This window comes from Vibrio sp. SCSIO 43086 (genome assembly GCF_051132235.1).
Classification (GTDB): Bacteria; Pseudomonadota; Gammaproteobacteria; order Enterobacterales; family Vibrionaceae; genus Vibrio; species Vibrio diabolicus.
Window position 1 is genome coordinate 3,336,287 of sequence record NZ_CP072677.1, and the last position, 94,367, is coordinate 3,430,653.

Genomic DNA, 94,367 nt, shown 5'->3' on the forward strand with positions numbered 1-94,367 from the left:
CTTGAGCTTGTTGAGATTGCCCTGTAAGCCATTGCTTTAAGTCGAGCTCTTTCCGCTCAGCTTGTAGTACAAAGTCCAAGGTACTTTGGTCTTGCTTCCAACGCTTAATCAAGCGGCTCGCAATGGCAGGAAAGTTAAAGGCAGGCACACTAAACTCATACCCGTCCCCTCGCTCTAGAACCTGATAAGTAGGAGTCATACGGATCTGAGACTCAACAAACAGAGCCATTCTAGGCGTGAGAATCACATCTTGCTTCTCAAGCTTTTCCAATAACCGAAAACGCACGACCTCTTGTTGAGGTAAAGCTAGTCGATCAAGGGCAAATTTAAGCGAGTCGACCTCATCCCTGACAACGTAATCAAGCAGTTCAGAGACTTTAGCCTGTATTTGAGTATCCTGAAGCCACTGTTCTACTACAGACTCCTGCATTTCCTTGGCAGATAACGTCGCGGGTAGTGTGATAAGTGACAAGCTCAGGAGTAATGACGACAACATTCCTTGTTGCATGTTAACCTCCCGATAACATTTCTCCTCATTCTGATGCTTCCATCGGGAGAAAGCAACAAAAAAGCCACCGTTAACGGTGGCTTTTTTAGAATAAGGACTCAGCTATTACTGACGACGCATCGCATCGAAGAACTCATCGTTGGTCTTCGTCATCGCTAGCTTATCAATGAGGAATTCCATCGCGTCGATTTCGCCCATTGGGTGAACGATCTTACGTAGAATCCACATTTTCTGTAGTTCATCAGTCTTCGTCAGTAGCTCTTCACGACGTGTACCTGAACGGTTGAAGTCAATCGCAGGGAATACACGCTTCTCAGCAATCTTACGGTTCAAGTGCAGTTCCATGTTACCTGTACCCTTGAACTCTTCGTAGATAACTTCATCCATCTTAGAACCAGTATCTACTAGTGCCGTTGCGATGATCGTTAGGCTACCGCCCTCTTCAACATTACGTGCTGCACCAAAGAAACGCTTAGGACGGTGTAGTGCGTTTGCATCCACACCACCTGTCAGTACTTTACCTGATGAAGGTACTACGGTGTTGTAAGCACGAGCGAGACGAGTGATAGAGTCAAGCAGGATAACCACGTCTTTCTTGTGTTCAACAAGACGTTTCGCTTTCTCGATTACCATTTCCGCTACTTGTACGTGACGAGATGCTGGCTCATCGAAAGTCGACGCGACTACTTCACCTTTAACTAGACGCTGCATCTCTGTTACTTCTTCTGGACGTTCGTCGATAAGAAGTACCATCAACTCACACTCTGGGTGGTTGTATGCGATGCTTTGAGCAATATTTTGCAGAAGCATTGTCTTACCCGCTTTTGGCGGAGCAACAATCAGACCACGTTGACCTTTACCGATAGGCGATGCCAAATCTAAAACACGTGCTGTGATGTCTTCTGTAGAACCGTTACCACGCTCCATTACCATGCGTTCATTTGCATGTAGAGGGGTAAGGTTTTCAAATAGGATCTTGTTACGAGCGTTGTCTGGTTTGTCGTCGTTAACGGTATTGACTTTTAGAAGGGCAAAGTAGCGTTCACCGTCTTTTGGTGGACGAATTTTACCAGCGATAGAGTCACCAGTACGTAGGTTAAAGCGACGAATCTGACTTGGTGATACGTAGATATCGTCCGGACCCGCAAGGTATGAACTATCTGCACTGCGTAGGAAACCAAAGCCGTCTTGCAGAATTTCCAGAACCCCATCGCCAAAGATGTCTTCGCCGCCTTTAGCGTGCGCTTTTAAAATCGCGAAGATGATGTCTTGTTTTCTTAAGCGAGCTAGGTTCTCTAATCCTAAGCTTTCGCCCAGTTTTACAAGGTCAGACACAGGTCTGTTCTTCAGTTCGGTAAGGTTCATGGTGGTGGATTCTTGTTTAGTCAAAATAAGATCTGTTTTCTAGTTAAGATGGATTTGGTCTCAGGATCGACCAAGAAGAGAAATTTGTTCAATTAACGCGCGATAAGTTAGCACTAATTAGTATTCTAGTCCAGAGTTAGAAAAACAAAACCGTGCGTTGTTACTTTGCACGGTTTTATCTGTAATCACTTGGTGATTATAAGTTTGCGTCCAAAAACTCTTTTAGTTGAGTTTTAGACAGAGCACCAACTTTCGTTGCCGCTACGTTGCCGTCTTTGAATAGCAGTAGCGTTGGAATGCCGCGAATACCAAACTTAGGTGGTGTACCTGCGTTATGGTCGATGTTTAGTTTACCGATAGTGAGTTTGCCTTCGTACTCGTCTGCGATTTCGTCCAGAATAGGAGCGATCATTTTACAAGGACCACACCATTCTGCCCAGAAATCCACTAGAACCGGGCCTGCAGCGTTGATTACATCGTTTTCAAAACCGTCATCAGTTAGCTGCAAAATCTTATCACTCATCTTCCACTCCAATGTGTTTTTCGAAACTGGTTGGATGATAACCAGTAATTAGATGCCCTATTGGAATGTATTTACTTTCGTATTGCAAGCTTTAGCTGATATTCTATAGCCATGAAAAAGACGCATATCACAGAGCAAAAGTTCGCCGATTTGGGCTTAAAGCCCCAAGTTATTGAAGGATTGGACAAAAAAGGGTTCGAATTTTGTACCCCTATCCAAGCCTTGGCGTTGCCGGTCCTGCTCACCGGCCAAGACATCGCAGGCCAGGCCCAAACGGGTACTGGTAAAACGCTCGCGTTTCTTACTGCTACATTCAACCACCTTCTGACGACACCAGAGCATGAAGGTCGTAAACCTACGCAGCCACGCGCAATCATTATGGCGCCAACACGTGAGCTTGCTATTCAGATTTACAATGATGCAGAAGCATTAACTGAGAGCACTGGTCTAAAAACCGCTTTGGCTTACGGTGGTGAAAGCTACGATAAGCAATTGAATAAGCTGCAAGATGGTGTCGATATTCTGATTGGTACGACAGGTCGTATCATCGATTTCTACAAACAGCGCGTATTCAACCTTAACAACATTCAAGCCGTTGTTCTGGATGAAGCCGACCGCATGTTCGATCTTGGCTTTATTAAAGACATTCGCTTCTTGTTCCGTCGTATGCCTGAGCCAAAAGAGCGTTTGAACATGCTGTTCTCAGCGACGCTTTCTTACCGCGTTCAAGAACTGGCATTTGAGCACATGAACACCCCTGAGCATGTTGTGGTAGAGCCGGAACAGAAAACTGGTCACCGCATTCAGGAAGAACTTTTCTACCCTTCTAACGAAGATAAAATGGCCCTCCTTCAAACTTTGATTGAAGAAGAATGGCCAGATCGCGCCATCATTTTTGCGAACACGAAACACAAGTGTGAATCGGTTTGGGGTCACTTGGCCGCCGATGGACACCGTGTCGGTCTTCTTACTGGTGATGTACCGCAGAAGAAACGTGAAAAGATTCTTGAGCAATTCACCAAAGGCGATGTCGACATTCTTGTTGCAACTGACGTTGCTGCCCGTGGTCTGCATATTCCTCAAGTGACGCACGTTTTCAACTACGACCTTCCTGACGACTGTGAAGATTACGTTCACCGTATTGGCCGTACCGGTCGTGCTGGTGCAAGCGGCCACTCGATCAGTTTTGCTTGTGAAGAGTACGCAATTAACCTGCCTGCAATCGAAGAATACATTGAGCACACTATCCCAGTTTCAGAATACGATTCGTCAGCGCTGATCCAAGATCTGCCAGCGCCAATTCGTATGCGTGCGCCACGCAACCAACAGCGTCGTACGAATACTGGCGGAACTCGTTCAGGTTCAGGTAACCGCAAGCCGCAAGGACGTCGTCCACGCCAACCACGTCAGTCGGCACCAAAACAATCGTAAAAGGAAACTGAGTTCGTTTATGAGTCAAGCAGGATCATCGCCGCTATACGCCGCCATCGACCTCGGGTCGAACAGTTTTCACATGCTCGTTGTGCGTCATATCGATGGCAGCGTTCAAACAATGGCTAAAATTAAGCGCAAGGTTCGTCTAGCCGCGGGCCTAGATGAACATAATTCTCTTAGTATGGAAGCTATGCAGCGAGGATGGGACTGCTTAAGTCTATTTGCGGAACGCTTGCAGGACATTCCTAAACAAAACATTCGTATTGTAGGCACAGCCACTTTACGTACCGCCACGAATGTAGATGTGTTTCTGGAGAAAGCGAACCAGATTCTTGGTCAACCAATCGACGTTATCTCCGGTGAAGAAGAAGCGGCCACTATCTATAAAGGTGTCGCACACACTTCTGGAGGCAGCGGTCGCCGCCTTGTTGTCGATATCGGTGGCGCAAGTACAGAACTCATCATCGGTGAAGGTTTCGAAGCCAAAGCACTGACTAGTTTAAAAATGGGTTGTGTGACTTGGCTGGAAAACTTCTTTAAAGATCGCCAGTTGAATGCGCGTAACTTTGACGCAGCAATTGAAGGCGCGAAGCAGACAATCCAGCCAATTCTAGAGCGCTATACAGAAATCGGTTGGGATGTGTGCGTTGGCGCATCAGGCACCGTTCAGGCATTGCAAGAGATAATGCTAGCGCAAGGTATGGACGAAGTAATCACTCACTCCAAATTGAAACGCCTGCAGAAGCAAGCCATGTTAGCCGATCATTTAGAAGAGCTCGACATTGAAGGCTTAACGCTTGAACGTGCGTTAGTGTTCCCTAGCGGCCTATCTATTTTGATTGCCGTTTTTGAATTACTGGAAATCGACGCGATGACACTCGCTGGCGGCGCACTACGTGAAGGCTTAGTCTACGAGATGGTTGAAGAGCTACGTCAAGAAGACATCCGTGCTCGCACAATTGCCAGCGTACAAAATCGTTATCAGCTCGATCACCAATACGGTGAACAAGTTGCGACACTGGCAAGCAAACTGTTGGAGCAAGCCGGCGGCGATGAGTGGATTACGGAACCTCAAGGCAAGATATTGCTTGAAACCGCCGCAAAGCTGCATGAAATCGGCTTAACGATCGATTTCAAAAAAGGCGGTGAGCACAGTGCTTACTTACTCCAGAATCTGGATTTACCTGGCTACACTCGCGCGCAGAAGTTCTTTCTTGGTGAGATTGCCCGTCGTTATCGAGAACAACTCACCTCACTGCCTGAGCAACATGCGTTATCAGGCTCAAGTGCCAAGCGCGTACTGCGGTTGTTGCGCTTAGCGGTGTTGTTGACTCACCGTCGCAACCAAAACTTAGAGCCAAACGTCGTATTAACGGCTGAAGGTGACAACCTAACATTAAACATTGATGCACAGTGGCTAGCGGCCAACCCGTTGACCGCCGCTGAGCTAGAAATCGAATCCAACCGTCAAACTGATATCGGTTGGCCATTAACGATTACCTCTGATTAATGGTTGTTATCCCATGACAAAGGCTCCTTCTGGAGCCTTTTTAATACCCGTTATTATCCTATGTACAACTCATAGAGTTTTGAGACACCGATGATCTAAATACTCATTTCGCTGTACATTTGCTTTAGAAACAACAAAGCCGCTATCAAAAGCGGCTTTGTTGCTATTAACTGATGAAAACTATGCCGTCGTCGTAACTTTAAAGTTAGGGTTCACTGCCGTTAGCTTCTTAATTAAGTAATTCAGTAGTACGCCGTACATAGGCACAAACAGGCCAAGACTAATCACTAACTTAAAGCCGTAGTCCACCAGCGCGATTTCCGTCCAATGCTCCGCCATAAATGGATCTGGACTTTGGTAGAACGCAATCGCGAAGAAGGCGATGGTATCCAGTGCATTACCAAAAAGCGTTGAACACGTTGGGGCCACCCACCACTGTTTCATTTGGCGTAGGCGGTTGAACACGTGCACATCCATAATCTGACCAAGTAGATACGCCATGAAGCTAGCAATCGCGATACGAGCAACGAATAAGTTAAATTCCCCTAAGTGACCAAAACCTTGGAACTGCCCCTCGAAGAACACCACCGATAAGAAGTAAGAGACAGCCAAAGCAGGCAACATTACTAAGAAAATGATCTTACGCGCCAACTGAGCACCGAAAATACGTACGGTTAAATCCGTCGCAAGGAAAATAAATGGGAAGGTGAATGCACCCCAGGTGGTATGTAAGCCAAAGATAGTAAACGGTAGCTGAACTAGGTAATTGCTGGATGCAATAATGACTAGGTGGAATAAAACCAGATAGATAAGGGCGTTGCGCTGCTGCGCAGGGGTAAAGTTACTCATGCGATACCTTTTTAGTTTGGTTTGGGGGCGAGGGAACCCAAATCGAGCGTTTTCTACAGAGAAAAGCACTCTTACCAACAATGTAAAAAATGACGATTAAACTAACTTAACTCATTCAGAGTAAAGCGGTGGGCGATTATACATTAACCAATTTTACTCACAAGCGGTGTTTTATACGCAAACGTTTCATCGCGAACATCACGTCAAAACCAAGGGCTTTGATGCAAAAATAAGAAAGGGTGTTTCATGTGAAACACCCTTTAAAGAATAGATAACTTGAATTTAGAAGCCGCGTTGGAACAATCCGGCTAAATAGTCGAGCTCTTCCCTACTCTCTTCTATTGTTAGCGCTTCAAACCAAATCGCTTCGCTGTAGTGCTCCGCTTTCATAAATAAGCGGCAGCCTTCAAAATCGATCAACCAAGAGTGAATATCCGCATCCCACTGTTTTTCTACCACAGACGCAGATAATAATCCCACCAAACGCTCACCCAGTGCCGGAAAAGTATCGAGGTCGAAGCTTGGAGCGATAATAATAAGACGCCCTTCTTCAACAATGTAATCAGCGAGACCAAATTCCTTGTGCATATGGATTCCTTATCCGTGGTGAGTAATGTGTTCTTGGATCAGATCCAAGAATGGATCGGCGTATTTTTCTAGTTTACGTTGACCAACGCCACTAACCGCTAACATTTCGCCGTATGACGTTGGCAGCATTTCTGCCATATCAATCAAGGTCGCATCACTGAATACCACGTATGGTGGCAAACCGTCTTCATCGGCGATCGACTTACGTAGCTTACGTAGTTTGGCAAACAACTTCTTATCGTAGTTTTTGCTGGTCAGTTTATCCGACTTCGCGGCACGTGCAGCGGTATCTAAACGTGGAACTGCAAGTTCTAAAGACACATCACCACGTAGTAATGGACGTGCTTCTTCGGTTAATTGCAACGTCGAGTTACGAGTGATGTTTTGAAATAGCAGCCCTTTATGAATTAACTGGCGGAAGATACTCACCCAGTAATCATGGCTGTGATCACGACCAATGCCGTAAGTCGAAATTTTATCGTGGCCATGTTCGCGCACACGAATGTTTTGCATCCCACGCAGCACCTCAACCACATACGTCATACCAAAACTTTGGTTAACGCGGTAAACACACGACAACGCTTTGCGCGCTTCTTCGGTCGCATCAAAGTGTTTTGGTGGGTCCAGGCAGATATCGCAGTTACCACACGGCTTTTCGCGATACTCTCCAAAATAGTTGAGCAGTACCTGACGACGACAGGTTTGCGCTTCCGCAAAAGCACTCATCGCATTGAGTTTGTGGCTTTCTACCTGCTTCTGCGGTCCATCATCTTTTTCATCCAACATACGACGCAACCAACTGATGTCGGCTGGGTCATACAACATCATCGCCTCGGCAGGCAGGCCATCTCGCCCTGCTCGACCAGTTTCCTGATAATAGGACTCGATGTTACGTGGAATATCAAAATGCACAACAAAGCGCACGTTTGGCTTATTGATACCCATGCCGAATGCAACCGTCGCAACGACGATTTGAATGTCATCACGTTGAAAAGCTTCCTGAACGTAAGCTCGCTCTTCCGTATCCATCCCTGCATGATAACCAGCAGCGCGGATATGGTTGTTGCATAGCTTCTCGGTCACCATTTCAACTTTCTTACGACTGCCACAATAAATAATGCCGCAGCTTCCCTTCTGGGTGGCAAGATAGCGAATGATTTGAGAAACCGGTTTGTGCTTTTCCACCAAGGTGTAACGAATGTTGGGACGATCAAAGCTTCCTAGATACACCTGAGGCTCATATAAGCGTAAGCGTTCTAGAATATCACGACGCGTCGCATCATCGGCGGTGGCAGTGAGTGCCATAAAAGGTACATGTGAAAAGTGTTGCTTTAACTGACCTAAAGCCGCGTATTCTGGGCGAAAATCATGTCCCCACTGAGAGATACAATGTGCTTCATCCACGGCGATCATAGATAAGGGTAAGTTTTCTAAACGCTCAATAAAGTCACGCATTAACACGCGCTCTGGCGAAACATACACTAGCTTAAGCTGACCAGAGTGCATGCGATTATACACACTCAGTAGCTCTTCTCGATTCATGGTCGAGTTCACACACTCCGCTGCTACACCATTGGCTTTCAGTTGATCAACTTGGTCTTTCATCAATGAAATCAGCGGTGAAATCACCAAGGTAATCCCTGAGCGCACTAACGCCGGAATTTGGTAACAGAGAGATTTACCGCCACCAGTCGGCATGATGACCAAGCTGTCTTTGCCTTCGATAGCGGCTTCAATAACTTCTTGCTGACCATCACGAAACGTCTGGTAACCGAAGACTTCCTCCAACACACGTTGAGGCGTTACAGGCGTATCTGATTGTTCGGCTAGCAAGGTTGAGGTCATGAATAATCTCAGATTGAGTGATCGTAGAAATGCTTTTGCATGCCCAGGCACACAAAGTGAGGGCACATTGTAATGGGGTTTCGTGGTGAATAAAACCGCAAATTGCTAGGTGTTTCGCATCACGACTCGTATACTGATTTTCTGCTCTATAAACACACAATTAGGTGACACCTCATGACACCAGAAGACGAACAACAACGCGCTCGGCAAGGTATCTTGCTGGCGATTGGTGCCTATACCATGTGGGGCATTGCGCCGATGTATTTTAAATCCATCGCACAAGTATCCCCTTTGGAGATTCTGAGCCACCGGGTGATTTGGTCTTTCTTTTTGCTTGCCGCACTCCTTCACTTTGGCCGTCACTGGCGCTCGGTTTACTACATCGCGAAAGACAAAACGAAGATCGCTTACCTGATCGCAAGTTCTGTATTAATTGGCGGAAACTGGCTGATTTTCATCTGGGCGGTCAATTCCAATCATATGCTTGACGCGAGCTTAGGCTATTACATTAACCCATTAATCAATGTCTTGCTCGGCATGGTCTTTTTGGGAGAGCGACTTCGTAAGTTGCAATGGTTTGCTGTCGTATTAGCGGGCTGTGGTGTACTGGTCCAATTGATTGTATTCGGCTCCGTGCCCGTTGTTGCGATGGCGTTAGCAATGAGTTTCGGCTTCTATGGCCTCTTAAGGAAGAAAGTCAGTGTCGATGCAAAAACAGGATTGTTTATCGAAACATTACTCCTTCTGCCTGTCGCCGCCGTGTATCTGCTGTTTATTGCGGAAACCCCAACGTCGAATATGCTCACTAACCCGTTAGCATTAAATAGCTTGTTGATTGCAGCAGGTGTGATTACCACACTGCCCCTGCTTTGTTTTACGGGTGCGGCAACAAGACTCAAATTATCAACGTTAGGCTTTTTCCAGTACATCGGCCCAAGCTTGATGTTCTTACTGGCAGTACTGATGTATGGCGAACCCTTTACCATGGATAAAGCGATTACCTTTGCCTTTATTTGGGGAGCGCTAGTCGTATTTAGCTTTGATGGACTGCGCAACAACCGTCGCTCACGCCGAATCGTTCAGCCACAGTGATCGTTTTTTACAAGACAAGTTAGAAATTGCCAGATAAGCTTGGTCATAATGTGACCAAGCTTTTTTGTATGTAATGGAACAGATTCAATACTACGCAACCGACCATGATCAGCTGAGCCTGATCGAGGCGAAATACCAGAAGTTTGCCTTCCAAAGGCACTATCATCTGGACTTTCACCTCGGTCTGATCACGCATGGCACGCAAAAGTTCCAATATCAAGGCTGTAGCCATCAAGTGGGTCATGGGCAAATCGTAATTATGCCGCCAGATGAACTGCACGACGGGCACTCTAAGCTCGAAAGTGGCTATGAAGTGAATGTATTTGCGATCGAGCCGCACCTACTCAGCGATCTTGCCGATCTTAGTCAAAATGGTCAAATAATCCGCTTTAATGAATTGATCATCTCCGATCCACAGATATTTTCACAACTTAGTAACTTGCATGCTCTTCTTCGCCGCGAGAACCTCAGCCAACTCACCAAAGATTGCCTTCCTTTTGAAGGATTTAATCAACTTTTTGATCGCTACGGATCACTCGCGAGGCAAAAAGTGGTTCCGCTTGGAAAACAGTCTTTGCATACCTTAAAAGATTACTTAATGGCGAATCTCGACCAAACAGTTCGTTTAGATGCACTATCAGAGCTCTGCCAACTGAGCCCCACGCAGTTTCAACGCCATTTCAAAGCGCAAACGGGGATGACTCCCTACGCTTGGTTTGCTCGCTTGCGATTAGAGCAAGGAATGAAACTACTCCAAGCAGGATGGTGTGGTACGGACGTCGCCTATCAAGTGGGCTTTTATGATCAGGCCCACTTTAGTAAAGCGTTTAAACAAACCTATGGCGTCTCGCCTTCACAAGTGGCACGCTAATACCTCATACGCTGTGGTATTCAGTACTGCTAGTTTTTTACAAGCACTACCGAATAAGAATCACGACAATAGCTCATATCCACTATGTTTTGAGATGTGTTATGAATGAATCGACTATCCTTTTAACGCTTGCCAGTATCCACTTCATTGCCTTAATGAGCCCAGGTCCGGATTTTGCGCTTGTGGTACAAAATGCCACCCGTCATGGCCGTCAAACCGGCTTATACATTGCGCTTGGCTTATCAGTCGGTATTTTGCTGCATTCTTTATTCAGCCTAACGGGGGTGAGCTATTTAGTTCACCAGCATCCTCTGCTCTACTCCGTCTTACAATTGCTTGGGGGCAGCTATCTGTTGTATTTGGGTATCGGTGCACTGCGCGGCGTGATCGCGACGATCAAAAACCCACTTTCTGATCAGCCAAGCAAAAACAGTAACCTTGTGATCGGTAATAAACGTCAGGCGTTTACCAAGGGGTTCGCAACCAATATTCTCAACCCCAAAGCCTTAGTATTTTTTGTGAGTTTAATGTCGAGCCTTGTCCCAGTGGGCATGTCGGTGACAGGAAAAGGAATTGCTCTGGTGATTTTGTTTGGTTTGTCGCTACTCTGGTTTTCTAGCCTTGCATGGATGCTGTCAACGCAGCGCTTGCAAACAAGATTGCAGCAAGCCGGCATTTATATAGATGGTTTATGTGGTGTGGTATTTACCCTAGTTGGCAGCAGTATTTTAGTGCAAACCTTCCGCTCCTTTCTCGATAACTCTCTGATTTAAAAGCGTCGCACACTCGACATTTCTTTAATAGGAAACTCGACGACTATCTCCGTGGCTGCCAAGCTGAATAACCTTAGTTGGCAACATGGAGAGTCATCATGCAATGGACATTTAACCGACTCGTACTCTCGGGTCTTTTTCTTACTTCCCCTTTCACCTTCACTGGACAAGCCTTCGCTAACCAAGCTGCAGATTCGGTCGCACCAGAGCACAGCACTGGCATTGAGCAAAAGCAGCTGGTCAAAGCTAAAGATTATATGGTTACCGCTGCTAACCCACTGGCGACCCAAGCGGGTGCAGACGTACTTGAGCAAGGCGGGAATGCGATAGATGCCATGGTCGCGGTGCAATTGATGCTTGGCTTAGTTGAACCCCAGTCATCAGGTATTGGTGGCGGTGCGTTCTTAGTGTATTGGGATACCGAAAAGCAAAAACTGACCACTTACGACGGGCGTGAAACCGCCCCCCTCGCCGTAACGCCAAAGCTATTTTTAGATGAGAACGGTCAGCCATTGCAATTCTACGATGCCGTGGTTGGTGGACGCTCTGTCGCAACACCAGGCACCGTGAAACTATTGTGGGATACTCACCAGAAATACGGCAAGCTGGAATGGAAAAAGATCATTCAGCCTGTTATCTCGCTTGCGGAGCAAGGATTCAAAGTCAGTCCTCGCCTAGCAAGCTTGATAGAAAAAGACGCCGAGCGTTTATCACGCTTTCCAGTCACAAAAGCCTATTTCTTTAACTCGGATGGCTCGCCAAAAACCGAAGGTACGCTATTAAAAAACCCTGAATACGCACAAACGCTGAGTGCTATTGCTAAGCAAGGCGCCCAAGCCTTCTACCATGGGGATATCGCCAGAGACATTATCGAGACGGTACAAAACGCGCCGGGTAACCCCGGTGTATTAGCCCAACCCGACTTTGATACCTACCAAATCAGACAACGTGAGCCGGTTTGTGCAGCATACCAAAGCTATGACATTTGCGGCATGGGACCACCAAGCTCTGGCGCGCTCACCATTGGTCAGATTTTGGCGATCACTGAACAGTACGATCTCAAAGGCTGGGGGGCTAACAGCATTAAATCTTGGCAAGTACTCGCCGATGCATCGCGTCTAGCGTTTGCTGACCGTGGTAAATACATGGCAGACCAAGATTACGTGCCGATGCCAACTCAAGGCTTGCTTGATAAAAGCTACCTCCAGCAGCGAGCAGAGCTGATCCAAGTCGGCAAAGCACTAAGCAAAGTTGAAGCGGGCAATCCTCCGTGGTCGCACGCAATGAACTTAAGCATGGACGAGTCCATTGAACTCCCTTCCACCAGCCATTTCAATATCGTCGATAAGCAAGGCAATGTGGTTTCCATGACGACCACCATTGAGAATGCGTTTGGCTCGCGCTTAATGGTGCGTGGCTTCTTGCTCAATAATGAACTGACCGATTTTTCTTTCCGTACTCATAACGACGGAATCCCAATCGCCAACCGCATAGAACCAGGCAAGCGTCCACGATCTTCAATGGCCCCGACCATTATGATGAAAGATAACAAACCTTACATGGCAATAGGCTCTCCGGGTGGCAGTCGAATCATCGGTTACGTGGCGCAAACCATCATTGCCCACACGCAATGGGATATGGATATCCAACAAGCAATCAATCAACCACGATTACTCGACCGTTTTGGCACCTTAGATATTGAGCAAGGTACCACTGCAGAAGGCTTACAGCCAGAGCTGGAGAAGATGGGCTTTAAAACCAATGTTCGTGATTTGAATTCTGGACTGCATGCGATACGCATCACAAAAGATGGACTAGAAGGTGCCGCAGATCCTCGTCGAGAAGGAGCAGCAATCGGCAAATAGGCCTGTTTTGCTCGACTCCTTGTGCGAGATCTCTCACAAGGAGTGGAGCAAACCTCTCTTTTTTAATGGTAAAACAGCCCACAAACAAACGTAAACTATTGAATAATATAAATATGTTTATTTTTCAAACGCTTTTGATTGAGAAAAATGTGGGCTTCGACCATTGTTGAGAATCGTGAAGAGCGTAATATGAATCTTGTCGGAAGGATGCTGACACGGAACAGGAAACACCACGGATTTGGTGAACTTCAGGAAGAAGAAACGGGTATTCAGGATGAATAGTCGGGCATGGATTGCAAAACTGGACATTGAACGGAATCAATAGCAACTAGGACGGTTGCTACTAAGGACGGGAAATGGACACCTCTGGACGAGGAAAGGACTGAACATCAGGATGATGTCATGGACACCGCTCAGGGAACAAGTGATGAGAGCTAACGAGGATGGTTAGCAGACCAGGATAAGGTCAAGGACACCGCTAGGAAGGCGACGAAAGGATTAAGCTGAAGGAATGCAGCACGCTATCAAGGATTTGATGCATGGAGCACTTTTAGTAGCTGGATTGCTGCGAGTAAGACTATAACCCCGACGGGCGTAAGCCCTCGGGGTTTTTCTTTGTCTAAAGATAAGCGATTTAGACCAAGAGCCTTTTCGAATAGCGTCATTTAGCTCCCTATCTTTCAGCATTTTGTTGATTCCAAACAGCCAAAACAGAAAGAGCCACCGAAGCAGCTCTTATGTTCATTTTTTCACAAAGCCCTACAGCTTCTCCAGTCTCGCGTAAGCGGTGACTAACCATTTAATGCCTTCACCGTTGAAAGCAATCTGCACTCGGCTTTGTGGGCCACTGCCCTCAAAGTTGATGATCGTTCCTTCACCAAATTTCGGATGCATCACACGAGAACCTAGTGAAAAACCAGTCTCATTGAAGTTTTCTTTTACTGCGGTTTGGCTAAAACGTCCACTACTTGAAGGGCGACTCACTTGCGCCTTCATGCGCACTTCATCCAAACACGTTTCTGGTAATTCACGAATAAAGCGCGATGGTTTGTGGTATTTGTCCTGGCCATATAGGCGACGCATTTCCGCGTAAGTAATGTAGAGCTTTTGCATCGCGCGCGTCATGCCCACATAACACAGACGGCGCTCTTCTTCCAAACGCCCTGCCTCTTCAGCGGACATCTGGCTTGGGAACATACCTTCTTCCACACCGACCATGAATACCAATGGGAATTCCAAACCTTTCGCACTATGCAGCGTCATCAGTTGGACTGCATCTTCAAATTCGTCCGCCTGACCTTCGCCCGCTTCCAGAGCCGCATGCGTTAAAAATGCCGTCAGCAGAGACATTTCTTCCGCTTCTTCTGGTTTTTCGAATTGGCGAGTGGCGGTAACCAGCTCCTCCAAGTTTTCTATGCGAGCTTTAGACTTTTCGCCCTTCTCTTGCTCATACATCGCAAACAAACCCGAGTACTTGATCACGTGGTCCGTTTGCTCATGCAATGGCATTTCTAGTGTATCGTCTTCCAACGCGGTGATTAATTCGACAAAACGACTTAACGCACCAGCTGCTCGACCCGTTAATACTTGCTCATCGAGCATTGCCAGACTGGCTTCCCACATAGTGCACCCTCTATCACGAGCTGCACGACGGATAGTCTCTAGCGTCTTATCGCCCAGACCACGTGTTGGGGTATTCACGACACGTTCAAACGCGGCATCATCGTTGCGATTCGCCATCAAACGCAAGTAGCTCAACGCATCTCTGATTTCTTGACGCTCGAAGAATCGCATGCCTCCGTAAATACGGTACGGTAAGCCTGCCTGAATTAATGCTTCTTCCAAAACACGAGATTGCGCGTTGTTACGATACAGCATCGCAGCATCATTCAATGCGCCGCCATTCTCTTGCCACTCTTTGATTTTATTGACCGCAAAGCGCGCTTCGTCAAGCTCGTTATAAGCGCTGTAAACCGAGATCGGCTCTCCCACATTGCCATCCGTCCACAGCTCTTTACCCATGCGTTCAGTGTTGTTCGCAATCAAGGTATTGGACGCTTCAAGAATCGTCTTGGTCGAACGATAGTTTTGTTCGAGACGAATGGTGTTCACGCTCGGAAACTCCAGCGTGAACTTCTCAATGTTCTCGACTTTTGCACCGCGCCAACCATAAATTGACTGGTCGTCGTCACCAACAATCATCACGTGACAATCTGGGCCAGCCATCATGCGTAGCCAAGCGTATTGAATGTTGTTGGTGTCTTGGAATTCGTCAACCAAGATATGCTTAAAGCGTGCTTGGTAGTGTTCACGCACAAACTTGTTGTCACGCAGTAGCTCATGCGCGCGCAGCAAAATTTCCGCAAAGTCCACTAAGCCAGCACGATCACACGCTTCTTGGTAAGCGGTATACAGCTGCAAATAAGTTTTGGTCACTGGATCGTGATAAGCGTCGATATGCGATGGGCGTAATCCTTCGTCCTTCTTACCATTAATCCACCATGAAACTTGGCGTGCAGGCCACTGCTTTTCATCCAAGTTTTGCGCTTTGATCAAACGCTTTAACAAGCGCTGCTGATCATCGCTGTCTATGATTTGGAAATCTTCCGGTAGCTTGGCATCAAGATAGTGTGCACGCAAAATGCGGTGACAAATACCGTGGAAAGTCCCATTCCACATGCCAGATGCACTGCCCATCATCAACTCTTCAATACGACCACGCATTTCTGCTGCCGCTTTATTGGTGAAGGTGACCGACATGATCGAGAAAGGAGAAGCTTGCTCGACTGACATAAGCCAAGCGATACGGTGAACAAGAACGCGAGTCTTACCACTCCCTGCACCAGCAAGGACAAGTAAGTTTTCTAGAGGAGCTGCAACGGCTTCACGCTGTTTATCGTTTAGACCGTCGAGTAATAGAGATGGATCCATCATGATGAGCTACTGGTTATTTATACATAAAAACCGATTATAACCTAAACAGCTGGGTGCTGTTTAGACAAAACTTGATAAAAAATTCGCTGTTTTTTTAATCTTTCATTCAAAGAGTTAACGAAGGTAATCACTCCAAAACCATTCGCGAGAGTTATTTTTATGAAAGTTTTTCTGCCTCATCTCTATCTTTTAATTTAAGCAAGTGGATAAAGGTTGTACGCCAAACGGCGAATCGACTTGCCGAATGAAAGTAAAAGGAAATCACTCAGAGGAAATTATGATGAAAAAATCGAATCTTGCTGTTACTGCTGCTGTTACTGGCCTTCTTGCTCTTGGTGGCACCATGCTCACTGCATCCCCTGCTGTCGCAGCAGAAAAAGAAAAGTGTTATGGCGTGGCGAAAGCCGGTAAAAATGACTGCGCAACGAAAAACAGCTCTTGCGCGGGCACCTCTAAAGAAGACAACCAAAAAGATGCTTTTGTTGTCGTTCCTAAAGGATTGTGTGACAAATTGGCTGGCGGTAGCACCAGCGGCTCATAACTCAACATCACAAGTTTCTGTGGGGCGCGTTGCACTTTAACCAACGCCCCCAGTTACTCGCCAATCAGAAAAGGAGTTTCACGTGAAACATCACTCTTTCCATCCTCTTGCTGGCGTCGGATTACGTTCCCCTCATCTCGATTATTTTAGCCAACACAAACCTGAGCTGTCGTGGCTAGAAATCCACAGCGAGAACTACTTTCAGCCCAACTCAGTAGAGCGCCATCAACTACAAGCATTACGCGAGCACTACCACATCAGTTGCCACGGTATTGGTTTATCGCTGGGCTCGGTGGAACGTGTGAATACGAAACATTTAGCGCAACTAAAAGCATTGATAAATACAATTGACCCGCTCTTCGTTTCTGACCATTTAAGTTGGAGTGAAAATGTTGGTCACTACTTCAATGACCTACTTCCCTTGCCTTACACGGAAGAAGCGCTGCAAGTCTTCACTCGTAACGTGCTTGAAGTGCAAGAACATCTACAACGTGAAATCTTAATTGAGAACCCATCTAGTTATGTGAAGTTTCACCATTCAACCATCAGTGAATGGGACTTTCTTACCGAAGTGCAAAAGCGCACCGACTGTCGTTTATTACTCGACTTAAATAACGTATATGTTTCCGCCTTCAATCACGGTTTTGATTGCGACACATACCTAGATGCGATTCCAGCCGACAAAGTCGACGAGATTCATTTGGCAGGTTTTACTATTAAGGCATTGGATAAAGGTGAGATTTGGATTGATACTCATAGCCGTCCCGTCAGTGATGAAGTATGGCAGCTGTTCGTTAGTTGGACACAAAAACACGGCCCTCGCCATACGCTGATTGAATGGGATTTGGATATTCCTGCACCAGAAATCCTCCTTGGCGAAACAGAAAAAGCATCCTCACTATTGCAGCAAAACCATTTGATTGACCAAAAGAGCAAAAGGAAAGCGTCATGAATCTTGCGACCTTGCAGAGTCAATTTGCTAAAGCCCTACATTATCAAGCGCTCGGTGAAGAATGCGACATTGTGAGTGACAAGTTTACAGCAGATGAACGCATACAGATTTACCGCAATAACTTTATCATCAGCTTGAGTGAGGTATTGGCAGCGACCTACCCAATGGTTGAAGCCTTAGTTGGAAAAGAATGCTTCGATCAAATTGCTCGCCAACACGTACTTTCTCACCCCTTAGCAGAAGGTAATGTCGTACATTATGGTGTGGGCTTTCAAGATACGATTATGCAGTTTAGTCAGGTCATGACCCAAGCCCAGTACACTCCTGAAGTCGCAAGGTTTGAATGGCATATGGACTTAGCTCGACAAATACAGAATGAGAAAGTCGAAAAACCAAATCGAATCCCTTTATCTGCACTTGCCCAAGTGACGGAAGAACAACAACCTCAATTGGTGTTTCATTTGCGCACTGGCAGTCGCAGCTTTGACTCAAACTACGCCGTATTTGATCTCTTTCATGCGATTCAACACCAAGAGTTTGAACAGCTCAATATCAATCAATTACAGCGAGGTGTCATCTCTATTCAAGCCAATGGAGAAGCTCAATGTCACGCACTCGATACCGATGTTTTTCAACTGCTGCAATGTTTAGAGCAGAAGCAGAGTTTGAGCGAAATACCCGAAGCTTTGCTCGTTCACCTTAATAGCATCATGGCACTCGATCTCGTTGACGGCTTTACATTGAAATCAATCTAAGGAGCACTCTATGACGAATACGGTTAAAAACTTAGTCAATCGGTACGACGACTTGATCAATACCTTACAAGCTGGCTTTGTCCCTTTACTACTTCTATTTTGTCGTTTGTGGGTTGCATGGGTGTTCTTCAATTCAGGGTTAATCAAAGTTTCTTCTTGGGATAGCACGCTGTATCTATACGAATTGGAATACCAAGTGCCACTTTTGCCTTGGGAGTTAGCGGCCTACATGGGAACGGCTGCCGAGTTAATTCTGCCAGTGTTTTTAGCGTTGGGATTAATTACCCGCCCGATGGCTGCGATTCTGTTTGTGTTCAATATCATCGCGGTCATCTCTTACCCGGTATTGTGGGAAAAAGGGTTCTATGATCATCAATTGTGGGGATTCATGATTTTAGTGGTCATCGTATGGGGACCGGGAGTTATCTCTATTGACCATGTTATAAAGAATAAGTTGACGCGATAAAAAAATCCCCGCAGTGGCGGGGACTTTTTATTGTTTATTTAAGTAAGCAAGAAGCTCATCAGCTGAGATGCCCTGTTGAGCAAGATCTTTTGCCAACAGCTCAACTTGTTCACCTTTGCGCGACTCAATCACTTGCTGGAATTGGTACACGATATCACGCAAAATTGGCAGAGGTACTTGTTTAGCCGCACTACGAATACGCTCGGAGCTTTGATTACCCAGCTCATTAAGCAACTTGCCAAACATCACCTTTTCTGGTGAATCTTCCATTTGCTCTAGAATACGAGCCATTTCATACGTGGTTAACGACATTACTTTTTGAGTTCCGTTATGGTGTCAGGAAAAGTCTGAACGACAAATATACACGCCTTACTTACATTGGAAAATACTAAATTACACTGATTTACGCTTTCGCAAAGCTTGAATGCCAGTTCTTACCTGCTTTTGTAAACAGAACCACCAACGCAGGCAACAGAACCCACATATGTATTGCGATCAGTGTCTGAGGTTCCAAAGATAAACGCTGCAACGTACCAACCAACAAACCAGAGCCACTCATTTGGAACAACCCAAGCAGTGCCGCAGCCGTACCCGCTTTGTCACCAAACGGTTCCAATGCTTTCCCTGCCGCTGCACCCAGAATGAATGCAAAACCCACTGACGACATGAAAATAGGTAGCATAAAAGAAAGCGCGGTATTCTGACCATTCATCACTAGCATGATCACACCTGCGAGGCCCAGAGTCGAGATCCCCGTAACCAAGGTGTTGTGCGTGCCAACGCGCTCCATAAACTTAGGCGCCAACATACATGCCGCAATGTTTATCACCGCATTCACACCAAACCAGAAGGTGAACTCATTCATCGACAACCCCATCCCCGTCATCAATACCGACGGTGCTGAGGTAACGTAAGCAAGAATAACCGCCATCGCCATCAAGCATAATGACGCATGGAAAACAAAAGATGGCGTACTAAGCACTGCCCAATAACGGCTGAGCTTAAACACTGCTTGCTTTTCCGTTGATGGGTTGGTCTCTTTCATCATGAAAAACATCAATGAACCGGACACAACGGCAAAGCCAGCCATAAAGCTAAAGTTAGCACGCCAGTCAAATTGCTGAGTTAACCAGCTACCTAGAATTGGAGCTAATGCCGGAATAAAACAAATCGCACCGTTAAGGTAGCTGATCATTTTGCCGCTTTTTTCCGGGCCAAAGATATCGCGAACTGTTGCAAAGGCTGCTACCGATGTCGCACAAGCACCTAAGCCTTGTAGCAGTCGGGAAACCAACATCCATTCAATATTTTGAGCACTCCACGCCAATAAAGCGCTCATCGCATAGATAGTGATACCACCCAATGCAACAGTTCGACGTCCGAGTTTATCTGCCAAAGGGCCAGCAAACAGTTGCCCGACACCCATCGCAAATAAGAACCAAGTGATCGTGTCTTGTGCTAGCGCATTATCGACCTGAAAAGTGGAAGCAATAAGAGGTAAAGCAGGTAGATAAATATCAATCGCAAGAGGACTGAAAAGAACCAAAAGGGTCAATAACGCCATCTGTTTTTTACTATTAGAAAACTGGCTAGGCACACAACACTCCGAATTGGATAAAGAACTTTGGATAGAGCTTAATCATCTGATGATATGAATGGAAATGATGTATAATCATGAGCATTATTCCTTAGAGGAAATTCACCGTGAACGTCGAAAAACTGGCTCGTATCGATTTAAATCTATTGGTCTGTTTTAAAGTTTTGATAGAAGAGTTAAACGTCACTCGCGCGGCTCATCGATTGTGCTTAAGTCAATCCGCCGTGAGCAAATCACTGGCTAAACTGCGCATCCAATTTGATGACCCGCTTTTCACCCGAAACTCGCATGGATTAACACCAACACCGCGCGCTTTGTTTCTTAAACCGAAACTGGATCTGTTGATAAACCAGTTAGAAGTACTGACTCAACCAGAAGAGTTCTCTCCACAAAGTAGCGAATACCGTTTTCAAATAGCAGCGGTTGAAAGTGTTTACCCTCTGATTCTACCCCATTTCTTACCGGCGATTTTTCAGCAAGCCCCTGGGGTGACGATCAGCACTCACCCTTGGTCCGATAATACTTTTAAAATGCTGCAACGTGGCGAGCTAGACTTAGGCTTAACTGGAAAAGACATCGATATTAATGATGCCAAGCTGACTCTGCTGCCACCCGATGACATATGCGAACTAGAAATTTATCGTGATCACCAGATGTGCATTATTCGCAAAAATCACCCAGCATTAAAACAGCCTTGGAACCTCGAAGCGTATCTCGCCCTGCGTCACGTACAAGTGCGTTGTGACGGCAACGACCGTTGGCTGTTAGATTATCGCCTTGCCGATATTGGAGCCGACCGCGATATTGCCGTCACCGTTCCGGACTTTAATAGTGCCGCAAGTTTATGTTCCTACACTGACTTTATTTTTACCGCCCCAAGCCATTTTGTGCAGCTCGCTGCTAAACAGCTTGATTTGGTCGTACTACCACTCCCGCTAGAATTTCCACCTATGGCTTACACTTTATTCTGGCACCGAGACAGAGAAAACGACCCTGCATTGGGTTGGCTACGTACGATGATCACACAAAAAACCGATCACCTTAGATAAAAATACCGCTCTCAATTTGCGCTTAGCGGGTAAAATGAGTAGCTTAACTGTCGTAGTCCTTTTTGGCTCATCTATGGCCTAGTTGTACTCCGACTCAACCTAAGTCATTGCAAACTTGCGTTGATCATAAACTGCATGAAGCAGAAGGAAACAGCTCCCACACCTGAGCATGAAGGAGCGGTAATTTGAAGGAATAAAACAGATGCACAACGAAACTCTCAGCCGCGTGAATGCGATTCGCGAATGGCTTGTACAACATAATATTGATGCCCTACTGGTTCCGCACGAGGACGAGTATTTGGGTGAATACGTCCCAGCGCACAACGAGCGCTTACATTGGTTAACAGGCTTTACAGGCTCTGCTGGTGCCGCCGTCATCACCAAAGAGAAGGCTGCTATGTTTGTTGATGGCCGCTATACCGTTCAAGTCACCAAACAAGTCCCTGGTGACCTATTTGAATATCGTCACCTTATTGAAGAACCAGCTTTAGATTGGGTTCTAGACAACCTGCCAACGAACGCATCAGTCGCAATTGATCCTCGTATGCACAGCTCAGCTTGGCTAGACATGGCACAAGCTAAACTGGCTGGAAAGCTTGAGCTAAATATTCTGACCAATAACCCAATTGATGAGTTGTGGCATGACCGCCCAGCGCCTGTTGTCTCTGATGTTCGCCTGATGCCAACAGAAGCCGTCGGTCAATCAAGTGAGAGTAAGCGTCAAGAGATCGCCCAACTGGTAAAAAAAACGGGTGCAGATAGCGCTGTGATCACAGCATTAGATTCTATTTGTTGGCTGCTGAATGTACGTGGTTTAGATGTATCACGCCTACCAGTTCTGCTTTCTCACGCGATTCTGCACTCAGATTCAAGCGTGGAATACTTCCTCGATCCTGCTCGTCTACCTGCTGATTTTGACGCTCACGTAGGCACCGGTGTGACCGTTCACCACCCAGAAGCACTTCAATCTCGCCTTGAAGCCATGACAGGTAAAAAGGTATTGGTTGACCCTGCAATCAGTAACGCTTGGTTTAAGCTAGTACTACAAAACTCTGGTGCGTCCGTGATTGCAGCAGCAGACCCATGTCTGATGCCAAAAGCGGCGAAGAACGCGGTTGAAATTGCCGGTATGAAGGCGTGTCATATCCGCGATGGCGTGGCAATGAGCAAGTTCCTATGTTGGTTAGATGCGGAAGTTGCTGCTGGTAACCTGCATGACGAAGCGACATTAGCAGACAAACTGGAAGCATTTCGTAGCGAAGACCCTACGCTAATGGATCTCAGCTTCGATACCATTTCAGCCGCGGGCGGCAACGCGGCCATGTGTCACTACAATCACGAGAACCAACCTGAACCTGGTAAGTTAGAACTGAACACGCTTTACCTTGTGGACTCAGGCGGTCAGTACCTCGATGGCACTACCGACATCACGCGTACTATCGCGATTGGTCAACCTTCTTCAGAAATGAAGAAGCAATTTACGTTGGCGCTGAAAGGTCATATTGGCGTTGCTCGAGCTCGTTTCCCGAAAGGCACACGTGGTTACCAAATCGATACACTAGCTCGTCAGCACCTATGGGCGGAAGGCTACGATTACGATCACGGCACTGGCCACGGTGTTGGTCACTTCCTAAGTGTTCATGAAGGTCCAGCGAGCATTTCGAAGAAGCAAATCGACGTGCCTCTAACTGAAGGTATGGTGCTATCCAACGAGCCAGGTTACTACCGTGCAGATGCGTTTGGTATCCGTATTGAGAACCTAGAGCTTGTTGTTGAAACACCGACTAACGGTGACTTCCCTGTCCTGTCATTTGAGTCGCTAACACGCTGCCCAATAGACAAACGCAACATCAACGTTGATATGCTAACTCGTCCAGAACTTGCTTGGCTGAATGATTACCACCAGAAAGTATGGGATGAGATCAGCCCGCTAGTCGAAGGTGATGTTAAAGAGTGGCTTCGTCAGGCAACGCTACCTGTAGCACACAGTTAGAAGTTAGAAGTTAGAAGTTAGAAGTTAGAAAAAGTAGAGGGTTGATGTTTTGCATCAACCCTCTTTTCTTTGCCTATGTTTCACGTGAAACATAACGATGACCAGTGGCTTTATTTGTTGCTTAACCAGAATACGCTGAGTGCCAATCTCGCCATACAGGGTCAAAGCCCTTGGCTCGAATCATATCTTCCACAGAGCCAGCACTTCGCTCATCACTGATCTCAAACTGCTCGAGCTCAACATCATCCATCGCATAACCACCCGGCTGAGTTTTCGATGCTGCAGATATACTGGTAATACCTAAAGCCAATGCGTTGTCTCTAAACTTCGGTGACTCACGAGTCGATAATGACAACTCCACTTCTGGATTCAACAAACGATAAGCGCAAATCAACTGAACAAGCTGCTTATCCGTCATGACTGATTTGGGTTGGAGCGCGCCCTCACAAGGACGCAAACGTGGGAAAGAAATTGAGTAACGAGTCTGCCAATACGTGCGCTCAAGATAGTCCAAGTGCGCTGCCACATAAAAACAATCTGTACGCCACTCTTCCAATCCTATCAAAGCGCCAATACCGATCTTATCAATGCCCGCTTTTGCGAGGCGGTCGGGTGTATCCAATCGGTATTCGAAATCCATCTTATTGCCACGTAAATGGTGCTCAGCATAAGTCGAAGGATGATACGTTTCTTGATAAACCATCACCGCATCCAAACCCAATGTCTTGAGCTCTGCGTATTCGTCTTGATCTAGCGGCTGCACTTCCATCGCCAAATAATTAAAGCGTTGCTTAATCATCGGCACCATTTCGCGAAAGTATTTCATGCCCACTTTGGTTTCGTGTTCACCAGTCACCAGCAATACGCTATCGAACTTCATGCGTTTAATGGCTTCGACTTCTGCAGCCACTTCGTCCCTATTCAAGGTACGACGCTTGATTCTATTCTCCATTGAGAAGCCACAATAAGTACAAGCATTGGCGCACAAATTAGAAAGGTACAATGGAATATAAAGCGACATGGTATTACCAAAACGCTTGCGAGTTGCCGAGTATGACAACTGTGCCATTTGCTCTAAGTACGCTTCTGCCGCCGGTGAAATTAGCGCCTTAAAATCTTCCAAATCACGCTTGGATTTACTCAATGCTCGCTCAACATCTTGTGCTGTTTTCGCATAGATCGACATCGAAATGTCATCCCAATTAAGCTGCTTAAATTGCTCAACGAAGCTCATGTTTTCCTCGCTTAATAGCTAAACCAATCTAGGACTAAAGCTCATCTAGGAATGACGTCAGTGGACTCGACGCAACCGCATGAGAAACCTTACCTGCAAGTCCGGCTTCATAAGCCATACGCCCCGACTCTACCGCCAACTTAAATGCCTTCGCCATCGCAACAGGATCGCTCGAAGCTGCAATCGCAGTATTGACGAGCACGGCATCCGCGCCCATTTCCATCGCACGCGCGGCATGTGAAGGAGCACCAATACCCGCATCAACAACGACAGGAACATTAGCTTGGTCGATGATGATCTCTAGGAAATCGTGAGAAACTATCCCTTTGTTAGAACCGATCGGCGCACCTAATGGCATGACCGCAGCACAGCCCACTTCTTCCAATCGTTTACACAGAACTGGGTCAGCATGACAATAAGGAAGCACAATAAAACCCTCACGAACCAATTGTTCAGCGGCTGCCAGTGTCTCAATGGGATCGGGCATCAAGTACTTCGGGTCTGGATGAATTTCCAGTTTTAGCCAGTTAGTGCCTAACGCTTCTCGCGCCAGTTGTGCAGCAAATACGGCATCTTTAGCATTCTTTGCACCTGAGGTGTTCGGCAATAAGTTCACTCCCTCTTGTACTAACGGCAGCAAAATATCGTCTTGTTGGTCGTTCACATCCACACGCTTCAACGCCATAGTCGCAAGTTGAGAACCCGATACTTGAATCGCTTCTGCCATTAATCGGCTGTTGGCAAACTTCCCTGTTCCTGTGAACAGTCTAGATTCGAATTGTTTATCACCAATTTTAAGCATCGACTTTAACCCCCTGCGATCGCTTGAAACAAAGAGATGCTATCTCCCTGTGAAAGAGCTGTGCTAGCCCACTCACTGCGCGGCACAACATTGTTATTAATTGCAAAAACACAGCCCATTTCAGGCAGCGCAAATTGACTAATGATTTGCTGTAGACTCGACTCACTGGCAACTTGATGTGACTGGTTATTGATGACAATAGTGATCACATCTAAATCAACAGCGGTCATTTGTGTTGTTTGTTGTTCTGATAACGTCATTGCTTCCAACTCTCTTAATTCTGCCCATTACTCGTAAGCTAAATCTGAGCACACACTTGGCACTGTTTGTCTTTACTTATCGCCATGGTTTGCCATTGCATTTTCAATCCATCAAACAGATGTAACTTGGCAGTCTCAACATAAAACTTTCCCGTCGCCAGTTTTTGAATTGCCGCTATCGCTTGGTAGTTGCCAAGTGTGCCCACCACCGGACCGACGACACCGCTGTCACTGCACTTTTGAGTTTGTGGTAATTCGTCGAACGGATACAAACAGCGGTAACAGGCTTTGCTTTCTGCTAGTTGTCCACTCGGTTTTTGGTAATCAAAAACAGCAAATTGCCCTTGCCAACCAATTGCCGCCGCCGAAATGAGCGGCGTATTTTGCTCGAAACAAACTTGGTTAATTAGCTGGCGCGTTGGCATGTTATCGGTACAGTCCAACACCACATCCGCTAGCATCACCTCAAGCTGCAGCTGTGCTTTGTCTAATCGTTTATTGAGAGCACGAACTTGAACCATAGAATTAAGTTCATTGAGTTGCTTTACAGTCGCTTTTGTTTTCGCAAATTGGAGGTCTTGCTCACGATAAATGATCTGACGTTGTAGGTTACTGCTATCAACTTCATCATCATCAACCACAACCAATTTACCAACACCCGCTGATGCCAAGTACAAACTCGCTGCGCTTCCTAACCCACCACAGCCGATGATCAGCACGTGCGATTTACTCAAACGCTCTTGCCCACCTTCAGCAATTTCAGGCAAAGCGACTTGGCGTTGATAGCGAAGGAACTGCTTATCCGTGAGCATGCTCGCCTCTCTTGGTGTCCGCTAATTCACTATTCTGATCAGTAAACGTTAGCTGTCTTTCCTTCATCAGTTGTGCAAAAAACTCGATAACGGACTGAGGTGATTCTGCCAAGGTAATAGCACGCACGACTGCCAAGCTAGAAACGCCCGTTTGCCAAACTTGGTCAGCATTAGATTGGTCGATGCCACCGATCGCGATCGTCGGAAAACCAAGCACGTCGCCACTAACGGCTTTGTCTTTTGAAGGACGGCAAGCCGACTCTTTGTTTCCGTAAGGAATGCTATCAATCAGCTTTTGATACAGTGCCAAGCGCACCAAACCTTGTGGTTTCGATGGCATCTTTTTTGTGGTGGTTGGGAAAATATGCCCTAGAGCGATGTAGCTAGGATGAATTTGTACGATACGCAGTAACTCATAATAACCATGAGTAGAAAGACCAAGACGAATACCCGCTTTAGCTAGCTGAGCCAAATTCGATTCTTCTATGTCTTCTTGTCCTAGGTGAACGCCATAAGCACCATGCTTGATTGCCAACTGCCAATAGTCATTGATGAACACTTGAGCTTGATACTGACGACCTAACTCAATTGCTCTAATGATCTGTTGTTCCAAATCGGCTTGTTGTGGGTTCTTGATTCGTAGTTGAATAGTGTTGATGCCTAGTGGCAGTAAACGCTCAATCCAAGCAACGTCATCAACGACTGGGTAGAGCCCTAGACTTTGCTTAGTTAGAGTTGGAAAGCTAACGCTCTCACCTTGCGCAGACCAACCAACTTGAATACCTAGTCGGTTATCCTCCAGTACAGGCGTGGGGAAATCATCAAATTGGTCAGCCCACTGAGTAGATCTTCCCTCGTCAAGGTTGTCATTCAACAGTGTTTCACGTGAAACATTCGCTTGTTGAGTTAGCATTCCTCGAGCAAGTGTTAACGCATCTTCGATAGGAAAATCGAGTACTGTCAGCGTTACTATCCAAGCAAGGTGATGTTCGGGATCAAGCATTGCGTTGAATTTGGACTTAACGGAAAGCGCTCTCACTTCGTTGTTAATTGGGTGATGCCAGATATCAAGCTGAAGCACTTTCTCCTTTTCATCGGATATCTGCGTATCAGCAATGCCAATATAAATCGCTTTCGACGGTTGCTTAGCACACGCTTCTACCGATAAAGCAGAGCGGTAATAGAGCACAAGTGAACTCTCATGCTCAGAGTCATAACCATCAATAAGATCTGTCGTTATGCGTGTGGTCTGTTGGTCGCGAACAAGCTGAATAGATTGAGTTGGGCTCACACCCAACTCAATGTCTTCGATGCTAAAACCCTGTTCTCTCGCCAACAACAAACATTGCTGAACTAAACCTGTCAGTTCGATCAATGATGACGGAATAAGGATTTTGCTCATTAGTCACTTACCTCGGCATGTGCTACTGGATGGTATAGCTCAGAACCTGTATCTCTAAATTCTTGCGATTTCTGACGCATCCCCTCAAGAGGATCATCCAGCATTTTGATCGATGTTGCTTGGTCCGCAGCAACTTGCTCAGTATCTTTCGCGTACTCTCGTACCTCTTGCGAAATCTTCATCGAGCAGAACTTTGGTCCACACATCGAACAGAAGTGAGCAACTTTTCCCGACTCTTGAGGCAAGGTTTCATCGTGGTAAGCTCGTGCAGTGTCAGGGTCTAGCGATAGGTTAAATTGGTCTTCCCAACGGAACTCAAAACGCGCTTTAGAAAGTGCGTTATCACGAACTTGTGCACCAGGGTGTCCCTTCGCCAAATCAGCGGCGTGCGCAGCAAGCTTGTAAGTGATCATGCCTACCTTCACGTCTTCTTTGTTTGGTAAGCCAAGATGCTCTTTAGGTGTTACGTAACAAAGCATCGCACAGCCATACCAGCCAATCATGGCAGCGCCAATACCTGACGTAATATGGTCGTAACCAGGAGCGACGTCTGTCGTCAGTGGACCAAGGGTGTAGAACGGAGCTTCATGGCAGTGCTCTAGCTGCTCTTCCATGTTCTCTTTGATCATGTGCATTGGAACATGGCCAGGACCTTCGATAATCACCTGTACGTCGTATTCCCACGCAACCTTAGTCAACTCACCAAGAGTACGAAGCTCCGCAAATTGCGCTTCGTCATTAGCATCGGCAACCGAACCAGGGCGCAGACCATCACCGAGAGAAAGTGCCACATCATACTTGGCACAGATTTCACAGATCTCTCGGAAGTGGGTGTATAAGAAGCTTTCTTGGTGATGCGCTAAACACCATTTCGCGATGATAGAACCACCACGAGAGACTATGCCAGTAACACGCTTTGCAGTCATTGGCACATAGCGAAGTAGTAAACCGGCATGGATAGTGAAGTAATCAACGCCCTGTTCTGCTTGCTCAATCAGAGTATCGCGCATCACTTCCCAGTTAAGGTTTTCGGCAACTCCATTCACTTTTTCCAGCGCTTGATACATAGGTACGGTACCGATCGGAACCGGGCTGTTACGCAGAATCCACTCGCGAGTTTCGTGGATGTTACGTCCAGTAGAGAGATCCATAACGGTATCCCCACCCCAGCGTGTCGCCCAAACGAGCTTCTCAACTTCTTCCTCAATCGAAGACGTCACCGATGAGTTACCGATATTGGCGTTCACTTTGACCAAAAAGTTACGTCCAATGATCATTGGTTCGGATTCTGGGTGGTTGATATTAGAAGGGATAATCGCGCGACCTTCGGCAACTTCTTTGCGAACAAACTCGGCGGTAATGTCTTTTGGAAGATTCGCTCCAAAGCTTTGACCAGGATGCTGTTGATTCAGCACATCATCACGGTACTTGGCACGACCCATGTTTTCACGCAGCGCGATGAATTCCATTTCTGGGGTAATAATGCCTTTGCGAGCATAGTGCAGCTGGGTGACGCACTGCCCATCTTTAGCGCGTCGAATACGTGGCAGGTTACCGTAACGCAGGTCGTCTAACGTCTCATCCTCTAAACGTTCTTTAGTGTATACCGAGCTTACTTCATCAAGTAACTCTGTGTCACCGCGCTCTTCAATCCAGCTTTCTCTTAGCTTTGGTAGGCCACTATAAAGGTCAATATCGTAGTTCGGATCAGTATAAACACCTGACGTATCGTAGACTCGGACGGCTTCATTTGGCTCGAAAATAGGAGCTTCTTTTGTGCCACCAATCAGACTATCTGCTAGCGCTATTTCACGCATAGGTACACGAACATCTGGACGTGAACCTTCTACATATACTTTTGTGGAATTTGGGTACGGCTGTACCGAGAGTGTTTCAATGAACTGTTTTGCTTCCAGTCTCGCTTGTTTGCGACTCGACATAGCATTTTTCCTTGCTTTGTTATACTAGATAAAAAGTAATTGGATAAAAATGCTTGGCGGATAGATGCGACAAGAGGAGTCAAATTAAGGCTAAATAAAGCTTAAGTAATTTGCCTATAACAACATTCGACTATTTGATAGGTCAACCAGAAAGAACTCCGGTATAAATATCTTCTCTTGTTCCCTTCGCAGATTCTAATCTGATCAGGTTCAACGGATCCCGAATTAACGGTCTCAGCCTTATGGCACTCCGACAAGTGATATCAGTATATAAAAACGGCCTGGTTAAACCAAGCCGACCTGTTTAATTTTTAACTACTTTGCTAGCTGCGCATCAATAATTGGAAACCGATCCACGCAGCAGAGATGCTCAGCACCACATTTAATAAAATATTTAACCCCATCTTAAAAAATGCACCTTGCTGCATAAGTAAAACATTATCCATAGAAAAGGTGGAAAACGTCGTCAGTGCCCCTAAAAATCCCAAACCAATCACTTGTCGCCAAGGTTCTGTTGCCAACAGTTCATTGTCGAACGCAGCAATCAACAAGCCCATGATAAATGAACCAACCACATTAACAGTTAGCGTACCGTATGGAAAACCACGCCCCAATAAAATGACACACAGTTCAGATATCAAGTAACGAGAACACGCACCGAAAGCACCACCTAGTGCAATAAAACCAAGAATGGAAAACTGCCCCATAATTCCCCCAACACTATTGATGACGATATTGTAACCAAAACTAAAGCAATATTGATGGTGAAATTTTAGAATTCGACAACGTATTGCATTTAAAACACGCTGAGATTAAAAAAGTTACAGGAGTCACTTTACTTCAATATACCCCATCAAACCGGTTTTCATGTGCTCAATAACATGGCAGTGATACATCCAACGTCCAGGGTTGTTAGCAACAAAGGCAGCTTTGGCACTGCCATTTTTTCCAAGTAAAACCGTATCGGTATGGAACGGTTCGTCGAGTTTCTTGCCATCTAACTCAAGAACAGTAAATGTATGCCCATGAAGATGAATAGGATGATGATATTGAGTAACGTTCTTCAAATTGAAGATATAGGTTTTTCCAAGCTCCAATGTTGAAAGTGGCGCAGGGATATTATCTTTACTCATTCCCTCCCAAGCTCGTTTGTTCATCAGCCAGAATTTAGGTATCGCTTTGCCCGATTTATCGGCAGGAGTGATCGCCCCCTCCCATTCAAACACATAATCGATTTGCTCCGCATTTTCCAAATCAAGATCAGGCACAGGGTTGAGAGGCAATAAAGGCAGTTTCTTGTTGCTTGGCAGGTCAGACTCAACAACTTCAAACTCACACAAAGAGAATGGGAAGCGCCCTTTCATTTGACGCACATAAACACGCTCTCCAGCCTTCGGAGCAATCAATCCGATATCCAATCTCATTCCCGGACCAATTTTGTGTTGAGTGAGCCTATAAGGCGTTTTAACTGGATTGCCATCGATGGCAATAACCCAAGCCTCTGTGCCTTCAATCGCGATCGGATAGGTAATGGTGTTATCGACATTAGCAATTCTTAATCGCGTAGTCGCGTTCTGCTTCAGCGTATAAACAGGCTCATGAATACCATTGACGCTACTCCACTCTCCTGGCGTTCCCATACGTGCACTCAAGCGCGGCACCATTAGATTCTTCCACTGTCCTTGCTTGTCTAAATGCCAATGCTTGAGGACGACTTCATGCTCTTCATCAAACTGAACAGGCTCAGCCTCTTCAACAATTATTAGCCCAACCAACCCCATACCAAGCTGCTTAACGCTGTTCATGTGTGGGTGATACCAAAACGTACCTGCATCTGGCGGTGTAAATTCATAAACGAATGTTTCACCCGGCATGATAGGCGGCTGACTTAAGAAAGGTACACCATCCATTTCAATGGGGATTCGCAGGCCATGCCAGTGAATTGTAGTTGGCTCTGAAAGCTTGTTGGTAAATCGGATAATAACTTTCTCACCTTGGCGACAGCGAATCGTAGGCGCTGGAATCGAACCATTAAACGCGAGTACGTCTGTGTTAAACCCTGGGACCAATTCTGCAGTAGAAGGCTCTGCAGTGATATCGTATATATGTTGCCCCTTATTAGTACTCCGAGATAGAGAACATGCAGGAAGAACGGTAAGCGCGGAGATTGCTAAGGATGATTGAAGGAAGCGTCGACGAGATATATCCATACATAGTTACCCATTAATCCAGATCGGTTGAGTGTAACTAAATATAAATAATGATTCTCAATTATTACTAACATTTCGGAGCACTTGGTTATAACGACTAGTCTAATAGGTTGGTGAGTTCGAGTAGCTAATAAATACTTACAAAGAGCAGCAGGCAGCAAAAAGTCATATAGGTGGGATGAGAGGACACATGCATAGTGGCAAGCAGATACAAAAAAGGCTCTGACCTAAGTCAGAGCCTTGATATATGGCAGGGGTGGAGAGATTCGAACTCCCAACACGCGGATTTGGAATCCGCTGCTCTGCCAATTGGAGCTACACCCCTGTAGAATTCTTATATTCTAGATTTGACAAAACCTCGCATGGGCGAGGTTGTCGATATTAAGTGGCGGAGTGGACGGGACTCGAACCCGCGACCCCCGGCGTGACAGGCCGGTATTCTAACCAACTGAACTACCACTCCGCAGTGGTATCACTCGCTTGTAATCAGCAAGTGTCCAAAATTTAAAGCCTGGCGATGTCCTACTCTCACATGGGGAAGCCCCACACTACCATCGGCGCTATTTCGTTTCACTTCTGAGTTCGGCATGGAAGTCAGGTGGGTCCAAAACGCTATGGTCGCCAAGCAAATTCTTTAATCTGGAAAGCTGTTTTTGTGTTCTCTACACAATCAAGTTTTGTTCTTTCTTTGAGTCCATCAAAACCCCTTGGGTGTTGTATGGTTAAGCCTCACGGGCAATTAGTACAGGTTAGCTCAACGCCTCACAACGCTTACACACCCTGCCTATCAACGTCGTAGTCTACGACAACCCTTTAGGATACTTAAAGTATCAGGGAGAACTCATCTCAAGGCTCGCTTCCCGCTTAGATGCTTTCAGCGGTTATCGATCCCGAACTTAGCTACCGGGCAATGCGTCTGGCGACACAACCCGAACACCAGAGGTTCGTCCACTCCGGTCCTCTCGTACTAGGAGCAGCCCCTTTCAATTCTCCAACGCCCACGGCAGATAGGGACCGAACTGTCTCACGACGTTCTAAACCCAGCTCGCGTACCACTTTAAATGGCGAACAGCCATACCCTTGGGACCGACTTCAGCCCCAGGATGTGATGAGCCGACATCGAGGTGCCAAACACCGCCGTCGATATGAACTCTTGGGCGGTATCAGCCTGTTATCCCCGGAGTACCTTTTATCCGTTGAGCGATGGCCCTTCCATTCAGAACCACCGGATCACTATGACCTGCTTTCGCACCTGCTCGAATTGTCATTCTCGCAGTCAAGCGGGCTTATGCCATTGCACTAACCTCACGATGTCCAACCGTGATTAGCCCACCTTCGTGCTCCTCCGTTACGCTTTGGGAGGAGACCGCCCCAGTCAAACTACCCACCAGGCACTGTCCGCAACCCCGATAAGGGGTCGACGTTAGAACATCAACACTACAAGGGTGGTATTTCAAGGACGGCTCCACGCAATCTAGCGACTGCGCTTCAAAGCCTCCCACCTATCCTACACATGTAGGGTCAATGTTCAGTGCCAAGCTGTAGTAAAGGTTCACGGGGTCTTTCCGTCTAGCCGCGGGTACACTGCATCTTCACAGCGATTTCAATTTCACTGAGTCTCGGGTGGAGACAGCGTGGCCATCATTACGCCATTCGTGCAGGTCGGAACTTACCCGACAAGGAATTTCGCTACCTTAGGACCGTTATAGTTACGGCCGCCGTTTACCGGGGCTTCGATCAAGAGCTTCGACCGAAGTCTAACCCCATCAATTAACCTTCCGGCACCGGGCAGGCGTCACACCGTATACGTCATCTTGCGATTTTGCACAGTGCTGTGTTTTTAATAAACAGTTGCAGCCACCTGGTATCTGCGACTCTCAATAGCTCCATCCGCGAGGGACTTCACCGTCGAGAGCGTACCTTCTCCCGAAGTTACGGTACCATTTTGCCTAGTTCCTTCACCCGAGTTCTCTCAAGCGCCTTGGTATTCTCTACCCGACCACCTGTGTCGGTTTGGGGTACGATTCCTTACAATCTGAAGCTTAGAGGCTTTTCCTGGAAGCATGGCATCAATGACTTCACATCCGTAGATGCTCGACGTCGTGTCTCAGCCTTAAGAAGAGCCGGATTTACCTAACTCTTCAGCCTACGCACTTGAACCTGGACAACCGTCGCCAGGCCCACCTAGCCTTCTCCGTCCCCCCATCGCAATTGTAAGAAGTACGGGAATATTAACCCGTTTCCCATCGACTACGCCTTTCGGCCTCGCCTTAGGGGTCGACTTACCCTGCCCCGATTAACGTTGGACAGGAACCCTTGGTCTTCCGGCGAGGAGGTTTTTCACCCCCTTTATCGTTACTCATGTCAGCATTCGCACTTCTGATACGTCCAGCATGCGTTACCACACACCTTCAACCGCTTACAGAACGCTCCCCTACCCAATGTGCAAAAGCACATTGCCGCAGCTTCGGTTTACTACTTAGCCCCGTTACATCTTCCGCGCAGGCCGACTCGACCAGTGAGCTATTACGCTTTCTTTAAATGATGGCTGCTTCTAAGCCAACATCCTGGCTGTCTGAGCCTTCCCACATCGTTTCCCACTTAGTAGTAATTTGGGACCTTAGCTGGCGGTCTGGGTTGTTTCCCTCTCCACGACGGACGTTAGCACCCGCCGTGTGTCTCCCGGATAGTACTTACTGGTATTCGGAGTTTGCAAAGGGTTGGTAAGTCGGGATGACCCCCTAGCCTTAACAGTGCTCTACCCCCAGTAGTATTCGTCCGAGGCGCTACCTAAATAGCTTTCGGGGAGAACCAGCTATCTCCAGGTTTGATTGGCCTTTCACCCCTAGCCACAAGTCATCCGCTAATTTTTCAACATTAGTCGGTTCGGTCCTCCAGTTGATGTTACTCAACCTTCAACCTGCCCATGGCTAGATCACCTGGTTTCGGGTCTATATCCAGAGACTGAACGCCCAGTTAAGACTCGGTTTCCCTACGGCTCCCCTAGATGGTTAACCTTGCCACTGAATATAAGTCGCTGACCCATTATACAAAAGGTACGCAGTCACAGGACAAGCCTGCTCCTACTGCTTGTACGTACACGGTTTCAGGTTCTATTTCACTCCCCTCACAGGGGTTCTTTTCGCCTTTCCCTCACGGTACTGGTTCACTATCGGTCAGTCAGTAGTATTTAGCCTTGGAGGATGGTCCCCCCATATTCAGACAGGATATCACGTGTCCCGCCCTACTCGATTTCACTGAATATGCGTCGTCAGTTACGGGGCTATCACCCTGTATCGCCAAGCTTTCCAGCTTGTTCACCTAACGCCTATAAAGCTTAAGGGCTAGTCCAATTTCGCTCGCCGCTACTTTCGGAATCTCGGTTGATTTCTTTTCCTCGGGGTACTTAGATGTTTCAGTTCCCCCGGTTCGCCTCGTTATGCTATGTATTCACATAACGATACTTACTTATGTAAGTGGGTTTCCCCATTCGGAAATCCCAGACTCAAGTGGTTTTTACTACCTAATCTGGGCTTATCGCAAGTTAATACGTCCTTCATCGCCTCTGACTGCCAAGGCATCCACCGTGTACGCTTAGTCACTTAACCATACAACCCGAAGGAGTTTCGAATTGATGTTAAACAACCAAAGTTGTCTCTCATTATTTGAATGAGCGAGAGACATTCGATTTTGCCGGACTCAAATTCCAAGAACACTTGAATGTGTTTTTAGTTGTATTCCATAAGGAATACTTTGAGAACTTTACAAACAACAATAAATTGTTGTTTTGTCAGCTTTCCAAATTGTTAAAGAGCGAGATTTTCTGATGAAAACCATTTTTAAAAGCACTCATTGAATGCGCTTAAAGATGGTGGGCGATACCGGGCTCGAACCAGTGACCCCCTGCTTGTAAGGCAGGTGCTCTCCCAACTGAGCTAATCGCCCATTGTTTCAAAATATGGTGGAGCTATGCGGGATCGAACCGCAGACCTCCTGCGTGCAAGGCAGGCGCTCTCCCAGCTGAGCTATAGCCCCATATTTTGAGTTTTAATTCCTAATGGAAGGAATGGTGGGTCGTGCAGGATTCGAACCTGCGACCAATTGATTAAAAGTCAACTGCTCTACCAACTGAGCTAACGACCCAATGGTATCCCGTAGGGGAGTCGAACCCCTGTTACCGCCGTGAAAGGGCGGTGTCCTAGGCCTCTAGACGAACGGGACACTAAGTTGAACATCTTGGGGGATGTTCTATCTCTTAAACTTCATAAACCATATCAATCTGTGTGAACACTCATCGCAATAATCATCGTATAAGGAGGTGATCCAGCGCCAGGTTCCCCTAGCGCTACCTTGTTACGACTTCACCCCAGTCATGAACCACAAAGTGGTAAGCGTCCCCCGAAGGTTAAACTACCTACTTCTTTTGCAGCCCACTCCCATGGTGTGACGGGCGGTGTGTACAAGGCCCGGGAACGTATTCACCGTGGCATTCTGATCCACGATTACTAGCGATTCCGACTTCATGGAGTCGAGTTGCAGACTCCAATCCGGACTACGACGCACTTTTTGGGATTCGCTCACTCTCGCAAGTTGGCCGCCCTCTGTATGCGCCATTGTAGCACGTGTGTAGCCCTACTCGTAAGGGCCATGATGACTTGACGTCGTCCCCACCTTCCTCCGGTTTATCACCGGCAGTCTCCCTGGAGTTCCCGACATTACTCGCTGGCAAACAAGGATAAGGGTTGCGCTCGTTGCGGGACTTAACCCAACATTTCACAACACGAGCTGACGACAGCCATGCAGCACCTGTCTCAGAGTTCCCGAAGGCACCAATCCATCTCTGGAAAGTTCTCTGGATGTCAAGAGTAGGTAAGGTTCTTCGCGTTGCATCGAATTAAACCACATGCTCCACCGCTTGTGCGGGCCCCCGTCAATTCATTTGAGTTTTAATCTTGCGACCGTACTCCCCAGGCGGTCTACTTAACGCGTTAGCTCCGAAAGCCACGGCTCAAGGCCACAACCTCCAAGTAGACATCGTTTACGGCGTGGACTACCAGGGTATCTAATCCTGTTTGCTCCCCACGCTTTCGCATCTGAGTGTCAGTATCTGTCCAGGGGGCCGCCTTCGCCACCGGTATTCCTTCAGATCTCTACGCATTTCACCGCTACACCTGAAATTCTACCCCCCTCTACAGTACTCTAGTCTGCCAGTTTCAAATGCTATTCCGAGGTTGAGCCCCGGGCTTTCACATCTGACTTAACAAACCACCTGCATGCGCTTTACGCCCAGTAATTCCGATTAACGCTCGCACCCTCCGTATTACCGCGGCTGCTGGCACGGAGTTAGCCGGTGCTTCTTCTGTCGCTAACGTCAAACGATGCAGCTATTAACTACAACGCCTTCCTCACGACTGAAAGTACTTTACAACCCGAAGGCCTTCTTCATACACGCGGCATGGCTGCATCAGGCTTGCGCCCATTGTGCAATATTCCCCACTGCTGCCTCCCGTAGGAGTCTGGACCGTGTCTCAGTTCCAGTGTGGCTGATCATCCTCTCAGACCAGCTAGGGATCGTTGCCTTGGTGAGCCCTTACCTCACCAACTAGCTAATCCCACCTAGGCATATCCTGACGCGAGAGGCCCGAAGGTCCCCCTCTTTGGCCCGTAGGCATCATGCGGTATTAGCCATCGTTTCCAATGGTTATCCCCCACATCAGGGCAATTTCCTAGGCATTACTCACCCGTCCGCCGCTCGACGCCGTTATCGTTCCCCGAAGGTTCAGATAACTCGTTTCCGCTCGACTTGCATGTGTTAGGCCTGCCGCCAGCGTTCAATCTGAGCCATGATCAAACTCTTCAATTTAAGATTTTGTTCGGCTCAATGAATACTGAACATTACATAAGTAATGTTTGAATTGACTGTGCTGAATCCGAAGATTCAATGGTCACTTCGTTTCATTGAAACCTAATTTGAAACCCCTCTTTATTAAGAGAAATTTCTAATTGGATTATCATCAACGAGTGCCCACACAGATTGATAGGTCTATATTGTTAAAGAGCTTTTCCTGTTGAGCTTTGCTCAAAACAGGACGGCCATTTTAGCGAGTTAAAGTTTAGTGTCAATCACTTTTTTTTCAAACTTTCTTCAAGCGTTTCCGCTTGGCTAATTTGGCTTGCTAACCCCAACTTCGTTTCTTTCGAAGCGTTGCCGTGTCAGCGAGGTGGCATTATAGAGATTGCGATCACATTGGCAAGCCCTTTTTCACGTTTTTTTTGATTTTTTTATCGTTTGGGTGTTTTTTATTCTAAAAGGCGAGTTTTCACTACTATCCTACCTCCATGTCCCCTGTACTCGCCCCTAATAAGGAGAAAAGATGAGCTCAATTAGAAGCTACAAAGGTATAAAGCCTCAACTTGGTGAGCGTGTTTACGTTGACTCAACCTCAGTGTTAGTCGGAGATATCCGTATTGGGGACGATTCTAGCATTTGGCCATTAGTAGCGGCACGAGGCGATGTGAACCACATTCACATTGGTGATCGAACGAATATTCAAGATGGCAGTGTTTTGCATGTCACCCATAAGAACGCCGAAAACCCAAACGGCTACCCACTTATAATTGGCAATGACGTTACGATTGGCCACAAAGTGATGCTGCACGGTTGTGAGATCCACGATCGTGTATTGGTTGGTATGGGGGCGATTGTTTTAGATGCTGTCGTTATTGAATCAGAGGTGATGATTGGAGCGGGCAGTTTAGTACCGCCAGGAAAGAGATTAGAAAGCGGTTATCTTTATGTCGGTAGTCCAGTAAAACAAGCTCGCCCTCTATCAGAGACAGAACGAGCTTTTTTGCAAAAGTCTGCCAATAACTATGTTCAAAACAAAAACGACTACTTACATGAAGTAGAAGACTTGAACTAAAGGTCTGTTAGCCGATGATAATATGGCCTTCTTCGTTGAAGGCTTCATCTTCTATTAACTCTTCTGCTATTTCTTCCAGATCAAATCGGTAATCAATAAAAGCGGCGATCACGGCCTGCTCCGTATCTAACTCTGAGCCAGATAACTTTTCTAACTTTTGTTTCGTCACAAAGCATTCTATTAGCGCACCAGATTGTTGCGCCGCAAAGTTTACTGATTGTGATACTTCATCCCATGATTGCATGTCTGGGAATAAGATGGATTGATTCATCGCTTATTGACCTTCAAGGTTCTTTCTTAATTCACGCAAAATCTGTTTGGCCCCAGGACGAAGACCGCGCCATAACATAAAACTCTCAGCAGCTTGGCCAACTAACATACCTAAACCATCATATGCATGTGCCGCACCGTGTTGCTTAGCCCATTGGTTAAATGTGGTATCACCTTTGCCATACATCATATCGTAGCTTGTACTGTTGGCGGCGAACACCGAGGAAGAGATCGCAGGTAACTCACCATCCAATGATGCAGACGTAGAGTTGATTATGACATCGAACTCTTCAGCAATGGTATTCATCTCTTTTGCTGTAACAGGGCCATACGCAGAAAACAATTCTGCCAATTCTTCGGCTTTGGAAAATGTACGATTAGTTATCGTTAGAGATGTTGGTTTTTGGTCGAGCAATGGTTTAATCACTCCTCGAGCGGCACCACCAGCTCCTATGATCAGGATACGTGCGCCTTCTAAAACGACTTGATGTTGCAACAAGTCCTGCACTAAGCCTGCACCATCAGTGTTATCACCAATGATTTCACCATCATCAAGCTTCTTAAGTGTATTCACTGCTCCAGCAAGCTGAGCACGCTCGGTCAAACGGCTAGCAAATTGATAGGCATCTTCTTTAAAAGGCAAGGTCACGTTACAGCCTTTGCCGCCGTCAGCAAAAAATGCTTTCGCCGCCTCGATAAATCCACCCACAGGCGCACACTCTGCGGTGTATGTTAGGGACTGATTAGTTTGACGAGCAAAGAGTGTATGGATAAATGGCGACTTGCTGTGCCCGATAGGGTTACCAAACACGGCGTAACGATCGATTTGCGGGGTCATGTCCTTACCTTTATTCCTTAATTAGATATAGAGAAAACAGGGCCATCTGATTACAGATGACCCTATCACTATCTATCTATAGAGAAAAGGAGATTCCGTGCTTACCATTCGCGTGGTTTCAGGTATCGCTCGTAAAGTTCGGCTTCAGGCGTTCCTGCTTCTGGTTCGTAGCGGTACTCCCATCGCGCTAACGGCGGCATCGACATCAGAATCGACTCGGTACGCCCACCACTTTGTAAACCAAATAAGGTGCCACGGTCGTAGACTAAGTTGAACTCAACATAACGACCACGACGGTAAAGTTGGAATTCACGTTCGCGCTCGCCATATTCGATGTCTTTACGACGAGACACAATCGGCAAGTAAGCTTGGCAATAGCCTTCACCCACCGCTTTGATGTAATCGAAACACTTATCAAACTCCCAGTGATTCAAATCATCAAAGAACAAACCACCAACACCACGAGTTTCGTTTCGATGTGGCAAGAAGAAGTACTTATCACACCACGCTTTGTGTTCTGCATATACTTCTTCACCAAATGGGGCACAGATTGCCTTAGCTGTATCGTGCCATGACTGACAATCTTCTTCGAAAGGATAAAAAGGAGTCAGGTCGAAACCACCACCAAACCACCAAATTGGCTCTTCGCCCTCTTTCTCAGCGATAAAGAAACGCACATTAGCATGAGAAGTTGGGACGTAAGGGTTATTGGGATGGATAACCAAAGAGACCCCCATCGCTTCAAAACGGCGACCCGCTAGCTCCGGACGATGTGCCGTCGCAGATGCTGGCATTTCTTTCCCTTCTACATGCGAGAAGTTCACCCCACCTTGCTCGAAAACAAGGCCATCACGCATAACACGTGAGCGCCCACCGCCACCAAGACGTTCGCCCGGTTCACGATGCCATGCATCCTCGACAAAGACGGCCTCTCCATCTTCTTGTTCTAACTGCTGACAAATGGAGTCCTGAAGTGACATCAGGAACTGCTTTACGGCGTGCTTATCGATTGCTGACATACGTTATTACCTATTACGTGATACCGGTTGATGACTGGCAAGCAGGGTTATCCCTGTCTTAATATTTGTGAAGTCTTGGCGTCACGAATCTCGCTGGGTTTATCACGACCGCTGGTTTCACCACGAAGAATGGCCACCAGCTTGTCACCCAATTGCTCTTCGACTTCTTCCGTGGTCATACACGGTGGCAAGCCGGAAAGATTCGCGCTGGTAGAGGTTAACGGCTTTCCGAATGCATTACACATCTTTTGAACCAAAGGATGATCAGTCACACGAACTGCAATTGAATCAAACTGCCCTGAAACCCAGTTGGAGACTTTATCGCTCGCAGGCATGATCCAAGTGTATGGACCTGGCCAAGTTGCATGAACGGTCGCTAATTGTTCTCGAGTCAGTTGAGATTCATCAATATACGGCAAGAGCTGCTCATAACTTGCAGCGATCAGAATCAGCCCTTTTTCCACCGGGCGCTGCTTGAGCTCCAGCAGTTTTTGAATTGCTTCTGGGTTATCTGGATCGCATCCGACACCAAAAACCCCTTCTGTTGGGTAGGCAATCACTTCGCCTTGTTGTAGTGCGTTGAGCACTTGTTCAAAGTTATCCACCGAATACTTCCTGATTGTCTGACTGTATTATTTTCACTAAGTGTACAAATATTCATTCTCAGACACTAAAGCAATTTTTTTATAAAATGTATCAATAGCGTCAACAACAGGACGCAAACGTTTGCTTGAGATGAAAATCCCCGTATAATGCGCACAAATTTATCAGCTCACCTAATTTTGCAGCTTGAAGGAGTTTGAGATGAAAGTCGGTATCATCATGGGTTCTAAATCCGATTGGCCAACCATGAAACTAGCAGCAGACATGCTAGACCAATTTGGCGTACCTTACGAAACAAAAGTCGTATCAGCACACCGAACTCCTCAATTACTGGCAGACTACGCCAGCAGCGCGAAAGAACGTGGTATCAAAGTGATCATCGCCGGTGCAGGCGGTGCGGCTCACCTACCTGGTATGGCAGCTGCATTTACTAGCGTACCTGTACTCGGTGTTCCAGTTCAGTCTCGCGCACTAAAAGGCATGGACTCTCTGCTATCTATTGTACAAATGCCAAAAGGCATTGCCGTCGGTACGTTAGCGATTGGCGAAGCGGGCGCAGCAAACGCCGGTATCCTAGCGGCGCAAATACTAGGCACTCATGACGAAAGCATCATGGCGAAGGTAGAAGCGTTCCGCAATGAACAGACGGAAACCGTACTGGCTAACCCAAATCCAGCTGAGGATTAATCAGATGCATGTACTGGTTCTTGGTGCGGGTCAGTTGGCTCGCATGATGTCTCTGGCTGGTGCGCCATTGAATATTCAAATTTCAGCTTACGATGTCAGCAGCGGTGATGTCGTTCATCCTTTAACTCAACAGGTACTTGGCCATGGCTTGGAAAATGCGATTACGCAAGTTGATGTGATTACTGCCGAGTTCGAGCATATTCCACATGACGTGCTCAAGGTTTGCGAAGCGAGCGGCAAGTTCCTACCAAGTACGCAAGCCATCAAAGCAGGTGGTGATCGCCGTATTGAAAAAGCACTGCTTGATGATGCTGGCGTGCGCAACGCGAAATACTACGTGATTGAAACTCGTGAAGACTTTGAGCGCGCAATTGAACACGTTGGTATGCCAATGGTTCTGAAAAGTGCATTGGGAGGTTACGATGGTAAAGGTCAATGGCGCTTAAAAGAAGCTTCTCAAGTCTACGACATTTGGACTGAGATGGCAGAGTGCATCGCGGCAACACCAACTCAAGCGATTGTTGCTGAAGAGTTTGTTCCTTTTAACCGCGAAGTATCACTAGTTGGTGCTCGAAGCAAAGATGGCTGCGTTGAAGTTTACCCTCTAGCAGAAAACGTTCACATCAATGGCGTACTGAGCTTATCCACCGCAATTGATGCGCCAGAACTGCAAGCCCAAGCCAAGCAGATGCTCACGGCCGTCGCAGATAGCCTAGATTACGTTGGTGTATTGGCGCTCGAATTCTTTGATGTCGATGGCACGCTGTTAGTGAATGAGATTGCCCCACGAGTGCACAACTCTGGTCACTGGACACAGCAAGGTGCAGAAACCTGTCAGTTCGAGAACCACCTGCGCGCCGTATGCGGCTTGCCGTTAGGCAGCACCAAACTGATTCGCGAAACCTCGATGGTGAATATTCTTGGTGAAGATACGTTGCCAGAAGCGCTTCTCGCCATGGATGGTTGTCACATCCATTGGTACGGCAAAGAGAAGCGTGAAGGGCGAAAAATGGGTCACATCAACGTATGCGGTGACTACCCAGGAGAATTACACCGTAGGTTGTGCGCTCTCGCGAATGTCTTAGATCCAATGGCATTCCCAGCCGTGCACGAGTTTGCGAAACAAGCATAACGCTAAAATCTAGCCCCAAAAACCACAAAGGGTCGCACGATGCGACCCTTTTTAATTCCTTTGATGTATTTACCCTTGTTGGGTGTGCTGGCACTTACGGTTGGCACATTGCAATTTCACACCACTGGCGAGTTTCTTCTCCACCAACAAAGTAAAACCACATTCTTCGCATCTCCCTTTAACCGGAGGGAGATTCACTGCAAATTTGCATTTAGGGTAGTTATCACATGCGTAGAAAGTTTTACCAAAGCGCGTCTTACGTTCAACTAAATGACCTTTACCACATTCAGGACACGCGTGTTTCTCTTGCGGCTGCTTTTCTGGCTCAGGTTGATTAATCGACTCAATATGATGGCAAGCCGGATAGTTACTGCAACCAACAAACATGCCATAACGCCCTTGGCGTAATACCAACTCGTTACCACAATCTGGACAAGGAACGCCAAGCTCTTTGACGATGTGTCCATCATTGTTGTGCAGGGCTTTGATGTAATCACAGCTTGGGTAGTGGCTACAGCCAAGAAAGGGACCGTGTTTGCCATGTTTGAGGATCAATTCACTGCCACATTTAGGACACGGCTCGTGTTCCAAAGCGTGTTCATGGGCAGAGAAAAGGGTGTTGTCGATTTTACTACTCATACTTACCGTTTCGTGAAAAACACACAAAAAGACAAGCTCGCGTTTATTCTAGCTAAACTCGAACTTGCCCAGATGGTTAGTGAAGAATCCCTTGTTCCTTGGTGTACAACAGCTCTTCCATTAGCGTGTAAGCGTTTTCGTTGCCAGGCACATTAAACAGCACCATCAGAATGATCCATTTGAGGTCTTCAAGCTCAAACTCACTCGTTTCTAATCCCATCACTCGGTCAATCACCATTTCGCGAGTTTCTGTGGTTAACACATTGATCTGCTCGAGAAACAATAAAAACCCTCGGCATTCCAAATCTAAACGCTGCATCTCTTTCGCTGTGTAGATACGAGTTGATGACGAAGCCATGCAAGTCGAGATTGCAGAAGAGGTGTCACTTTGCTGCAATGCGGCAAGCTCTTCTAACCAGACAAGGGCTTTGTAGATATCTTTTTGTTGGAAGCCTGCACGGAGCAGCTCTTCTTCCAACTCGTCTTGTTCGACCTGTAACTCTGCATCGCTATGGATGTAGGTTTCGAATAGATACATCAGTATATCCATCATCATAGCTAGCCCCTCCCCTTTCGAATATAGCCACCTGAAACCGCAACGACATGCCCAGAGAGTTCTAACTCTAAGAGCTGCATCATGACTTCCTGGACAGGTATATTGGTCCTGTTTGCAAGAATATCAACCGGTGTAGCTTCACTTCCTACGTTAGCTAACAGCTGAGGAAATGGCAATTCTTCTTCATCATTTAACGTAGAAAATAAATCGGTACTCTGATTAATAGACCAATCAAGCAAAGACTGTATTTCATCTAAGACATCTTTCGTCTTTTCTACGAGGCAAGCACCATGACGTATCAACTGGTTGCCACCGCTGGCATTGGGGGCATTGATTGACGCTGGCAGCGCAAATACTTCTCGACCTTGCTCAAGCGCGTAACGAGCAGTAATTAACGAGCCACTCCTTTCCGCCGCTTCCACAACTAACACACCTAGCGATAATCCGCTAATAATGCGGTTTCGACGCGGGAAGTTTTCCGGGCGCGGCTTGGCGTTTGGGCGAAACTCGGACACCAAAGCTCCATGTTCAATGACACGTTGCGCTAAACCACGATGACGTGCCGGATAAATATTTGCTAAGCCAGATCCCAGCACCGCAATCGTCTTACCTTTGGCTTGCAACGCACCATCATGCGCATGACCATCAATGCCTAAAGCGAGACCACTGGTGACAATAAAATCGTGCTGAACAAACTCTGCAGCAAACTGACGTGCATGCTGTAAGCCATCAATACTCGCATTTCGGCTGCCAACCATTGCTATTTGTGGCTGCGAAAGACAAGTAGAATTTCCTTGAACAAAAAGCAGAGGTGGCGGCGCAACGGTTTGTTTGAGTTGAGGTGGATAAAGCGGGTCAGTCAGTGTCAGGATATGATGATTTGTAGAAGCCTCAAACCAACTTAAACAGGCATCAACTTCTTTATCTGTTGAAGCCCAAGCTTGAATTTGCTTAGTTGTTAACCCAAGTTGTTGTAGCTGTTCGGGAGAGAAGTTTACGATGTTACGCGGCGTGTCTCTTGCCAGTAGCTTATTCATTTTGACCCCGCCAATGCCTGGTAAACAACTCAGTTTTAACCAGGCAGCGAGATCATCGTTATTTCGTCGATTCATCGATGGTTAATTCGTTCGCCAACGGTGACACCACCGAAACATCTTGGTTAATGGGTTTCGTACTGTTAGTGATAAGTGCCAAGCTAAAGTACTGATACGGACGAATCACAAGCAATTCGCCAACTTTACTCTGTGGCAGAGTGATTTTCTTATCAAGCACGCCAAACTCTTTCTTGAACTCATCGCCGTCTTTGTAAACTGGGTGCGCGTCTTCTTTTAAATCAAACACACTGCCTTGCTTCAGATTGTCTGACGTGCCTTTATCAATCACCACGACTTGGTTAGTTGAACTAAAGCGAATACCTTCGATATTACCTAGCAACTTTGCCGAACTGCCTTGTGGCGACGGCAGCGGGTAGAACGTAGTCGTGAAGTCAGTATTCTCAACCGATTGATTTGGCAACGCGATATCGTTACGTAGAATTTCTTGCATCTGCGATGTAAGCTTCAAACCTGAATAATCACTCGAAGCTTCAACGAGCTCGCCTTTGGCAATCAAACGCAGCGCGGTAATCTCTTCGGACACATCGTCACGCGAAAAGGTAGCTACTGGTCGGTAAATAGCCCAACCTGTCGCGGTCTGATTACCATTGATATACAGCACATCTTCTGCAGTCAGATACTTACTGCCTTTGCTGCTACCCATCACTTTTGCTGCACTGTTCAACGCATCTTGATCCAGCAACCGATCCGATTTGAGGTAAGGCATCACCAAACCTTCCGCGACCGTTGGTACCGCTTTCTTTTCCGTGATACGTGCTTTCGGGCTCAGCTTCTTAACCGGTTTTAGGCTCAATACGGGCTGACCGTTAATCCACACCAAAGACAGCTTGTCACCGGGATAAATTAAATGAGGGTTGTCGATTTCCGGGTTTACTTGCCATAAACGAGGCCACAACCACGGGCTATCCAAGTACATGGCCGAAATATCCCATAGCGTATCGCCCTTCACGACTACATATGTTTGTGGCGCATCATCTTTAACAGTCAGTGGGTTTGCATCCACATTTGCTACAGCGTTGAAAGAGAAAAGTAACGGCAACGTAACACTGGCAACGTTGCGGAAAATTCGATTCATGACCCTCGTCCTTGGTCTATTAAGCAGGAACCAGAATGGAAATTGGTGCAAGGATGCTGTCATTTAGGCTATAAAATGTCTAGAATTGAGCCAACAAGGTTTGTGCTGTTTCGGCACAGTTCAATATTTCGAGTGAATATGTCTGTATTACAAGTATTAACATTCCCGGATGATCGCCTGCGCACAGTCGCAAAGCCTGTTGAAGCGGTGACGCCTGAGATTCAAAAAATCGTCGATGACATGATTGAAACCATGTACGACGAAGAAGGTATTGGCCTTGCTGCAACGCAGGTTGATATCCACAAACGTATCGTAGTGATTGATATTTCAGAAACTCGCGATGAGCCGATGGTGCTAATCAACCCTGAGATTCTGGAAAAGCGTGGCGAAGATGGCATCGAAGAAGGCTGTCTGTCGGTACCAGGTGCACGCGCACTTGTGCCTCGCGCTGCAGAAGTTACCGTTAAAGCACTGGATCGTGATGGCAAAGAGTTCACCTTTGAAGCCGACGACCTGCTAGCGATTTGTGTTCAACACGAGCTTGATCACTTACAAGGTAAGCTGTTCGTGGATTACCTATCGCCACTGAAACGCAAACGCATTCAGGACAAGCTAGCGAAAATCAAACGCTTTAACGAGAAGCAGCAAAACGCTTAATCTCGAACCATACCAATTAGAAGGAAGTCTACCTTGAGTCAGTCTTTACGAATTGTCTTTGCAGGTACTCCGGATTTCGCCGCCCGTCACTTGGCGGCGTTGTTGTCTTCGGAGCATGAAGTCATCGCGGTTTACACAAACCCAGATCGTCCAGCGGGTCGTGGCAAGAAATTGGCTGCGCCACCGGTAAAACAACTGGCGCTGGAACACAACATCCCGGTTTACCAACCTGAAAGCTTTAAGTCCGACGAAGCGAAACAAGAACTTGCCGATCTGAACGCCGATCTCATGGTTGTCGTGGCATACGGTATGCTACTGCCACAAGCGGTTCTTGATACCCCTAAACTGGGTTGTATCAACGTACATGGTTCTATCCTACCTCGTTGGCGTGGTGCGGCTCCAATCCAACGCTCTATTTGGGCAGGCGATGCAGAAACTGGCGTGACCATCATGCAGATGGACATCGGTCTCGACACTGGTGATATGCTGAAGATTGCAACTCTGCCAATCGAAGCGACAGATACCAGCGCTTCAATGTACGAGAAATTGGCTGAGCTTGGTCCAGAAGCCCTGATTGACTGCCTAGCAGACATTGCTGCGGGTAAAGCAGTGCCAGTGAAGCAAGACGATGAGCTCGCGAACTATGCGAAAAAGCTCAGCAAAGAAGAAGCACGCATCAACTGGAACGACGATGCGGCGCACATTGAGCGCTGCGTTCGTGCATTTAACCCATGGCCAATGAGCCACTTTGAGGCGGCAGAAAACAGCATCAAAGTATGGCAAAGCCGTGTGGCAGAGCAAACCAGTGACAAACCAGCCGGCACCATCGTGCAAGCAGATAAAACCGGTATTTATGTTGCGACAGGCAACGGCGTACTGGTGCTAGAGCAACTGCAAGTTCCTGGCAAAAAAGCTATGTCAGTTCAGGATATTCTGAACTCACGTGCAGCTTGGTTTGAAGTCGGCACTCTGCTGGTTTAAGCCATACTAGGGGTTATCATCCCCAATAATACGAACTTTTAGAGGGCAGAGATGCCCTCCTTTACTTTAAGGTACTCATCATGAATGTTCGCGCTGCGGCTGCTAACGTCCTGTATCTTGTCGTCGACAAGGGCCACTCACTTTCAAGCGCTCTTCCAGCGGCTCAACAAACGGTACGACCTCGTGACCACGCTCTGCTACAAGAGATCTGTTACGGTGCGCTACGTTACCTACCTCGCCTAGAAATGATCGCAAACCAATTGATGGATAAGCCGCTCAAAGGCAAACAACGTGTATTCCATCACCTAATTCTGGTTGGTATTTACCAACTGAGCTTCATGCGCATTCCTGCGCACGCAGCTGTCGGTGAAACGGTTGAAGGCACTAAAGAGCTGAAAGGTCCTCGTCTGCGTGGTTTGATTAACGCAGTATTGCGTAACTACCAACGCAACCAAGAAGAACTCGACCAAATGGCCGTCAGCAACAACGCTGGCAAGTACGGTCACCCAAGTTGGTTACTAAAACTGCTGCAAGAGGCCTACCCACAGCAATGGGAAAGCATTGTTGAAGCGAACAACCAAAAAGCACCAATGTGGCTGCGTGTGAACCACCAACATCACACTCGTGATGAATACCTTGCGCTACTCAAAAATGAAAACATTGATAGCACGCCACACACAGAAGCAATGGACGCCATAAAATTGGCCGCACCATGTGACGTGATGAAGCTACCTGGTTTTGATAAAGGTTGGGTTTCGGTCCAAGATGCGGCAGCGCAGCTCTCGATCAACTACCTAAAACCACAAGACGGCGAACTGATTTTAGATTGCTGTGCTGCGCCAGGTGGCAAGACGGCGCACATTCTAGAGCGCACGTCGGGCAGTGAAGTGGTCGCAATTGACTGCGACGACACACGCCTGAAACGTGTGCATGAAAACCTGAAGCGTCTCAACCTTCAGGCAAAAGTGGTTTGCGGTGATGCGCGTAATCCACAAGAATGGTGGCAAGGCGAGCAATTTGATCGCATTTTGCTGGATGCCCCATGTTCTGCGACTGGCGTGATTCGTCGTCACCCAGACATCAAATGGCTACGTCGTGCAGACGACATCGCCGCATTAGCAGAGCTACAAAGTGAAATTTTTGATGCCATGTGGACGCAACTGAAACCCGGCGGCACAATGGTTTACGCGACTTGTTCAATCACACCGCAAGAAAACGTGGAGCAAGTAAAAGCGTTTTTAGCACGTACCGCGGATGCGCAACTGCTGGATTCTGATCCCGACCAGCCTGGTCGTCAAATTCTACCAGGCGAAGAAGACATGGATGGTTTCTACTACGCAGTGCTAACCAAAACACACGCGTAACAGCATGCTAAATAGGGCGATTGGAGTGATTTCAATCGCCTTTTTCAGATAACGAGAAAAGAGTATGAAGATCATTATTCTTGGTGCAGGTCAGGTTGGCGGCACACTGGCAGAAAACCTAGTGGGTGAAAACAACGACATCACCATCGTCGACAACAATGCCGACCGACTGCGCGAATTACAGGACAAATACGACCTGCGTGTGGTCAATGGCCATGCGAGCCACCCAGACGTGCTGCACGAAGCGGGTGCACAAGACGCCGATATGCTCGTCGCGGTGACCAACACTGATGAAACCAACATGGCCGCCTGCCAAGTCGCGTTCACTCTATTCAACACCCCAAACCGCGTTGCACGTATTCGCTCTCCAGAATATCTGGCTGAAAAAGAAGCCCTGTTTAAATCTGGCGCCATTCCTGTCGATCACCTTATCGCACCAGAAGAACTCGTTACGAGCTACATCGAACGTCTGATCCAATACCCAGGCGCGCTGCAAGTGGTGAGCTTTGCTGAACAGAAAGTCAGCCTAGTGGCAGTAAAAGCCTACTACGGTGGCCCGCTGGTGGGTAATGCGCTGTCTGCTTTGCGTGAGCACATGCCGCACATCGATACCCGTGTGGCGGCGATTTTCCGTCAAGGTCGCCCGATTCGTCCTCAAGGCACCACCATCATTGAAGCAGACGATGAAGTGTTCTTCGTTGCAGCAAGTAATCATATTCGCTCAGTGATGAGTGAGCTTCAGCGCCTAGAAAAACCGTACCGCCGCATCATGATTGTTGGCGGGGGTAACATCGGTGCCAGTCTCGCAAAGCGCTTAGAACAAAACTACAGCGTGAAGCTGATTGAACGTAACTACCAACGTGCAGAGAAACTGTCAGAAGAGCTAGAAAACACCATTGTGTTCTGCGGCGACGCGGCAGACCAAGAGCTTCTCTCGGAAGAGAACATCGACCAAGTCGACGTCTTCATCGCACTGACCAACGAAGATGAAACCAACATCATGTCTGCGATGTTGGCAAAACGCATGGGTGCGAAAAAAGTAATGGTGCTGATCCAACGTGGCGCTTATGTAGATCTGGTACAAGGCGGCGTAATTGATGTGGCAATCTCACCTCAGCAAGCGACCATTTCCGCCTTGCTGACGCACGTTCGTCGCGCTGATATCGTGAACGTATCCTCACTTCGCCGCGGCGCTGCGGAAGCAATTGAAGCCGTCGCTCACGGTGATGAAAGTACATCCAAAGTTGTTGGACGTGCGATTGGAGATATTAAGCTCCCACCTGGGACCACCATTGGTGCTATCGTTCGTGGCGAAGAAGTCCTTATTGCCCACGACCGTACGGTCATAGAGCAGGATGACCATGTGGTGATGTTCCTGGTCAACAAAAAATACGTATCAGACGTCGAAGCGCTATTCCAGCCGAGTCCATTCTTCCTCTAGGATTTTCCTATGGTCAACTTACGTCCCGTACTATTTGTTATCGGGCTGGTTTTATCCAAACTGGCCCTGTTTATGTACGTGCCGACTTTGGTCGCTTTCTTCACTGGTACGGGGGGATTTCTCGATTTCGCCCAAGCCGTTGTGATCACGCACCTTGCCGCCTTCATCTGCCTCACGATCGGTCGAACCGCCAAGTTCAAACTCAGCGTACGCGATATGTTCCTCATCACCAGTCTGGTTTGGACCATCGCCAGTGCATTCGCCGCCTTGCCGTTTGTATTCATCAACCACATCAGCTTCACTGACGCCTACTTCGAAACGATGTCGGGTATCACCACGACGGGCTCAACGGTGCTCAGTGGCCTAGACAACATGGCGCCGAGCATCTTGCTGTGGCGCTCTATTTTGCAGTGGCTTGGTGGCATTGGCTTTATCGTGATGGCGGTGGCGGTGCTACCTATGCTCAATGTCGGTGGTATGAAGCTATTCCAAACCGAATCATCCGATTGGTCGGATAAAAGTAGCCCGAGAGCAAAAACGGTCGCCAAAAACATCGTAGCAGTTTATTTGATGCTTACTGGCTTATGCATTGTGGGCTACTTGGTCACCGGCATGAACCTGTTTGAAGCGATCAATCACGCCTTTACCACGCTATCAACGGGCGGATACTCTACATCCGACGGGTCGATGAACCACTTCTCTAATGGCGCACACTGGGTGGCTACTACCTTTATGTTCTTAGGTGGCTTGCCATTTTTGCTCTTCATCGCCGCGTTACGTAAACGCCGTATTGATGTGTTAGTTAACGACGCTCAAGTTCGAGGATTCGCGTACCTGTTCGTGTTCTCAAGCTTAGTGATTTCAGCCTGGTTAGTGATTCGAGACGGATACACCATTTTGGATGCGCTACGAGTGTCGATGTTTAATATCGTCTCTGTCGTCACCACAACCGGCTTTGGCTTAGAGGACTTCACCGCGTGGGGCGCATTACCCACAACTCTTTTTGCCTTCTTAATGATGGCGGGCGCATGTTCGGGGTCAACGTCTGGTGGGATCAAAATCTTCCGTTTCCAAATCGCAATGACACTGCTGAACAAACAGATGATGAAATTGATTCACCCTTCAGGTGTGTTTGTACAGCGCTACAACCAACGCCCAGTGAATGATGACATTGTTCGCTCGGTGGTCGCGTTTGGCTTGATGTTCTTTATCACCATCATCTTTATCGCGGGTTGCTTGAGTGCACTGGGTTTAGACCCCATCACTAGCATCTCTGGTGCCATCACTGCGGTAGCCAACGTCGGCCCAGGTATGGGAAGCGTGATTGGACCAACGGGTAACTTCGCGCCTCTGCCAGATACCGCCAAGTGGCTCCTGAGCTTTGGCATGTTAATGGGCCGCTTGGAAATTCTGACTATTCTTGTACTGTTCTTCCCTGCGTTTTGGCGCCGTTAAGCAGACACAAATAAAAGGTATAACAATGAAAACATGGATTACTCTGGCGACCCTACTTGCCGCCTCATCCACATACGCCGCTGAAGTCATCACTTTAGCCGATGGTCGAGAAGTGAAGTTAAACGATGACTTTACTTGGGAATACGTCATGAAAAAACCTGCGCAGCAAGCTACAGAGACGCGAGCGACAACAGATGCGGTTGAAACGATCGCAGCTCCCGCAATTGCGACAATTCCAGTGGTGACGAAAACTGTTGGCACTACCGTGGTGGTAAACGCCAAAAAGCCAACCATGCAGCTGTCTGACTCTGGTGTCGACGTACTGATTGGCTCCGCGAGCTATCAAGATGGTGAGCTCGTACTGCCAACGTCCATTACCAATCAAAGCTCACAATCGGTGATTCAAGTTGAAGTGGAAGTTCAGGTATTTGATATGTCTGGCCAGCAACTGGCGAAAGAAAAAGTCACAGTTTGGCAATCCATCAAGCGAATGGCGGATACTTACCTGCGACCACAACAAGCAGAACAGGGTAAAAGCATCAAACTGGCAGTGCCGCAGTCTCAGCAATACCAGTTTTCAGCCAAAGTGTTAGAAGTGAAAACTCGTTAATGTGATAACACATGTTTTGTCGAGTTTATCTCTATCCGTTAGATAGGCTCGACAAAATAATAAATCGCGAAGAAATGGCACACACAACCCGCCAAAACGAAGCCATGCCAAATCGCATGATTGAATGGAATACGCTTCGTAACGTAGAAAATCACCCCCAGTGAATACACTATCCCACCAGCTGCGAGTAATGTCAGTCCGCCAATATCCAAGTTGATCGCCAACTGATAAATCACAATCAACGACAGCCAGCCCATGACCAAATACGTCATCAAGGAAAGCTTTTTAAATCGGTAAACAAACGCGACTTTCATGATGATGCCGAGTAGAGCGATGGTCCAGATAACAATCATCAAACCAAACGCGAGCGGCGTACGTAAACTCACCAACAAAAAAGGCGTATAACTGCCAGCAATGAGTAGATAAATGGCGCAGTGATCGAAAGTTTTTAGCCAACGTTTGGCGTTGGGGTGCGGAATTGCATGATACAGCGTCGAAGCCAAAAATAGCACGATAATACTCGCACCGTAGACAGCCATACTGGCCAGCGTCAGCGTATCAGCTTGCTGGTCTATGGCTTTGATTAGCAGCAGTATCAGGCCAACAATACCAAAAATCATCCCAATGCCATGAGTGATGGTATTGGCCAGTTCTTCGCGTTGACTGTATTGAGGTTTCTGCAGTTCAGACATCAATGCGCCTATACTAGAGTTTGAAATTTGCTCTAGTATGGCACATTAGGCTTACACGTGTAAGCTTAAATTAAGACTCATGAACGGCCGTGGTTTGGTCGAGGTAATTAAGTACAAGTTCGCCCACTTGCTCAAGCTTAGTTGTGGCTGGAATGGTCAACTCTCGTTTGAGTTTTCCGCTACCCAGTAAGCTTGCGAGCATGCCACCCTCGCCCTTGCGTGTGCGGTCAACTTCAAACCATAATTTGAGTTCTCGCTCGCTACGATGAGCGACAAATTCTAACTCACGCCACACGCCATGGTATGGCCCGTCAGTCGGCACCATCTCAAATTCTTGCACAAATGGCAGGTCGAACCCTTTTACTTCCTCACACTCCACTTGGCGAATACGCAAACCTTGCGCTTCAAATGCGGATAACACCGCATCCATTAGTGGATCAGGTCGAACGGTGAGGATGTCTTTATCGGTCGGGTCTAAAGCAGCAGCAACGTCCAAGCCGGTTTCGAGCCACACTTTGGCGTCACCAATGGTGACAGGCGTATTCCAAGGCACATCGAGCTGAACATCGAAGGTACGCTCTTCGCCGGAATGGATGGTAAACGCATAAGGGAGGCTCCACTTAGCAAGCACATGAGTCTGAGGTACTCGGCGCATGCTGTGTCCTTCTCGCGCACCACGGTCATCAGGAGCTTCCGCGATATAGCGACAACACAGTTTTAAATCGATGTTGTCGATCGCTTGTTCAGTGGCACCACCATAAACATGGATAGACACATCCACACTTTGACCAGGATATAGCACGTCTTGATTTAGGATTGAGTCGACCTTAGCGCTCCCAATCCCAAAACTGGCAAGTGTCTTCTTCAAAAATGACATAGGCACCTCCTTCGTCGAGATCTCATACTACTACTGCTGATCGAGGGATCAAACAAAAATTGCCTCGATCATCGCGACAAAATGACAAAATCTAAACAATTCAATTGCTCAACTATCGACCAATTATTACAAGGATGCTAATCTTATACGTGATATGCATGCATATCGGTATTCCTGATTCATTAACTGGATTGGCGAGAGCCAGAAGAGTGATTCTTCAATCTTGTTGGAGCCTAGCTCATAATGATTCAGGCCATTACATCGGCAATGGATATGCCTGACAGTTAGGTAAATTAATGCGCCCAACAACAGTCAGGTTCGCACACACTAATACTAGTGCAATGCGCCGCCGCAGTGGCTTTACTACTGCACCAAAGGCAAAGCAAGTTGCGCCAGCAATGACATTGGTTGAGAAGACAGCAATGATGTCGAGTGTTCCGGCCAAAGTTATCAAAGCAGCTTAATCAAAAGCGCGGCGCCAGCTGCGCTTTTTTCTTTGCACGCGACTCAAACCACCTCAACGACTTAGAGCAAAACACAGTGAAATAGATAGTTTTTCCTATTTGGTCTTCGCAAAGCAATTTGGTACCTTTACAGCTAATTACACCTATAAATTCTGTGGAGAAAGAAATGAAGTGTCATCGCATTGAAGAGCTGCTTGAGCTACTAGAGCCTGAATGGCATAAAGACCAAGAAATGAACCTACTGCAGTTCATCGTGAAGCTAGCGAAAGAAGCAGGCTACGAAGGCAAGCTAGAAGATCTGACCGACGACGTGCTGATCTACCACCTTAAAATGCGTAACAGCAGCAAAGACGAAATGATCCCAGGTCTTAAGAAAGACCAAGAAGATGATTTTAAAACTGCGATTCTGCGCGCTCGTGGCATCATCAAATAACCGGCTCAACAACCCAGTATTCTTTAAGCGACTCCCTCAAATGAGTCGCTTTTTTATAACTAAAATTTTTAGTCCCACAATTGGTTATAACTGTTCAGCCAATTATCAGGTTAACTGTACTGACTTTTGTTGTTAAACGTTGACTGCGTTAAAGAAAAGGAATTGTTATTGATTGTATAATCGCCGTTCATCAGTATTTACTAAAATAATTATGTCCGGTCATGATTTATGATAAGGACGAAGTAGCAATGTCATCGAGCGACATCAATAGAAATGACGCCGTACATTATAAAAGCCTAAGAAGGATGAGTGCATGAGTCAGGATAAGATCGATATCAAAGATGTGACTCCTAAAACCTATAATCCCAAAACCCACAAAGGAAACGGGGATCGGTTCAACCCAAGTAATCGCATCTATGTACGCGAAAGCAAAGGGACTTACCAGAAACTGCGTCGCTACGGTGGTTGGTTCTTACTGCTTCTCTTCGCTTTGATACCGTGGATCCCTTACGGTGAACGTCAAGCGATCTTGCTCGATATTGGCAACCAGCAGTTCAACTTTTTCGGTACCACGTTGTATCCGCAAGATCTTACCCTACTCGCCTTGCTATTTGTGATCGCGGCGTTTGGGTTGTTCTTTATTACCACCTTCTTAGGTCGAGTTTGGTGTGGCTATCTCTGCCCACAAACCGTCTGGACCTTCATGTATATCTGGTTTGAAGAGAAACTGGAAGGCAGCGCCAATAAGCGTCGTAAGCAGGACTCCAATAAGCTGACGGCAAATTTAGCGATGCGCAAAACCATCAAACATATAGCTTGGTTTGCCATTGCGCTCGCCACTGGTTTTACTTTTGTTGGCTACTTCGTACCAATGAAGCAATTGGTTATCGACTTTTTCACCTTTAACGCCAACTTCTGGCCCGTCTTTTGGGTAATGTTCTTTGCCATTTGTACTTATGGTAATGCTGGTTGGATGCGTTCCATCATGTGTATTCACATGTGTCCTTACGCGCGCTTCCAGTCTGCCATGTTTGATAAAGACACCTTCATCGTTGGCTATGATGCCAAACGTGGTGAAAAACGTGGTCCACGTCCGCGCAAAGCCGATCCAAAGCAACTTGGTTTGGGGGATTGTATTGATTGTGACTTGTGTGTGCAGGTGTGCCCAACAGGTATCGATATTCGTGACGGCTTACAATATGAATGTATTAACTGTGGCGCCTGTATTGATGCGTGTGACAACACCATGGATCGCATGGGTTACGAGAAAGGACTAATCAGTTACACCACCGAGCACCGCTTATCGGGTAAGAGTACCAAAGTCATGCGTCCGAAGCTGCTGGGCTATGGAGCTGTGCTACTGGTCATGATTGGTCTGTTCTTTGCCCAAATCGCAGCGGTAGACCCAGCAGGCATGAGTGTTATTCGCGACCGCAACCAACTGTTCCGCGTTAATAGCTCAGGCGAAGTAGAAAACACCTACACCCTCAAGGTGATCAACAAAACTCAGCAAGTGCAAGAGTACTCGTTAGATGTTGAAGGGCTATCCGATGTAAGCTGGTACGGTAAGCAGACAATTCAGGTACAGCCAGGTGAGGTATTGAACTTACCAATGAGTCTTGGCGCCGATCCTGACAAGCTAAACTCTGCGATTACGACAATTCAGTTTATACTCACCGATAAGAGCAACGAATTCACCATTGAAGTGGAAAGCCGTTTTATTAAAAAACTATAGCGCTACTTCAGTGACTAACGGAAAAAGGCTCAGTAATGAGCCTTTTTGTTTATATGTCCCAAAGTATGTTTAACTTTGACGCCCTTACCCCAGATTTTATGTGGTACGCGTTAGAAAGCATCGGCGTTCGCGCAGAATCAGGCTTTCTTCCCCTCAATAGCTACGAAAACCGTGTTTATCAATTCACTGACGAAGAGCGTCGTCGTTATGTCGTCAAGTTTTACCGCCCTGAACGTTGGAGCAACGAACAGATCCAAGAGGAGCACGACTTCACTTTAGAACTAATTGGAAACGAAATCCCCGTCGCACCACCTGTGCGCATCAACGGTGAAACCCTGCATCACTATCAAGGCTATGCCTTTGCGCTGTTTGAGAGCGTGGGTGGTCGCCAGTACGAGGTTGACAACTTAGATCAGCTCGAAGGTGTAGGGCGCTTCCTTGGTCGCATCCACAAAGTGGGTAGCCGCCAAGCCTTCCAACATCGCCCAACGATTGGCTTGCAAGAATACCTGTATCAACCAAGAAAGATTCTGCAAAACGCCAACATGATTCCAATGCACTTGGAGAACAGCTTCTTCAATGACTTGGATATGCTGATCAAATCGATTGAAAGCCACTGGCAAGAAGGCTTCAATACTATTCGGCTGCATGGCGATTGCCACCCAGGCAACATTTTGTGGCGAGATGGCCCTATGTTTGTTGATTTGGATGACGCTCGTAACGGCCCTGCAGTACAAGACTTATGGATGCTACTGAACGGTGAACGCCAAGACAAACTGATGCAGCTGGATATTGTTTTAGAGGCTTACCAAGAGTTTTGCGACTTTAATCCTGCAGAATTGAAACTAATCGAGCCACTTCGCGGTCTACGAATGGTGCACTATATGGCATGGCTAGCAAAACGTTGGCATGACCCTGCATTTCCTCTCGCTTTTCCATGGTTTAATGAGCCAAAATACTGGGAAGGTCAGGTCCTTGCATTTAAAGAGCAGATCGCCGCTTTAGAAGAAGCACCGCTGTCTTTAATGCCTCAATGGTAAGTCAGGCCACAAATTCAAAAATGGAGATATTTCGATGAAAAAACTGTTCGCACTGTTTTCTATGCTGATGCTAAGCCTGTCGGCACATGCAGCTCAATTCAAAGAAGGTGAACATTACAAAGTATTGGATCTTGAGGCATCAAAAAAACCTCTTGTGACGGAGTTTTTCTCTTTCTACTGCCCGCACTGTAATAGCTTTGAACCTGTTATCCAGCAACTGAAAAAGCAGTTGCCAGAAGGCACTAAACTACTAAAAAACCACGTTTCTTTCATGGGTGGCAACATGGGCCCATCAATGAGCAAAGCCTACGCGACCATGGTTGCACTAAAAGTGGAAGACAAAATGGTGCCAGTGATGTTTAACCGCATCCACAATCTAAAGAAGGCGCCACGTAACGATGAAGAGCTTCGCCAAATCTTCCTTGATGAAGGTGTAGACTCGAAGAAATTCGACTCTGCATTCAAAGGCTTTGCGGTTGATTCCATGGTTCGCCGTATGGACAAGCAATTTGAAAACAGCGGTCTAACCGGCGTTCCTGCGGTTATCGTTAACAACAAATACCTAGTTCAAGCACAAAGCATCAAAACGATGGATGAGTACTTCTCTCTGGTGAACTACTTGCTGACACTAAAATAAGCACATCGATATCAATCAAAAGGGGAGCACGTCGCTCCCCTTTGTTTATTTGTAAATCTCTTGTAGCAACCGATCTTTTTCTTGCCACACATCACCCAACCATTGCTGAAATTGTCGCTTATAGGGCTTATCGTTAAAGTAATCACCAAGCACTCGTTCATCGACGGGCAACACATTCACACGCACAACCACCTTGCGCATGCGGCCCATCAATAAATCCTTGAATGGCTTATTTGTATTTTCTGGGTACGCCAGCGTCACATCGATAATGTTCTCGAACTGCTCCCCCATTGCCGCTAACGTGTATGCGATCCCGCCCGATTTTGGTTGCAGCAAATATTGGTAGCTCGTCTTGCTCTTACGCTGTTTTTCTTCGGTAAATCGAGTGCCTTCGACATAATTAACCACTGTGGTTGGTGCATGTTTGAACTTGACGCACGAGCGACGTGTCGTCTCTAAATCTTGACCTCGTTTGTGCGGGTTTCGGATCAGATACTCTCGCGAATAACGACGCATAAATGGCATGTCGAGTGCCCAACACGCCATCCCAATGAAAGGCACATACAACAGTTGTTGTTTGAGGAAAAACTTCGGCATAGGAATGCGGTCTTTAAACACGCAGCAAAGCACCACAATATCGGTCCAACTGAGATGATTACTGATCAGCAGATACCACCCGTCTTTTTTCAGAGCCTCACCGCCCTGAACATCCCAGTCAACACGGTTAGAAACCGCCAGAATGCCCGCATTAACGGTAGCCCATAACCACATCACCTTGTTGGCACAAGCGGTCGTTTTCGCTTTTAGCTCCACGCTTGGAAGCAATACTTTAAACACAGCGATAATACAAATTGCGATTGAACACAGCGCAGAATTGAGAATCACAAAAGAAGCGTTAAAAAAAAATAACAAATATGCCAACATGATAGTCAAACAACAGTGATAATGTGTGAAGAATAAAACAGCGTGTAATTATACTGCGCCTTTGCCACATTGGAATATGCGTGGGAATGGTCAGATTTGTTACCTCAACCAATATTTGCACCACTCATTCGACAATAAGGAGATAACGAATGAAACCAAGGCTAATTCTCTTGCCTTTGGCCTTTGTCGTCAGTTCTGCTCAGGCTCAACTCGCTGAAACCGCAGGTTTTGGCGGTGAAATTTCGCTGAATGCCGGATTTGTATCATCAGAATCCAACTTCAATACGGAAAATAGTAACACCATCGATTCTCTCGATAAGCGTGCCGATAGTGACAGTTCTGTTATCGCTGCACCGCTAGGGAGTGTGACATACACCTTTGGTAGCCGACTTAACCACCAAGTTTACGCCGGTACCACACGCTCAGATGTCGCGGTAGGTACACTCGCTTTTCAGTTGGGCTATCAACACGAGCTACAATCTGGCACCGTGCTCGATGTTTCCTATCTGCCGACGGTACTTAAAGGCGAAACTTGGCGTAACCCATATCAAGTCGGAATCGCCCGTCAAGAAACGGATGTGGACGGCAATGCCTATCGCTTTCAAATCAAAGGATTGATTGATAAAAACTTCAACCTTGATCTCGCTTATGCTGATAAAGACATTGAACAAGAAGAAGTAACGGACCGTTCACTCGCTCGCGATGCGAGCCTTTACTACGTTAAAGGTGACTATCGGATTTCACTTAATCAAACATCCATGTTGCAACCGGCGTTTACCTACATTAATCAAGATGCCGACGGTAAGGCGGAATCATTTGATTCGTACGGGTTTGACATCAGTTGGTTTAAATTTATCAACCGCCATCGGTTGGCCCTCACCGCAGGTTATGCCTGGAAAGACTATCAAGCCGCTAGCCAAACTTTTGCTAAAACACGAAATGATGACACCGTCAGCCTATTTGCAGCCTATGAATATCAAAACGTGTTTGACTGGCAAAACTGGTCGTTCATTTCTTTAGCCGGCTACAGCCAAACGGACTCAAATATCACGTTCTATGATGAGAAAGAGTACCTGTTATCGCTCGGTTTAAACTACACCTTCTAACGTCCTTCATCGCAACAAGGCACTTACAACACTTGTTGCGGTGATATTTGCACGTCTCTATACCGCTTGCGCCGTGAGTTGTTTCAGTAAGCGATCCATCGCTCGATACCCAAGCGCCTCGGCTAAGTGCGCTCGTTCAATCTGCTCCGCCCCATCAAGATCGGCGATTGTTCGCGCCACTTTGATAATGCGATGATACGCGCGAATCGAAAGCCCCAAACGATGCAAAGCGGTTTCAAGAAACTCCGCATCACTTTTGTGTAAGGGGCAAAACGCCTCGATTTCTCGACTGCCTAACAAAGCATTTACCTTACCGCTGCGGTTCAACATATTGGTACGCGCATGATTCACACGTTCTTTAACGATAGCGGTCGGCTCGCCGCGATCACCACCTTCTGCTAATGTCCCTTTGGGCAGAGCAGGGATTTCTAAAGACATATCAAAGCGATCTAACAATGGTCCAGATAATCGACCAAGGTAGCGCAAAATAGCTTGTGGATTGGTGCGAGCTTGATTGCCTTCATAATATCCTGTCGGACTTGGGTTCAATGCTCCAACTAATTGGAAGCGAGCCGGAAAGCGTGTTTTACCTTGCGCTCGAGAGATAATGATCTCACCAGATTCGAGCGGTTCGCGTAACGAGTCCAGCACCTTTCGGTCAAATTCGGGCATTTCGTCGAGAAACAACAAGCCGTTGTGGGCTAAAGAGATCTCCCCGGGTCTGGGTACCGAGCCACCGCCAACTAATGCAGCCATTGAACTTGAATGATGCGGAGAACGAAACGGACGCGACTTCCAATTGTGCTCATTAATTTCACTCTGCGTCAGCGACGCCACCGAAGCGGTTTCCATTGCTTCTTCGTCACTCATCTCCGGTAGTAAGTCACACAAACGCGAAGCCAACATGGTTTTTCCAGTACCTGGCGGGCCAAGGAAAAGTAAGTTGTGGTTTCCAGCGGCAGCTATCTCCAATGCGCGCTTACCTTGTTGTTGGCCAATAATATCTTGTAAGTCTCGACCATGTTTTTCGACTATTTTGCGCTTAGGCGTTTGAAAAAGATTCAGTCGATGTTGACCACAAAGCTCGGCACATACTTCCAGTAATGATTGGGCCGATTTATGTTGTTCCTTCCCCACCAGCGCCGCCTGATCGCCATTTACATGTGGGACCACTAAATGACGTTGAATCTTACTGGCTTCCAGCGCAGCAGGCAGCACACCTTTTACAGGTCTTAGACCACCAGATAGCGCTAACTCGCCAACAAATTCGTAGTTTTTAAGCTTATCTGTCGCGATTTGCTCCGAAGCGGCCAAAATCCCCAATGCGATAGGAAGATCAAAACGCCCTCCCTCTTTGGGCAAATCTGCTGGAGCTAAATTAACGGTGATCCGCTTAGCTGGAAACTGAAAATTAGAATTAATGATCGCGCTACGAACGCGATCTTTGGACTCTTTTACCGTCGTCTCTGGCAGCCCTACCAAGGTAAACCCGGGCATACCATTGCTAATATGAACTTCTACACTAACCGATGGCGCTTGCACCCCGACGCTTGCTCGACTATGAATGATTGCCAGCCCCATACGTTCCTCAATTTATTGAACACTCTGTAAACAAATGTTTTATCTAGTTGGTTATGTTATATACCGCGTCCCAATTGAGAGTTAATGTGAAAAAAGAATGACTTTTTGCTTGTCATGCAGCGGAATTGTGTGATACCACTAATGACGCAAACAATTTCGTAGAACATTACACAACATTTTTTAACGAAAAAAGAACGACAGACAGATGAACCTTTTCGCTCATATCAACGCACTGCTAGCCCTGATTATCGTGGTCATTATTGGCACCGCGCGGGGTATTGTGGGCGAAAGGTAACCACAAATTACAAAAAACCCCCGCACTGAAAAGTCCGGGGGTTTTTTTACAACTACAAGTTGTCATCTGTCTAACCCTCGGACAGTTTAACGGGAAGAATGGGAGTGCACATGAAGTGCAATAAATATGGCAATCGCTACGAGCCACAACGTAGCAAAGGAGGTTTACGATGACTGGTGCACAACTTGTCGTAGCCGCTTTAAGACAGCAAGGCATCGAAACCGTTTTTGGCTACCCTGGCGGGGCCATCATGCCAATCTACGATGCTTTGTATGACGGAGGGGTGGAGCACATCCTATGCCGTCATGAGCAAGGGGCTGCCATGGCCGCCATCGGTATGGCTCGTTCCACTCAAGACGTTGCTGTATGCATGGCAACTTCCGGCCCAGGGGCCACTAACCTTGTTACCGGCCTTGCCGACGCTTTCCTTGACTCCGTACCTCTAGTTGCCATCACAGGCCAGGTTGCTAGCTCTCATATCGGTACCGATGCATTCCAAGAAATGGATGTGATCGGAATGTCCCTAGCCTGTACTAAGCACAGCTATCTCGTGACCGAAATTGAAGACCTAGCGCCAACGCTAGCCGAAGCGTTTGAAGTGGCCAAAACGGGTCGTCCGGGTCCAGTCATTGTCGATATCGCCAAAGACGTTCAACTGGCTCAAACTCCAACAGATCTACTGCCTCCATACGTAGCGCCTGCAATCGAAGATGTCAGCGCTGAAGACATTAAGCGCGCACAAGATGTACTGGCAGCCTCAACTCGCCCAGTGTTGTATGTTGGTGGTGGCGTGCAACTCGCGAAAGCAACCGATGCAGTACGCGAATTCCTTCGCTTAAACCCAATGCCAGCAGTTAGCACACTAAAAGGCCTCGGTACCATTGAACGCCATGATCCTCACTATCTTGGTATGTTGGGCATGCACGGCACCAAAGCCGCTAACCTAGTGGTTCAAGAAGCCGATCTATTGATCGTGGTTGGCGCGCGCTTTGATGACCGTGTGACGGGTAAGCTCGACACGTTTGCACCAAATGCGAAAGTGATTCACATCGACATTGATGCTGCGGAGATTCATAAACTTCGCCACGCCAACGCACCATTGCGTGGCGACATCAACACCATTCTTCCTCAGCTAGAGCTGACTCAAGATATCTCACCGTGGGTACATCACAGTGAAAGTCTGCGCAGCGGCTTTAAGTGGCGTTACGACCACCCGGGCGAGTTAATCTACGCACCGCTATTGCTTAAACAACTGTCAGACATGATGCCAGACAGCTCAATTGTCTCGACTGATGTCGGTCAGCACCAGATGTGGGCAGCGCAACATATCCAGCCACGCGAACCACAAAATTTCATTACTTCTGCTGGCCTTGGCACCATGGGCTTTGGCTTGCCAGCAGCGATGGGTGCAGCAGTCGCACGTCCTGATGATCAGTCTATCCTTATTACAGGTGACGGTTCATTTATGATGAACGTGCAGGAATTGGGCACGCTGAAGCGTCGTCAGATTCCAGTGAAGATTGTCCTTCTTAATAACCAACGTCTTGGCATGGTTCGCCAATGGCAATCGCTGTTTTTCGACGGTCGCCACAGTGAAACCATTCTTGATGACAACCCAGATTTCGTGATGCTAGCAAAAGCGTTCGATATCCCGGGCAAGACCATCACCAAGAAAGAAGAAGTGGAGCCAGCGCTGAAAGAGATGCTAGCGAGTGAAACTTCTTACATGCTTCACGTTTTGATTGATGAAGAAGAAAACGTGTGGCCATTGGTGCCACCTGGCGCATCAAACAGTGATATGTTGGAAAATACATAGGAGACAATCGCATGGACAGATATTTACTCGACATCAAAGCCGATGACAAACCGGTACTGTTGGAGCGCGTTCTACGTGTGATTCGTCACCGAGGCTTCGTGATCAAACAAGTCGCTGCTACGCAAAACCATGAAAGTAAAGTAGCCAGCGTCGAGATCATCGTCGACAGCGATCGACCAATCTCGTTTTTGATCAATCAAATAGAGAAGTTGTGGGACGTTCGTAAGGTTGAGGTGCTAAAAATCCGCAACGATGAACTGCCAAATCACAACTTACAACAACACGTAAGTGCATAAGGAAGGCAACAAATGGCAACGAAAACTGCAGATTTCATTTGGTTTAATGGTGAGATGGTTCCATGGGCAGAGGCTAACGTTCACGTTCTGACTCACGCAATGCATTATGGTACATCCGTGTTTGAAGGCGTGCGCTGTTACAACACACCAAAAGGCCCAATTGTCTTCCGTCACCGTGAGCATGCACAACGTTTAAAAGATTCCGCCAAGATTTACCGTTTCCCGATCCCTTTTTCTGTAGAAGAAATCATGGAAGCTACCCGCGAAACACTGCGCCAAAACAAACTCGATAGCGCTTACATTCGTCCATTAGGTTTTGTCGGTAATGTTGGTTTGGGCGTGTGCCCACCAGTTGGCACTGAAATGGATCTAATCATTGCGGCATTCCCTTGGGGCTCTTACTTAGGCGAAGAAGCGCTAGAGAAAGGCGTGGATGCGATGATTTCAAGCTGGAACCGCGCGGCACCAAACACCATCCCGACAGCAGCTAAGGCCGGCGGTAACTACCTATCTTCACTACTGGTTGGTGGTGAAGCCCGTCGTCACGGATACGACGAAGGTATCGCACTGAGCGTTGATGGTTACCTATCGGAAGGGGCTGGCGAAAACATCTTCGTTATCAAAGATGGCGTGATCACCACACCACCAGCAACCAGCGCGATTCTGCCGGGCATCACGCGTGATTCGATCATGACTATTGCACGCGATAAAGGTTATGAAGTGCGTGAAGCCAATATTGCACGTGAAGCGCTTTACCTTGCTGATGAAGTCTTCATGACAGGTACGGCAGCTGAAATTGTGCCTGTGGCAACCATCGACAAAATTGAAGTGGGCACAGGTAAACGCGGCCCAATCACTAAAGAACTACAAGCAGCCTACTTTGGCCTATTTGACGGCACCACGGAAGATAAGTGGGGCTGGTTAGACTATGTGTACCCAGAACAGAAGTAAGAAGGATTTAAGAAATGCCAAAATATAGATCAGCTACCACCACACATGGTCGTAACATGGCGGGTGCACGCGCGCTGTGGCGTGCAACGGGTGTGAAAGAAGAAGACTTCGGTAAACCAATCATCGCCGTGGTGAACTCGTTTACTCAATTTGTTCCGGGTCACGTACATCTTAAAGACATGGGCCAGCTTGTCGCACGTGAAATTGAAAAATCAGGCGGCATCGCGAAAGAATTCAACACCATCGCGGTTGATGATGGTATCGCAATGGGTCACGGCGGCATGCTGTACTCACTGCCTTCACGCGAACTGATCGCAGACTCAGTAGAATACATGGTGAATGCACACTGTGCCGATGCCATGGTGTGTATATCTAACTGTGACAAAATCACTCCGGGAATGTTGATGGCATCCATGCGTCTCAACATCCCGGTTATCTTTGTCTCTGGTGGCCCGATGGAAGCGGGTAAAACCAAGCTTTCTGATCAGATCATCAAACTAGACCTTGTTGATGCAATGATCCAAGGCGCGGATCCAAAAGTATCTGATGAGCAAAGCGAGCAGATCGAACGCAGCGCATGTCCAACCTGTGGATCGTGTTCAGGCATGTTCACGGCAAACTCGATGAACTGCCTAACAGAAGCGCTGGGTCTTTCTCAGCCGGGCAACGGTTCTATGTTGGCGACTCACGCAGACCGTGAACAACTGTTTCTTAATGCAGGTCGTCGCATTGTTGAACTGACTCGTCGTTACTACGAGCAAGATGACGAATCCGCGTTGCCACGCAACATCGCAACTTATGATGCCTTCGAAAATGCAATGGCACTGGACATTGCCATGGGTGGTTCAACCAACACCATTTTGCACCTGTTAGCTGCAGCGCAAGAAGGTGAAGTGGATTTCGATATGGAAGATATCGATCGCCTATCACGTCAAGTACCACACCTATGTAAAGTGGCACCATCTACCCAGAAATATCACATGGAAGACGTACACCGCGCAGGTGGCGTAATGGCGATTCTTGGTGAATTGGATCGTGCTGGTCTACTGCACAATGATGCTCGCACCGTACTGGGTCTTTCAATGAAAGAGCAGTTGGCAAAATACGACATCATCCAAACGGAAGACGAAGAGGTACTTAAGTTCTACCGCGCAGGCCCTGCGGGTATTCGTACCACCCAAGCGTTTTCGCAAGATTGTCGTTGGGATCGCCTTGATGACGACCGTGCAGAAGGTTGTATTCGCGCGAAAGACAACGCCTTCAGCCAAGAAGGTGGCCTAGCCGTTCTATCAGGCAACATCGCATTGGATGGCTGTATCGTGAAGACTGCCGGTGTTGATGAAAGCATTCTTAAGTTTATTGGTCCGGCTGTGGTATTTGAGAGCCAAGAAGATGCGGTGGAAGGCATCTTGGGTGGCAAAGTCAAAGCAGGTGACGTGGTTGTTATCCGTTACGAGGGCCCTAAAGGTGGTCCGGGCATGCAAGAAATGCTTTACCCAACCACTTACCTAAAATCAATGGGCCTTGGTAAAGAATGTGCACTGCTGACTGACGGTCGCTTCTCTGGAGGTACATCAGGACTCTCTATCGGCCATGCTTCTCCTGAAGCCGCTAACGGCGGTGCTATTGGACTGGTGAAACCAGGCGATATGATCTCGATTGATATTCCGAACCGTTCAATTTCACTCGAAGTGTCTGAACAAGAACTTGCAGAGCGCCGTGCAAAACAAGATGAACTTGGCTGGAAACCTGTTGATCGTCAAAGAGAAGTTTCCTTTGCACTTAAAGCGTACGCGAGCATGGCCACCAGTGCTGACAAGGGTGCAGTACGAGACAAGTCGAAGCTAGAGGACTAGCAATGATGGAATCTCAACCCGAAAAGAAAGTAAATCAAACTGGCGCAGACTATCTGCGCCAAATCCTTCGCGCACCTGTTTATGAAGTAGCAACAGTGACGCCACTGCAAGAAATGCCTCGTTTATCTGCACGTATCGGGAATAATGTGCAGATCAAGCGTGAAGATCGCCAACCCGTGCACTCGTTCAAATTGCGCGGTGCATACAACATGGTGGCGAGTTTATCTGAAGCGCAGAAAGCCGCTGGTGTCATCGCTGCATCGGCAGGTAACCACGCTCAAGGCATGGCACTGTCTGGCACTAAGCTGGGAATCAAAACCACTATCGTGATGCCAAAGACCACGCCGGATATCAAAGTCGACGCCGTACGCAGCTTTGGTGGCAATGTGGTACTACACGGCAGCAACTTTGATGAAGCAAAAGCAGAAGCCGAACGTTTGTCAGAGCAATATGGCTATACTTTTGTGCCCCCCTTTGATCACCCACTGGTGATCGCAGGTCAAGGCACCATCGGTATGGAAATGCTGCAGCAAAATGGTCACCTTGATTACATCTTTGTTCCTGTCGGTGGCGGCGGTTTGGCCGCTGGTGTTGCGGTACTCGTGAAGCAGTTAATGCCAGAAATAAAAGTCATTGCTGTAGAGCCGGAAGACTCATCTTGTCTAAAAGCCGCGCTGGATGCTGGTGAACCAGTGGTACTAGACCAAGTCAGCATGTTTGCCGATGGCGTCGCAGTAAAGCGCATTGGTGAAGAGACTTTCCGTCTGTGCCAAAAGTACATTGATGGCCACATTGCGGTGTCTAGTGATGAAATCTGCGCAGCAGTAAAAGACATCTTTGAAGATACCCGAGCGATTGCTGAGCCTTCGGGTGCGCTTGCTCTGGCGGGGCTGAAAAAGTTTGCAGAACAGAACAAGCTGAAAGACAAAAACCTAGGCACGGTACTGTCTGGTGCAAACACCAACTTCCACGGGTTACGCTATGTTTCTGAGCGCTGTGAGCTTGGTGAAAAACGTGAAGGTTTGCTGGCAGTGACGATTCCTGAACGCCAAGGAGCATTCTTTGAGTTCTGTAACTTGATTGGCGGCCGTGCAGTTACGGAGTTTAACTATCGTTATAACGATGACGAACTCGCTAATATCTTTGTCGGTGTTCGTCTGCAAGGTGGTCAAGAAGAGTTGGAAAACATCATTCACGATCTACGTGAAGGTGGCTATCCGGTGGTTGACCTTTCTGATGATGAAATGGCGAAGCTACACGTTCGCTACATGATCGGCGGGAAGCCATCGAAGCAACTCAAAGAGCGACTCTACAGCTTTGAATTTCCAGAGTACCCAGGTGCCTTGCTGAAATTCTTAAGCACTCTTGGTACCCATTGGAATATTAGCTTGTTCAACTACCGTAACCACGGCGCAGACTACGGACGCGTTTTATGTGGTTTCGAGTTAGATGAAGGAGATTTAGCTCAGTTTTCGGCACATTTGCGCGAACTTGGCTATCAATGCAAAGACGAAACAGACAACCCGTCTTACAAGTTCTTCCTGTCATAAAACGCCACATTCCAAACATATCAAATAAAACACCTCGCTATTGCGAGGTGTTTTTTTTATGACTGTAACCAATCTTGATGTAGCTGATTAGGCGATCCTAGGTAATCCACCATCCATTGGATCAATTTATGATTATCATCTTTGCGCCAGACCAAGCAACAATGACTGAGCGGCTTATCATCTGGCATCACCTTCTCCACCAGCACACCATCATTGATCAGTGGCGTTGCAATATGACGTGGCATATAACCCACGCCAACTCCATTTTTCAAACATTCAATTGCACTGTACCAGTTGGGTAGTAACAATCGGCGTTGTTGCGGATAATGGCCAGTATGGCGCTTTGGCAGCACGTTCGAAGTATCATCAAGGCAGATCGCCGGAAATTGACTCACAAACTCTTCAGTAAGCACTTGTTGGCGAACACAGGGATGAGCGGGAGACATCACAAATGCCCAATCCAATACGCCCATATCTTTGACTTCAAAATCCCCACCAACGGGAACCGCAGACGTGGCTCCAACGACTATATCAGCTCGTCCTTGTGCTATAGCCTCCCAAGAACCATTGAAGACCTCCATATTGATCTGCAATTCAGCAAATTCAAACTCGCGATAAAAATCTTCCACCAAAGGTTTGAGCTTCTCTAACTTCACCACGTTATCTAAGGTCAGCTTTAACGTGCTCTTCCATCCTTGAGCTGCTCGGCGTGTTTGTGCTTTCACCTCTTCCATTTGACGCAGCAAAGAGCGAGCCTCAGCCATAAAAAGTTCACCTGCTGGAGTTAACTCCACTTTCCTCGGTAAGCGTCGAAACAGCACCACATCTAAATCTTGCTCGACCTGCCTTACTCCATAACTGATGGCTGAAGGGACTTTATGCAGCACCTCAGCCGCAGCGGTGAAACTGCCTAAACGGGCAACCGTATCCAGCATTTCCAGAGACGCTTTAGAGAACATGATTTAACCTTTCAAAAAATTTGATTGATAACCAACAATTTTAGCGTTTTATTTTCTTAAAATCGAAAAATAGAATAATAAGGTAAATAAATCAGGGTTGGCGCCAACTGATGTTGATTAAAAAATGATTAAATAATTTGACTGGTTGAATCATGAAAATATCAAAACTACAGCTCATTTATCTGGCAGCATTATCGATGCTTGGCTTCGTTGCTACCGATATGTATCTGCCAGCATTCAAAGCGATGGAAATCGACTTTGCAACAGGCCCAGAGCAAATAGCGCTCTCTTTAACGGTATTCCTAGTTGGTATGGCGGTTGGCCAGCTAATGTGGGGATTGGCATCCGATAAATTTGGCCACCGCAATACACTCGCGGCCGGGTTAGTGCTGTTTACTATCGCGTCATTCGGTTTGGCTTTCTGTGACCAAGTATGGCAACTACTGACACTGCGCTTTATCCAAGCTATCGGTGTATGTGCACCAGCAGTGATCTGGCAAGCTATGGTCATTAAACGCTACTCAAGCAGCAGTCAGCAAATTTTCGCAACGATCATGCCGTTAGTCGCGCTATCACCAGCGCTAGCACCTCAATTAGGGGTAGTGTTGGCAGATAACTTCGGCTGGCACAGTATCTTTATTACGCTAACACTAGTTGGTGTCTTCTTGGTCTTTGCGACAATGGCCCAAAAAGACGAGAAAGCAGAAATCAAACAAACCAGTATGTCTGCCGACATCAAAGCGCTGCTGAGTTCTAAAAAGTACCTTGGCAACGTGTTTATGTTTGCGACGGCTTCGGCTGCATTCTTTGCTTACCTAACTGGTATGCCAGAAATCATGGCGCAACTAGGCTATGAAGCAAAAGATATTGGTTTGAGCTTTATCCCACAAACTATCGCGTTTATGGCTGGTGGTTACTTGGGTAAAGTCGGCGTTCGTAAATTTGGTGATGAAAAAGTTCTACGTCAATTGATTGGCCTATTTAGTGTCGCGGCAATAATGATATTCATTGCCTCACAATGGGAACTGTCTTCTATCTGGCCAATTCTAGCGCCTTTCTGTTTAATTGCGGTAGCCAATGGTGCGCTATACCCAATCGTAGTAAACCGCGCGTTGGCAAGTGCTAAACAAAGCCCTGCAACAGCTGCAGGCCTGCAAAACAGCTTACAAATTACTGTGAGCAGTCTATCAAGCGCATTAGTTGCTGCAATGGCAAGCCAAGCTCAAATGGTAACGGGCGTTGCAATCATCATCTGTATGGGTGGTCTTTGGATGGGTTACATCTTATCTAACCGTGAATTGTCTCAGCACTTCACGACTCCAGACAATGCTCGTGTAGTGAGTGAAGACGAACTTTAATTGTTCAGATAATAAAAAAGAGCCGCGTAATGCGGCTCTTTTTGTTTATAAGCTTTTCAACCCCCACTTCTTGGCAGTCAGCTTGAAAAAGCCTTGGGTCTTTTTCAGCTCAACCCAATGGTTGATGTAATTAATCCATACTTGATCGTTTTGCGGCAACAGCATCGCAATTGGTGTCGGTTTACGCGGAGCGGTCACTGGTACTATCGCCAGTTGTTTAAACTTGTCCACCAACGTCGCTGCTTCCACATTGGACGTCACCGATACATCGGCCCTGCGAGCTAGTAATTCTTGGAAGTCGCGCGCTGGCGCTTCAATCACAATGTGTTGAGCCAGCGGGAAAAACTCTTTCACCATTTTTTCTTGCACCGTTCCTAGTGTCGCCGCGACTTTCACATCAGGCGTATTAAAATCTGCCCAATCAGAGAATTTGGCGAGATCTTTCTTTTGCACAACGGGTACAAAGGCAAGGTAGAAATACGGTTGGCTGTATCCAGCGACTTTCGCGCGCGACATATTCAGGGACGCGCTGCCAGTAATATCGTATTTGTTGGCGGTAATGCCATTGACTAGTGTCTTCCAATCCGTGGCTACATACTCTACTTTTACACCGAGATCTTTAGCAAGCTCTGTCGTTACGTCGATATCAAAGCCACGATAACTGTTGGTTGCAGGGTCTTTCATCGTCATCGGATTCCAATCTCCCGTCGTTCCAACACGGAGTACACCACTGTCTAAAATGGATTGAAGACGGCTTTCAGCATGAGCAATTTGAGTTGCAGCAAGTAAACACATTCCTAGCGCTAGTAAAATCTTTTTCATTTTTATTCCCTTAAAAATAATGACCTTATGCGGTTTAATGATTAACCTTTATTAAAGCTCTATTGATAACATAGCAGCAACAATGGAAGTTTTTTAGTTAATTCAGGGAGTAAATGTGACCTTTCGAACTCTATGGCTGATTTCGCTGCTGTTGCTCACAGGTTGCTCAGATTATCAATGGGGCTGGTATGTGCTCGATCCCTCCACGGAGCAAGGACTCACCAATCTGAAGTTTTTAATCGCCGGATTTAGTGACACCATCCAAGTATCACTCCTCAGTATGTTATTTGCGATGACCTTAGGTTTAATCATCGCCCTACCGGCTCTGTCGAACTCCCCCTACTTGAAGTGGATCAACCGCATTTATGTCGAGGTAGTCCGTTCAGTGCCTGTTTTAGTCTTACTACTTTGGGTGTATTACGGCATGCCAACGCTGTTGGATGTCTCACTCAATCACTTTTGGGCGGGTGTTATTGCCCTGACCATTGCTGAGAGTGCGTTTATGGCGGAGGTGTTTCGCGGCGGAATCCAAGCCATCAGTCGTGGCCAGCATGAAGCGGCTGAATCTTTGGGCTTAAGCTATTGGCAAAAGATGCACTTGGTAATTCTTCCCCAAGCGTTTCGACAAATTCTCCCACCATTGGGAAATCAATTTGTGTATATCCTGAAGATGAGTTCTTTGGTTAGTGTGATTGGTTTGAGCGATCTCACTCGCCGTGCCAATGAGCTGGTGGTGAATGAGTACTTACCCCTAGAGATTTATACCTTCCTCGTTTTGGAGTACTTGTTGCTCATTCTATTCGTATCCCAAGCTGTTCGTTGGCTCGAAAAACGCATCGCCATTCCCAGTTACTAACGATGAAGCCTTTAGCTAGAAACAACAAAGCCGCTCTTGTTGAGCGGCTTTGACAATATAGCGACAGAGTGCAGGTACTGCTTATTTCTGTTTTACAGGGCGTTGCCAGCCATTAATTTTGCGCTCTTTGACGCGAGTAATCACTAACTCGCCTTCTTCAACATCTTTTGTCAGCGTCGTGCCTGCACCGATGGTTGCGCCATCAGCGATAGTGACAGGCGCCACCAGTTGACTATCAGAACCAACAAAAACATCATTACCGATGATGGTTTTAAACTTGTTCGCACCATCGTAGTTACAAGTAATCGTACCGGCACCGATGTTCGTACGTTGACCGATTTCAGCATCACCAAGGTAAGTTAGATGGTTCGCTTTTGAGCCTTCTCCGATACGCGCATTTTTCACTTCTACGAAGTTACCCACATGGGAGTCGTTACGCATCTCAGCACCAGGACGAAGGCGAGTAAATGGACCAACGGTACATTCTTCACCAACCGTTGCACCTTCAATCACACTGTAAGGGCGAACGATGGTGTTGTCATCGATTTCGCAATCCTTCAGTACACAGCCAGCACCGATAACCACGTTATCACCGAGTGATACTTTACCTTCGATGATAACATTCACGTCAATTTCACAGTCCATACCGCACTGCAACTCACCACGCAAATCAAAGCGTGCTGGGTCGCGTAGCATCACACCTTGCTCTAGTAGCTTCTGAGCTTGCATTGATTGGAAAGCACGCTCTAGACGAGCAAGCTGTGCGCGGTCGTTAACCCCTTCCACTTCAATCGCGTTTACTGGGTGTACTGCCTCAACGGCGCGACCTTCATCGTGTGCGGCTGCAATAACGTCAGTTAAGTAGTACTCGCCTTGCGCGTTGTTATTGTTTAAGCCAGACAACCAACGCTTAAGATCCCCACCAGTCGCAACCATCACGCCAGTGTTGATCTCTTTAATTTGTTTTTGTTCTTCCGTTGCATCTTTTTGCTCAACGATCGCAACAACAGGACCATTTTTACGAATAATACGACCATAACCTGTTGGGTTATCAAGCATCACTGTAAGCAGTGCAATACCACCAGTTGGTTGAGCATCCAACAAGTTCTCGATGGTTTCGGCTGAGATTAATGGCACATCACCATAAAGCACGAGGATTTTCTCATCGTCTTCAAAGCGAGGAGATGCTTGGTCAACCGCATGGCCAGTTCCCAACTGATCCGCTTGCAGCACCCAGTTTACTGGTTCTTCAGCAAGAGTGGTTTGCATTTGATCACCACCGTGACCAAATACTAAGTGAATATTTTGTGCACCAAGACCAGTACATGTATCAATCACATGTTTTGCCATTGGCTTCCCTGCCAAAGTGTGTAGCACTTTAGGCATGTTCGAATGCATACGGGTACCTTTACCCGCAGCAAGAATCACAGCACTGAATTTCATTGAGAACCTATTGACGTTTTATGTTAATTGGCCGTTATTTTAAACAGCTCTTTTAAAATAGTTAATGGAGTAAGGTAAATTTCCAACTAAAATTAATCAAAAAGGCGACCATTTGGCCGCCTTTTGTCATGCAACGTTGCTAATTGAGCTTAGCGACGCTTTTTTGTCAGCTCGATAACTCGTAGCTGAGCAATGGCTTTAGCCAGTTCACTGGCCGCTTGTGCGAAGTCCATGTCACCATGCTGATTCTGGATTTGCTCCTCAGCGCGGCGCTTGGCTTCTTCTGCCTTCGCTGCGTCTAGCTCTTCACCACGGATAGCGGTATCAGCCAGTACAGTCGCTGTACCAGGCTGAATCTCTACCATACCACCAGAAACATAAATGATTTCTTCGTGGCCGTGCTGTTTCACAATACGCACCATACCAGGCTTGATAGCGGTCAGCAGCGGTGTGTGACCATGGAAAATACCAAGTTCACCTTCGCTACCGGTCACCTGAAACGTTTCAACACGACCAGAGAAGATTTTCTTCTCAGCGCTTACTACGTCTAGGTGAAAGGTTATTGCTGCCATATCGCCTCCTAGTTAGCCTTATAGCTTCTTCGCATTCTCAATAGCATCGTCGATGCTACCGCAGTACATGAATGCCTGCTCAGGAATGTCGTCGTATTCACCAGCTAGTAGACCTTTAAAGCCACGTAGAGTCTCTTTTAGAGGTACGTAAATACCAGGGTCACCTGTAAATACTTCTGCTACGTGGTAAGGCTGAGTTAGGAAACGCTCAATCTTACGTGCACGAGATACAACTTGCTTATCTTCTTCAGATAGCTCGTCCATACCTAGGATAGCAATGATGTCTTTCAGCTCTTTGTAGCGCTGAAGTGTCTGCTGAACGCCACGAGCAACTTCGTAGTGATCTTGACCAACTACTAGTGGATCAAGCATACGAGATGTTGAATCTAGTGGGTCGATCGCAGGGTATAGACCCATTGCCGCGATGTTACGGTTAAGTACAACCGTTGCATCCAAGTGCGCGAACGTGGTTGCTGGAGACGGGTCAGTCAAGTCATCCGCAGGTACGTATACCGCCTGTACAGACGTGATAGAACCTGATTTCGTTGACGTGATACGCTCCTGAAGTACACCCATCTCTTCTGCAAGAGTTGGCTGGTAACCTACCGCAGAAGGCATACGACCTAGCAGTGCCGATACCTCTGTACCTGCCAGTGTGTAACGGTAGATGTTATCAATGAACAGTAGTACATCACGACCTTCGTCACGGAAACGTTCTGCCATTGTTAGACCAGTCAGTGCAACACGTAGACGGTTACCTGGTGGCTCGTTCATCTGACCGTAAACCATCGCTACTTTCGATTCTTCAGGCTTCTCAACGTTTACAACGCCCGCTTCCTGCATCTCGTAGTAGAAATCGTTACCTTCACGAGTACGCTCACCAACACCCGCAAATACGGATAGACCTGAGTGCTGTAGTGCGATGTTGTTGATAAGTTCCATCATGTTAACGGTCTTACCTACACCTGCACCACCGAATAGACCGATTTTACCACCCTTAGCGAATGGACAAATTAGGTCGATTACTTTAACGCCCGTTTCTAGAAGTGCGATCTCGTTTGATTGTTCTTCGTAGCTTGGTGCGCTGCGGTGGATAGAGTAAACCTCTTCCGCGCCCACTTCACCACGCTCATCAATCGCGTCACCTAGGACGTTCATGATACGACCTAGAGTTTTAGTACCGACTGGTACTGAAATTGGAGCGCCAGTGTTAACCACTTCAACTCCACGACGTAAACCATCAGAGCTACCCATTACGATACAACGAACTACGCCACCGCCTAGCTGTTGTTGAACTTCAAGAACTAGACGCTCTTTTGAGTCCGTTACGTTTAGAGCGTCATATACACTAGGTACATTGCTCTGTGGGAACTCTACGTCGACTACCGCACCGATGATCTGTACGATCTTACCTGTAGCCATCGTTAATCCTCTAAACTATTTCGTTTTACCTAAGCTTAAACCGCAGCTGCACCACCAACGATTTCCGATAGTTCTTGTGTGATCGCAGCCTGACGGGCTTTGTTGTACACAAGTTCCAAATCGTCAATCAAGTTGGTTGCATTATCCGTTGCAGCCTTCATCGCAATCATTCGAGCCGCTTGTTCACAAGCAAGGTTCTCAACCACACCTTGGTATACCTGAGACTCTACGTAACGCACTAGTAGCGTATCCAGTAGAGGTTTTGGCTCAGGCTCATAGATGTAGTCCCATGAGTGCTCACGCTGCATCTCTTCGCTGTCCGATTTAGGCAAAGGTAGCAATTGATCGATCGTTGGTTGCTGAACCATAGTATTCACAAACTTGTTGAATACTACGTATAGACGGTCCAGTTCACCTTCATCGTATTTCTTCAGCATTACGCCAACAGAACCGATTAGGTCTTCTAAGCTTGGGTTATCACCCAGGCCAGAAACCTGTGCCGCAACTTTTGCGCCACCATGTTTAAAGAAAGCTGTTGCTTTTGAGCCAACAACGGCAAGCTCAATCTCAGCACCTTTCTCTCTCCATGCTTGCATGTCTGTAACGGCTTTTTTGAACACGTTAATGTTCAAACCACCACACAGACCACGGTCTGTCGAAACGATGATGTAACCAACACGTTTAGCTTCACGCTCTTCTAGGTACGGATGACGGTACTCTAGGTTTGCGTTAGCCACATGACCGATCACTTTACGCATTGTTTCAGCGTATGGACGAGAAGCTTCCATTGCATCTTGAGAACGACGCATTTTTGAAGCTGCTACCATTTCCATCGCTTTCGTAATTTTCTGCGTGCTTTTAACACTACCGATTTTATTACGTATCTCTTTTGCGCCGGCCATCGTTACTCTCCGTTAGTTGGTGGCAGAAACTGCCACCGACCTAATTACCAAGTTTGGGTTGCTTTGAAGTCGTCAGTCAGTTTCTTCAACTGAGCTTCGATTTCATCGTTGTAAGCGCCAGACTTGTCGATCTCAGCTGCTAGTTCAGCGTATTGACCGCGAGCGTACGATAGTAGAGCCGCCTCGAAATCTAGAACTTTGTTAAGTTCTACATCATCAAGGTAACCGCGCTCTGCCGCGAAGATAGTTAGAGCTTGGTCAAATACAGACATTGGAGCGTACTGCTTCTGCTTCATTAGTTCTGTTACTTTTTGACCATGGTCTAGCTGTTTCTTCGTTGCTTCATCAAGGTCAGAAGAGAACTGAGCAAATGCTGCTAGTTCGCGGTATGCAGCTAGTGCTGTACGGATACCACCTGATAGTTTCTTGATGATTTTCGTCTGAGCTGAACCACCTACACGAGATACTGAGATACCTGGGTCAACAGCTGGACGAACACCGGCGTTGAATAGCTCAGTTTGTAGGAAGATCTGACCATCGGTAATCGAGATTACGTTAGTCGGTACGAATGCTGAAACATCACCTGCTTGAGTTTCGATGATAGGAAGAGCAGTCAATGAACCAGTCTTACCTTTCACTTCACCGTTAGTGAAACGTTCTACGTACTCTTCGTTTACACGAGCTGCACGCTCTAGTAGACGCGAGTGTAAGTAGAATACGTCACCTGGGAATGCCTCACGGCCTGGTGGACGTTTAAGTAGTAGAGAGATCTGACGGTAAGCTACCGCTTGCTTAGATAGGTCATCGTAAACAATCAGTGCGTCTTCACCGCGATCGCGGAAGTATTCACCCATCGCACAACCTGCGTATGGCGCTAGGTATTGCAGCGCTGCAGATTCAGAAGCAGATGCAACTACAACGATAGTGTTTTGTAGTGCGCCATGCTCTTCTAGTTTGCGAACTACGTTAGCGATAGTCGATGCTTTCTGACCAATTGCTACGTAGATAGAGAAAATACCAGAGTCTTTCTGGTTGATGATCGCGTCGATCGCCAGTGCTGTTTTACCAATCTGACGGTCACCGATGATAAGCTCACGCTGACCACGACCGATTGGGATCATTGAGTCAACTGACTTATAACCAGTTTGCACAGGTTGGTCTACCGATTTACGGTCGATTACACCTGGTGCGATCACTTCTACAGGCGAAGTCATTTTCGCTTCGATTGGACCTTTACCATCGATAGGCTCACCCAGCGTATTTACTACGCGGCCTAGTAGTTCTGGACCAACTGGCACTTCAAGAATGCGGCCAGTACCTGTAACTTTCATGCCTTCCTTAAGGTCAGCATATGGGCCCATTACAACCGCACCAACCGAGTCACGCTCAAGGTTAAGTGCCAGTGCATAACGGCCACCCGGTAATTCAATCATTTCACCTTGCATCACGTCCGCTAGGCCGTGGATGCGGATGATACCATCGCTTACCGATACGATAGTACCCTCGTTGCGAGCTTCACTAACAACTTCGAAAGATTCGATGCGTTGTTTGATTAGATCGCTAATTTCCGTGGAATTAAGTTGCATGCTCCAATCCCCATTAAGACTGCAATGCATCGCTCAGGCGGTTCAAACGACCACGCGCTGAGTCATCGATGACTAGGTCTCCGGCTCGAATAATAACCCCACCAAGTAGGGTCTCATCTACACTGCAATTCAGCTTCACTTTGCGTTCAAGACGCTTTTCAAGTTTGCTGCCAATGTTTGCAAGTTGCTCATCAGAAAGTTCTGTTGCTGAAATGACTTCAACATCGATTTCTTTCTCATGCTCTTTCTTCAGAGTGTAAAACTCTGTGCAAACATCAGGAAGGGCCGCTAAACGACCATTCTCAGCCATCACCTTCAAAAGGTTTTGACCGTGCGTATCAACTTGTTCGCCGCAAACTGCAACAAAAATCTCTGCCATTTTATCAGCAGAAACCGAACCGGTTAGAAGTTCGTTCATTTGTTCGTTTTTGGCCACTTCAGCAGCAAAAGATAACATTTGGCCCCATTGGTCCAACTGGTCTTTCTCTAAAGCAAAGTCGAAGGCTGCTTTAGCATAGGGGCGTGCGATAGTAGTCAAATCAGACATATGCGCCCCCAGACTTAAAGTTTTGCAGTAATGTTGTCGAGAATATCTTTTTGCGCATCTTTATCGATAGAACGCTCAAGGATTTTCTCAGCACCAGCTACAGCCAGAGTAGCAACTTGTTTGCGCAGGTCATCGCGCGCACGATTGCGTTCAGCTTCAAGTTCTGCTTCTGCTTGCGCTAGGATTTTCTGGCGTTCTGCCTGAGCTTCCTCGCGAGCTTCATCAAGAATTTGAGACTTGCGCTTGTTCGCTTGTTCGATGATCTCAGTTGCTGTGCGCTTCGCTTCTTTCAATTGATCAGAAGCGTTGGCTTGTGCTAGATCCAAGTCTTTCGCAGCACGTTCTGCTGCTTGAAGGCCATCAGCAATTTTCTTCTGACGCTCTTCGATCGCTTTCATCAATGGTGGCCATACATACTTCATGCAGAACCACACAAATAGTGCAAACGAGATTGCTTGACCTAGCAGAGTTGCGTTTATGTTCACAACAGCTACCCCTCTATTTGGACTTAGTGTTAATCAGTGACAAGCGCTAATCGCTCGTCCCGAGTTAAAGGTGATTAACCTAGTTGACCAACGAATGGGTTTGCGAAAGTGAATAGTAGCGCGATTACGATACCGATCATTGGAACCGCATCAAGTAGACCCGCGATGATGAACATCTTAACTTGTAGCATAGGAGCCATTTCTGGTTGACGTGCAGCACCTTCTAGGAATTTACCACCTAGCAGTGCGAAACCAATCGCTGTACCAAGAGAAGCAAGACCGACGATAATACCTACGGCGATTGCAGAAAAGCTCAGTAAAGTTTCCATTACTATCTCCAATTTATAGTTGTTGGCTTAGTGCCCAAATAAAAAGCTTTAAAAAATTAATGATCAGGATCTTCGTGTGCCATTGACAGGTAAACAATTGTCAACATCATGAATACGAAGGCTTGAATCGTAATAACCAAGATATGGAAGATTGCCCACGGTAGTGAACCCATCCATTGTAAGTACCATGGTAGCATTGCCGCACAAAGAATGAATACAACCTCACCCGCGAACATGTTACCGAATAGACGCATACCAAGTGATAGAGGTTTCGCCAGTAGCGATACCACTTCAATCAGTAGGTTAAACGGAATCATAAGTGGGTGATTGAATGGATGTAGTGCAAGTTCTTTTGCGAATCCACCTAGACCTTTCACTTTGATGCTGTAGTAAATCATCAATGCAAAAACGCCTAGAGCCATAGCCATGGTGATATTCACATCAGCAGACGGTACAACCTTAAGGTAAGGGATACCTAGCCAATGTTCTGCTGGGTACGGTAAGAAGTCGATAGGAACTAAGTCCATCACGTTCATCAAAAATACCCAACAAAAGATAGTCAGTGCTAAAGGCGCGATCAGTGGGTTGCGTCCATGGAACGTGTCTTTGACGTTATCGGCGACAAATTCAACGATCATTTCTACAGCACACTGAAGCTTACCCGGTACACCCGCTGTTGTTCTCTTCGCTACTTTGTAAAAAATTCCGAGGAAGATTAAACCAGTAAACCAAGAAAAAAACAGGCTATCGATATGTACGTTCCAGAAACTTGTCTCCGACCCTACTAAACCCAACTTATACAGCGATAGGTTAGAAAGGTGGTGGGCAATGTAACCGGACGATGTTAGCGCTTCACCTGGCGCAGCCATAACTCATCCTATTTTTTGTTGTTAATGAATAGCACTGGTGCACAGATATTAATACCTAGTACCAGCAAATAGGTTAGTTTGAGGGGAACAAGTTCCACCTGCATATACATGTAGGCAACATAGAACAGTGCAACCGTGATGAGAATTTTCAGTACTTCACCCGTATAGAAGGAAGCCGCGATGCGCTTGGCAGCGCGAGCCCCACTAAACATGAAAGCACACAGCGCGAATACTGCATTGGCAACAACAAAAATGCCTCCGCCAATCAGCGCTGAAAATCCCCAGTCAGGATTTATGGCTACCGCCATTCCTGCTGCCACAAAAATAACCGCGCCAGACTGGATCATTAACAATTGCCTTGCGAGCTCTCGTCCTGGTCTAGCTAACGCAGCTACCATGTATTCGTACCTCTAGTAATATCCACTTCGCACTAAACTCTCTGTGCTGGGAAATTGGCGAAAATTATACGTTCAGTTCAACGTAAAGCAATTCGATTGCATCAAAAACTTACAGTTTTGTTTACAAAACGACAACTTTCGCACAAAATTCGATTAATTAGATTAATTGACCTAAATCAATTATCTCATCTAGTCCTCAAGCTTGGCAATTAGTTGGTCCAATTTGTGAGGCTCATCAATACTTATCGTCAATTTCGCTTTTCCGTTTGCAGAACGGGTCAGAGAAACTTTTGCATCAAGCAGCTGACTCAATTTATGCGACATTTGCTCAGCTTCGGTATCTTCTTGTTGCCCTTTTTGCTCATTTTGTGGGGCTAAGCACTTTTTTACTAACTGTTCGGTTTGGCGAACAGTCATTTGCTTTTTCGCGACTTGTTGAGCAACCTCAACCTGCTTCCCACCCTGCAAGGCCAATAGCGCTCGCGCATGACCCATTTCTAGCAATTTATCCGCAACCAAGCTTTTCACATCGGACTCAAGCTGGTTTAAACGTAACAAGTTACTGACTGTCGTTCTCGACTTACCAATCACTTCTGCGACTTGTTGATGCGTAAGCGTAAATTCGTCTTGTAAGCGCTCAAGCGCTTGTGCTTCTTCAATTACATTCAAGTCTTCACGTTGAATGTTCTCAATCAACGCCATGGCAATCGCCGCGCGATCTTCGACTTTCTTCACCAAACACGGCACACGTTTTAAACCAGCCTGCCTTGCCGCACGCCAGCGGCGCTCACCAGCAATGATCTCAAACTGGCCGCTTTCAACCTGGCGAACCACGATTGGCTGAATAATGCCTTGTGACTGAATCGAAGCCGCTAATTCTTCTAGCGCTTCAGGCGCCATATCTTTACGCGGTTGGTATACGCCCGGTTGCAATTGACCAATCGCTAAGTCGGTTAACTCACCGTCTGCCGATAATTCTTGGCTATGCGATGCAATATGCTGTTTTTCACGAGCAAACGAACTGGTCGACAATAACGCATCCAGTCCTTTTCCGAGACCACGCTTAGACATGGGATTGAATTCCTTAGGTTAGAGTTAAACTGGGATTTCTTCGCGGCGGAGCATTTCGCCCGCTAGAGCAAGATACGCTTTGGCCCCTGCAGAGTACTTATCGTAGTACATCGCTGGTTTACCGTGACTTGGCGCTTCGGCCAAACGCACATTACGCGGAATGACGGTACGGTAAACTTTATTGCCAAAGTGTTTTTTAAGTTGATCGGACACTTCATTCGATAGGCGGTTGCGCGGGTCGTACATAGTACGCAGTAAACCTTCGATTTTGAGGTTTTCATTAACCACAGCCGCTAACTTGCTGATTGTGTCCATAAGAGCAGTTAAACCTTCTAACGCAAAGTATTCACATTGCATCGGCACCAGCACAGAATCAGCTGCCGCCATCGCATTGATTGTAAGAAGGTTTAGAGAAGGAGGACAATCAATAAAGATGAAATCATAGTTATCGCGAACTGACGACAATGCATTTTTTAAACGCACTTCGCGAGCGAACACTTCCATCAATTTGATCTCTGCCGCGGTTACGTCACCGTTCGCCGCGATCAAATCATACTTCCCTGTGGTTTGGGTACATACGACTTGATCGAACGGTGTATCTTCGACCAAAAGATCGTATGCGGTGGCATCGACCATATACTTATCCACGCCACTGGCCATCGTAGCATTGCCTTGCGGGTCGAGATCGATCACCAAAACCTTGCGCTTTGTTGCCGCCATCGAAGCCGCTAAGTTAATGCACGTTGTTGTTTTGCCGACCCCACCTTTCTGGTTGGCGATTGCTACAATTTTACCCACGATTACCTCGCTAATTTTCCTTGCGCGATAAGATTACTAGATGACGATCACCTTCCAACTCAGGAACAGCTAAAGATATGATCTCTGTCACACTGCACCATTCAGGAAGCTGATCCATTTCATCTTTAGGGTGCTGTCCTTTCAGCGCTAGAAACACCCCATGCTCTTGTTTCGGCAAATGGTGGCACCATTCCACCATGTCTGTCATTGAAGCAAAAGCTCGACTCAAAACGCCATCAAATTTTTCTTCAGGTTGAAATTCTTCGACGCGACTTTGAATTGGTGTCACGTTTTTCAGCCCTAATGTGTGCACGACCTGCTTGATAAAACGGATGCGTTTGCCAAGACTGTCGAGCAAGAAGAAGGTCTTCTCAGGGTTCATGATTGCCAAAGGTATGCCCGGTAAGCCCGGACCAGTACCAACATCAATAAAGCGCTCACCGGGCAGGTGTGTGCTCACCACGATGCTATCAAGAATATGTTTCACTAACATATCAAGCGGATCGCGCACCGACGTTAAGTTGTACGCTTTGTTCCACTTGTCGAGCAGTTCGACGTAACCGACCAATTGCTCTCTTTGTTGCTCTGACACTTCTAAATCGGTTTTCGCGATCAGTGAATCCAGTTTTGTTCGCAATGCGCTCATTTTATTCTTCCTCACCTTTCTTCAGCAAACCATGCTTTTTCAAGTGAACAAGAAGAATAGAGATTGCTGCAGGCGTAATACCAGAAATGCGCGATGCAATACCGATGCTCTCTGGTTTGGCCTCACTCAGTTTAGCAACGACTTCGTTTGATAAACCTTTTACATCGCGGTAATCCAAATCTGCGGGTAGCTTGGTATTTTCGTGACGCAATGATTTTTCGATTTCTTCCTGCTGACGCTTGATGTAACCATCGTATTTTACTTGAATTTCAACTTGCTCAGCCGCTTGCTGATCTTCAAGTGCAGGAGCAAACGCTTCAAGTTGCGTCAGTTGCGAATAAGTGATCTCTGGACGACGCAGAAGATCCTCACCACTCGCTTCACGTGCCATTGGGGTTTTCAGCAGCTTGTTCAGCTCATCCACGCCTTCTGACTTCGGATTCATCCACGTTGATTTCAAACGCTGACGTTCCGTTTCCATGTTATTGAGTTTCTCGTTAAAGCGAGCCCAACGAACATCGTCAATCAAGCCTAACTCGCGTGCTTTTTCCGTTAAACGTAAATCGGCGTTATCTTCACGTAGCAACAAGCGGTATTCCGCACGAGAAGTGAACATGCGGTACGGTTCTTTGGTACCCATGGTCGATAAATCATCAATCAATACGCCCATGTAAGCTTGGTCACGACGTGGGCTCCAGCCTTCTTTGTCTTGGCTGTACAAGCTTGCGTTTAGACCGGCCATCAAGCCTTGCGCTGCGGCTTCTTCGTAGCCAGTCGTACCATTAATCTGACCAGCAAAGAACAGACCATGAATAAACTTGGTTTCGTACGTTTGCTTCAAATCACGTGGATCGAAGAAATCGTACTCAATCGCATAACCAGGACGAACGATATGCGCATTTTCAAAGCCTTTCATTGAGCGAACGATTTGTACTTGCACATCAAATGGCAAGCTAGTCGAGATACCGTTAGGGTATAGCTCGTGCGTCGTTAAACCTTCTGGCTCAATGAAGATTTGGTGGCTATTTTTGTCCGCAAAACGCATCACTTTGTCTTCAATCGACGGGCAGTAACGCGGACCAATGCCTTCAATCACACCCGCGTACATCGGACTGCGATCCAAGTTGCTACGGATCACGTCGTGCGTTTGCTCATTGGTGTGCGTAATAAAACATGGGATCTGACGCGGGTGTTGTTCGCGTTTACCCATGAATGAAAATACAGGGGTAGGGTTATCACCGTGCTGAGCTTCAAGCACTGAAAAATCAACAGTGCGAGCATCAATGCGCGGTGGGGTACCCGTTTTTAAACGATCCACACGGAATGGCAGTTCACGTAATCGATCCGCTAATGCGATCGACGGTGGATCCCCTGCACGTCCACCTGAAGAGCTCTCCATGCCAATGTGGATCTTACCACCAAGGAACGTACCTACCGTTAGTACGACGGCTTTCGCATGGAAGCGAAGTCCCATTTGAGTCACCACGCCAACCGCGCGGTCTTGCTCAACAATCAGATCATCCACTGACTGCTGGAACAGCGTTAAGTTAGGTGCATTTTCTAATGCGTTACGGACGTACGCTTTGTACAGAGCTCGATCCGCTTGAGCTCGAGTCGCTCGAACTGCAGGACCTTTGGAGGCATTTAGTGTACGGAATTGAATACCTGCATGGTCGATGGCTTCAGCCATCAAACCGCCCATAGCATCCACTTCTTTTACTAAGTGACCTTTACCAATACCACCAATCGCCGGGTTACAAGACATCTGGCCTAATGTATCGATGTTATGGGTAAGGAGAAGCGTTTTTTGTCCTGTGCGTGCAGATGCGAGCGCGGCTTCCGTTCCTGCGTGTCCGCCACCGACAACAATGACGTCAAAGTTTTCGTGATAAAGCATGAACTGACCTCAGGTATTCAAAGGGATTTAATGGACAGATAAAGGAGCCGTATTTTACCTGCTTTATGCCACAGAGAAAAACGTTTTCTCGTTTTATCCGTTTTAAGCTTCAAGATAAATATATATAAGATCTATATATATGATCTTTTATTAGATCTACTATTAGGATCGACCGTTTATGTGGATAACCTAAAAATGATCAACAAGATCATGGATCTTCTTTGGATCATATCTTGTGATCATGATTGGATCAGATCGAGGATTACCTGGGATCAAAAGTGGTAGTTATACACAGGGGGTAAAATTGATCAAAGTTGTTATTGGGATAACTAAAGGAAAATCACTGGATCTTATCGTAGTTATCCACAGCTCGTTTGATTGGTTTTTGAGCAGTTAAACAAAATAATTTGACGGGAGTTATTCACATTGGGGAAAACAGAGCCGAATTTCGACTCTGTTGAAGGGAAAGCGGAGAGCTTAAAAGCGTTCGATATTCTCTTTTAACCATGCCTCAGCGGCGTCTTCGGGTACTGCATGGCTCAGTACATCAATCTTAAGACAATCAGCGAGCGGTGTGGCACCAATGTCCTCTAGTAAATCATAAGCGTGTTGACCAGCGGCGCAGAACGTATCATAGCTTGAATCACCAATCGCAATCACTGCGAACTTTACGTCGGTCATTTTCGGCGGGGTATTTTGTAATGCCGCGATAAAAGGTTGAATATTATCAGGGTACTCACCAGCCCCATGGGTTGAGGTGATCACCAACCACGTTCCTTGATTTTCGATCTCATCAAGAGATGGCTGATTGTGGATCGTTGTTTCAAATCCATTCTCGTTGAGTAGATCACTCAGGTGATCCCCTACGTATTCTGCGCCACCTAGCGTGCTGCCTGTAATAATGTGGATCATACTTCTTCCTTATTGAATGCGACGGCTAAAGCTCATGGATGGCTTGCCGTACAAAAAGAAACGCGGTGTGAGTTAAGCTCAGCACCGCGCGTTCGATTATTTACTTCCCGATACAGAATGAAGAGAAGATTCGGCCCAGTAAGTCGTCAGAACTGAACTCGCCGGTAATCTCGTTGAGATGCTGTTGGGTGATGCGCAGCTCTTCTGCCAGTATCTCACCAGCCATATAGCCTTCAAGCTGTTCCTGGCCTATTTGAAGGTGCTGTGCGGCGCGTTCCAATGCATCGAGGTGACGGCGACGAGCCATAAAGCCACCCTCACTATTGCCTGAGAAGCCCATGCATTCTTTTAGGTGTTCACGCAGAGCTTCAACCCCTGCACCAGTTTTCGCTGACAAGCGGATAAGGGTAGGGTTATTGACGTGGCAGATCCCCATTTCTTCACCCGTTTGATCCGCTTTGTTTCGGATCACGGTTATGCCGATATTGTCGGGTAGGCGATCCACAAAGTCTGGCCAGATATCTTTCGGATCGGTGGCATCGGTTGTGGTGCCATCCACCATGAACAAGACGCGGTCTGCTTGAGCTATTTCATCCCACGCGCGCTCGATACCGATTTTCTCGACTTCGTCGGAGGCATCACGCAGACCTGCTGTATCAATGATGTGTAGTGGCATACCATCAATGTGGATATGCTCACGCAGTACGTCACGCGTGGTACCTGCGATGTCGGTTACGATTGCAGACTCTTTGCCTGATAGCGCGTTCAGTAGGCTTGATTTGCCCGCATTTGGACGACCTGCAATCACGACTTTCATCCCTTCACGCATGATCGCGCCTTGGTTGGCTTCTTTACGCACCGCATCTAGGTTGTCGATGATGGCTTGTAGGTCACCAGCCACTTTGCCGTCGGCCAGAAAGTCGATCTCTTCTTCTGGGAAGTCGATGGCTGCCTCAACATAGATACGCAAATGAATCAGCGACTCAACTAAGGTATTAATGCGCCCTGAAAAGGCGCCCTGTAAGGATTGCAGCGCCGATTTTGCTGCTTCTTCAGAACTTGCATCAATGAGGTCTGCAATTGCTTCTGCTTGAGCGAGGTCGAGTTTATCGTTCAGGAACGCGCGTTCAGAGAACTCACCAGGGCGAGCTGCTCGAATACCATCAATACCTAGAATGCGTTTTATCAGCATATCCATCACGACGGGGCCGCCATGGCCTTGCAGCTCAAGTACGTCTTCACCTGTAAATGAGTGCGGGTTAGGGAAGTACAGAGCGATGCCCTGATCAAGCACAGTGCCATCTTCTGACTTAAACGGCAGGTACTCTGCATAGCGAGGCTTTAGTGTCTTACCCGTGACTTCTAACGCCACTTGGTTGGCTTTAGGGCCTGATACTCGAATAATACCGACACCGCCACGACCAGGCGCGGTCGCTTGAGCGACAATCGTATCTGTAGTCATAATTTTGCCTTTTGAGCTGGGCTCAAATTGAGCCATAACTTTAGTTAGCTGAATTGTAATCAGCCAAAAACAAAAAGGCGACCTTTTGGCCGCCTTTCTCAATCATTTCCTAAAAGGTTACTTGCTGTGTAAGCCTTTTTTCTCCAATCCTTTGTAGATAAGAGTTTGCTGGATAAGCGTTACGATGTTCGACACCAACCAGTACAGAACGAGACCTGATGGGAAGAACAAGAAGAAGAAGGTAAACATAACCGGCATAAAGGTCATGATCTTCTGCTGCATTGGATCCGTTACCGTTGTCGGGCTCATCTTCTGGATTAGGAACATAGACGCACCCATCAATAGCGGCAGGATGTAGTAAGGGTCCTGTGCTGAAAGGTCATGAATCCAACCGAAGAATGGTGAGTGACGAAGCTCTACCGATTCCATTAGCGCCCAGTATAGCGCGATGAAGATAGGCATCTGCAGGATAAGAGGTAAACAGCCACCTAGTGGGTTTACTTTCTCTTTCTTGTACAGTTCCATCATTTCTTGGCTCATACGCTGACGGTCATCACCGATGCGCTCACGCATAGCTTGCAGCTTAGGCTGAAGCATACGCATTTTCGCCATAGACGTGTATTGCGCTTTCGTTAGTGGGTACATTGCACCACGAACGATGAAGGTCAGACAGATGATTGCCACACCCCAGTTACCAACAAAGCTCTGGATGAATGAAAGCAACATATGAAGAGGCTTCGCAATGAACCATAACCAGCCGTAGTCCACTACTAGGTCTAGGTTAGGTGCCACTTCTGCCATTTCATCTTGCAGTTTTGGACCAACCCAAAGTGTTGCTTCAAACTTAGCCTGATCGCCTGTTGCGATAGTTTTGTTCGGCATACGAACGCCGATGTCGCCTAGGTTGCCAATTACACGAGTGTATAGGTTAGTACCTGGTTCGTTACGTGGGATCCAAGCTGCGGCAAAGTAGTGCTGAATCATTGCTGCCCAACCTTGGCCATCGGCTAGGTTAAGAGACAGGTTGCGATCCTGCATATCATCAAAGCTGTACTTCTTGTAACGCGTATCTTCTGTTGAGTATGCGCCACCACGGTAAGTAGGCATTGTGATGCTACCACCATCGTCCATTAGGTTTTGACGTAGGTGAGCGTACATACCAAATGTTGCGTTATTGCCTGAGTTGTTCACTACATCGTATTCAACATTAAGCGCGTAGCTGCCGCGTTTAAAGATGTAAGTTTTGGTGTATTCGATGCCGTTTGCAGTGAATGTCATCGGAACACGAAGTTCATCTTGACCGTCAGCTAGAGTGAAGCTGTCTGCACTTACGTTGTAGTGAGGGCGATTTGTGCTGCTCAAGTCGATACCTTGAGGACCCACTAGACCGCTTTGAGCGATAAATTGGTGACCTTGAGCGTCTTTAAGCAGAACAAAAGAATCTGATGAATCTAACTCAGCAGAGTATTCGTTAAGGTTGGCATGTACCACATCGCCACCAACGGTGTCGATCGACAGAGTTAAAACATCAGTCGTTACTGTGATAGTTTTTGCAGAAGCTTGCTGTTGGCCAGGAACTGGGTCAAGTTCATCAGCAAAAGATGGTGCAGGTAGAGTGCTGCTTGATTGAGCCTGTTCAACTGCTTGAGGTTCTGGATTCTTTGCAACTTGCCATTGTTGAAACAGCAAAAAAGAAACCAGGGCCAAACCGATGAGCAGGATATTACGTTGAGAATCCATCGTTAGTTATCTCTGTCTTGTTTTTGGACTGGTGGAACGGGGTCATACCCCCCTTCATTCAAAGGGTGGCATTTTAATAGACGTTTGCCTGATAACCAACATCCTTTTACAAAACCGTGAGCTCTCAAAGCTTCTAGCGCGTAAGTGGAACAGGTTGGTGTGAACCGGCAACGAGGACCAATCAAAGGGCTGATAAACCAGCGATACAGATAAACGAGCCCAATGGCTATCCACGTGAAGGGCGAGACAGGCGTTGCCATAGCTTATCAAACAACTTAAAAATTTCCTCATTGCTTAAATCTTGCGCGCTTTTCTTCGCAATCACAACAAAATCTTTGTTTGGAAGCTGATGTTGATTGTTACGAAAGCTTTCACGAGCCAAACGCTTAAATCGGTTACGACCGACAGCCGTTTTGATTTGCTTTTTTGGAACCGCTAAACCTAATCGTGGATGAGAAAGTTTGTTATTGCGAGCAATGATGGTGAAATGAGGCGAGCCAGCTCGATGAGCTTGCTGGAAGACGTTTTGATAATGCTCGGGAGTTAACAAACGTAACTCCCGATTAAACGCGTACGTGTTCAAAATAAACTAGCGATTATTTTGATAGGCGCGCACGGCCTTTTGCACGACGTGCGTTGATAACTTTACGACCGTTCTTAGTTGCCATGCGAGCACGGAAGCCGTGAGTACGCTTGCGCTTTAGAACTGTAGGTTGAAAAGTGCGTTTCATGATAATTACCTTTACTGATCAGTAGTTTTAGGTTCTTGTTAAACCCGGCGTGGGTATTTGCTTTCTTATATAAAGAAGCTCTTTATATAGAGAAGGACAACCGACGCCTCTCAACAAAGAGGCGGAATTGTAATCACACTCACATAATGTGTCAATGACTCAATGAGTACGAAATTCCGGCCGGGCGATTATACGTAGTGTGAGTAAAATCTCAAGGATCAATCGATCCTGATGCTTGATCGTTACTCTATTCCTACTTGGTTAAGGAATTTTTTCAAACGAGGATCTTGTGGATTATCGAAGATATCCTGTGGAGAACCTTGCTCAACGATATTGCCTTCCGCCATGAAGATCACTCTATCTGCGACTTCTTTCGCGAATTGCATCTCGTGCGTCACCACCAGCATGGTTTGATGCTGATTAGCTAACTTCTTCATTAATGAGAGAACTTCTCCAACCCATTCCGGATCCAACGCAGAAGTTGGTTCGTCAAATAACAGCAATTCTGGTTGCAGCGCCATCGCTCGGCCGATACCCACACGTTGTTGTTGGCCGCCAGACAATGCCGCTGGATAACTATCGCCTTTATCCCCAAGGCCTATGTCATCCAGAATTTGTTGCGCTCGTTTGAGAGCATCGACTTTTTTCCAACCTCGAACGGTCACTAGACCTTCGGCAATGTTCTGGCGCGCATTCATATGGGCAAACAGGGCATAGTTTTGGAACACAAAGCCAGTTCGACGACGCAGCGCTAATACTTCGGCTTTAGTGTGTTTTTGAGTATCAACGGAGATGTCATCTATCGTGATACGACCTTCATCTGCTTGTTCTAGAAAGTTCACCGTACGCAGCAAGGTTGATTTACCCGTACCACTTGAGCCGATAATCACGATGATCTCACCTTGCTTAATATCGAGGTCGATGCCTTTCAGCACTTCAGTCTCACCAAAACGTTTGTGAATATTTTCTAACTTAATCATCGTACGTACGCCTTATTCAGTTTTGCTTCTGCCCAGATTTGTACGCGAGTCAGAATCACCACCACGCCCCAGTAAATAAGAGCAACCGCAAGGAAAGCTTCAAAGAAACGGAAACTTGATGAGGCTTCCATCTGTGCTTTCGCCATGATTTCGGCCACACCAAGCGTGAAGGCGAGAGACGTTGACTTGATCATATCGATGAAATAGTTCATCAATGAAGGCAGTGCGACACGCGTTGCTTGAGGTAAAATCACTCGGCGCATCGCCTGAGATGTTGTCATACCCACCGACAAGCTCGCTTCCATCTGGCTACGATCAATACCAATAATGGCGGCACGAATACTTTCCGCCATATAAGCGGCAAAGTGCAGCGTTAAACCGATCACCGCTGCTGAGAAGGCATCAATACCCACCATCAATGGGAAAATTTGTGGTAAGCCGTAATAAAGCAGGAAAAGCTGAACTAAGAGAGGGGTGCCACGGAAGAAGCTGATGTACAGTTGGCTTAATTGATCCAGAACTGGCAGTTTAAATACGCGAATATTGGCTAAAATGACGGATAAAATCAGTGAAAACACCAATCCCCATGTCGCCATCTCCATGGTAGTGCCAAGATATTTCAGCAATATCGGCAGCAGTTCCAACATGTAATTAAAGTCAAATCCCATACGGCTTACCTAAAGGCTAGAGAAAAGAAAAGGTGGAAAACAAGTTCCACCTTTACGTAAGTTTATTTTAGTCCGAGAGTGATACCACTTTGCGGCCTAAAGTACAAAGAGTTCTTATTTCGTGATGTCAGCGCCAAACCACTTCACGGAAATTTTCTCTACTGTACCATCTGCGCGCATCTCAGCCAGTGCTTTGTTTACTTCTTCTTGCAGCTTACGACCTTTCTCGTTGTCCACGAAAGGCCATGCGTTTTGAATGGTTTCAAACGGTTCGCCCGCCAATTCCAAAGGAAGACCGGTTTTCTTAATCAGCTCTAACGCAGAAAGACGATCCATTACAAATGCATCTGCACGACCGAGCGCCACGTCATGTTCGATACCTGTGTCGTACGTTTTAATGTTGATCTTGCCGTCTTTGTCGTACTGACGAAGCAGTTGCTCGAAGTTAGATCCTAGATTCACAGCAACGGTTTTGCCCGCAAGATCGCCAACACCTTTGATGCTGTCGTTGCCTTTACGCACGGTAATTTGTGCGCCATCTACAACGTAAGGGTCAGCAAATAGGTATTTGGCTTTACGCTCATCAGTCATGGTGATTTGGTTGGAGATCGTATCGATACGACCGGTTTCTAGCAGACCAAATAAACCAGAGAAGTTAGCGGTTACGTATTCGATTTTGTAATCGTTGCGTTTGCCGATTTCATCCCACATGTCGACTTCAAAGCCTTGTAGCTTATCTTGCTTTACAAAAGTAAACGGGAAGTAGCGACCTGACATACCAACTTTGACTTCGGTAGCTGCTTGTACGGTTGCTGCCGACAGTGCAATGGCTGCAACGGCAACCTTAATCCAGTTTTTCATAATACATCTCCATAATTTTATGGTTGGAAATACTACTGTTAGTTAGCTCAATTAAATAAATAACCAAGAGCAATAACCTAGACCTGTGAGTTATTAGATAATAGAAGAAGAATGTAAAATGTGACGAAAATGCGAACTGAACCAGGGGAAATGATCGACAAAATCAGCATTGGGAATAAAATAATACACAGACTTATCACCAATCACTCGATCTTGTGAATTTTGCCCAATTGTGGATCGTTGTGTGGGCAAATTTGGGGCAAGG

General features: G+C 47.0%; 88 protein-coding genes, 6 tRNA genes, 3 rRNA genes and 1 riboswitch (1 of these 98 cut by a window edge). Of the genes, 34 read left to right on the plus strand and 63 right to left on the minus strand.

Annotated elements, in window-relative coordinates; genetic code table 11:
- The 3 genes from J8Z23_RS15810 to trxA form a co-directional block, all read right to left on the minus strand.
- Positions 1-508: the 5' portion of a hypothetical protein gene (locus tag J8Z23_RS15810; protein ID WP_005398448.1), read on the minus strand. 485 nt of this gene lie to the left of the window's left edge; 508 of the gene's 993 nt are visible here — the first part of the coding sequence; its start codon is at positions 506-508; its stop codon lies beyond the left edge, outside the window.
- A 105-nt stretch (positions 509-613) separates the two neighbouring features.
- Entirely contained in the window at positions 614-1,873 is a 1,260-nt protein-coding gene (gene rho, locus J8Z23_RS15815; protein WP_005378757.1) for a transcription termination factor Rho, read from the minus strand.
- A gap of 196 nt (positions 1,874-2,069) precedes the next feature.
- Complete coding sequence (trxA, locus tag J8Z23_RS15820; protein ID WP_004745500.1) at positions 2,070-2,396, minus strand: thioredoxin TrxA; 327 nt, start codon at positions 2,394-2,396, stop codon at positions 2,070-2,072.
- A 111-nt stretch (positions 2,397-2,507) separates the two neighbouring features.
- Between trxA and rhlB the strand changes: the two genes are divergently transcribed.
- On the plus strand, positions 2,508-3,827 hold the full coding sequence (gene rhlB / locus J8Z23_RS15825; protein ID WP_005397003.1) for an ATP-dependent RNA helicase RhlB: 1,320 nt from the start codon (positions 2,508-2,510) through the stop codon (positions 3,825-3,827).
- 19 nt (positions 3,828-3,846) lie between these two features.
- On the plus strand, positions 3,847-5,340 hold the full coding sequence (gene gppA, locus J8Z23_RS15830) for a guanosine-5'-triphosphate,3'-diphosphate diphosphatase (RefSeq protein WP_167426131.1): 1,494 nt from the start codon (positions 3,847-3,849) through the stop codon (positions 5,338-5,340).
- A gap of 180 nt (positions 5,341-5,520) precedes the next feature.
- On the opposite strand, the gene J8Z23_RS15835 is transcribed toward gppA, so the two are convergent.
- The 3 genes from J8Z23_RS15835 to recQ form a co-directional block, all read right to left on the minus strand.
- A complete protein-coding gene (locus tag J8Z23_RS15835; RefSeq protein WP_005397008.1) occupies positions 5,521-6,189 on the minus strand; it encodes a 7-cyano-7-deazaguanine/7-aminomethyl-7-deazaguanine transporter in 669 nt (222 codons plus the stop codon).
- A 282-nt stretch (positions 6,190-6,471) separates the two neighbouring features.
- Positions 6,472-6,777, minus strand: coding sequence for a DUF3630 family protein (locus tag J8Z23_RS15840; protein ID WP_104974685.1), 306 nt, complete (start codon positions 6,775-6,777; stop codon positions 6,472-6,474).
- A gap of 9 nt (positions 6,778-6,786) precedes the next feature.
- The gene (gene recQ, locus J8Z23_RS15845) at positions 6,787-8,622 is read right to left on the minus strand and encodes an ATP-dependent DNA helicase RecQ (RefSeq protein WP_434634252.1); all 1,836 of its coding nucleotides are present in this window, start codon (positions 8,620-8,622) and stop codon (positions 6,787-6,789) included.
- 174 nt (positions 8,623-8,796) lie between these two features.
- Here recQ and rarD point away from each other — a divergent pair, with 174 nt between their 5' ends.
- From rarD to ggt, 4 genes are all read left to right on the plus strand, one after another.
- Positions 8,797-9,714: an EamA family transporter RarD gene (gene rarD / locus J8Z23_RS15850; RefSeq protein ID WP_006743075.1), complete on the plus strand. Its 918-nt coding sequence runs from the start codon at positions 8,797-8,799 to the stop codon at positions 9,712-9,714.
- A 73-nt stretch (positions 9,715-9,787) separates the two neighbouring features.
- Positions 9,788-10,585 carry an AraC family transcriptional regulator gene (locus J8Z23_RS15855; protein ID WP_006743074.1) on the plus strand — a complete coding sequence of 266 codons (798 nt, stop codon included), beginning with the start codon at positions 9,788-9,790 and terminating at the stop codon, positions 10,583-10,585.
- A gap of 101 nt (positions 10,586-10,686) precedes the next feature.
- Entirely contained in the window at positions 10,687-11,358 is a 672-nt protein-coding gene (locus J8Z23_RS15860; protein WP_046874563.1) for a LysE family translocator, read from the plus strand.
- A 98-nt stretch (positions 11,359-11,456) separates the two neighbouring features.
- The gene (ggt, locus tag J8Z23_RS15865; protein ID WP_301660073.1) at positions 11,457-13,223 is read left to right on the plus strand and encodes a gamma-glutamyltransferase; all 1,767 of its coding nucleotides are present in this window, start codon (positions 11,457-11,459) and stop codon (positions 13,221-13,223) included.
- Positions 13,224-13,982: 759 nt separating this feature from the next.
- Here ggt and uvrD read toward each other — a convergent pair.
- Complete coding sequence (gene uvrD, locus J8Z23_RS15870; RefSeq protein WP_005397027.1) at positions 13,983-16,157, minus strand: DNA helicase II; 2,175 nt, start codon at positions 16,155-16,157, stop codon at positions 13,983-13,985.
- Positions 16,158-16,437: 280 nt separating this feature from the next.
- On the opposite strand from uvrD, the gene J8Z23_RS15875 reads away from it, so the two are divergent.
- The 4 genes from J8Z23_RS15875 (at position 16,438) to J8Z23_RS15890 (ending at position 18,871) form a co-directional block, all read left to right on the plus strand.
- Positions 16,438-16,698: a BufA1 family periplasmic bufferin-type metallophore gene (locus tag J8Z23_RS15875; RefSeq protein ID WP_104971071.1), complete on the plus strand. Its 261-nt coding sequence runs from the start codon at positions 16,438-16,440 to the stop codon at positions 16,696-16,698.
- Positions 16,699-16,780: 82 nt separating this feature from the next.
- Positions 16,781-17,650 carry an MNIO family bufferin maturase gene (bufB, locus tag J8Z23_RS15880; RefSeq protein ID WP_301660072.1) on the plus strand — a complete coding sequence of 290 codons (870 nt, stop codon included), beginning with the start codon at positions 16,781-16,783 and terminating at the stop codon, positions 17,648-17,650.
- On the plus strand, positions 17,647-18,405 hold the full coding sequence (locus J8Z23_RS15885) for an HvfC/BufC N-terminal domain-containing protein (protein ID WP_301660071.1): 759 nt from the start codon (positions 17,647-17,649) through the stop codon (positions 18,403-18,405). The genes bufB and J8Z23_RS15885 overlap by 4 nt, the downstream gene beginning before the upstream one ends.
- A gap of 10 nt (positions 18,406-18,415) precedes the next feature.
- On the plus strand, positions 18,416-18,871 hold the full coding sequence (locus J8Z23_RS15890) for a DoxX family protein (RefSeq protein WP_301660070.1): 456 nt from the start codon (positions 18,416-18,418) through the stop codon (positions 18,869-18,871).
- 27 nt (positions 18,872-18,898) lie between these two features.
- Here J8Z23_RS15890 and tsrA read toward each other — a convergent pair whose 3' ends face one another.
- Both tsrA and J8Z23_RS15900 read right to left on the minus strand, forming a co-directional pair.
- The gene (tsrA, locus tag J8Z23_RS15895; RefSeq protein WP_005397034.1) at positions 18,899-19,183 is read right to left on the minus strand and encodes an H-NS-like global regulator TsrA; all 285 of its coding nucleotides are present in this window, start codon (positions 19,181-19,183) and stop codon (positions 18,899-18,901) included.
- Positions 19,184-19,274: 91 nt separating this feature from the next.
- The gene (locus tag J8Z23_RS15900) at positions 19,275-20,435 is read right to left on the minus strand and encodes a multidrug effflux MFS transporter (RefSeq protein ID WP_031780601.1); all 1,161 of its coding nucleotides are present in this window, start codon (positions 20,433-20,435) and stop codon (positions 19,275-19,277) included.
- A gap of 140 nt (positions 20,436-20,575) precedes the next feature.
- Here J8Z23_RS15900 and J8Z23_RS15905 point away from each other — a divergent pair, with 140 nt between their 5' ends.
- Positions 20,576-21,517, plus strand: coding sequence for a LysR family transcriptional regulator (locus J8Z23_RS15905; protein WP_006743068.1), 942 nt, complete (start codon positions 20,576-20,578; stop codon positions 21,515-21,517).
- 202 nt (positions 21,518-21,719) lie between these two features.
- A complete protein-coding gene (locus J8Z23_RS15910; RefSeq protein WP_301580286.1) occupies positions 21,720-23,510 on the plus strand; it encodes an aminopeptidase P family protein in 1,791 nt (596 codons plus the stop codon).
- A 121-nt stretch (positions 23,511-23,631) separates the two neighbouring features.
- Here the strand turns inward: J8Z23_RS15910 and thiH are convergent, their stop codons facing one another.
- The 17 genes from thiH to J8Z23_RS15995 form a co-directional block, all read right to left on the minus strand.
- The gene (gene thiH, locus J8Z23_RS15915) at positions 23,632-24,744 is read right to left on the minus strand and encodes a 2-iminoacetate synthase ThiH (protein ID WP_253652438.1); all 1,113 of its coding nucleotides are present in this window, start codon (positions 24,742-24,744) and stop codon (positions 23,632-23,634) included.
- 34 nt (positions 24,745-24,778) lie between these two features.
- On the minus strand, positions 24,779-25,546 hold the full coding sequence (locus J8Z23_RS15920; RefSeq protein ID WP_434634262.1) for a thiazole synthase: 768 nt from the start codon (positions 25,544-25,546) through the stop codon (positions 24,779-24,781).
- A gap of 5 nt (positions 25,547-25,551) precedes the next feature.
- Entirely contained in the window at positions 25,552-25,806 is a 255-nt protein-coding gene (thiS, locus tag J8Z23_RS15925) for a sulfur carrier protein ThiS (protein ID WP_434634264.1), read from the minus strand.
- Between the two features lie 38 nt (positions 25,807-25,844).
- Positions 25,845-26,618 carry a HesA/MoeB/ThiF family protein gene (locus tag J8Z23_RS15930; RefSeq protein WP_301605706.1) on the minus strand — a complete coding sequence of 258 codons (774 nt, stop codon included), beginning with the start codon at positions 26,616-26,618 and terminating at the stop codon, positions 25,845-25,847.
- Positions 26,605-28,020 carry a thiamine phosphate synthase gene (locus J8Z23_RS15935; protein ID WP_434634266.1) on the minus strand — a complete coding sequence of 472 codons (1,416 nt, stop codon included), beginning with the start codon at positions 28,018-28,020 and terminating at the stop codon, positions 26,605-26,607. The genes J8Z23_RS15930 and J8Z23_RS15935 overlap by 14 nt, the downstream gene beginning before the upstream one ends.
- The gene (thiC, locus tag J8Z23_RS15940; protein WP_434634269.1) at positions 28,020-29,960 is read right to left on the minus strand and encodes a phosphomethylpyrimidine synthase ThiC; all 1,941 of its coding nucleotides are present in this window, start codon (positions 29,958-29,960) and stop codon (positions 28,020-28,022) included. Before thiC ends, J8Z23_RS15935 begins: the two co-directional genes overlap by 1 nt.
- A gap of 164 nt (positions 29,961-30,124) precedes the next feature.
- Positions 30,125-30,223: riboswitch (TPP riboswitch) on the minus strand.
- 60 nt (positions 30,224-30,283) lie between these two features.
- On the minus strand, positions 30,284-30,667 hold the full coding sequence (crcB, locus tag J8Z23_RS15945; RefSeq protein WP_005397071.1) for a fluoride efflux transporter CrcB: 384 nt from the start codon (positions 30,665-30,667) through the stop codon (positions 30,284-30,286).
- Between the two features lie 123 nt (positions 30,668-30,790).
- Positions 30,791-32,170, minus strand: a complete 1,380-nt coding sequence (locus tag J8Z23_RS15950) for a multicopper oxidase domain-containing protein (protein WP_434634272.1) — start codon at positions 32,168-32,170, stop codon at positions 30,791-30,793.
- A 248-nt stretch (positions 32,171-32,418) separates the two neighbouring features.
- Positions 32,419-32,495, minus strand: a tRNA-Trp gene (locus J8Z23_RS15955).
- Between the two features lie 61 nt (positions 32,496-32,556).
- A tRNA-Asp gene (locus J8Z23_RS15960) sits at positions 32,557-32,633 on the minus strand.
- A 46-nt stretch (positions 32,634-32,679) separates the two neighbouring features.
- Positions 32,680-32,796, minus strand: a 5S ribosomal RNA gene (gene rrf, locus J8Z23_RS15965).
- Between the two features lie 92 nt (positions 32,797-32,888).
- Positions 32,889-35,778, minus strand: a 23S ribosomal RNA gene (locus J8Z23_RS15970).
- Positions 35,779-36,039: 261 nt separating this feature from the next.
- A tRNA-Val gene (locus J8Z23_RS15975) sits at positions 36,040-36,115 on the minus strand.
- Between the two features lie 14 nt (positions 36,116-36,129).
- A tRNA-Ala gene (locus J8Z23_RS15980) sits at positions 36,130-36,205 on the minus strand.
- Between the two features lie 32 nt (positions 36,206-36,237).
- Positions 36,238-36,313, minus strand: a tRNA-Lys gene (locus J8Z23_RS15985).
- 2 nt (positions 36,314-36,315) lie between these two features.
- Positions 36,316-36,391 (minus strand) — tRNA-Glu (locus tag J8Z23_RS15990).
- 90 nt (positions 36,392-36,481) lie between these two features.
- A 16S ribosomal RNA gene (locus J8Z23_RS15995) occupies positions 36,482-38,033 on the minus strand.
- Together the 16S, 23S and 5S rRNA genes with 6 tRNA genes alongside form the textbook arrangement of a ribosomal RNA operon.
- A 511-nt stretch (positions 38,034-38,544) precedes the next feature.
- Between J8Z23_RS15995 and J8Z23_RS16000 the strand changes: the two genes are divergently transcribed.
- Complete coding sequence (locus tag J8Z23_RS16000) at positions 38,545-39,093, plus strand: gamma carbonic anhydrase family protein (protein WP_005394003.1); 549 nt, start codon at positions 38,545-38,547, stop codon at positions 39,091-39,093.
- Between the two features lie 7 nt (positions 39,094-39,100).
- On the opposite strand, the gene J8Z23_RS16005 is transcribed toward J8Z23_RS16000, so the two are convergent.
- The 4 genes from J8Z23_RS16005 to J8Z23_RS16020 all read right to left on the minus strand — a co-directional run bounded on the left by J8Z23_RS16005 (position 39,101) and on the right by J8Z23_RS16020 (position 41,825).
- Positions 39,101-39,364 (minus strand): DUF1488 domain-containing protein, encoded by a 264-nt coding sequence (locus J8Z23_RS16005; protein ID WP_005497408.1) that lies wholly within the window; start codon positions 39,362-39,364, stop codon positions 39,101-39,103.
- Positions 39,365-39,367: 3 nt separating this feature from the next.
- Positions 39,368-40,201 carry a shikimate dehydrogenase gene (gene aroE / locus J8Z23_RS16010; RefSeq protein WP_193246020.1) on the minus strand — a complete coding sequence of 278 codons (834 nt, stop codon included), beginning with the start codon at positions 40,199-40,201 and terminating at the stop codon, positions 39,368-39,370.
- Between the two features lie 101 nt (positions 40,202-40,302).
- Positions 40,303-41,220 carry an oxygen-dependent coproporphyrinogen oxidase gene (gene hemF / locus J8Z23_RS16015; protein ID WP_434634284.1) on the minus strand — a complete coding sequence of 306 codons (918 nt, stop codon included), beginning with the start codon at positions 41,218-41,220 and terminating at the stop codon, positions 40,303-40,305.
- Between the two features lie 47 nt (positions 41,221-41,267).
- The gene (locus J8Z23_RS16020) at positions 41,268-41,825 is read right to left on the minus strand and encodes an L-threonylcarbamoyladenylate synthase (RefSeq protein ID WP_046874602.1); all 558 of its coding nucleotides are present in this window, start codon (positions 41,823-41,825) and stop codon (positions 41,268-41,270) included.
- A gap of 199 nt (positions 41,826-42,024) precedes the next feature.
- Between J8Z23_RS16020 and purE the strand changes: the two genes are divergently transcribed.
- Both purE and J8Z23_RS16030 read left to right on the plus strand, forming a co-directional pair.
- A complete protein-coding gene (gene purE / locus J8Z23_RS16025) occupies positions 42,025-42,510 on the plus strand; it encodes a 5-(carboxyamino)imidazole ribonucleotide mutase (protein WP_074190040.1) in 486 nt (161 codons plus the stop codon).
- Positions 42,511-42,514: 4 nt separating this feature from the next.
- Positions 42,515-43,642, plus strand: a complete 1,128-nt coding sequence (locus J8Z23_RS16030) for a 5-(carboxyamino)imidazole ribonucleotide synthase (protein ID WP_434634288.1) — start codon at positions 42,515-42,517, stop codon at positions 43,640-43,642.
- 69 nt (positions 43,643-43,711) lie between these two features.
- Here the strand turns inward: J8Z23_RS16030 and J8Z23_RS16035 are convergent, their stop codons facing one another.
- The 4 genes from J8Z23_RS16035 to J8Z23_RS16050 form a co-directional block, all read right to left on the minus strand.
- Complete coding sequence (locus tag J8Z23_RS16035) at positions 43,712-44,281, minus strand: DNA topoisomerase family protein (RefSeq protein WP_258431326.1); 570 nt, start codon at positions 44,279-44,281, stop codon at positions 43,712-43,714.
- 76 nt (positions 44,282-44,357) lie between these two features.
- Positions 44,358-44,837 carry a DUF494 family protein gene (locus J8Z23_RS16040; protein ID WP_005379074.1) on the minus strand — a complete coding sequence of 160 codons (480 nt, stop codon included), beginning with the start codon at positions 44,835-44,837 and terminating at the stop codon, positions 44,358-44,360.
- A gap of 2 nt (positions 44,838-44,839) precedes the next feature.
- Positions 44,840-45,949: a DNA-processing protein DprA gene (gene dprA / locus J8Z23_RS16045; protein ID WP_434634293.1), complete on the minus strand. Its 1,110-nt coding sequence runs from the start codon at positions 45,947-45,949 to the stop codon at positions 44,840-44,842.
- On the minus strand, positions 45,933-47,027 hold the full coding sequence (locus J8Z23_RS16050) for a LysM peptidoglycan-binding domain-containing protein (RefSeq protein ID WP_074190044.1): 1,095 nt from the start codon (positions 47,025-47,027) through the stop codon (positions 45,933-45,935). Before J8Z23_RS16050 ends, dprA begins: the two co-directional genes overlap by 17 nt.
- A gap of 138 nt (positions 47,028-47,165) precedes the next feature.
- Between J8Z23_RS16050 and def the strand changes: the two genes are divergently transcribed.
- From def to J8Z23_RS16080, 6 genes are all read left to right on the plus strand, one after another.
- Positions 47,166-47,684 (plus strand): peptide deformylase, encoded by a 519-nt coding sequence (gene def / locus J8Z23_RS16055; protein WP_005379068.1) that lies wholly within the window; start codon positions 47,166-47,168, stop codon positions 47,682-47,684.
- Between the two features lie 33 nt (positions 47,685-47,717).
- Positions 47,718-48,665, plus strand: coding sequence for a methionyl-tRNA formyltransferase (fmt, locus tag J8Z23_RS16060; protein ID WP_005461453.1), 948 nt, complete (start codon positions 47,718-47,720; stop codon positions 48,663-48,665).
- An 80-nt stretch (positions 48,666-48,745) separates the two neighbouring features.
- Positions 48,746-50,029, plus strand: coding sequence for a 16S rRNA (cytosine(967)-C(5))-methyltransferase RsmB (gene rsmB / locus J8Z23_RS16065; RefSeq protein ID WP_005394040.1), 1,284 nt, complete (start codon positions 48,746-48,748; stop codon positions 50,027-50,029).
- A gap of 64 nt (positions 50,030-50,093) precedes the next feature.
- A complete protein-coding gene (trkA, locus tag J8Z23_RS16070) occupies positions 50,094-51,470 on the plus strand; it encodes a Trk system potassium transporter TrkA (protein ID WP_005394041.1) in 1,377 nt (458 codons plus the stop codon).
- Between the two features lie 9 nt (positions 51,471-51,479).
- The gene (locus J8Z23_RS16075; RefSeq protein WP_006742925.1) at positions 51,480-52,925 is read left to right on the plus strand and encodes a TrkH family potassium uptake protein; all 1,446 of its coding nucleotides are present in this window, start codon (positions 51,480-51,482) and stop codon (positions 52,923-52,925) included.
- A gap of 25 nt (positions 52,926-52,950) precedes the next feature.
- Complete coding sequence (locus tag J8Z23_RS16080) at positions 52,951-53,535, plus strand: DUF3157 family protein (RefSeq protein WP_434634299.1); 585 nt, start codon at positions 52,951-52,953, stop codon at positions 53,533-53,535.
- Between the two features lie 38 nt (positions 53,536-53,573).
- Here the strand turns inward: J8Z23_RS16080 and trhA are convergent, their stop codons facing one another.
- The gene (trhA, locus tag J8Z23_RS16085; RefSeq protein ID WP_256956248.1) at positions 53,574-54,227 is read right to left on the minus strand and encodes a PAQR family membrane homeostasis protein TrhA; all 654 of its coding nucleotides are present in this window, start codon (positions 54,225-54,227) and stop codon (positions 53,574-53,576) included.
- A gap of 70 nt (positions 54,228-54,297) precedes the next feature.
- Positions 54,298-55,104: a sporulation protein gene (locus J8Z23_RS16090; protein ID WP_282150614.1), complete on the minus strand. Its 807-nt coding sequence runs from the start codon at positions 55,102-55,104 to the stop codon at positions 54,298-54,300.
- A 296-nt stretch (positions 55,105-55,400) separates the two neighbouring features.
- Between J8Z23_RS16090 and J8Z23_RS16095 the strand changes: the two genes are divergently transcribed.
- From J8Z23_RS16095 to J8Z23_RS16115, 5 genes are all read left to right on the plus strand, one after another.
- Positions 55,401-55,568: a hypothetical protein gene (locus J8Z23_RS16095; RefSeq protein WP_005379043.1), complete on the plus strand. Its 168-nt coding sequence runs from the start codon at positions 55,401-55,403 to the stop codon at positions 55,566-55,568.
- A 166-nt stretch (positions 55,569-55,734) separates the two neighbouring features.
- Entirely contained in the window at positions 55,735-56,001 is a 267-nt protein-coding gene (locus J8Z23_RS16100; RefSeq protein ID WP_048625604.1) for a YihD family protein, read from the plus strand.
- A gap of 313 nt (positions 56,002-56,314) precedes the next feature.
- The gene (gene ccoG / locus J8Z23_RS16105; protein WP_006742922.1) at positions 56,315-57,736 is read left to right on the plus strand and encodes a cytochrome c oxidase accessory protein CcoG; all 1,422 of its coding nucleotides are present in this window, start codon (positions 56,315-56,317) and stop codon (positions 57,734-57,736) included.
- 53 nt (positions 57,737-57,789) lie between these two features.
- A complete protein-coding gene (locus J8Z23_RS16110) occupies positions 57,790-58,776 on the plus strand; it encodes a serine/threonine protein kinase (protein ID WP_048625613.1) in 987 nt (328 codons plus the stop codon).
- A 34-nt stretch (positions 58,777-58,810) separates the two neighbouring features.
- Positions 58,811-59,413, plus strand: a complete 603-nt coding sequence (locus tag J8Z23_RS16115) for a thiol:disulfide interchange protein DsbA/DsbL (protein ID WP_434634303.1) — start codon at positions 58,811-58,813, stop codon at positions 59,411-59,413.
- Between the two features lie 45 nt (positions 59,414-59,458).
- Here J8Z23_RS16115 and J8Z23_RS16120 read toward each other — a convergent pair whose 3' ends face one another.
- Positions 59,459-60,337, minus strand: a complete 879-nt coding sequence (locus J8Z23_RS16120; protein ID WP_434634305.1) for an acyltransferase — start codon at positions 60,335-60,337, stop codon at positions 59,459-59,461.
- Positions 60,338-60,486: 149 nt separating this feature from the next.
- Here J8Z23_RS16120 and J8Z23_RS16125 point away from each other — a divergent pair, with 149 nt between their 5' ends.
- Positions 60,487-61,443 (plus strand): DUF2860 domain-containing protein, encoded by a 957-nt coding sequence (locus J8Z23_RS16125; protein ID WP_124008262.1) that lies wholly within the window; start codon positions 60,487-60,489, stop codon positions 61,441-61,443.
- Positions 61,444-61,500: 57 nt separating this feature from the next.
- On the opposite strand, the gene J8Z23_RS16130 is transcribed toward J8Z23_RS16125, so the two are convergent.
- Positions 61,501-63,024: a YifB family Mg chelatase-like AAA ATPase gene (locus J8Z23_RS16130; protein ID WP_006742918.1), complete on the minus strand. Its 1,524-nt coding sequence runs from the start codon at positions 63,022-63,024 to the stop codon at positions 61,501-61,503.
- A 464-nt stretch (positions 63,025-63,488) separates the two neighbouring features.
- Between J8Z23_RS16130 and ilvG the strand changes: the two genes are divergently transcribed.
- The 5 genes from ilvG to ilvA are packed head-to-tail and all read left to right on the plus strand — an operon-like array spanning position 63,489 to position 69,788.
- On the plus strand, positions 63,489-65,135 hold the full coding sequence (gene ilvG, locus J8Z23_RS16135; RefSeq protein WP_005394061.1) for an acetolactate synthase 2 catalytic subunit: 1,647 nt from the start codon (positions 63,489-63,491) through the stop codon (positions 65,133-65,135).
- Between the two features lie 11 nt (positions 65,136-65,146).
- A complete protein-coding gene (gene ilvM, locus J8Z23_RS16140) occupies positions 65,147-65,431 on the plus strand; it encodes an acetolactate synthase 2 small subunit (protein ID WP_005378958.1) in 285 nt (94 codons plus the stop codon).
- 12 nt (positions 65,432-65,443) lie between these two features.
- The gene (ilvE, locus tag J8Z23_RS16145) at positions 65,444-66,382 is read left to right on the plus strand and encodes a branched-chain-amino-acid transaminase (protein ID WP_005378953.1); all 939 of its coding nucleotides are present in this window, start codon (positions 65,444-65,446) and stop codon (positions 66,380-66,382) included.
- A 14-nt stretch (positions 66,383-66,396) separates the two neighbouring features.
- The gene (ilvD, locus tag J8Z23_RS16150; protein ID WP_258692566.1) at positions 66,397-68,238 is read left to right on the plus strand and encodes a dihydroxy-acid dehydratase; all 1,842 of its coding nucleotides are present in this window, start codon (positions 66,397-66,399) and stop codon (positions 68,236-68,238) included.
- Positions 68,239-68,240: 2 nt separating this feature from the next.
- On the plus strand, positions 68,241-69,788 hold the full coding sequence (gene ilvA / locus J8Z23_RS16155) for a threonine ammonia-lyase, biosynthetic (protein WP_053807526.1): 1,548 nt from the start codon (positions 68,241-68,243) through the stop codon (positions 69,786-69,788).
- Between the two features lie 56 nt (positions 69,789-69,844).
- Here ilvA and punR read toward each other — a convergent pair whose 3' ends face one another.
- The gene (gene punR, locus J8Z23_RS16160) at positions 69,845-70,747 is read right to left on the minus strand and encodes a DNA-binding transcriptional activator PunR (protein WP_005394068.1); all 903 of its coding nucleotides are present in this window, start codon (positions 70,745-70,747) and stop codon (positions 69,845-69,847) included.
- 152 nt (positions 70,748-70,899) lie between these two features.
- Here punR and punC point away from each other — a divergent pair, with 152 nt between their 5' ends.
- The gene (gene punC, locus J8Z23_RS16165; protein WP_031780373.1) at positions 70,900-72,105 is read left to right on the plus strand and encodes a purine nucleoside transporter PunC; all 1,206 of its coding nucleotides are present in this window, start codon (positions 70,900-70,902) and stop codon (positions 72,103-72,105) included.
- A 45-nt stretch (positions 72,106-72,150) separates the two neighbouring features.
- Here punC and J8Z23_RS16170 read toward each other — a convergent pair whose 3' ends face one another.
- Positions 72,151-72,927 (minus strand): transporter substrate-binding domain-containing protein, encoded by a 777-nt coding sequence (locus J8Z23_RS16170; RefSeq protein WP_048625599.1) that lies wholly within the window; start codon positions 72,925-72,927, stop codon positions 72,151-72,153.
- Positions 72,928-73,042: 115 nt separating this feature from the next.
- Here J8Z23_RS16170 and J8Z23_RS16175 point away from each other — a divergent pair, with 115 nt between their 5' ends.
- Positions 73,043-73,783 carry an amino acid ABC transporter permease gene (locus tag J8Z23_RS16175; RefSeq protein ID WP_006742913.1) on the plus strand — a complete coding sequence of 247 codons (741 nt, stop codon included), beginning with the start codon at positions 73,043-73,045 and terminating at the stop codon, positions 73,781-73,783.
- 81 nt (positions 73,784-73,864) lie between these two features.
- Here J8Z23_RS16175 and glmU read toward each other — a convergent pair whose 3' ends face one another.
- From glmU to J8Z23_RS16290, 23 genes are all read right to left on the minus strand, one after another.
- Positions 73,865-75,226: a bifunctional UDP-N-acetylglucosamine diphosphorylase/glucosamine-1-phosphate N-acetyltransferase GlmU gene (gene glmU / locus J8Z23_RS16180; RefSeq protein ID WP_005394079.1), complete on the minus strand. Its 1,362-nt coding sequence runs from the start codon at positions 75,224-75,226 to the stop codon at positions 73,865-73,867.
- Between the two features lie 149 nt (positions 75,227-75,375).
- Positions 75,376-75,798, minus strand: a complete 423-nt coding sequence (locus J8Z23_RS16185; RefSeq protein ID WP_005378937.1) for a F0F1 ATP synthase subunit epsilon — start codon at positions 75,796-75,798, stop codon at positions 75,376-75,378.
- 18 nt (positions 75,799-75,816) lie between these two features.
- The gene (atpD, locus tag J8Z23_RS16190; RefSeq protein WP_005383849.1) at positions 75,817-77,220 is read right to left on the minus strand and encodes a F0F1 ATP synthase subunit beta; all 1,404 of its coding nucleotides are present in this window, start codon (positions 77,218-77,220) and stop codon (positions 75,817-75,819) included.
- 35 nt (positions 77,221-77,255) lie between these two features.
- On the minus strand, positions 77,256-78,122 hold the full coding sequence (gene atpG, locus J8Z23_RS16195; protein WP_005394082.1) for a F0F1 ATP synthase subunit gamma: 867 nt from the start codon (positions 78,120-78,122) through the stop codon (positions 77,256-77,258).
- A gap of 44 nt (positions 78,123-78,166) precedes the next feature.
- A complete protein-coding gene (gene atpA, locus J8Z23_RS16200) occupies positions 78,167-79,708 on the minus strand; it encodes a F0F1 ATP synthase subunit alpha (protein WP_005394084.1) in 1,542 nt (513 codons plus the stop codon).
- Positions 79,709-79,721: 13 nt separating this feature from the next.
- Entirely contained in the window at positions 79,722-80,255 is a 534-nt protein-coding gene (atpH, locus tag J8Z23_RS16205) for a F0F1 ATP synthase subunit delta (RefSeq protein ID WP_005394085.1), read from the minus strand.
- A 14-nt stretch (positions 80,256-80,269) separates the two neighbouring features.
- Positions 80,270-80,740: a F0F1 ATP synthase subunit B gene (atpF, locus tag J8Z23_RS16210; protein ID WP_031780375.1), complete on the minus strand. Its 471-nt coding sequence runs from the start codon at positions 80,738-80,740 to the stop codon at positions 80,270-80,272.
- A 74-nt stretch (positions 80,741-80,814) separates the two neighbouring features.
- Complete coding sequence (gene atpE, locus J8Z23_RS16215) at positions 80,815-81,069, minus strand: F0F1 ATP synthase subunit C (RefSeq protein WP_002540812.1); 255 nt, start codon at positions 81,067-81,069, stop codon at positions 80,815-80,817.
- 56 nt (positions 81,070-81,125) lie between these two features.
- Complete coding sequence (gene atpB, locus J8Z23_RS16220; RefSeq protein WP_005378922.1) at positions 81,126-81,938, minus strand: F0F1 ATP synthase subunit A; 813 nt, start codon at positions 81,936-81,938, stop codon at positions 81,126-81,128.
- A gap of 8 nt (positions 81,939-81,946) precedes the next feature.
- Positions 81,947-82,336: a F0F1 ATP synthase subunit I gene (locus J8Z23_RS16225; protein ID WP_005378921.1), complete on the minus strand. Its 390-nt coding sequence runs from the start codon at positions 82,334-82,336 to the stop codon at positions 81,947-81,949.
- A 189-nt stretch (positions 82,337-82,525) separates the two neighbouring features.
- Positions 82,526-83,407, minus strand: coding sequence for a ParB/RepB/Spo0J family partition protein (locus tag J8Z23_RS16230; protein ID WP_434634326.1), 882 nt, complete (start codon positions 83,405-83,407; stop codon positions 82,526-82,528).
- 24 nt (positions 83,408-83,431) lie between these two features.
- Positions 83,432-84,205 (minus strand): ParA family protein, encoded by a 774-nt coding sequence (locus J8Z23_RS16235; RefSeq protein ID WP_005383838.1) that lies wholly within the window; start codon positions 84,203-84,205, stop codon positions 83,432-83,434.
- Between the two features lie 10 nt (positions 84,206-84,215).
- Entirely contained in the window at positions 84,216-84,851 is a 636-nt protein-coding gene (gene rsmG / locus J8Z23_RS16240) for a 16S rRNA (guanine(527)-N(7))-methyltransferase RsmG (protein WP_005394093.1), read from the minus strand.
- A gap of 1 nt (position 84,852) precedes the next feature.
- The gene (gene mnmG, locus J8Z23_RS16245) at positions 84,853-86,748 is read right to left on the minus strand and encodes a tRNA uridine-5-carboxymethylaminomethyl(34) synthesis enzyme MnmG (protein WP_047010278.1); all 1,896 of its coding nucleotides are present in this window, start codon (positions 86,746-86,748) and stop codon (positions 84,853-84,855) included.
- A 477-nt stretch (positions 86,749-87,225) separates the two neighbouring features.
- Positions 87,226-87,660 carry an FMN-binding protein MioC gene (gene mioC / locus J8Z23_RS16250; protein ID WP_005394096.1) on the minus strand — a complete coding sequence of 145 codons (435 nt, stop codon included), beginning with the start codon at positions 87,658-87,660 and terminating at the stop codon, positions 87,226-87,228.
- A gap of 100 nt (positions 87,661-87,760) precedes the next feature.
- Complete coding sequence (gene mnmE, locus J8Z23_RS16255; protein ID WP_012841264.1) at positions 87,761-89,122, minus strand: tRNA uridine-5-carboxymethylaminomethyl(34) synthesis GTPase MnmE; 1,362 nt, start codon at positions 89,120-89,122, stop codon at positions 87,761-87,763.
- Positions 89,123-89,239: 117 nt separating this feature from the next.
- Positions 89,240-90,862 (minus strand): membrane protein insertase YidC, encoded by a 1,623-nt coding sequence (gene yidC, locus J8Z23_RS16260; RefSeq protein ID WP_005394100.1) that lies wholly within the window; start codon positions 90,860-90,862, stop codon positions 89,240-89,242.
- 2 nt (positions 90,863-90,864) lie between these two features.
- The gene (gene yidD / locus J8Z23_RS16265; RefSeq protein ID WP_005378822.1) at positions 90,865-91,122 is read right to left on the minus strand and encodes a membrane protein insertion efficiency factor YidD; all 258 of its coding nucleotides are present in this window, start codon (positions 91,120-91,122) and stop codon (positions 90,865-90,867) included.
- Positions 91,089-91,412, minus strand: a complete 324-nt coding sequence (gene rnpA / locus J8Z23_RS16270; protein ID WP_005394102.1) for a ribonuclease P protein component — start codon at positions 91,410-91,412, stop codon at positions 91,089-91,091. The genes yidD and rnpA overlap by 34 nt, the downstream gene beginning before the upstream one ends.
- Before the next feature lie 46 nt (positions 91,413-91,458).
- Entirely contained in the window at positions 91,459-91,593 is a 135-nt protein-coding gene (gene rpmH / locus J8Z23_RS16275; protein WP_005378825.1) for a 50S ribosomal protein L34, read from the minus strand.
- A 242-nt stretch (positions 91,594-91,835) separates the two neighbouring features.
- On the minus strand, positions 91,836-92,573 hold the full coding sequence (locus tag J8Z23_RS16280) for an amino acid ABC transporter ATP-binding protein (RefSeq protein WP_048625594.1): 738 nt from the start codon (positions 92,571-92,573) through the stop codon (positions 91,836-91,838).
- Complete coding sequence (locus tag J8Z23_RS16285) at positions 92,570-93,241, minus strand: amino acid ABC transporter permease (RefSeq protein WP_005378829.1); 672 nt, start codon at positions 93,239-93,241, stop codon at positions 92,570-92,572. Before J8Z23_RS16285 ends, J8Z23_RS16280 begins: the two co-directional genes overlap by 4 nt.
- Before the next feature lie 114 nt (positions 93,242-93,355).
- Complete coding sequence (locus J8Z23_RS16290; RefSeq protein ID WP_434634339.1) at positions 93,356-94,102, minus strand: amino acid ABC transporter substrate-binding protein; 747 nt, start codon at positions 94,100-94,102, stop codon at positions 93,356-93,358.
- Positions 94,103-94,367 lie beyond the last annotated feature (265 nt).

Bases quoted from the DNA above. Each gene is read 5' to 3' on its own strand.
- J8Z23_RS16005 (WP_005497408.1), bottom strand. From the start codon at position 39,364: ATGAATCAATCCATCTTATTCCCAGACATGCAATCATGGGATGAAGTA.
- ilvG (WP_005394061.1), top strand. From the start codon at position 63,489: ATGACTGGTGCACAACTTGTCGTAGCCGCTTTAAGACAGCAAGGCATC.
- J8Z23_RS15935 (WP_434634266.1), bottom strand. From the start codon at position 28,020: ATGAGCAAAATCCTTATTCCGTCATCATTGATCGAACTGACAGGTTTA.
- J8Z23_RS16170 (WP_048625599.1), bottom strand. From the start codon at position 72,927: ATGAAAAAGATTTTACTAGCGCTAGGAATGTGTTTACTTGCTGCAACT.
- trhA (WP_256956248.1), bottom strand. From the start codon at position 54,227: ATGTCTGAACTGCAGAAACCTCAATACAGTCAACGCGAAGAACTGGCC.
- mnmE (WP_012841264.1), bottom strand. From the start codon at position 89,122: ATGACTACAGATACGATTGTCGCTCAAGCGACCGCGCCTGGTCGTGGC.
- J8Z23_RS15900 (WP_031780601.1), bottom strand. From the start codon at position 20,435: ATGGCGTTATTGACCCTTTTGGTTCTTTTCAGTCCTCTTGCGATTGAT.
- def (WP_005379068.1), top strand. From the start codon at position 47,166: ATGTCTGTATTACAAGTATTAACATTCCCGGATGATCGCCTGCGCACA.
- punC (WP_031780373.1), top strand. From the start codon at position 70,900: ATGAAAATATCAAAACTACAGCTCATTTATCTGGCAGCATTATCGATG.
- punR (WP_005394068.1), bottom strand. From the start codon at position 70,747: ATGTTCTCTAAAGCGTCTCTGGAAATGCTGGATACGGTTGCCCGTTTA.
- glmU (WP_005394079.1), bottom strand. From the start codon at position 75,226: ATGAAATTCAGTGCTGTGATTCTTGCTGCGGGTAAAGGTACCCGTATG.
- J8Z23_RS16125 (WP_124008262.1), top strand. From the start codon at position 60,487: ATGAAACCAAGGCTAATTCTCTTGCCTTTGGCCTTTGTCGTCAGTTCT.
- rsmG (WP_005394093.1), bottom strand. From the start codon at position 84,851: ATGAGCGCATTGCGAACAAAACTGGATTCACTGATCGCGAAAACCGAT.
- J8Z23_RS16225 (WP_005378921.1), bottom strand. From the start codon at position 82,336: ATGGTAGCTGCGTTAGCTAGACCAGGACGAGAGCTCGCAAGGCAATTG.
- ggt (WP_301660073.1), top strand. From the start codon at position 11,457: ATGCAATGGACATTTAACCGACTCGTACTCTCGGGTCTTTTTCTTACT.
- atpG (WP_005394082.1), bottom strand. From the start codon at position 78,122: ATGGCCGGCGCAAAAGAGATACGTAATAAAATCGGTAGTGTTAAAAGC.
- atpH (WP_005394085.1), bottom strand. From the start codon at position 80,255: ATGTCTGATTTGACTACTATCGCACGCCCCTATGCTAAAGCAGCCTTC.
- J8Z23_RS15930 (WP_301605706.1), bottom strand. From the start codon at position 26,618: ATGCTCACGGATAAGCAGTTCCTTCGCTATCAACGCCAAGTCGCTTTG.
- trkA (WP_005394041.1), top strand. From the start codon at position 50,094: ATGAAGATCATTATTCTTGGTGCAGGTCAGGTTGGCGGCACACTGGCA.
- trxA (WP_004745500.1), bottom strand. From the start codon at position 2,396: ATGAGTGATAAGATTTTGCAGCTAACTGATGACGGTTTTGAAAACGAT.
- J8Z23_RS16000 (WP_005394003.1), top strand. From the start codon at position 38,545: ATGAGCTCAATTAGAAGCTACAAAGGTATAAAGCCTCAACTTGGTGAG.
- purE (WP_074190040.1), top strand. From the start codon at position 42,025: ATGAAAGTCGGTATCATCATGGGTTCTAAATCCGATTGGCCAACCATG.
- ilvE (WP_005378953.1), top strand. From the start codon at position 65,444: ATGGCAACGAAAACTGCAGATTTCATTTGGTTTAATGGTGAGATGGTT.
- thiH (WP_253652438.1), bottom strand. From the start codon at position 24,744: ATGAGCTTCGTTGAGCAATTTAAGCAGCTTAATTGGGATGACATTTCG.
- J8Z23_RS16100 (WP_048625604.1), top strand. From the start codon at position 55,735: ATGAAGTGTCATCGCATTGAAGAGCTGCTTGAGCTACTAGAGCCTGAA.
- aroE (WP_193246020.1), bottom strand. From the start codon at position 40,201: ATGACCCCGCAAATCGATCGTTACGCCGTGTTTGGTAACCCTATCGGG.
- mnmG (WP_047010278.1), bottom strand. From the start codon at position 86,748: ATGCTTTATCACGAAAACTTTGACGTCATTGTTGTCGGTGGCGGACAC.
- ilvM (WP_005378958.1), top strand. From the start codon at position 65,147: ATGGACAGATATTTACTCGACATCAAAGCCGATGACAAACCGGTACTG.
- J8Z23_RS16130 (WP_006742918.1), bottom strand. From the start codon at position 63,024: ATGGGGCTGGCAATCATTCATAGTCGAGCAAGCGTCGGGGTGCAAGCG.
- gppA (WP_167426131.1), top strand. From the start codon at position 3,847: ATGAGTCAAGCAGGATCATCGCCGCTATACGCCGCCATCGACCTCGGG.
- J8Z23_RS15890 (WP_301660070.1), top strand. From the start codon at position 18,416: ATGACGAATACGGTTAAAAACTTAGTCAATCGGTACGACGACTTGATC.
- tsrA (WP_005397034.1), bottom strand. From the start codon at position 19,183: ATGTCGTTAACCACGTATGAAATGGCTCGTATTCTAGAGCAAATGGAA.
- J8Z23_RS16095 (WP_005379043.1), top strand. From the start codon at position 55,401: ATGCGCCCAACAACAGTCAGGTTCGCACACACTAATACTAGTGCAATG.
- ilvD (WP_258692566.1), top strand. From the start codon at position 66,397: ATGCCAAAATATAGATCAGCTACCACCACACATGGTCGTAACATGGCG.
- yidD (WP_005378822.1), bottom strand. From the start codon at position 91,122: ATGGCAACGCCTGTCTCGCCCTTCACGTGGATAGCCATTGGGCTCGTT.
- rhlB (WP_005397003.1), top strand. From the start codon at position 2,508: ATGAAAAAGACGCATATCACAGAGCAAAAGTTCGCCGATTTGGGCTTA.
- J8Z23_RS16185 (WP_005378937.1), bottom strand. From the start codon at position 75,798: ATGGCAGCAATAACCTTTCACCTAGACGTAGTAAGCGCTGAGAAGAAA.
- J8Z23_RS16285 (WP_005378829.1), bottom strand. From the start codon at position 93,241: ATGGGATTTGACTTTAATTACATGTTGGAACTGCTGCCGATATTGCTG.
- J8Z23_RS16040 (WP_005379074.1), bottom strand. From the start codon at position 44,837: ATGATGATGGATATACTGATGTATCTATTCGAAACCTACATCCATAGC.
- J8Z23_RS16035 (WP_258431326.1), bottom strand. From the start codon at position 44,281: ATGAGTAGTAAAATCGACAACACCCTTTTCTCTGCCCATGAACACGCT.
- ccoG (WP_006742922.1), top strand. From the start codon at position 56,315: ATGAGTCAGGATAAGATCGATATCAAAGATGTGACTCCTAAAACCTAT.
- J8Z23_RS15835 (WP_005397008.1), bottom strand. From the start codon at position 6,189: ATGAGTAACTTTACCCCTGCGCAGCAGCGCAACGCCCTTATCTATCTG.
- yidC (WP_005394100.1), bottom strand. From the start codon at position 90,862: ATGGATTCTCAACGTAATATCCTGCTCATCGGTTTGGCCCTGGTTTCT.
- J8Z23_RS15860 (WP_046874563.1), top strand. From the start codon at position 10,687: ATGAATGAATCGACTATCCTTTTAACGCTTGCCAGTATCCACTTCATT.
- J8Z23_RS16050 (WP_074190044.1), bottom strand. From the start codon at position 47,027: ATGAATCGAATTTTCCGCAACGTTGCCAGTGTTACGTTGCCGTTACTT.
- J8Z23_RS16090 (WP_282150614.1), bottom strand. From the start codon at position 55,104: ATGTCATTTTTGAAGAAGACACTTGCCAGTTTTGGGATTGGGAGCGCT.
- rarD (WP_006743075.1), top strand. From the start codon at position 8,797: ATGACACCAGAAGACGAACAACAACGCGCTCGGCAAGGTATCTTGCTG.
- hemF (WP_434634284.1), bottom strand. From the start codon at position 41,220: ATGTCAGCAATCGATAAGCACGCCGTAAAGCAGTTCCTGATGTCACTT.
- J8Z23_RS15910 (WP_301580286.1), top strand. From the start codon at position 21,720: ATGCACAACGAAACTCTCAGCCGCGTGAATGCGATTCGCGAATGGCTT.
- atpA (WP_005394084.1), bottom strand. From the start codon at position 79,708: ATGCAACTTAATTCCACGGAAATTAGCGATCTAATCAAACAACGCATC.
- J8Z23_RS16230 (WP_434634326.1), bottom strand. From the start codon at position 83,407: ATGTCTAAGCGTGGTCTCGGAAAAGGACTGGATGCGTTATTGTCGACC.
- thiS (WP_434634264.1), bottom strand. From the start codon at position 25,806: ATGACGTTATCAGAACAACAAACAACACAAATGACCGCTGTTGATTTA.
- rsmB (WP_005394040.1), top strand. From the start codon at position 48,746: ATGAATGTTCGCGCTGCGGCTGCTAACGTCCTGTATCTTGTCGTCGAC.
- J8Z23_RS16290 (WP_434634339.1), bottom strand. From the start codon at position 94,102: ATGAAAAACTGGATTAAGGTTGCCGTTGCAGCCATTGCACTGTCGGCA.
- J8Z23_RS15885 (WP_301660071.1), top strand. From the start codon at position 17,647: ATGAATCTTGCGACCTTGCAGAGTCAATTTGCTAAAGCCCTACATTAT.
- crcB (WP_005397071.1), bottom strand. From the start codon at position 30,667: ATGGGGCAGTTTTCCATTCTTGGTTTTATTGCACTAGGTGGTGCTTTC.
- recQ (WP_434634252.1), bottom strand. From the start codon at position 8,622: ATGACCTCAACCTTGCTAGCCGAACAATCAGATACGCCTGTAACGCCT.
- J8Z23_RS16120 (WP_434634305.1), bottom strand. From the start codon at position 60,337: ATGTTGGCATATTTGTTATTTTTTTTTAACGCTTCTTTTGTGATTCTC.
- uvrD (WP_005397027.1), bottom strand. From the start codon at position 16,157: ATGATGGATCCATCTCTATTACTCGACGGTCTAAACGATAAACAGCGT.
- J8Z23_RS16115 (WP_434634303.1), top strand. From the start codon at position 58,811: ATGAAAAAACTGTTCGCACTGTTTTCTATGCTGATGCTAAGCCTGTCG.
- J8Z23_RS15950 (WP_434634272.1), bottom strand. From the start codon at position 32,170: ATGGATATATCTCGTCGACGCTTCCTTCAATCATCCTTAGCAATCTCC.
- J8Z23_RS15855 (WP_006743074.1), top strand. From the start codon at position 9,788: ATGGAACAGATTCAATACTACGCAACCGACCATGATCAGCTGAGCCTG.
- J8Z23_RS15920 (WP_434634262.1), bottom strand. From the start codon at position 25,546: ATGCTTAAAATTGGTGATAAACAATTCGAATCTAGACTGTTCACAGGA.
- ilvA (WP_053807526.1), top strand. From the start codon at position 68,241: ATGATGGAATCTCAACCCGAAAAGAAAGTAAATCAAACTGGCGCAGAC.
- atpE (WP_002540812.1), bottom strand. From the start codon at position 81,069: ATGGAAACTTTACTGAGCTTTTCTGCAATCGCCGTAGGTATTATCGTC.
- J8Z23_RS16075 (WP_006742925.1), top strand. From the start codon at position 51,480: ATGGTCAACTTACGTCCCGTACTATTTGTTATCGGGCTGGTTTTATCC.
- J8Z23_RS16080 (WP_434634299.1), top strand. From the start codon at position 52,951: ATGAAAACATGGATTACTCTGGCGACCCTACTTGCCGCCTCATCCACA.
- rho (WP_005378757.1), bottom strand. From the start codon at position 1,873: ATGAACCTTACCGAACTGAAGAACAGACCTGTGTCTGACCTTGTAAAA.
- atpB (WP_005378922.1), bottom strand. From the start codon at position 81,938: ATGGCTGCGCCAGGTGAAGCGCTAACATCGTCCGGTTACATTGCCCAC.
- J8Z23_RS16280 (WP_048625594.1), bottom strand. From the start codon at position 92,573: ATGATTAAGTTAGAAAATATTCACAAACGTTTTGGTGAGACTGAAGTG.
- rpmH (WP_005378825.1), bottom strand. From the start codon at position 91,593: ATGAAACGCACTTTTCAACCTACAGTTCTAAAGCGCAAGCGTACTCAC.
- J8Z23_RS15840 (WP_104974685.1), bottom strand. From the start codon at position 6,777: ATGCACAAGGAATTTGGTCTCGCTGATTACATTGTTGAAGAAGGGCGT.
- J8Z23_RS16110 (WP_048625613.1), top strand. From the start codon at position 57,790: ATGTCCCAAAGTATGTTTAACTTTGACGCCCTTACCCCAGATTTTATG.
- thiC (WP_434634269.1), bottom strand. From the start codon at position 29,960: ATGTCGAGTCGCAAACAAGCGAGACTGGAAGCAAAACAGTTCATTGAA.
- dprA (WP_434634293.1), bottom strand. From the start codon at position 45,949: ATGAATCGACGAAATAACGATGATCTCGCTGCCTGGTTAAAACTGAGT.
- atpD (WP_005383849.1), bottom strand. From the start codon at position 77,220: ATGGCTACAGGTAAGATCGTACAGATCATCGGTGCGGTAGTCGACGTA.
- mioC (WP_005394096.1), bottom strand. From the start codon at position 87,660: ATGATCCACATTATTACAGGCAGCACGCTAGGTGGCGCAGAATACGTA.
- J8Z23_RS16030 (WP_434634288.1), top strand. From the start codon at position 42,515: ATGCATGTACTGGTTCTTGGTGCGGGTCAGTTGGCTCGCATGATGTCT.
- J8Z23_RS15875 (WP_104971071.1), top strand. From the start codon at position 16,438: ATGAAAAAATCGAATCTTGCTGTTACTGCTGCTGTTACTGGCCTTCTT.